This is a genomic window from Pseudomonas zeae (assembly GCF_014268485.2).
Lineage (GTDB): Bacteria > Pseudomonadota > Gammaproteobacteria > Pseudomonadales > Pseudomonadaceae > Aquipseudomonas > Aquipseudomonas neuropathica.
Genome location: NZ_CP077090.1, coordinates 2,327,772 through 2,443,114 on the forward strand (window position 1 = coordinate 2,327,772; position 115,343 = coordinate 2,443,114).

The following is a 115,343-nucleotide window of genomic DNA, read 5'->3' on the forward strand; positions in this document are numbered from 1 at the left end:
GGATCGCCAGTTGCACGAACCAGATCGCCACGAAGCACACCCAACCCAGCGACGACAGACCAAGAATCGAATCGTGGTCGTATTCGGCGAATCCGGGATGGACTGCAGTGAGCAATACGCGAAATACCACTGACGCCAGATACGTCTGAATGCCGAACCAGGCGATGGCGATAACCGCGCGGATCAGTGCAGGAATTTGCGCGCCGTGGATGCCGAAACTGATCCGGCTGATCACTGGAAACGGCACCCCGGTTTTTTGTCCCATGTAACCGGACAGGTTCATGAAGAAATACACCAGCGCCGCGCCGATCCCCAGCGACAGCAGAATCTGCCAGCCCCCCAGGCCCAAGGCGTACAGACCGATGGCGAACGAGTAGTTGGCGATGTTGTGCACATCGTTGGTCCACAGGGCAAAGATGCTGTATTTGCCCCAGCGTCGACCTTCGGCCTTGGTTGGCGCCAGATCGCTGTTGTGCAGACGCGGACTGAGTTGTAACGGCTCGGCCAGACCGTCATGGGGTAACGGTTGGTCGAGAGCAGCGGCGGGCAGATTCAGCGCGATGTTGTTGGAGAGACTTGTACGCATTCCGGCAGGCTCCTGATGTTCAGGGCCGCGATGACTGTGCATGAGCCGTCAGGCTCGACAAATCTTCGTCGCGGCAGTGAAAGCATCGCTGGTTACGGGGCATCTGCAGCCTGTACGGGATAGGGCGCTTCAGGCTTGCGGATCGAAAGTGGTTTTATGTTTTGCAGTTTTGTATACAAAACATGTATGCACCTAAGCCAGATTTGTGCCAGTCGTTGATCTATGTGCAGCCGTGCTCATTTCGAAAAGTTATCGATGTGCGCTAAGTGTCTGAAAATAATTGGCTAAAAATTGACCGGTTGAACAGGTATTTATTTTTGGCGGGGGATTTTGATGGCGGGCGGAGGCGAGGGATTTTTGGCAGGGATGTAACTTTTCAGGGCGCTTAAACAAAAAAGTGCACACATAAATGGCACCGATGGTGACATTCATGTGTACACATTTATTGATTCGCTACAAACCCCTGTAGGAGTGAGCCTGCTCGCGATAGCGGTGTATCAGCCAAAAAATTATCGACTGAGACACCGCTTTCGCGAGCAGGCTCACTCCTACAAGGGGGGAAATCAGCGCGGCAGGGAGTTACGCCTTGCTGATGATATTCCCGGCATGCAACCCGCACTCTTTCTGCGTCGCCTCTTCCCACCACCAGCGGCCTTCGCGCTCGTGCTGATTCGGCAGGACAGGGCGGGTGCACGGTTCGCAGCCGATACTGATAAAGCCGCGCTCATGCAGGCTGTTGTACGGCAACTCGAGCATGCGGATGTAACCCCAGATCTCTTCGCTGGTCATCTGCGCCAACGGGTTGAACTTGTACAGGGTGCGCTCGGGGGTGGAGAACGCGGTATCGATTTCCATCACCGCTACGGCACTACGAGTGCCCGGGCTCTGGTCGCGGCGCTGGCCGGTGGCCCAGGCTTTGACGGTGGACAATTTGCGGCGCAGCGGCTCGATCTTGCGGATACCGCAGCATTCGCCGTGGCCGTCCTTATAGAAACTGAACAGGCCTTTTTCCTTCACGAACGGTTCGAGTTTCGTGTAGTCCGGCGACACCAGTTCGATGTCGATCTTGTAGTGCTCGCGCACCTGATCGATGAAGCGGTAGGTCTCCGGGTGCAGACGGCCGGTGTCGAGGCTGAACACCTTGACGTTCTTGTTGAGCTTCCAGGCCATGTCCACCAGCACCACATCCTCGGCGCCGCTGAAAGATATCCACAAGTCATCGCCGAACTCGGCGAACGCGAGTTTGAGGATGTCTTGCGCGGATTTGTTGGCATAGGTCGTGGCGAGTTCCACGACGTCGAACGTTGCACTCATCAGGGCGGCTTCCTACAGGTCGGTGGCGCTGGGCGCTCTATATGGCGCTGATGGTAACAAAAAGCTGCACGGCTCGGGGGCGTGCTGTGCGTTGCGCGTCTGCATGTGAGCCGCTAGAGTTCGGCCTCGCTCGACTCAAATAATCAATACAAACGGGAGTGTCTTGTGGAAATTGCTTGCCTGGATCTTGAAGGGGTGTTGGTGCCGGAAATCTGGATCGCCTTCGCCGAAAAAACCGGAATCGAATCCCTCAAGGCCACCACCCGGGACATTCCCGATTACGACGTGCTGATGAAGCAGCGCCTGCGCATCCTCGATGAGCACGGCTTGAAGCTGTCGGACATTCAGGAAGTGATCGCCACACTGAAGCCGCTGGACGGCGCGGTGGAGTTCGTCAACTGGCTGCGCGAACGCTTTCAAGTGGTGATTCTGTCGGATACGTTTTACGAGTTCTCGCAGCCGCTGATGCGGCAGCTGGGCTTTCCGACGTTGCTTTGCCATCGCCTGATTACTGACGAAACCGGGCGGGTGACCAGCTATCAGTTGCGCCAGAAAGATCCCAAGCGCCAGTCGGTACTGGCGTTCAAGAGCCTGTATTACCGGGTGATTGCGGCGGGGGATTCGTATAACGACACGACGATGCTGGGCGAGGCTGATGCGGGGATTCTGTTTCATGCGCCGGAGAATGTGATTCGTGAGTTCCCGCAGTTTCCTGCGGTGCATACCTTTGCCGAGTTGAAGCAGGAATTCCTCAAAGCCTCAAATCGCGACCTGAGTTTGTAGTCGTCTGGAAGGGCCCCTTCGCGAGCAGGCTCGCTCCCACACTTGGAATGCATTCCCCTGTGGGAGCGAGCCTGCTCGCGAAGCTTTTAGAGGTTTTGCAGGGTTTCCAGCAGAACCTTCACTTTGGTAATCGACTCCTGATATTCAGCCTGCCAATCCGAATCGGCCACAATTCCGCCACCGCCCCAGCAGCACACCTGCCCATCCTTGACCAACAGACTGCGAATCGCGATGGAACTGTCCATCTCGCCGCGCACGTCCAGATACAGCAACGAGCCGCAATACAACCCACGCCGCGTCGGTTCCAGCTCATCGATGATTTGCATCGCGCGAATCTTCGGCGCGCCGGTAATCGAGCCACCGGGGAAGCTGCCGGCAATCAAATCCAGTGCGTCACGATCATCCGCCAGCTCACCGGTGACGCTGCTGACCAGGTGATGCACGTTCGGATAGCTTTCCAGGCTGAACAGCTCCGGCACCCGCACCGAACCGATGCGGCAGGTGCGCCCGAGGTCGTTGCGCAGCAGGTCGACGATCATCAGGTTTTCCGCACGATCCTTGGGGCTGGTCAGCAGTTCGGCGGCGTTCGCGGCATCTTCGGCCGGGGTCAGGCCACGCGGACGGGTGCCTTTGATCGGGCGGGTTTCCACCTGGCGCTGGCTGACTTTGACAAAGCGCTCTGGTGACATGCTCAGCACGGCGCCGCCGTCGGGCAGGCTCTGGAAACCGGAGAACGGCGTCGGGCAGGCTTCGCGCAATGCGCAATAAGCCAGCCACGGATCGCCTTGGCATGAAGCGCGAAAGCGCTGAGCGAAGTTGACCTGATAGCAGTCGCCGGCCTGAATGTAATGCTGGATGCGCTCGAAGGCCTGACGATAATTGTCGGCCGAGAGGTCGGCGGTCATTGGCTGGTTCAGTTTGAACGGCGCCATCGACTCGACAAGCGGCTGGCTGAACAGCGCGATCAGCCGCTGTTTCTCGCTATCGAGCACTGTCGGGTGAAAGACCAATTGGCTGCTGGCCGTCTGGTGATCGCTGATCAGTGCCCAGGCGTACAGGCCAAAGCGGGCATCCGGCATTTGCAGATCATCCAGCGCCTGGCTCGGCAGGTTTTCCAGATGCCGACCGAAATCGTAGCTCAGGTAGCCGATCAAACCGCCAGCGAATGGCAGGTCGAAACCCGTTGGCAAATCAGCCTTGCCCAGACGGGTCAGATTATCCCGCAGGCGTTGTAGGAATACGCCGCCGCTTTCGTCGGGCAACACCGCCAGATGTTCCAGCGGCCAGGCGCTGAGCAGGTCATAACGACCACGGTCGGCACTCGGCCGGCCACTGTCGAGCAGCACGGCGCCGGGCGCGTTGCGGATGGCCGCGAAGTAGTCGGCGGGATTGGCATGGTAGGGCAGCGGGTGTACGGAACAGGTCAACATGGGCGGGGCAGATCGGCCGTTGAGGCGGGGTGGGGATTGTAGTCCTCTCCGATGCCAGATCAAAGTCAAAAGCCTCCCCCTCACTGTAGAGACCGGTACATCCTTTACAAATTAGACCGGGGACATCGTTTACACCTTTACAGGCTTGAAACGCGTTTGGCGCCTCTTTCAAGCCTGCCTAAACAGTGGCTGCAAAGGTACAGTTCCCAAGCGTCATCAGCCACTTCCTTCAACGCGATGTCCTCTCCAATTAGAGCCTCTCCTAGAAAAATCAGCTGTCCTTTCCATTTAATTTCCCCATTTGACCGAACCTTACGTACTTCAACATCGGAACCGTATTCAAGCGCAGGCAAGTAACCGGGATAAGCGCGTATCGACGGGCGATAGACAGATGCCGGCGGTTTCATGCCCAGCGCGGTGTGCGGTCGGTGGTGGTTGAAGTCTTGGATGAAATCCTGAAAAGCCAGCTGCTGGCGCACCAGGTTTTCCGCCGGTGGCACTGCTGCCTTTAGCGTTCGATGCATCCGTTCATGTCGACCATTTTGGTCGGGACGGCCAGGTGTAATCGTTTCGACATGGATTCCGAGCCTGATGAACCAAACCGATAACTTCGAAAGTCGCGCCAGACCTGTCGACGCAAAAGGAGCGCCATTATCAGTGCGGATCACATCCGGCAGCCCATATTCTCGAAAAGCCCACTCGAAGCCTTCCCGCGTCGGCGCTCCGTGCGTACTGGGCAAAGCGCGACAGACGAATAAAAAGCGGCTCATCTGATCGGTAATGGTCAGCGGATAGCACCAATTACCGTCCTGCATTTTGAACTGCCCTTTGTAATCAGCACACCAAGTCTGGTTGGGCGCGTCGACCGGACGTAAATGTGTTGGAGCACGGGGACGGGGGGATAGGGCCGTCGTGCCACCACCAAACCAGCTTTCTTCAACCACTCCCCGGCGGTACTCGCCGCCGGCCATTGATATGCGGATCGGAATCGCGCAGGCGACCAATGATCTGCTTGGGTCCCCGATCGGGATGTTCGTTTTTCTTGGCCAGCAACTTGGCGATGATTTCATCGGAAGTTTGGTGAGGGCAATTCAGCGGCTTACGCGACTGCTCTTTCAAGCCATCCACGCCCAACGCTGCATACCGTTCCAGCCACTTGTCGATGGTTGGACGACTGACGCCATACCGCCGGCTTAATTGGCTTTTGGTGTAGCTGCCGCTGAGCCAATCGCTAATTAACTTCACTCGTTGATCCATTGGGGACTCTTGTTTCCAGGGCATGGTCAGCACCTCCTGACCATGATTGATACCTGTAAACCATGTCCCCGGTCTCAAACGTAAAGGATGTACCCGGTCTTTACCCACCCCAACCCTCTCCCCCAAGGGGGCGAGGGGGAAAGGGAGCAGATCTTCATGCTTTTCAAGATCCGAGTTCGGCTCGATATCTCAAGCTGGCGAGGGGGAAAGGGAGCCGATCTTCATGCTTTTCAAGACCCGAGTTCGGCTCGATATCTCAAGCTGGCGAGGGGGAAAGGGAGCAGATCTTCATGCTTTTCAAGATCCGAGTTCGGCTCGATATCTCAAGCTGGCGAGGGGGAAAGGGAGCAGATCTTCATGCTTTTCAAGATCCGAGTTCGGCTCGATATCTCAAGCTGGCGAGGGGGAAAGGGAGCAGAACTTCATGCTTTTCAAGATCCGAGTTCGGCTCGATATCTCAAGCTGGCGAGGGGAAAGGGAGCCGATCTTCATGCTTTTCAAGACCCGAGTTCGGCTCGATATCTCAAGCTGGCGAGGGGGAAAGGGAGCAGATCTTCATGCTTTTCAAGATCCGAGTTCGGCTCGATATCTCAAGCTGGCGAGGGGGAAAGGGAGCAGATCTTCATGCTTTTCAAGATCCGAGTTCGGCTCGATATCTCAAGCTGGCGAGGGGGAAAGGGAGCAGGTCTTCATGCTTTTCAAGATCCGAGTTCGGCTCGATATCTCAAGCTGGCGAGGGGAAAGGGAGCCGATCATCATGCTTTTCAATGCCTGAGTTCGACTCAAGACGTTCAGGTCGGCGTACCTCGAACATCCACCTCGGTCAGTCCCCTCTCCCTTTGGGAGAGGGCTAGGGTGAGGGGCTTTTTGTTTTTCAGCTTTTAGCCTTCCACAGCAGGAATATGCCCGAACATCTCCTGCGTAAACGCCACCCGCTCTTCAACCGATTCCGTCACCCCACGCGCCTTCAGCTCTTCCAGCCGCGCTTCAACCGCATGGGTACGCAACGTCAGCCCACAGTCGTTAGCAATCTGAATATTCAGCCCAGGCCGCGCATTCAGCTCGAGAATCAGTGGACCTTTCTCCTGATCAAGCACCATATCAACACCGATATAACCCAATCCACACAGCTCATAGCAGCCGGCGGCAAGTTTCATGAAACCGTCCCAGTAGGGCAGTTGCACGCCGTCCACCGCGTTGGTGGTGTCAGGGTGTTTGGCGATGATGTTGTTCAGCCAGGTGCCGCGCAACGTCAGGCCCGTGGCCAGGTCAACACCGACACCGATGGCGCCCTGGTGCAGGTTGGCCTTGCCGCCGGACTGCCGGGTCGGCAAGCGCAGCATGGCCATCACCGGGTAGCCCATCAGCACGATGATGCGGATGTCCGGCACGCCTTCGTAGCTGATGCTTTTGAAGATCTGATCCGGGGTCACGCGGTATTCGATCAGCGCGCGATCACGGTGGCCGCCCAGCGAATACAGGCCAGTGAGGATGCTCGAGATGTGATGCTCCAGCTCTTCATGAGCGAGGATCTTGCCTGACACCGTGCGATAGCGGCCCTCGAAGCGGTCGGCAATCACGATGATGCCGTCACCGCCAGCGCCTTGGGCCGGTTTGATCACGAAGTCGTTGCGCCCGCCGATGATCTCGTCGAGCTTGTCGATTTCCTTCTCGGTGGAGATCACGCCGTACAGCTCCGGCACGTGAATGCCGGCCTCGATGGCGCGCTCCTTGGTGATGATCTTGTCATCGACAATCGGGTACAGGCTGCGCTTGTTGTACTTGAGCACGTAGTCGGCGTTACGCCGATTGATGCCCATGATGCCCCGCGCCTCCAGGGCCTTCCAGGTCTTCCAGAAACCGAACATCAGGCGTCAGCCTTCTTCAGGAAAGCCTTGAAGCGCACCAGCTCGGTCAGGCGGTAGCCGCGATAACGACCCATCGCCAACATGAAGCCGACCAGAATCAGCAGGATCGCCGGGAAGGTGAACACGAAGTAGACCAGCTCTGGCACGGTCATGATCAGGTGCGCGAGTGACGCCGCGAACAGCGTGCCGATCGCGACTTTCATCGCATGGCTGGCGCCGCGTTCTTCCCAGGTGATCGACAGACGTTCGATGGTCATGGTCAGAATCACCATCGGGAACAGCGCCACCGACAGCCCGCGTTCCAGGCCAAGTTTGTGGCTGAACAGGCTGATCGCTGCGATCAGCACCACAACAAAGGTCAACACCACCGAGAGTCGCGGCAGCATTTGCAGCTTCAGGTGTTCCAGATACGAGCGTAATGACAAACCCAGCGCCGTGATCACGGTAAACAACAGAATGCCGAAGCCCAGTTGCGTTTCACGGAAGGCGAGGGCGATCAGCACCGGGGTGAACGTGCCGAGTGTCTGCAGGCCGATCAGGTTGCGCAGAATCAGGATCACCAGCACGCCGATCGGGATCATCACCATGATCATGAACGTCTGCTGCGTCTGCAGCGGCAAGCCGTACAGCGAGTATTCGAGGAAGTTGGCGTCGGTGTTTTCGTCCGTCAGCTTGGCCAGACGAATCGCATTCATCTCGCTGTTGTTCAGGCTGAAGGTCACGTTGGCCTTTTTGCCGCCATCGACGGTGATCAGGTTTTCATCGCCGGTCCACCAAAGCAGGCGGTCGGTCGGCAGGCCCTGCTCGCCGGTTTCCGGGTTGAAGTACAGCCAGTCGTTGCCGTTGAAGCTGCGCAGCCACAGTTCCGGGGTTTGCGGCTGGTCGGCGACGAGGCGGATGGTGTGGACTTTTTCCACCGGCACGTGGGCGATGGACAGCAGCAGTTCAACGATTTTGGCTTTGTGCGGCGTCGACGGATCGCCGGCCAGCAGCAGTTTCACGTTGTCGTCGTTGACGTTGTTGACGCGTTTGATCGCCTCGCCAATAAAGGTTTCGACGTCGGCGGAATGCTGGCGGATCGGCGCGAGCAGGGCTTCGGCGGCGATTTTTTCAGGACCTTCGATGGCGATGCTGTCGCGGAAGGTCGGGCCTTTGATCTTGGATTTTTCGGCGGTGTAACGCTTGGTCAGCACCAGACGGTAATAAAGTGTCTGGTTGCCCTTGGCCCGGCGCGCCGACCAGGTGACCTTGCGGTTGCCGTCGACGCGGTTGACGGCGACACCGTAGTTATTGGAGATAAAGCTTTCATTGAGGCTGACGTAATCGCGGCTCAACGGTGGCACGAACATCTGGATCTTCACCGGATCCTTGGTGCTGGCGACGAACTCGACCTTGGCGTCGATGTTCCACAAGTCGTCGGTGGCGTCTTCGGTCACCGGGATGCCGAGCACGAAAATCTGATAGGCCGTAACCGAAACGCCCAGGAGCACCAGAATGGTGATCAGGATTTTCAGGTGGAAGGTTAGAGAACGCATGGAAATTACTCGGCGGTATGAGCGGCGATGGTGCAGGCGGGTTTGCCGGCAGCGTATTTAAGGCTTGGATCGACCAGCGCATCAAAGCGTTTCAGCGCTTCGGAGCCAATCAAAAGCGGATATTGGAACGCACTTCGGTCGGTCAGGTTCACTTCGATGCTGCGCATCGCCGTGCCCATGCAGATATCCAGCTCGATCACCGGACGGGCGGTGTACTTCTTGCCTTCCTCCGGGTCGTAATCGCCGGCGCGGCGCTTGATCTTGCTGACCCGCGCCAGCGGCCGTTCGATCGGGTGCGAATGCGCGGCGTCGATGGCCAGGTAGAAACGTACCCAGGACTCACCGTTGCGTTTAAAGCGTTTGATGTCGCGGGCACTCAGCGATGCGGTTTTCGCACCGGTGTCGAGTTTGGCCGCAACTTCCAGGTTGATGCCGTCAAGCGAAGCGTATTCGTTGAGGCCGTACACGGTTTTTTCCCCCGCGGCGGCGAGGCCGGGCAGGCAAAACAGGGCAAAGAATGTGGGAAAAGGCTTGAGTCTCATAAATCCTGGTGCGCAGCGTTCCGTTTTCGGTTCAGGTCCTTGGCAAAACTTGCGCAAGGCCCTTCGTGTGCCTGGCAGCTTTTTATGACAAGCCGTACAAATGGCCAGCAAATGCGGGCGGCATTCTAGCACGGTGGGTTTATGGCGCCAGCGCTTGGGCCGGTCTATAAAAGATCAGAAGATCGCAGCCTTCGGCAGCTCCTACATTGGATTTGCGTGCGCCCTGTAGGAGCTGCCGAAGGCTGCGATCTTTTAAGGTTATTAGACGATTGTCGACAATACCTATTTATCCTTTGACTGATGCGGGCGAATTGGCTAGTTTTTGCCGCATTGGATTTAAAGGTGTCGACAATCATGCTGGATCAACTCGATCCCCCGGTCATCAGCGGCGACGATTCCGAGACGCTCTCGGAAAACGTCTTCCGGCGCATTCAAGCGGCCATCGTCAAAGGTGAGATCGCCCCGGGCAGCAAGATCTCCGAGCCGGAGCTGGCGCGCACCTACGGCATCAGTCGCGGGCCGTTGCGTGAGGCGATTCATCGGCTCGAAGGCCAGCGCCTGCTGGTGCGCGTACCGCACGTCGGTGCACGGGTGGTGTCGCTCAGCCATGCCGAATTGCTTGAACTCTACGAAATTCGCGAATCCCTCGAAGGCATGGCCTGCCGTCTGGCGGCCGAACGCATGAGCGTCGAAGAAATCGACGAGCTGCGCCGGGTGCTGGAAACCCACGAGCGCGACGCGGCGTTTCAGGCCGGCGTTGGCTATTACCAGCAGGAAGGCGATTTCGACTTCCACTACCGGATCATCCAGGGCAGCGGCAACCGCACACTGACGCAGATGCTCTGCGGCGAGCTGTATCAACTGGTGCGCATGTACCGCATCCAGTTCTCGACCACGCCGAACCGCCCGCGCCAGGCCTTTGCCGAACACCACCGGATTCTCGATGCCATCGCCGACCGTGACGGCGAACTCGCGGAATTGTTGATGCGCCGTCACATCGGCGCTTCGAAACGCAACATCGCCCGTCATTACCAGGACGGCGCCCACAACAAGACAGCCACTGAACGAGGTGAGTCATGAGTTCCAACCTGAACACTCCAGGCCAGCGTTTCCGCGATGCGGTCGCCAGCGAGCATCCATTGCAAGTGGTCGGCGCGATCAACGCCAACCACGCGCTGCTGGCCAAGCGCGCCGGTTTCAAGGCGATCTACCTGTCCGGTGGCGGCGTGGCCGCAGGTTCCCTCGGCGTGCCGGATCTGGGCATCACCGGCCTGGACGACGTGCTGACTGACGTGCGGCGCATCACCGACGTCTGCGATCTGCCGCTGCTGGTCGATGTGGACACCGGTTTCGGCTCGTCGGCGTTCAATGTGGCGCGCACGGTCAAGTCGATGATCAAGTTCGGCGCTGCGGCGATTCACATCGAGGACCAGGTTGGCGCCAAGCGTTGTGGCCACCGTCCTAATAAAGAGATCGTCAGCCAGCAGGAAATGGTTGATCGCATCAAGGCTGCGGTGGATGCGCGTACCGATGACAGCTTTGTGATCATGGCGCGAACCGATGCACTGGCGGTGGAAGGTCTGGAGTCGGCACTCGATCGCGCAGCCGCATGCATCGAGGCCGGTGCCGACATGATCTTCCCGGAAGCCATCACTGAACTGGAAATGTACAAGCTGTTCGCCAACCGTGTGAAAGCGCCGATTCTGGCCAATATCACCGAGTTCGGCGCGACGCCGCTGTACACCACCGAGCAACTGGCTGGCGCCGATGTGTCGCTGGTGCTGTATCCGCTGTCGGCGTTCCGCGCGATGAACAAGGCAGCAGAAAACGTTTACACCGCGATCCGCCGCGATGGCACGCAGCAGAATGTCATCGACACCATGCAGACTCGCATGGAGCTTTACGATCGCATCGACTACCACACCTTCGAGCAGAAGCTCGATGCGTTGTTTGCACAAAAGAAAGGCTGAACAAGACCCCTGTGGGAGCGAGCCTGCTCGCGAAGGACGCCAACGATAACGCGGTGTCCCTGACGCACAGAGGTGTTCCAGCCACCTTCGCGAGCAGGCTCGCTCCCACAAGTTTTCCCCATACAAATTCAAAAAGATTGGAGAACACAATGGCCGAAGCAAAAGTACTCAGTGGTGCCGGGCTCCGTGGCCAGGTTGCCGGGCAAACCGCACTGTCCACCGTGGGCCAGGCCGGTGCCGGGCTGACCTATCGCGGCTACGACGTGCGCGAACTGGCAGCCGATGCGCAATTTGAAGAAGTCGCGTACCTGCTGCTCTACGGCGAGCTGCCGACGAAGGCGCAACTCGACGAATACCAAGGCAAACTGAGCAAGCTGCGCGACCTGCCGCCAGCGCTGAAAGAAGTGCTCGAACGCATCCCCGCCGACGCCCACCCGATGGACGTGATGCGCACCGGTTGCTCGTTCCTTGGCAACCTCGAGCCGGAGCAAGACTTCTCCGAGCAGCGCGACAAGACTGACCGCTTGCTGGCCGCGTTCCCGGCGATCATGTGCTACTGGTATCGCTTCAGCCACGACGGCAAACGCATCAACTGCGTCAGTGACGAGCCGACTATCGGCGGTCACTTCCTGCACCTGCTGCACGACAAGAAGCCAAGCGAACTGCACGTCAAAGTGATGAACGTTTCGCTGATCCTCTACGCCGAACACGAATTCAACGCCTCGACCTTCACCGCGCGCGTTTGCGCTTCGACCCTGTCTGATCTTTATTCCTGCGTGACCGCCGCCATCGGTTCGCTGCGTGGCCCGTTGCACGGCGGTGCCAACGAAGCGGCGATGGAAATGATCGAGCGTTTCTCGTCGCCGGAAGAGGCGATCAAGGGCACCCTCGGCATGCTCGAGCGCAAGGACAAGATCATGGGCTTCGGCCACGCGATCTATAAGGACAGCGATCCGCGCAACGAGGTGATCAAGGGCTGGTCGAAAAAACTCGCGGACGAGGTCGGCGACAAGGTGTTGTTCGCGGTTTCCGAAGCCATCGACAAGACCATGTGGGAGCAGAAAAAACTGTTCCCCAACGCCGATTTCTACCATGCCTCGGCGTACCACTTCATGGGCATTCCGACCAAGCTGTTCACGCCGATCTTCGTCTGCTCGCGCCTGACCGGCTGGGCCGCGCACGTGTTCGAACAGCGTGCCAATAACCGCATCATCCGCCCAAGCGCCGAGTACATCGGCGTTGAACAGCGCAAGTTCGTGCCAATCGAACGTCGCTGAAATGGTGAGCTGACCCGAAGCGCAAGATCACCGCTAAACCCTGTAGGAGTGAGCCTGCTCGCGATGACGGACTGACATTCACCATCGATGTCGACTGATCTACCGCTATCGCGAGCAGGCTCACTCCTACAAGGGACGGTGTGAATCTTGAGTCTGGCGTCAGCCCACCCTTTGCAACCACCGTGACCCGAGTCCTGACCCGATGAACACAGAATTCCGTAAAACCCTGCCCGGCAGTCCTCTGGATTATTTCGACGCCCGCGCGGCGGTCGAGGCGATTCAGCCCGGCAGTTATGACACCCTGCCGTACACCTCCCGCGTGCTGGCGGAAAACCTCGTGCGTCGCTGCGACCCGGCCACGCTCACCGATTCCCTCAAGCAACTGATCGAGCGCAAGCGCGACCTCGACTTCCCGTGGTTCCCGGCGCGCGTGGTCTGCCACGACATTCTCGGCCAGACCGCACTGGTCGACCTCGCCGGTCTGCGTGACGCGATCGCCTTGCAGGGTGGCGATCCGGCGCAAGTCAACCCGGTGGTGCCGACGCAATTGATCGTCGACCACTCGTTGGCCGTCGAGGCTGGGGGTTTCGATGCCCAGGCGTTCGAGAAAAACCGCGCCATCGAAGACCGTCGCAACGAAGACCGTTTTCACTTCATCAACTGGACGAAGAAGGCCTTCAAGAACGTCGACGTGATCCCGCCGGGCAACGGCATCATGCACCAGATCAACCTGGAGAAAATGTCTCCGGTGATCCAGGTGCGCGAGGGCGTTGCGTTCCCCGACACCTGCGTCGGCACCGACAGCCACACCCCGCACGTCGATGCGTTGGGCGTAATCGCCATCGGCGTCGGCGGCCTCGAAGCCGAGAGCGTGATGCTCGGCCGCGCGTCGTGGATGCGCCTGCCGGAAAGCGTCGGCGTCGAACTGACCGGCAAGCTGCAACCGGGCATCACCGCCACCGACATGGTGCTGGCGCTGACCGAATACCTGCGCAAACAGAAAGTCGTCGGCGCGTGGCTGGAGTTCTTCGGCGAAGGCGCGGCGGCGCTGACCCTCGGCGACCGCGCGACCATCTCCAACATGGCCCCGGAATACGGCGCCACGGCGGCGATGTTCTACATCGATCAGCAAACCATCGATTACCTGAAGCTGACCGGTCGTGAAGACCAGCAAGTGCAGCTCGTCGAGCAATACGCCAAGCTCACCGGCCTGTGGGCCGATAGCCTGAAAGGTGCGCAATACGAGCGCGGCCTGACTTTCGATCTGTCCTCGGTAGTGCGCAATATGGCCGGCCCGAGCAACCCGCACGCGCGCGTTGCGGTGGCGGATCTGGCGGCCAAAGGCATCTCCGGGCAGTGGGATGACGTGCCCGGGCAAATGCCCGACGGCGCGGTGATCATCGCCGCCATCACCAGTTGCACCAACACCAGTAACCCGCGCAACGTGATTGCCGCCGGACTGCTGGCGCGCAACGCCAACAAGCTTGGCCTGACCCGCAAGCCATGGGTGAAATCCTCGCTGGCGCCGGGTTCGAAAACCGTGGCGCTGTACCTCGACGAAGCGGGGCTGACCACTGAGCTGGAACAGCTCGGTTTCGGAGTTGTCGCCTTCGCTTGCACCACCTGCAACGGCATGTCCGGCGCGCTCGATCCGGTGATCCAGCAAGAGATCATCGACCGTGATCTGTACGCCACCGCCGTGCTTTCCGGCAACCGCAACTTCGACGGCCGCATTCACCCGTATGCCAAGCAAGCGTTCCTCGCGTCGCCGCCACTGGTGGTGGCTTACGCCATTGCCGGGACCATCCGTTTCGACATTGAAAAAGATGTGTTGGGCGTGGTCGACGGCAAGGAAATCCGCCTGAAGGACATCTGGCCGAGCGACGAAGAAATCGACGCCGTGGTGAAATCTTCGGTCAAGCCTGAGCAGTTCCGTCAGGTCTACATTCCGATGTTCGCCGTCCACGAAGACACCGGCCCGAAAGTCACGCCGCTTTACGACTGGCGCGAAATGAGCACCTACATTCGCCGTCCACCGTACTGGGAAGGCGCGCTGGCCGGCGCACGTCCGCTTAAGGGTATGCGCCCGCTGGCCGTGCTGCCGGACAACATCACCACCGATCACCTGTCGCCATCCAACGCGATCATGCTCGACAGCGCCGCCGGCGAATACCTGGCGAAAATGGGCTTGCCGGAAGAGGACTTCAACTCTTACGCCACCCACCGTGGCGACCACTTGACCGCGCAGCGCGCGACGTTTGCCAACCCGAAACTGTTCAATGAAATGGTCGTGGAAGACGGCAAGGTCAAACAGGGTTCGCTGGCCCGCGTCGAGCCGGAAGGCAAAGTGATGCGCATGTGGGAAGCCATCGAAACCTACATGGAGCGCAAGCAGCCGCTGATCATTATTGCCGGCGCCGATTACGGTCAGGGTTCGTCCCGTGACTGGGCGGCGAAAGGCGTGCGTCTGGCCGGTGTCGAGGCGATTGCCGCAGAAGGTTTCGAGCGCATTCACCGCACCAACCTGGTGGGCATGGGCGTGTTGCCGCTGGAGTTCAAGCCGGGCACTGACCGTCACACCCTGGCCATCGACGGCAGCGAAACCTACGACGTGATCGGCGAGCGCAAACCGCGCGCGGACCTGACGCTGGTGATCCATCGCAAGAACGGCGAGCGCGTTGACGTGCCGGTGACCTGCCGTCTGGATACCGCTGAAGAAGTGTCGATCTATGAGGCTGGCGGCGTGTTGCAGCGCTTCGCTCAGGACTTCCTCGAAGAGTCGGCGGTTGCCGTTTAAATCTACTGATGCAGGCGTGAGGCTTGGGTCTCACGTCTGTGGTTAAGGAGCACCATGGCTCACGCACCACAAATCAAAATCCCTGCGACCTACATGCGCGGCGGCACCAGCAAAGGCGTGTTCTTCAGCCTCAAGGATCTGCCCGAAGCGGCACAGATTCCCGGCCCGACCCGCGACGCTTTGCTGCTGCGCGTGATCGGCAGCCCCGATCCGTACGACAAACAAATTGATGGCATGGGCGGCGCCACGTCCAGCACCAGCAAAACCGTGATCCTGTCGAAAAGCATCAAGGCCGATCACGACGTCGATTACCTGTTCGGTCAGGTCTCCATCGACAAGCCGTTCGTGGACTGGAGCGGCAATTGCGGCAACCTCTCGGCAGCGGTCGGTTCGTTCGCCATCAGCAACGGTCTGGTCGACGCCAGCCGCATTCCGCACAACGGTGTTGCGGTGGTGCGCGTGTGGCAGGCCAACATCGGCAAAACCATTATTGCCCATGTGCCGATCACCAACGGCGAAGTGCAGGAAACCGGTGATTTCGAACTCGACGGCGTGACCTTTCCGGCGGCCGAAGTGCAAGTCGAATTCATGGACCCGGCAGCGGAAGAAGAGGGCGGCGGTGGTTCGATGTTTCCCACCGGCAACCTCATCGATGAGCTGGAAGTACCGGGTGTCGGCACGTTCAAGGCGACCATGATCAATGCTGGCATCCCGACGATTTTCGTCAATGCTGAAGACATCGGTTACACCGGTACCGAGTTGCAGAGCGCGATCAACAGCGATCCGCAAGCGCTGCAGATGTTCGAGACGATTCGGGCTTATGGCGCGTTGCGCATGGGTCTGATATCGAATCTCGATGAAGCGGCCAAACGTCAGCACACGCCGAAAGTCGCGTTTGTCGCCAAGCCTGCTGATTACGTGGCGTCGAGTGGTAAAGCGGTTGGCGCCGGTGATGTGGATTTGCTGGTGCGCGCCTTGTCGATGGGCAAGTTGCATCACGCGATGATGGGCACGGCGGCGGTGGCGATTGGTACTGCTGCAGCCATTTCCGGGACATTGGTGAACCTTGCAGCGGGTGGTGTTGAACGTAGTGCCGTGCGTTTTGGGCATCCGTCCGGGACGTTGCGCGTTGGCGCTGAAGCCAGTCTGGAGAACGGCGAGTGGGTGGTGAAGAAAGCCATCATGAGCCGTAGTGCGCGTGTCCTGATGGAGGGTTACGTGCGCATTCCCGGAGATTCGTTCTGATCCAAGAGCTTTACCCTCACCCCAGCCCTCTCCCGGAGGGAGAGGGGGCCGACCGAGGTGTCTGGAGATGTACATCGACCTGAAAGATCGAGTCGATTATGGATTTTAAGGGCCGACCGAGGTGTCTGGGATGTTCATCGATCTAATCGATTATGGATTCCGTGGAGATCGTTCACGTCGGTGAACCTCTACAGCATCCCCCAATCGGTTCCCTCTCCCTCGGGAGAGGGCTAGGGTGAGGGGCCACCCACTGAAGAAACCCAAAACCAGCAGGCACCCCAGACCTGCAATCAACCAGACCAACCCAGCCAAGCCCTGAGGAAGACCGCACCCACTCATCATTCCCGCACAGGAGAACCGCAATGAGCGCCAACGTCGACCTGAACAACCGCCCCGACTACGACCGTGTCCTGCAGGACATCGCCGATTACGTCCTCACCTTCAAAGTCACCTCCACCGAAGCCCTCGACACCGCCCGCAACTGCCTGATGGACACGCTGGGCTGCGGCCTGCTGGCGTTGCGCTTTCCCGAATGCACCAAGCATCTGGGCCCGATCGTCGAAGGCACCGTCGTCCCGTTCGGCGCACGCGTTCCCGGCACCTCCTATCGCCTCGACCCGGTCAAGGCCGCCTGGGACATCGGCTGCATCGTCCGCTGGCTCGACTACAACGACACCTGGCTCGCCGCCGAGTGGGGCCATCCATCCGACAACCTCGGCGGGATTCTCGCGGTGGCCGATCATCTTTCGCAGAAGCGTCTGGCCAACGCTGAAGCACCGCTGACCATTCGCGATGTGCTCGAAGCGATGATCATGGCCCACGAAATTCAAGGCGTAATCGCCCTGGAAAACTCCTTCAATCGTGTAGGACTCGATCACGTCATTCTGGTGAAAGTCGCTTCAACCGCTGTCACCGCCAAACTGATGGGCGCCAATCGTGAGCAATTGCTGTCGGCGTTGTCCCACGCGTTCGCTGATGGTCAGGCGCTGCGCACTTATCGTCATGCACCTAACGCCGGTTCACGAAAATCCTGGGCGGCGGGGGATGCGACGAGTCGTGGTGTGCGACTGGCCGACATCGCCATGCGCGGCGAAATGGGTATTCCCGGCGTGCTGACTGCGAAACAGTGGGGCTTTTATGACGTGCTGTTCAGCCATACCAACAGCGATCTGGCGCTGAAACCGGAAGATAAACGTGCTTTCAGTTTTTCGCGGCCGTTCGGCAGTTACGTGATGGAAAACGTGCTGTTCAAGATCAGCTTCCCCGCCGAATTTCATGCGCAGACGGCCTGTGAAGCGGCAGTGACGTTGCACCCGCAAGTGCGCAATCGTCTGCATGAAATCGACCGGATCGTCATCACCACCCACGAATCGGCGATTCGCATCATTTCCAAAGTCGGGCCGCTGGCCAACGCCGCCGACCGCGACCACTGCATCCAGTACATGACCGCCGTGCCACTGGCCTTTGGCAATCTGGTCGCCGAGCAGTACGAAGACGATTTCCACCGGGCGCATCCGATCATCGATGTGCTGCGCGAGAAAATGGTCATCGTCGAAGAACCGCGTTTCACCCGTGAATATCTGGAGCCCGACAAGCGCTCGATCGCCAACGCCGTGCAGGTGTTTTTCAAGGATGGCAGCAGCACTGAAAACGTCGTCGTGGAATACCCGATCGGTCATCGTCGCCGCCGTGTCGAGGGCATTCCATTGCTGGAAGACAAGTTCAAGGCCAACCTGGCCACACGTTTCACCGGCCAGCGCAGCGGCGAAATTTTCGCGTTGTGCAAGGATCCGGCGCAGCTCGAAGCCACCCCAGTCAATCGTTTTGTGGATATGTTCGTTATCTGAACCACTTTTCCACAGGCAATTTGGTGATCGCAAACCCGCTCAACAAAACCGCCGAATAGATCATCAGCTCCCGGGACAGGGTTTGCCCCTCGTACCAGGCGCCGATGATCACGGCGAACACCGGAAAAATGATAAACACGAACGACAGAATGATCGGGCTCAAGCGTTTAAGCAGCAAAAAGTAAACGATGAATCCGCCCACCGATGCCACCAGCCCCAGATACAGCAGGGCGCCCCACGAGCGCGCGCTGACATCGCTGAATACCGGAGTCTCAACGCTCAATCCGACAATAAATAACATCGCCCCGGCAATGCCGATTGGCAGCGTGTTGTAGGTGATCACGCTGATCGCGCTGCCGTGTTTTTTCGTCACTACGTAACACAGCGCATGCATCACCGCCGCACAGAGAATCGCCAATACTCCCAGCCATTCCGCTTGATCCAGATGCAGGCCCTGACTACGAATAATCATGAACAGACTGCCAAAACCAATGGCGATGCCGAGCATTTGTGACGGGTAGATTCTCTCGCGCAGAAACAGCGCGGAAAACAACAGGATAAACACCGGCATGCAACTGAACAGCAGGGCGGTCAGGCCGGACGATACGTGCATCTCACCGTAGTTGAGCAGGTAGTAAGGCAGGCTGAAATACGACAGCGTGACGAACACAAAGAACCAGCGGCTTTGCCGGGGAAACAACAGCGGTTCCTTGCGCAACAGCGCGAAGCTCAGGAACAGCGGAAAAGCAATCAGAAAGCGCAGCCCGGCGGCCGTCAGCGGCGGCACGCTTTCCACCGCAATCTTGATCCCCAGCCACGTCGTGCCCCAACTCAGGCAGACGATGAGAAACAGCGTGCTGGTGATCAATCCGGCGAGCCAGGGTTTGCTGATGTGCATCGGTGTGCTGACGGCGGTCGACATGTGGCGTACTCCGAATGGTGGAATTGACCTGATCGCGGAAACGGTCTATTTCTGATTGAACCTTTTTTAAGCACGCTATTCGGGGCGAGAATGACTGTCAAAGTAAGTATTGCCATGGTGTCAATCCTCCGTGATGGACTCGCCAATGGCGTAGGCGTGAAGTACAAACGCCTGGCGAATGCCGTCGCGCAGGCCATCGACGAAGGCATTATCGATGCCGGTAGCAAACTGCCGCCGCACCGGTTGTTGGCCGACAGTCTCGGAGTGACCATCGGTACGATCAGCCGTGCCTACGGCGAATTGGAACGCGTGGGATTGGTCGTCGCCCGCGTCGGAGATGGCACTTATGTGTGTCAGCGCGGGATGGAACGGCCGCAGGACAAAGGCTTTCGTAATGTCAGCGATGAGCCGTCAGCCTGCTTCGACATGAGCCGCAATCAGCCGATTCCCGCACAGGAAGCGGCGTTCATGAGCCAGAGCCTGCAGGAGCTGGCAAGCGATCCGCGGGTGTTGCAGCAATTGACCGGCTACACCGCAGAAGCCGGGTTGGCGCGGCATCGTGTGGCGGGGGCGGTGTGGTTGCAGCATGCGGCGTATGTCCCGCATGCCGATCAGGTGTTGTGCGTCAACGGTGGCCAGCATGGTCTGCTGTGCACGTTGATGGGCTTGCTCAAGGCCGGCGACACCGTTGTGACGGAGCATTTGTCCTACCCGGGATTGATCGGCGTCGCACGCCAGCTCGGGATAAAACTCATTGGCGCGGCGATGGATGACGAAGGACTTTTACCGTCGGCGCTGGAGGACATTTGTCGTCAGCATCGTGTTTCAGCGCTGTATTGCACCCCGACGATCCAGAATCCTACGGCCGCTGTGATGTCGATCCCACGGCGCGAGGCGATTGCCGACCTCTGTCGTCAACACAATCTGCTGATTATCGAAGACGAGGCCCATGCCGTTCTGGATCGCCAGCGCCCATTGCCGCTGAGCTATTTTGCGCCGGAGCGATCGGTGTTGATTGGCAGCCTGAGCAAGGCTGTTTCGGCGGGATTGCGCGTCGGTTATCTGCATGCGCCGCAAGCCTTGATCGGGCGTTTGAGTGCCGCCATCCGCGCGACCTGCTGGATGGCCAATCCGTTATCGATGGAAGTCGCGAGCCTGTGGATTGAAAGCGGCATGGCCGAGCGTTTACTGGACGAGCAGATCAGCGAGATCGCTCGGCGCAAAGCGTTGGTGGCGCCTGTTCTGCAGGGTTTGAATTACAAGACTCACCCTTATAGCCCGCACTTCTGGGTAGAGGTGCCTGAGCTGTGGCGGGCGTCGCAGATTGCGGCGGAGTTGAAGGAGAACAACTATCTGGTGGCCACCGCTGAGGCGTTTGCGGTGGGGCATGCGGCGGTGCCGCAATTTATTCGGGTGAGTGTGTGTAATGCGGTGGGCGATGATCGGTTGTTGCTGGCAGGCTTTGAGGCTTTGGCGCGGGCATTAACAGAGTCCGTGTAATCGTTCTTCGCGAGCAGGCTCGCTCCCACAGTGGACCGCATTCCTTCAGTTGGAATGCATTCCCCCCCTGTGGGAGCGAGCCTGCTCGCGAAGGCGTCAGATCAAGCAATACAGACCTATTTGAACCGCCGCTCCACACCTTTCTCCACCAGAATCTTCGCCGAAATCTCTTCCACCGAAAAATGCGTGGAGTTGATGTGCGGGATGTTCTCGCGGCGGAACAGGTTTTCCACTTCACGCACTTCGAATTCGCACTGGGCGTAGCTCGAATAACGGCTGTTGGGCTTGCGCTCGTTGCGGATTGCGGTGAGGCGGTCCGGGTCGATGGTCAGGCCGAACAGCTTGTGCTGATGAGCGCGCAGGGCCGTCGGCAGGGTCAGGCGTTCCATGTCGTCTTCGGTCAGCGGATAGTTGGCCGCGCGAATGCCGAACTGCATGGCCATGTACAGACACGTCGGCGTTTTGCCGCATCGCGACACGCCCACTAGTATCAAATCGGCTTTGTCGTAATAGTGCGTGCGCGCGCCGTCGTCGTTGTCGAGGGCAAAGTTAACCGCCTCGATACGCTCCATGTAATTGGAGTTGTGCCCGATCGAGTGCGACTTGCCGACCGTGTAGGAAGAGTGCTCGGTCAGTTCCTGCTCCAGCGGGGCAAGAAAGGTCGAGAAAATGTCGATCATGAAACCATTGGACGTGGCGAGAATCTCACGGATGTCCTGATTGACGATGGTGTCGAAGATGATCGGGCGAAAGCCGTCGGTTTCAGCGGCTTTGTTGATTTGTTGTACCATGGCCCGCGCTTTTTCAACGCTGTCGATGTACGGTCGCGTGAATTTGCTGAAGGTAATGTTTTCGAACTGCGCCAGAAGGCTTTGACCCAGGGTTTCGGCAGTGATGCCGGTGCCATCGGAGATGAAGAAAGCAGATCGTTTCATTTGCACCTTGGGCCTTAAGCTAATGAGCATTTCTGGATATGATAGGCGCGATTTGTCGGCCGCGACTGGCCCGCATTCTCACTTATTTTCCAGGTCCAGGCCATACAACCGGCCAAGGCTCCCCCGGGCCGCCGGTTTCTGAGCTTTTCCAACACAGTTAGTGGAGAGATCACCTTGGTAGAGTACGTAGTTTCCCTCGATAAGCTCGGCAAACACGATGTTGAGCATGTGGGGGGCAAGAACGCATCCCTGGGCGAGATGATCAGTAACCTGGCAGGCGCCGGTGTTTCGGTCCCCGGCGGCTTCGCCACGACGGCCCAGGCCTATCGTGATTTCCTCGAACTGAGCGGCCTCAACGACCAGATCCACCAGGCCCTCGACGCGCTCGACGTTGATGATGTCAACGCCCTGGCCAAGACCGGCGCCCAGATCCGTCAATGGATCATGGAAGCCGAATTCCCCGAAAAACTGAATGCCGAGATCCGCACCGCGTTCGCCGCGCTGTCGGCCGGCAATCCTGATGTGGCCGTGGCCGTGCGTTCTTCCGCCACCGCCGAAGACTTGCCGGACGCCTCGTTCGCCGGTCAGCAGGAAACCTTCCTGAACATCCGTGGTGTGGAAAACGTTATCCGCGCCGCCAAAGAGGTGTTCGCTTCGCTGTTCAACGACCGTGCGATTTCCTACCGCGTGCACCAGGGCTTCGACCACAAACTGGTCGCCCTGTCGGCTGGCGTGCAGCGCATGGTGCGTTCGGAAACCGGCACCGCCGGCGTGATGTTCACCCTCGATACCGAATCGGGTTTCCGTGACGTGGTGTTCATCACCGGCGCCTACGGCCTGGGCGAAACCGTCGTACAAGGCGCGGTCAACCCGGATGAGTTCTACGTGCACAAGGGCACGCTGGAGGCCGGTCGTCCGGCGATCCTGCGTCGCAACCTGGGCAGCAAAGCCATCAAAATGATCTACGGCGACGAGGCCAAGGCCGGTCGTTCGGTCAAGACCGTCGATGTCGACAAGGCTGAGCGCGCGCGTTTCTGCCTCAGCGACGCTGAAGTCAGCGAACTGGCCAAGCAAGCGATGATCATCGAAAAGCACTACGGCTGCCCGATGGACATCGAGTGGGCCAAGGACGGTGACGACGGCAAGCTGTACATCGTGCAGGCGCGTCCGGAAACCGTGAAAAGCCGCACCCAGGCCAACGTCATGGAACGTTACCTGCTGAAAGAAACCGGCACCGTGCTGGTTGAAGGTCGTGCGATTGGCCAGCGCATCGGCGCCGGTAAGGTTCGCATCATCAAAGACGTGTCCGAGATGGACAAAGTCCAGCCGGGCGACGTACTGGTTTCCGACATGACCGACCCGGACTGGGAACCGGTCATGAAGCGCGCCAGCGCGATCGTCACCAACCGTGGCGGCCGTACTTGCCACGCGGCGATCATCGCTCGTGAGCTGGGTATTCCGGCAGTGGTCGGTTGCGGCAACGCCACCCAACTGCTGAAAGATGGCCAGGGCGTGACCGTTTCGTGCGCCGAGGGCGACACCGGTTACATCTTCGAAGGCGAACTGGGCTTCGACATCAAGAAGAACTCCGTCGACGCCATGCCGGAGCTGCCGTTCAAAATCATGATGAACGTCGGCAACCCGGACCGCGCCTTCGACTTCGCGCAACTGCCGAACGCCGGTGTGGGCCTGGCCCGTCTGGAATTCATCATCAACCGCATGATCGGCGTCCACCCGAAAGCGCTGTTGAACTACGACGGTCTGCCGCAGGAAATCAAGGACAGCGTCGACAAGCGTATCGCCGGTTACGACGATCCGGTCGGCTTCTATGTCGAGAAACTGGTTGAAGGCATCAGCACCCTCGCGGCTGCGTTTGCACCGAAGAAAGTCATCGTGCGTCTGTCGGACTTCAAGTCCAACGAATACGCCAACCTGATCGGCGGCAAGCTCTACGAGCCGGAAGAAGAAAACCCGATGCTGGGCTTCCGTGGCGCTTCGCGTTACATCAGCGAATCGTTCCGTGACTGCTTCGAACTCGAATGCCGCGCGCTGAAACGTGTGCGCAACGAGATGGGCCTGACCAACGTCGAAATCATGGTGCCGTTTGTCCGTACTCTGGGCGAAGCCAGCCAGGTTGTTGATCTGCTCGCCGAGAACGGCTTGAAGCGCGGCGACAACGGTCTGCGCGTGATCATGATGTGCGAACTGCCATCCAACGCGATCCTTGCTGAAGAATTCCTCGAATTCTTCGACGGTTTCTCGATCGGTTCCAACGACCTGACTCAGCTGACCCTGGGTCTGGACCGCGATTCCGGTATCATCGCGCACCTGTTCGACGAGCGTAATCCGGCGGTCAAGAAGCTGTTGGCCAACGCGATTGCGGCATGCAACAAGGCCGGCAAGTACATCGGTATCTGCGGTCAGGGTCCTTCGGACCACCCGGATCTGGCCAAGTGGCTGATGGAGCAGGGCATCGAAAGCGTGTCGCTGAACCCGGACTCCGTGCTGGAAACCTGGTTCTTCCTCGCCGAAGGCCAGGCGCAGGCCTGATCAATATGTGAACGGCCCGTTCCCTCTCAGGGGCGGGCCTTGAGATTCAAGTAGGGCGGGCTCCTGTAGATGCCGCCCTTTTTTGTGCAAGAGCATTATGCAAAGCAGCAGCAACTTATTTCCTGTCGCCCTGATCAGCGCCGAACGGCGTGGTGATCTGAGCGAAGACGTGTATCGCTTGAAACCCGGCAACAGTCCCGACTGGTCCGTGGAAATCGCTGTGACCCGTTTGGGCATGGCCGATGACTCGACGCCTCGCGGTGTGCCGGTGATTCTGCTGCACGGCAGTTTTTCCAATCGGCGCTTCTGGTTCTCACCCAAAGGCCTGGGCTTGGGCGCATATCTGACGCGCCTGGGGTTCGACGTGTGGATTCCGGAGATGCGCGGCCACGGCCTGTCGCAGCGCAATGAGGAATACCGGCGCAATCGCGTGGCCGACTATGCCCGCTACGACCTGCCGGCGATTGCCGCGTTCGTGCGTGAGCAGAGCGGGCAAGTGCCGCATTGGATAGGCCATTCGCTGGGCGGTATCACCCTGGCGGCGGCGCTCGGTGGCGAATACCTGGGCGAGCCGGCAGTGGCCTCGGCGGCGTTTTTCGGCACCCAGGTCAGCCGCACCTACTGGCCACTGAAAATCCCGCCAGTGGAGTGGAGCGGGCGCTTTATCCTCAAGCGTTTTGCGCAATTGTCGGGTTCGCGTCTCAAGCGTGGCCCGGAAGATGAGCCGATCGGTCTGGCGCTGGAAAGCATGCGCTGGTACGGCTTGTTCGGTCGTTTTGGCGACAAGGACAAGGATTGGTGGGCGGGGCTGGCCGATGTTCAAGTGCCAGTGCTAGCGGTGACCGCAGCAGGGGATCATCAGGATCCGGCCTGGGCCTGTCGAAAATTGTTCGAGCAGATCGGCTCCGAGCACAAGCAGTTCATCAATCTGGGGCGCGAGCAGGGCTTCAACGATAATTTCGGCCATGTCGAGATGTTGGTGAGCAAAGCGGCGCAGACCGAGGTCTGGCCATTGGTGGCGCTTTGGTTGAACGATCAGCACACGCCATTGTTGGGCGAGAAGCCGGATCTGGCCGCTGCCGTGTGAGTGCGAAGGCCTTGAAGGGATTTCGTTCGGGTTGGCTTGCGGCTAAGATATGACGCGATGTGCGGATCTGGTCATTTTTGGTGGCGGTTTAGCTATTACGTTTCAGGGTTTGTTCAGGTTCGTTCAGCGACCATGGGATGGACTAAGGTAAACAACGACCACCGAAACTCGTCTCCTCAGAACGCAGCATCCTTGATCGTTTTCCTTTTTACAGGAGTTTTTCGATGAACCATTACCTTACGCCTGATCTGTGCGACGCCTATCCGGAGCTGGTACAGGTGCTGGAACCGATGTTCAGCAATTTCGGCGGCCGTGATTCGTTCGGCGGCGAAATCGTGACCATCAAATGCTTCGAAGACAACTCGCTGGTCAAGGAACAGGCTGAACTCAAGGGCAGCGGCAAGGTGCTGGTGGTCGATGGCGGCGGTTCGCTGCGCCGTGCGCTGCTGGGCGACATGATCGCCGAGAAGGCGGCGAAAAACGGTTGGGAAGGGCTGGTGATCTACGGCTGCATCCGTGACGTTGACGTCATCGCCCAGACCGATCTGGGCGTGCAGGCGCTGGCCAGCCATCCGATGAAAACTGAAAAACGTGGTATCGGTGACCTCAACGTCCCGGTGACTTTCGCCGGTGTGACGTTCCACCCGGGCCACTACATTTATGCGGACAACAACGGCGTGATCATCTCGCCGAGTCCGCTGAAGATGCCTGAATAAGCTTTTCGACAAAGGGATGCGGATGTTCGAGGAAGAAAACGCGCAGTGGGGGCTGGTGCATGCCCTGGTGCTGGACGGAAAAGGCGGTGCGCGTTCGATAGCCCGGACTGAGCTCGACGATTTGCAGCTGCAGGCCCATGAAAGCCTGTGGCTGCATTGGGATCGCAGCCATCCGCAGACCCAGACCTGGCTGCGCAAATCCAGCGGGCTCAATGAATTCACCTGCGATCTGCTGCTGGAAGAGAACACCCGGCCGCGCCTGTTGCCGCTGCCGGATGCCGAACTGTTGCTGTTTCTGCGCGGGGTCAATCTCAACCCGGGCGCCGAGCCGGAAGACATGGTCTCGGTGCGGATTTTCGCATCTGCCCAACGGGTGATTTCCCTGCGTTTGCGCCCGTTGCGCGCCACCGATGAGCTGCTGGCGCAATTGGCCGACGGCAACGGCCCGAAAACCTCCTCCGAACTGATCCTTTATCTGGCGCAGTTCCTCACCAATAAGGTGCAGGATCTGGTCACTTGCCTCTCGGAAATCGCCGATGAGGAAGAAGAAAAGATGGATGCCGACGAACGGTATACTCCCGAGCATGGTGCCATTTTGCACATCCGTCGCCGGGCGGCCGGACTAAAGCGATTTCTCGCGCCGCAGCGGGATATTTTCGGACAACTCACGCGGATAAAACTGCCTTGGTTTGTCGATGACGATGCCGATTACTGGAACGAACTGAACAACAGCCTGACCCGCTATCTCGAAGAGCTCGAATTGACCCGAGAGCGCGTGGGGCTTGTGCTGGAGTCCGAAGACCGGCGCTTGAGCGAGCGTATGAATCGCACGATGTACCGCTTCGGGATCATCACCTGCATCTTTTTGCCGATGAGTTTTATCACCGGTTTGCTGGGTATAAACGTCGGCGGAATTCCGTTCTCCAGCAGCCCTTATGGTTTCCTGATTGCCTGTTTGACGGTGCTCGCCCTGGCCTTTGGTCAGTGGTGGTTATTCCGTCGTTTGCGCTGGGTATGAAGATGGCGCATGTGACCCGACCAAATCTGCCCGCGTCTTTCACAGACATCACGAGAGGTGCGTATGCACGATCCGTTTGAACAGTCTTTGCGCGACATGCTCAACGCTTCGCCGTCCAGCCGCGACGACGATGCGTGCCTGGGCCGCGTACTCAAAACCGCCAACCGCCAGGTTGGCGCCGGTGATCTGTTCAGCCTGCTGGGCCGCTGGCTGCCCGCGCTGATGATCGCCCTGAATAATGGATCGGCGCATGTCTCGCCGGTTTCCCGTCTTCGTAAACCTACCGCTCGCACTGCTGATAAGGCTGATTGAATATGGAACTTGATCTCTGGACTCAGAGCCTCGTCACGGCAATGACTGCGTTGTGGACCAAAGTCGCCAACTTCATCCCGAACCTGTTCGGCGCACTGGTCGTGCTGCTGTTGGGTTTCGTGGTGGCCAAGCTGCTCGATACCCTGCTGTCCAAACTGCTCGCCAAGCTCGGTCTTGATCGCCTGATGGGTGGCACCGGGCTGACCAAATTGATGTCGCGCGCCGGGTTGCAAGTTCCGATCTCGACCCTGATCGGCAAGATCGTCTATTGGTTCGTCCTGCTGATTTTCCTGGTTTCTGCAGCAGAATCCCTTGGCCTTGAGCGAGTTTCGGCTACGCTGGATATGTTGGCGCTCTATTTGCCGAAAGTATTCGGCGCGGCGCTGGTATTGCTGGTAGGTGTTTTGCTCGCGCAACTGGCCAACGGGCTGGTGCGCGGGGCGGCAGAGGGCGTAGGCCTGGACTACGCTTCGGGGCTGGGGCGAATTGCACAAGGGCTGGTGATCATCATCAGCATCTCGGTCGCGATCAGTCAGCTTGAGGTCAAGACTGACCTGCTGAACCATGTGATCGTCATCGTTTTGATTACCGTTGGTCTGGCCGTTGCGCTGGCCATGGGTTTGGGAAGCCGGGAAATTGCCGGTCAGATTCTTGCGGGAATCTATGTGCGTGAGTTGTATCAGGTTGGGCAACAAGTGCGTGTTGGCGAGGTCGAAGGCCAGATCGAGGAGATCGGCACGGTTAAAACCACATTGCTGACCGATGAGGGTGAGCTAGTCTCTCTTTCCAATCGGATCCTGCTGGAACAGCATGTGAGTAGCCGCTAATCCGGCAAACCCTGCTAATGTATGCCGCCGCAAAATGCCAGCTGATGCTGGTTGCGGCGGACATTGACCTGACTGTCGGCACGACTTGTTTTGAATAAAGCCCAAACGCTATCCACGCGCTACGACCCCCGCGAGCTCTCTGATGAGGAGTTGGTCGCGCGCTCGCATACCGAGCTTTTTCACGTAACGCGCGCCTATGAAGAACTGATGCGGCGTTACCAGCGAACATTATTTAACGTTTGTGCGAGATATCTTGGGAACGATCGCGACGCAGACGATGTCTGTCAGGAAGTCATGTTGAAGGTGCTGTATGGCCTGAAGAACTTCGAGGGGAAATCGAAGTTCAAAACGTGGCTCTACAGCATCACGTACAACGAATGTATTACGCAGTATCGGAAGGAACGGCGAAAGCGTCGCTTGATGGACGCATTGAGTCTTGACCCCCTCGAGGAAGCGTCCGAAGAAAAGGCGCCGAAACCCGAGGAGAAGGGCGGGCTTGATCGCTGGCTGGTGTATGTGAACCCGATTGACCGTGAAATTCTGGTGCTTCGATTTGTCGCAGAGCTGGAATTTCAGGAGATCGCAGACATCATGCACATGGGTTTGAGTGCGACAAAAATGCGTTACAAACGTGCTCTAGATAAATTGCGTGAGAAATTTGCAGGCATTGCTGAAACTTAGTTCAGCGCAAATATCTCTTACGTGTAGGCAAGTTCTGATAGACTTGCCGCCGAGTTGTCCCCCGGTTTGCGGGACTGCTTCACAATCACCAGATGGGGATTTAACGGATGAAACTGAAAAACACCTTGGGCTTGGCCATTGGTTCTCTGATTGCCGCCACTTCGTTCGGCGCTCTGGCACAAGGCCAAGGCGCAGTTGAAATCGAAGGCTTCGCAAAGAAAGAACAATTCGACAGCGCTCGTAACTTCAAGAACAACGGCAACCTGTTCGGCGGCTCGATCGGTTACTTCCTGACCGACGACGTTGAACTGCGTCTGGGCTACGACGAAGTGCACAACGTGCGTTCCGACGACGGTCGTAACATCAAGGGCGCTAACACCGCTCTGGACGCTCTGTACCACTTCAACAACCCAGGCGACATGCTGCGTCCATACGTATCGGCTGGTTTCTCCGATCAGAGCATCGGTCAGAACGGTTCCGGCGGTCGTGACCGCTCCACCTTCGCCAACGTTGGCGCTGGTGCCAAGCTGTACTTCACCGACAACTTCTACGCCCGTGCTGGCGTTGAAGCTCAGTACAACATCGACCAGGGCGACACCGAGTGGGCTCCTAGCGTCGGTATCGGTGTGAACTTCGGTGGCGGCTCCAAGCCTGCTGCTGCTCCAGTTCCAGCACCAGCTGAAGTCTGCTCCGACAGCGACAACGATGGCGTTTGCGACAACGTTGACAAGTGCCCGGACACCCCAGCCAACGTAACTGTTGACGCTGACGGCTGCCCAGCAGTTGCTGAAGTTGTTCGTGTTGAGCTGGACGTTAAGTTCGACTTCGACAAGTCGGTTGTGAAGCCAAACAGCTACGGCGACATCAAAAACCTGGCTGACTTCATGAAGCAGTACCCATCCACCACCACTACTGTTGAAGGTCACACTGACTCCGTCGGTCCTGACGCTTACAACCAGAAACTGTCCGAGCGTCGTGCAAACGCCGTTAAGCAAGTTCTGACCAACCAGTACGGTGTTGAATCGTCCCGCGTTCAGTCTGTTGGCTACGGCGAATCCCGCCCAGTTGCTGACAACAAAACTGAAGCTGGCCGCGCTGTAAACCGTCGCGTAGAAGCGCAGGTTGAAGCTCAAGCTAAGTAATTAGCTGCCGCTCTGAGAAAAGCCCGGCTTAGGCCGGGCTTTTCTTTGCCTGCAATTTGGCTTTGCAGCTTTAAAAGATCGCAGCCTGCGGCAGCTCCTACAGGACCAATGCAGATCCAAAGTAGGAGCTGCCGCAGGCTGCGATCTTTTGCTCTTCAACAACAGCCGCCACCGCCCCGATCACCAGAATCGCCGGGCTTTTCAATCCAAACGCACACGCATCATCACTCATGCTCGCCAGATCACTCCGGCATTCGCGCTGCTCTGGCAACGATGCATTCTCGATCATCGCCACCGGCGTATCCGCCGCCATCCCGCCTGCCAGCAGTTGATCGCGAATCTCCCCCAGCTTGGCCACGCCCATATAAACCACCAGCGTCGTACCCCCCTGTGCCAGCGCCTGCCAGTTCAACTGGCTGTCGTCCTGGGTGTGTGCAGTCACCAGGGTCACCCCGCGCGCCACACCGCGTAACGTCAGCGGAATATCGCACTGCGTCGCCCCGGCCAGCCCAGCGGTAATGCCATTGACCAGTTCCACCTCAACTCCGCGCTCACGCAGCCACTGCGCCTCTTCGCCGCCACGGCCGAAGATGCACGGATCGCCGCCCTTGAGCCGCACCACACACTTGCCATGGCGGGCATAGCGCAGCATCAACCGATGGATAAATGCCTGCGGCGTCGAACGGCATCCACCGCGTTTACCCACCGCAATAATGCGGGCGTCAGGACAGTGTTCCAGCACCGCGTCGTTGACCAGATCATCAATCAGCACCACATCGGCCTCGCGCAGGGCGCGCACCGCTTTGAGGGTCAGCAGTTCTGGATCACCCGGCCCCGCGCCGACCAGCCAGACTTTTGCGTTCATGGTGTTTCCCTCATCAGATAACGGCGGCTGGCTGCACGTCGGCAGCCAGTAAGCGTTTTATTTCCGGGACGCACGAGCCGCATTGCGTGCCGCAGCCCAGTTGGTTTTTCAAGCCCTGCAGATCCAGGCCTTGGCGAATGCCGGCGCAGACCGCGCTGAGGCTGACGTTCTTGCAGTTGCACAGGGTTTTATCCACAGCCATTTGCGCCCCGACACTGCCCGGCGGCGCACTCATTGGCGCCAATAGCCAGCGCCGCAGTTGTTCATCCGCACGGCCTTCCAGCCACAACCCTTGCAGCCAATGCTGAGCGAGGGTTTCACCGGCCAATCGGATCGCAGTGATCCGGCCGTTTTCAATGCGCACGCGTTTGCCAATGGCGCGGCGAGGATCGTCATAAGCCAATACCGGGCCGTCAATCAGTGACAGGCATTGGTCGATTTCACCGAGCAATTGCGCATTCGGAGCTTCGCTGCTGGCCGCGCGTATCAGCAATGCCGATCGTTCACGTCCGACAAGGCTGAGACTCACGTAGGAAAATGCCTCACAGAGCGGTCGTAGCGTCTCGAAATGCCGTTGAACATCACCCTCGATCAGTGCGAAAAGTTGCCACGGCAGACTGACCGGCTCGAGACGCACACCGCTGTGTTTCAGCTCCGGTTGCTTCGACAGCGGATCAAAGTCCGGCAGGGTCAGGCTGTTCACACCGCCCTTGAGAAAACGGTCGCCCCAGTGCATCGGCAGAAACGCTTGCCCCGGACGTACGCTGTCATCGCTGCCAACCGCGACGATTACCGCGCCGCGACGACTTTTAAGGTTGACCAGATCGCCCGGCTGCAAACGATGCCGGCGCATTTCGTCCGGGTGCAGGCTCAACACCGCTTCGCTGACATGCCCGAACAATTGCGCTGCCGTGCCAGTGCGGCTCATACCGTGCCATTGATCGCGCAAGCGGCCAGTGATCAACGTCAGTGGAAAGCGAGCATCGCGCTGCTCTTTAGCGGCGCGATACGGGTCGGATATGAATTGCGCACGTCCGTTGGCGGTCGGAAAAATCCCGTCCTCGTACAGTCGTGGCGTTCCTTGCCGCGCTCCGACAGGGAAGGGCCATTGCTGCGGTCCGATCTCGTCGATCAGCGCGTGGCTGATCCCGGACATATCCAGATCCCGTCCACGGGTCAGCCCTTTGAATTCATCGAACAACTGCGCAGGTTGGTTAAACGTAAACAGGCTCGACTCAGCGGGACGCAGACGTTTCTCCAGACGTTGTGCGAAATCTACCGTGATCGCCCAGTCCGGCCGCGCCTCACCCGGTGGGAGGATGGCTTTACGCACGTGGGAAATGCGTCGCTCGGAATTGGTCACCGAGCCTTCTTTCTCGCCCCAACTGGCGGCGGGTAGCAGGAGATCGGCGAATGCAGCGGTTTCGGTGGTGCGAAAGGCTTCTTGCAGAACCACAAACGGGCAGGTCTCAAGCGCTGCTCGCACAGCATGTTGGTCCGGCATCGATTGCGCAGGGTTGGTGCAGGCAATCCACAACGCCTTGATCTTGCCGTTGCGCACTTGCTCGAACAGTTCGATGGCACTGAGACCGGTACTTTCCGGCAACCGATCAACGCCCCAATATGCCGCTACTTCGGCGCGATGTTCAGGGTTGGCCGCGTCTCGATGGCCCGGCAACAGATTCGACAAACTGCCCGTTTCGCGCCCGCCCATGGCATTCGGCTGACCGGTGAGTGAGAAAGGTCCTGCACCCGGACGGCCGATTTGTCCGGTGGCCAAGTGCAGATTGATCAGCGCGCTGTTCTTCGCGCTACCAGCGGTGGACTGATTCAGGCCCATGCACCACAGCGACAGAAAGCTCGGCGAGGTGCCCACCCATTCCGCGCATTGCTGCAATTGCTCGACACTGATCCCGCACAGTTGCGAAACCATTTGCGGGGTGTAATCGCGCACCAGATTTTTCAAGTCGGCGAGGCCACCGGTGTGCGCCTTGATGAAGTCACGGTCGATCCAGTCTTCCCACAGCAACAGATGCAGAATTCCGTGAAACAACGCGACATCGGTGCCCGGCAGAATTGCCAGATGCAGATCGGCGAGGTCGCAGGTGTCGGTGCGCCGTGGATCAATGACGATGACTTTCATCTGTGCGCGACGGGATTTTGCCTCTTCCAGTCGACGGAAAAGTACCGGATGGGCGTAGGCCATGTTACTGCCGACGATCATCACGCAATCGCTGAGTTCCAGGTCTTCATAACTGCACGGAGGAGCATCGGCGCCGAGGCTGCGTTTGTAGCCGACCACTGCTGAAGACATGCACAGGCGCGAATTGCTGTCGATGTTGTTGGTCCCGACCAACGCCCGCGCCAGTTTGTTGAAAGCGTAATAGTCCTCGGTCAGTAACTGCCCGGAGATATAGAACGCCACGCTGTCCGGGCCGTGCTCGGCAATGGTCTCGGCGAACACGTTGGCAGCGTGTTCCAGTGCCGTATCCCAATCCGTTCGGCTGCGCGCCAGGCCTTTGCCCAGACGCAGTTCCGGGTACAGCGCGCGGGCTGCCAGGTCGCCGGTCAGGTGCAGGGTCGAGCCTTTGCTGCACAGTTTGCCGAAGTTGGCCGGGTGCGCCGGATCGCCGCTGACGCCGAGGATGCGCTCGCCGTCATGCTCGATCAGCACGCCGCAGCCGACCCCGCAATAACAGCAGGTCGAGGCGGTCGTCTGGCGGTTCATCAGATGGCGTCCCGCAGGGCCAGTTGCACACGACCGTTTTCGACCCGCGCCGGGTGATGGTGCGCGCAACCGATGTCCGGCGCCTGCGCTTCGCCAGATTCGAGGTCGATTTGCCAATTGTGCAGCGGACAGGCCACACGTTTGCCGTAGATCAAACCTTGCGACAATGGCCCGCCCTTGTGCGGGCAGCGATCGTCGAGGGCGAAAACCTCATCGTCGCTTGTACGAAAAATCGCGATGTCACCTTTCGGCCCGGCAATGATTCGCGAACCGAGGGCATTGATCTCGTCGAGAGCGCAGATATCGAGCCAGTTCATGCCGGCACCTCCAGATTTTTCACAGGGATTACATCGAATTCTTTCTTCAGTTGCGGCTGCGCCAGACGCTCTTTCCAAGGGTCTTGCTCGAACGACAGAGAGAATTGCAGGCGCTCGTTCAGTGCCTTGCGACGCTCAGGGTCTTCGAGCACGGCTTTCTTGATGTGCTCCATACCGACCCGTTGCAGGTAGTGCACGGTGCGTTCGAGGTAGAAGGCTTCTTCGCGGTAGAGCTGCAGGAACGCGCCGTTGTATTCGCGGACTTCCTCGGCGGTTTTCAGCTTGACGAAGAACTCGGCGACTTCGGTTTTGATCCCGCCGTTACCGCCGATGTACATCTCCCAACCGGAGTCGACACCGATAATTCCTACGTCTTTGATCCCCGCTTCCGAGCAGTTGCGTGGGCAACCGGAGACGGCGAGTTTCACTTTGTGCGGCGACCACATGTTGAACAGATCGTGCTCGAGCTCGATGCCCAGTTGCGTCGAGTTCTGCGTGCCGAAGCGGCAGAACTCACTGCCGACGCAGGTTTTCACGGTGCGGATGGATTTGCCGTAGGCATGCCCGGACGGCATGTCGAGGTCTTTCCAGACGCCGGGCAAGTCCTGCTTCTTGATGCCGAGCAAATCGATGCGCTGACCGCCGGTGACCTTGACCATCGGCACGTTGTACTTGTCGGCCACGTCGGCAATCCGCCGCAGTTCCGAAGGATTGGTCACGCCGCCCCACATCCGTGGCACCACCGAATAGGTGCCGTCCTTCTGAATGTTGGCGTGGGCGCGTTCGTTGATCAGGCGCGATTGCGGATCGTCCTTGGCTTCGCCCGGCCAGGTGGAAATCAGGTAATAGTTGAGGGCCGGGCGGCAAGTTGCGCAGCCGTTCGGCGTGCGCCAGTTGAGGTAGCTCATGGTGCCGGCGATGGTCAGCAGATGTTGCTCGCGGATGGCCTGACGGATCTGCCCGTGATTGAGGTCGCTGCAACCGCAGATGGCTTTTTCGCTCTTCGGTTTGACGTCCGCCGCACCGCCGACGGTGTTGATCAGGATCTGTTCGACCAGCCCGGCGCAGGAGCCGCAGGAGCTGGCAGCCTTGGTATGTTTCTTCACCTCATCGACGCTGAACAGGCCGTGTTCCTGAATGGCTTTGACGATGGCGCCTTTGCACACGCCGTTGCAGCCGCAGACTTCGGCGGTGTCGGCCATGACCATGGCTTTGTCCTGGCCTTGATGTCCTACGTCGCCTAACGCATTTTCTCCAAACATGAGGTGATCGCGGATTTCGCCGATGGCGTGATTCTCACGAATCTGCCGGAAATACCAACCGCCATCTGCCGTATCGCCGTACAGACAGGCGCCGACCAGCACGTCATCCTTGATCACCAATTTTTTGTACACGCCGCCAATCGGGTCGGAGAGGGTGATGGTTTCCGTGCCTTCGCCGCCCATGAAATCGCCGGCAGAAAACAGATCGATGCCGGTGACTTTCAATTTGGTCGAGGTCACCGAACCCTGATAACGGGCGAAACCCAGTTGTGCGAGGTGGTTGGCGCAGACCTTGGCCTGTTCGAACAACGGCGCGACCAGACCGTAGGCAATGCCGCGGTGGCTGGCGCACTCGCCGATGGCATAAATGCGCGGGTCGTAGGTTTGCAGCGTGTCGTTGACCAGAATCCCGCGATTGCACGGGATGCCGGCCTTTTCCGCCAATTCTGTGTTGGGACGAATACCGGCAGCCATTACCACCAGATCAGCCGGGATGATCTCGCCGTTCTTGAACTGCACCGAGCCGACCCGGCCATTGCCCGCATCGTGCAGCGCCTGAGTCTGTTCGCACAGACGGAAATGCAAGCCTCGGGATTCGAGGGCAGTTTGCAGGAGTTGGCCGCTGGTTTTGTCCAGTTGCCGTTCCAGCAACCACTCACCGATGTGCACCACGGTGACGTGCATGCCGCGCAGCATCAGGCCATTGGCGGCTTCGAGCCCGAGCAGACCGCCACCGATGACCACCGCGTGTTTGTGGGTTTTAGCGGTGTCGATCATTGCCTGGGTATCGGCGATGTCGCGATAGCCGATCACCCCGTGCAGGGTGTTGCCGGGGATCGGCAGGATGAACGGCGTCGAGCCGGTGGCGATCAGCAGGCGATCGTATTCGGCTTCGGTGCCGTCCTCGGCGATCACCCGGCGTTTGACCCGGTCGATCTCCACCACTTTGCGGTTGAGCAGCAACTTGATGTTGTTTTCCAGGTACCAGTCGAGATCGTTGAGGACGATCTCTTCGAAAGTCTGCTCACCGGCCAGCACCGGCGACAGCAGGATGCGGTTGTAGTTGGTGTGCGGTTCGGCGCCGAAGACCGTGATGTCGTACAGCTCGTTGCTCAGCTTGAGCAGTTCTTCGAGGGTGCGGACCCCGGCCATGCCATTGCCGATCATCACCAGTTTGAGTTTTTTCATCAGGTTCTCCGGGGAGCTGCGGCTGGCCTCTTGTGGGCAGTCAGGCCTTGCTCGAGAAATTTTGCGCAAACAAAAAAGGCGTCCCGCTAGTTGCCTAGCGAGGACGCCTTTGTCCTGGTCCCGTTCTCTCGGGAAGCGCAGCCTTCGTCGTTGAAGGTTGGGCTTTATGTGTGTGTTGGGAGAGGTAATGCAGTGGTTGTGCCAAGTGGGGGAATGGCGTGTTTATTGGGCGGGAGCGGTAATTGACGGGGATTTTTTGCACTGAATCGACGCGGGTTGCTCGTTCGTGGGGCATTCAGGCAGGTGGATTTGTAGTGATTGGGCGGGCCCCTTCGCGAGCAAGCTCGCTCCCACAGGGGATCGGAGTCGTTCACAAACCCCCTGTGGGAGCGAGCCTGCTCGCGAACGACGCGGCGCGGTGTCAGCCGTGAAACAACAAAACCAGCAACACCAGATTCCCCAGCAGAGCCACGATCGCCATGGTGCGCCAGACCTTCAACGGCTCACGCTCCAGCAATGGCCGAGGCCGCACACTCAAACTGCGCCGCTCGCCCTGTTCCAACACCAACAGCCATTCCTCAGCCGTTTCAAACCGTTGTTGCGGATCAGCCGCCACCCCACGCTCCAGACTCTGCACCAGCCATTCCGGCAGATCCGGCCGAAATCGACTGGCACTCACTGCCACAGCAAATCGCGGCCGCTGAAACGCTTCGATCTCGCCATAGGGAAAATGCCCGGTGAGCAAGAAATACAGGGTCACACCGACCGCATACAAATCCAGCGACACACTTGGCGGATCACCGCGAAATGCTTCCGGAGCGATGTAACTGGGTGTCCCGGGCAACGTTGACGGCGCGTCTTCGGACAAGCCTGGGCAGTACGCCAGGCCAAAATCCAGCAGACGCAATTCGCCGTCGTCGCCCACGTGCAGATTTTCCGGTTTGATGTCCCGGTGCAGAATCTGTCGCCGATGCAGCAGCCCGACCGCGCGCAGCAGTCGCTCGGCGATGTCCTGCCACTGTGCCAACGGCAGCGGGCCTGACAGTTGAAACAGCTGTGCCAGCGTCGCCCCAGAATATTCCCGCATCACGTAGTACAAATGCTGACGCTGCTGGCAGGCATGGACTTCAGGAAAGTGGCGACCGGCTACGCGTTTCAGAAACCATTCCTCGGACAACAGTGCTTGCCCGGCGTAGGAATCATCGGCGGAACGCGTGGGTAGGGTTTTCAGAAGCCACGTTTGACCTTGTCCATCAAGCACCCGATACAGCAGCGATTGCTGGCTCTGAGCGACAACCTCCAGCACTTGCCAGCCTTCGAACGACTGACCGGGTTTCAACGGTGACGGCAGGGGCCATTGCTGCAGATGAATCAGCGCATCGCCGATACTGGCCTCACCCAAAGCATCCACCCGCACCAGCAAAGCACTGGCATTGTCCTGGCTCCCCGCCAGATGCGCGGCGTTGATCAGCGTCTGCGCGGCACTGTGCAGATCCGGTTGATCACGCAGAATCGCCGCAATGGCGGTATCGCCGAGTGTCGACCAGACCCCGTCACTGAGCAAAACAAAGCACTCGCCGTCGCGCAGTTCGCCATCAAGGAAGTCCAGCACCAGATGCTGATCCAGCCCTAGCGCACGCTTGAGCACATGCTGCATGCCCGGCTGATCCCAGACGTGGTCTTCGCTGATTCGCTGCAAGCTGTCGGCGTGCCAGCGATACACCCGGCAATCGCCGACGTGGGCGAGGGTGAAACGCCGACCACGCATGACCAAGGCGCTGACCGTGGTGAGCAACGGTTGCCCACCACCGTTGGCCTGCAACCAGCGGTTTTGCGCGAGCAGCAGGCGATCCAGTGCCTGGGCCACGCTCCAGGTTTCCGGCGTGGCGTAGTAGTCGAGCGCCAGCGCCTGCAAGGTCGAGCGCGCGGCCAGTCCGCCATCGGCACACTGGCTGACGCCATCGGCGATAGCGAACAGATAACCCTTGCTCGCCGCCAGCGCCGGCGCGGGCGTGACCAGACGCAAAGCGTCCTGATTCTCCGCGCGCGGACCGGTGGCGCTGGCTTCGGCGAAACTCAGTTGCAGGGCCATCGAAGGTTCAGACCCGCGCCGCCGTCACTGCCGCCGACCCCCAGGTGGTTCTCCAGCGACGCTTGACGCCGTGCAGGCCAAACCACGCCAGCACGCCAAGGCTGGCGAACAACCACAACGCCAACTGATAGCTGCCGGTGCTCTGCTTGATCGCGCCCATACCGGCGGCCAAGGCAAAACCGCCGATGCCGCCGGCCATGCCGATCAGCCCGGTCATCACGCCGATCTCCAGACGAAAACGCTGCGGTACCAGTTGGAAAACTGCGCCGTTGCCTGCCCCTAAACCGAGCATGGTGCAGACGAAAAGCGCCAGAGCAGCGTAGGAACTTGGCAGGTTGAAACCGACGGCCGCGATGCACACGGCGGCGACGGTGTACATCGCCAGCAACGTGCGAATACCACCGAAGCGATCAGCCATTGCGCCACCCAGCGGCCGCATCAAGCTGCCGCCGAACACGCAGGCTGCGGTGTAGTAGCCAGCGGTCACCGGGCTCAAACCGTACTGATCGTTGAAGTAGCCGGGCAGGGCGCTGGCCAGGCCGATAAAGCCGCCGAAGGTCACGCTGTAGAAAAACATGAACCACCAACTGTCACGGTCGCCCAGGGCTTTGAAGTAGTCAGCCATGGCTTTGGCTTTCGGCCGCTCAGGGGCGTTTTTTGCCAGCCAGGCGAACAGCACCAGGGTCAGAATCAGCGGGATCAGAGCGAAACCGAAGACATTGCTCCAGCCGAACGCGGCGGCGAGCACCGGCGCGAGCAGAGCGGCAAACACGGTGCCGGAGTTGCCCGCACCGGCGATGCCCATGGCTTTGCCTTGATGCTGCGGCGGGTACCACTGTGACGCCAACGGCAGTGCAACAGCAAACGACGCGCCGGCCATGCCGAGAAACAGACCCAATATCAGCGCCTGCTCATAACTATGGATGCCGAGTTTCCAGGCGCCGAACAGCGCGCAGATGACGATGACCTGGCCAATCAGGCCGGCGGTTTTCGGCGACAGCCGATCGGCGAGCATGCCCATCACAAAACGCAGCACTGCACCGGCGAGGATCGGCGTGGCGACGACGAGACCGCGTTGTTGCGTGGTTAGCTGCAGGTCGGCGGCAATCTGCACCGCCAGCGGGCCGAGCAGGTACCAGACCATGAAGCTCAGGTCGAAATACAGGAAGGCCGCGAACAATGTCGGGGTGTGGCCGGATTTCCAGAAGCTTGAATTCATCGCGCACCTCAGCTGAAAAGAGTCTCGAAAGGAGTCATGCAACAGCAGGTGGGGCGCCACCACGGCCGCACCACCGGCCCCGGTCTGTGGGGCCAAAACGCAAAAACGCCGCTCCCTGATGCGCCGGTTGGGCGAACGGGTGAGCGACGTCTTTGTCGTAGGTGGGGCAACCGCCGTTGGTTACCTGTGCGTTTTACTTAGCGAGATTTGTGCCAACAGCCTGAAAATCAAAAGCACCTCACCCTAGCCCTCCCGAAACGTCGGACCGCCCGGAGGGAGAGGGGACTGATTAGGGGATGCTCGCGAACTACGCCGACCTATGATTTCTGCTGTGAATCCATAATCGACTCGGTCTTTCAGGTCGATGTTTGACGTCAGAACACCTCGATCGGTCCCCTCTCCCTCCGGGAGAGGGCTAGGGTGAGGGGCTTTTCAAGCGTTCAGCGCTTTCAGCCCAACAACTCACTCATGGCAATAATCTGCTCCGCCACCTGAATCAGCTTCTGCTGCCGACTCATCGCCTGGCGCCGCATCAGGGTGTACGCCTCTTCCTCATTGCAGTCCTTCATCTTCATCAACAAACCCTTGGCCAGCTCAATACGCTTGCGCTCGGCCAGTTGCTGGTCTCGCGCCTGCAACTGCGCGCGCAAAGCCTGATCACTCTCGAATCGTGCCATCGCCACATCGAGAATCGGCTGCAAGCGCTGGGCGTGAATGCCTTCGACGATGTACGCACTGACCCCGGACTTGATCGCCTGACGCATCACACCGGGGTCATGCTCGTCGGTAAACATCACGATCGGCCGTGGCTGGTCGCGGCTGACCAGTACCACTTGCTCCATGACATCGCGGCTCGGTGACTCGGTATCGATCAGGATCACGTCCGGGCGCACCGTTTCGACGCGCGTGGGCAGGTCGATGGTCAGGCCGGACTCGTCGATCACCTCGAAACCGGCCTCGGTCAACGCAGCTTTCAGGCGCCCGACTTTTTTCGCTGTGTCGTTGATCAACAGAATACGCAACATGTTCGCGGTCTCCTGTCAGCGGCGGGCGAGAAGGGGGGCGTCGTCGTTCAGCGCGTGCAACTTGAAACTGCGCGCGTAAGCAGCCGGGTCGCTGCCGTCCCAGACTTTGCCGTCGAGCAACTGGCTGCTGCGCATGTCAGTGCCCCATGCGGCGATGCCGACAGCGGTGGCGGCGTCGCGGTAGACGTCCAGCCGCTGAACCTGGCGGGCGACGCCGAGGTAGTCCGGATCTTCGCGCAGCAAACCCCAGCGGCGGAACTGGGTCATGAACCACATGCCATCGGACAAGTACGGCAAATTCACTTCACCGTTGCCATGAAAACGCAGCGCATGCGGATCCTGCCAGCGATTGCCGAGGCCATCGGCGTAATCACCGAGAAAACGCGGTTCGATGCACGCCACTGGCGCATCGAGATATTCCTGCGCGCTAAGCAACTGCGCGGTGCTGCGGCGGTTTTCCGGGCTGGCTTCGATGAAACGGCTGGCCTCGAGAATTGCCATCACCAGCGCGCGCGCCGTGTTCGGATACTGCTCGACAAATTCACGGGTGCAACCAAGGACTTTTTCCGGATGATCGGGCCAGATGGTCTGGCTGGTGGCCAGGGTAAAACCGAGATTCTGCTGCACCGCACTGGCGGCCCACGGTTCGCCGACACAAAAACCGTCGATACGCCCGGCTTGCAGGTGCGCGACCATTTGCGGCGGAGGCACCACCACGCTGTCGACATCCTGAAGTGGATGAATGCCCTGACTCGCCAGCCAGTAATAAAGCCACATCGCGTGCGTGCCCGTGGGGAAGGTCTGCGCGAAGGTCAGTTTTGCGCGGCTTTGGTGCACGTGGCGGTCCAGCGCTTCAGGACTGCTCACGCCAAGGTTTTGCAGGCCGTGAGAGAGGTTGAGGCTCTGGCCGTTCTGGTTCAGGCCCATCAGCACGGCCATATCGGTCGGGGCGACGCCGCCGATGCCCAGATGCACCGCGTAAATCAGTCCGTACAAACTGTGCGCGGCGTCCAGTTCACCGCTGACCAGATTGTCGCGCAGATTCGCCCATGAGCTCTGGCGCTTGAGGTTCAGCGTCAATCCATAAGGCTGGGCGAAGCCCTGTGTGGCTGCGACCACCACCGACGCGCAATCGCTCAGGGCCATGAAGCCGAGGTTGATCGCGCTTTTTTCCGGGGCATCGCTGCCATTGACCCAGGCCAGTGGCCCTACCGAAGGTTCATTCATCCAACGTACCTCGAAAAAAAAGCGCCGCCCCGGACTTTGCGCAGGCAAACCCCGAAGACGACGCCATTGTCCGTGCCCGCCTGCCGTCATTGACCGGCGCGCTGATAGCCAGGAGGGTGCAAGGCATATGCCAGAGACAGCGATTTGCGCGTGCGCCTCGCGCCGCAGGTCGATGCCCGGCTATAATCGCCGCCTCTTTTCGCCGCCCGAGTCATCGCCGCCCATGTACACCCTGGCCCGTCAGCTGTTGTTCAAACTTTCCCCGGAAACCTCCCACGATCTGTCGCTGGATCTGATCGGCGCGGGTGGGCGTTTGGGCCTCAACGGCTTGCTGTGCAAGGCGCCGGCGAAGAAGCCGGTGACGGTCATGGGCCTCGAGTTCCCGAACCCGGTGGGGCTGGCGGCCGGTCTGGACAAGAACGGCGCGGCCATCGATGGCTTCGCGCAACTGGGTTTCGGTTTTGTTGAAATCGGCACCGTGACCCCGCGTCCGCAGCCGGGCAACCCGAAACCACGGATCTTCCGTCTGCCGGAAGCCGAGGCGATCATCAACCGCATGGGTTTCAACAACCTCGGTGTCGATAACCTGCTGGCGCGCGTGGCCGCGGCGAAATACAAAGGCGTGCTGGGTATCAACATCGGCAAGAACTTCGATACGCCGGTTGAGCGCGCGGTCGACGATTACCTGATCTGCCTGGACAAGGTTTACGCTCACGCCAGCTACGTGACAGTCAACGTCAGCTCGCCGAACACTCCGGGCCTGCGCAGCCTGCAGTTCGGTGACTCGCTCAAGCAATTGCTCGCCGATCTGGCCACGCGTCGTGCCGAACTGGCCTTGCGTCACGGCAAGCATGTGCCGCTGGCGATCAAGATCGCGCCGGACATGACCGATGAAGAAACCGCACAGGTTGCTCAGGCGCTGATCGAAACCGGCATGGACGCGGTGATCGCGACCAACACCACCCTGAGCCGTGTTGGCGTCGAAGGCATGGAGCATGGCGACGAGGCGGGCGGTTTGTCCGGCGCACCAGTGCGGGAGAAGAGCACGAATACTGTGAAGGTGCTGGCCGGTGAGTTGGCTGGGCGGTTGCCGATCATTGCGGCTGGCGGGATTACCGAAGGCAAGCATGCTGCCGAGAAGATTCTGGCCGGTGCGAGCCTGGTGCAGATCTATTCTGGCTTTATCTATAAAGGCCCGGCGCTGATTCGTGAATCGGTAGACGCGATCGCCGCCCTGCGCTGATCCATAGACACCACTGTTCCCTTGTAGGAGTGAGCCTGCTCGCGATAGCTTTCTTTCGGTCACTTCATCAGCGACTGACAGACCGCTATCGCGAGCAGGCTCACTCCTACAGGTTATGCGCTCGGCACAAAAATCCATGCAATAAAAAGGGCTCCTCGAAGGAGCCCCTGGGCCGCAGCCCGCCGTCCGGGAAGGACGTGCATGGTAAGCCGTTACAAATTCAGATTGTCGTGTCGGAATTAATGCCCTGTGTCAGCCGACGGCGTGAAGTTCGTTGAGTCTGTGGATTCCCGCAGTGCCGGTCATACCGTCCCAGTTGTCGCCGCGTCCTTCTCGCCAGCCGTTAATCCAGGCTTGGCGTACCGACGGTAGAGTAAATGGGCAAAGCTCACGGGATTTGCCACCAACGCCATATTGATATCCGCGCAAAAATGCTCTTTCCAACGGATCACGCTTAAGTCTTCTCATAGGGTGTTTCCCTCACTTGTTGACTGTTTTGTGTCGCGTTGACCTCAACCGAGGTCTGGCAGAAGAAACCTGCCATGGTGCGGCTCGCTGCCGGCGTGGCGAGCCAAGGTGTTGACGCCGTTGCGACGTCAACCTGTGTTCAGTTCTAACCAATGAGTCACACCGAGGGAATGATCGTTTTGTCATAAGGACGTAACGAAATTGGTGCTACAGCCATAAGTAACGACGGGTTTCATGCACGGTTTTTCAGCAAACCCCGGTATGATCGGCCCCGCGCTGCATGATGGGGTTAATTCTTTAGTGAGAATGACCCACGTTTGCGCTGGGGTATAAAGCGACGAAGGGTCGCTTTAAGACTTTTTGTTTCATCAACTTTTTTATCTGTCCCGGCATCTAAGCTCTTTTAACCCGAGCAGCGGGGATGGAACGGCACACCTTCGTGCCACGCGGGCGTTCTTTTAGAAAAGCGCCTGATTGAAAACCGGATCGGCAATGCGTTGCCGATTCACTAGCCAAAGGCTCTGGAAATACCATGTCCGACCGTTTCGAACTCTTCCTCACTTGCCCTAAAGGTCTTGAAGGCCTGCTCATCGAGGAAGCCGTCGGGCTTGGCCTTGAAGAAGCGCGCGAGCACACTTCCGCCGTGCGTGGCATGGCGACCATGGAAACCGCTTATCGCCTGTGCCTCTGGTCGCGTCTGGCCAACCGCGTGTTGCTGGTACTCAAGCGTTTCCCGATGAAAGACGCGGAAGACCTCTACCACGGCGTGCTCGACATCGAGTGGCAGGATCACATGCTCAGCGACGGCACCCTGGCCGTTGAATTCAGCGGCCACGGCTCAGGCATCGACAACACCCACTTCGGTGCCCTGAAAGTCAAAGACGCCATCGTCGACAAACTCCGCACGCCGCAGGGCGACCGTCCGTCGATCGATAAGCTCAACCCGGACCTGCGCATTCACCTGCGTCTGGATCGCGGCGAAGCGATTCTCTCCCTTGACCTGTCCGGCCACAGCCTGCACCAGCGCGGTTACCGTCTGCAGCAGGGCGCTGCACCGCTGAAGGAAAACCTCGCGGCGGCGATCCTGATCCGTTCCGGCTGGCCGCGCATTGCCGCTGAAGGCGGCGCGCTGGCTGACCCGATGTGCGGTGTCGGTACGTTCCTCGTCGAAGCCGGCATGATCGCCGCTGATATGGCGCCGAACCTGCGCCGTGAGCAGTGGGGCTTCACCGCATGGCTGGGTCACGTGCCGGCGCTGTGGAAAAAACTCCACGAAGAAGCCGTCGAGCGTGCCGCTGCCGGTCTGGCCAAGCCACCGCTGTGGATTCGTGGTTATGAAGCTGACCCACGTCTGATTCAGCCGGGCCGCAACAACGTTGAGCGTGCTGGCCTGAGCGAGTGGATCAAGATCTACCAAGGCGAAGTCGCGACCTTCGAGCCGCGTCCGGATCAGAACCAGAAAGGTTTGGTGATCTGCAACCCGCCGTACGGCGAGCGTCTCGGCGACGAAGCCAGCCTGCTGTATCTCTACCAGAACCTCGGCGAGCGCCTGCGTCAGGCTTGCCTGAACTGGGAAGCGGCGGTGTTCACCGGCGCCCCGGATCTGGGCAAGCGCATGGGCATTCGTAGCCACAAACAGTATTCGTTCTGGAACGGCGCGCTGCCGTGCAAACTGCTGTTGATCAAAGTGCTGCCGGATCAGTTCGTCACCGGCGAGCGGCGTACCCCGGAACAGCGTCAGGCCGAGCGTGAGCAAGCGGCTTACGACCAGACCCCGGACGAGCCGCAAGAGCGCAAGTTCAACAAGAACGGTAACCCGATCAAACCGACGCCAGCCCCGGCACCGGTGATCGAGCAACCGCGCTTGAGCGAAGGCGGGCAGATGTTTGCGAACCGCCTGCAAAAGAACCTCAAGGCCATGGGCAAGTGGGTCAAGCGCGAAGGCATTGATTGCTACCGCGTCTACGATGCCGACATGCCTGAATATGCGATGGCCATCGACCTGTACCACGATTGGGTGCACGTCCAGGAATACGCCGCGCCAAAATCGATCGACCCGGAAAAAGCCTCGGCGCGCATGTTCGACGCGCTGGCGGCCATTCCGCAGGCGCTGAATGTCGATAAGAGCCGCGTGGTGGTCAAACGCCGCGAGCGCCAGAGCGGCACCAAGCAGTACGAGCGTCAGGCTGCACAGGGCAAGTTCAATGAAGTCAGCGAGGGCGGCGTGAAGTTGCTGGTCAACCTCACCGACTACCTCGATACCGGCCTGTTCCTCGATCACCGTCCGATGCGCATGCGTATTCAGAAAGAGGCCGCCGGCAAGCGCTTCCTCAATCTGTTCTGCTACACCGCGACCGCCAGTGTGCACGCGGCCAAGGGCGGTGCGCGCAGCACCACCAGTGTCGACCTGTCGAAAACCTACCTCGACTGGGCACGCCGCAACCTGTCGTTGAACGGCTTCTCGGACAAGAACCGTCTGGAGCAGGGCGATGTGATGGCGTGGCTGGAAAGCAGCCGTGACGAGTACGACCTGATCTTCATCGATCCGCCGACCTTCTCCAACTCCAAGCGCATGGAAGGCATCTTCGACGTGCAACGTGACCAGGTGCAGTTGATCGACTTGGCCATGGCCCGTCTGGCAACCGGCGGTGTGCTGTATTTCTCCAACAACTTCCGCAAGTTCCAGTTGGAAGAAAACCTCGCCGAGCGTTACGCGGTCGAGGAAATCAGCGCACAAACCATCGACCCGGATTTTGCCCGTAACACCAAGATCCACCGCGCCTGGAAAATCACGGCTCGTTGACGCTTGGCGCAATTGGATCCACAGAGCCTTGATTTTTAAAGGCTCCGTGGATCTGCCCGCGCTAGCTAAATTAGTGGCTAATAGCTATAACTCACACACGGTCAATGGGGTTTTCCCGTAAATGCTGGCGTAGTGTGAGTTGTCTTTATGTCGTTGCACCCCGTGCGCCCAAAGATTCTGGGTTTCATCAGCGAAGACGTCTCGGCCTGGCTGGTCGCGCTACTGGTATTGCTCGCCGGCGGGATTCTCACGGGGCTGCTCGCCTGGGCCACCCTCAATCAATTCCAGCAACAGACCCGTCAGCGTTTTCAACTGCTGGCCAACGAACGTTACACCCGCATCGAAGAACGCTTTCAGGATCAGGAACAACGCCTCGACGGCCTGCGCCGCTTCTTCGCCAACTCCGAATCGGTGTCCCGCGCCGAATTCGACGGTTACACCCACCCCTTATTGATGCGTACCCAGGCCTATTCGTTTGCCCTCAAGCTCAATGGGGCCGAGCGCGCTGCGTTTGAGCAGCGGGTGCGTGACGAAGGCCTGACCCATTTCACGATTCGTGAGCTGAATGCGCAGGGCGAACTGCAACTGGCGGGCGAACGCGAGGAATACGTGCCGGTGCTCTACAGCCAGACGCAGAGTCGACTTGGCTCACCGTTGGGTTATGACCTGCTGGCGCAACCCTTGCGCCGGGACACCCTGCAACGTGCCGACAAACGCGGCGGGCTGGCGGTGTCGCAACCGATGCACCTGGTCAGCATCGAGCCGTCCTATGCGCGCGGTGTACTGCTGGTGGCGCCAGTGAGTCGTAATGGCGAGCGGCAGTCGTTTGGCTACGTGATGGCGGTAATCAGCATGCGCCAGTTGCTGGCCGACGGTCTGCCGGATGCCTTCCATGATTATCTGTCGGTGCGCATTCTCGACATGTCGACCAATGATCAGCACGAAGTGTTGTTCGAGTCGACCAACGAGCCGGCGCCGAGCGACCTGTCGGCCACGCGATTACTGCGCATGGCCGATCACGACTATCAGGTCGATATCCTGCCGAGCGACGCCTTCGCGCAGGCCAACCATTCGTCGGTCGGCAGTGTGATCATCCTGGGGGGCTTGCTCAGTCTGCTGCTCAGCGCCTTGCTCTACGTGTTGGTCAGTCAACGTCAGCGCGCCTTGCGCATGGTCGAATTGCGCACCCAGGAACTGCACGCCAGCGAACAGGAGCTGCGCGGCACCCACGGCCAGTTACGCGGCGTGCTGAATGCGGCGACGCAGGTGGCGATCATTGCCACCGACTTGCGCGGCGTGATCAACACCTTCAACCCCGGCGCCGAACAAATGCTCGGTTACAGCAGTGCCGAAGTCGTCGGGCACATGACCCTGGAAAACCTGCACCTGCCCCGTGAGCTGATGGCCCGCGCTGCCGAGTTGAGTGCGCGCTACGGGAAAAGCATCCCGACCTGCCACGCTATGCTGGTCGAGGGCGGCGAAGTCGGCGGCCATGAGGCCCGCGAATGGACGCTGGTGCGCAGCGATGGCAGTCATTTGCCGGTGAACATGCTCGCCACGCCGGTGCTCGATGAACAAGGGTTGTGGGTCGGGCATCTGGCGATCTGCATCGACATCACTGAGCGCAAGCGCGTGCACGAGGTGCTGGCGGCGCGGGATGTGTTGCTGAAGAAACTCAGCGCGCACGTGCCCGGCGGTATTTATCAGTTCAGGATGGAATTCGATGGGCGCTTCAGCGTGATCTACGCCAGCGACGGCATCCGCGAGATCTACGAGCTGGAGCCGGACGTGCTGTTGTTCAACGCCGAAGCGATCTTCACGCGCATTCATCCACAGGACGTTACTCGTGTGCGCTCTTCCATTCGCGCCTCGGCCGACAGCCTCAGCCCATGGCGCGAGGAATACCGCGTGCAACTGCCCGAGCGCGGCCTGCGCTGGGTGCGCGGCGAGGCGACGCCGGAAGAGCTGCCGGGCGGCGGCGTGCTTTGGCACGGCTATATCTCGGATATTTCTGACCTCAAACGCGTCGAGGAAGAGTTGCGGGCGCTGTCGGTGACCGATTCGCTGACCGGCATCCACAACCGTCGCTACTTCCAGGAACGCCTGACCACGGAAATGGCCCGGGTCGAGCGCGGCGGCGGCGAGCTGTCGGTGATCATGCTTGATATTGACCACTTCAAACGTATCAACGATCAGTACGGCCACGCTGTGGGCGACCGGGTGCTGCAAGCGGTGTGCGAACGCATCGGCCATCGATTGCGGCGCACCGATGTGTTCTGTCGCTTGGGCGGCGAGGAATTCATGGTGCTGTGCCCGGACATCGACGGCGAGCATGCGCACACGCTGGCGGTTGAGTTGTGGCAGGGTTTGCGCAGTGCGCCGGTGGATGTAGTTGGCGTGGTGACCGCGAGTTTCGGTATCGCCAGTTGGCGACCGGGGGAGGGCGCGGACGCGCTGTTGTTGCGGGCGGATTCGGGTGTGTATATGGCAAAGCAGCGCGGGCGCGATCGGGTCGAGCAGATGAGCTAGGGTCTTGCGCAAAACCTTGTAGGAGTGAGCCTGCTCGCGATTGCGGTATGTCAGTCACCTCGATGTATCGGGACTGACGCTATCGCGAGCAGGCTCACTCCTACAGGAGGCGCGGTGATCAGAGAACCGAAGCGGTCTGCGCCAGCTTCGGCTGCTTGTACAGATCCAGCAGCACCTGATCCAGCACCGACGATGCCCCAAACGGTGCCTTGTCATTGAGGATCGCCACCACTGCCCAGGTGTTGCCATTGACGTCACGGCTGAAGCCGGCGATCGCCCGCACGGTGTTCAGGGTGCCGGTCTTGACGTGAGCCTCACCGCGCATCGCCGTGGTTTTCAGGCGTTTACGCATGGTGCCGTCAGTACCGGCGATCGGCAGCGAGCTGATGTATTCAGCGGCATACGGGCTGTGCCACGCCGCTTGCAGCATGCTCGCCATCTCACGGGCGCTGACACGTTCGGCGCGAGACAAACCGGAGCCATTCTCCATCACCAGATGCGGTGCGGTGATGCCTTTCTTCGCCATCCACTGACGCACTACGCGTTGCGCTGCCTTGGCGTCATCACCGTCGGCGTCGTTGCGGAAGCGTTGGCCAAGGCTGAGGAACAGCTGCTGGGCCATGGTGTTGTTACTGTATTTGTTGATGTCGCGGATGATTTCCGCCAGGTCCGGCGAGTAGGCACGAGCCAGCAGTTTTGCGTTGCTCGGGGTCGAGGCCAGACGATCCTTGCCCTGAATGCTGCCACCCAGTTCTTTCCAGATCGCGCGCACGGCGCCAGCGGTGTAGGTCGCGTGGTCGAGCAGCGACAGATAAGTCTGCGAACTGCAACCTTCGCCCAACTGGCCGGCCACGGTCACGGTCACGCTGCCATCGGCCTGCGGCACCGGGTTGTAGCGCACGCCGCCGGTGCATTGTTTGGAAGGCAGCGCTTTGACAGTGTTTTCGATACGCACGCTGGCAATCGGCGGCTCAACCGAGATCAGCACCCGGCCGTTATCGTTACGGGCAACAAAGCGCAGGGCCTTGAGGTTGACCAGCAAGGAGTCGGGTTTGACCAGGAACGGCTTGTTCTCGTCATTACCGTCATCGTTGAATTCCGGCAGCACTGGCTGCACGAAGAAGTTACGGTCGAGGATCAGATCACCGGTGATTTGCGTCACACCGTTGGCGCGCAGGTCGCGCATCAGCAGCCAGAGCTTTTCCATGTTCAGTTTCGGATCGCCGCCGCCCTTGAGGTAGAGGTTGCCGTTGAGGATACCGCCGTTCAGGTCACCGTCGGTGTAGAACTCGGTCTTCCACTGATGGTTGGGGCCGAGCATTTCCAGCGCCGCGTAAGTGGTCACCAGTTTCATGGTCGAGGCCGGGTTGACCGACACGTCGGCGTTGAACACGGTCGGCGTGCCCGGGCCGTCCAGCGGCACCATCACCAGCGACAGGGCGCTGGGCTGCAATTTGCTCGCCTTGAGGGCTTTTTCGACATTCGGGGTGAGGGAAGTATTGATGGTGGCAGCGGAAACAGGCAGGGCCAGGGGCAAAAGAAGGCCGGCGAGCAATAGAGGACGCAACGATTTGATCATATGAAATAAAACCCTACAGTCGAGGGGAAAATAACGAGGACATGGATGAAAAAGCCCTCAGCGGTCATGAAAGTGTCGGCATTATGCCCCAAGGTGTTACAGCTTGTGCCTTGTCCGGGCCGGCCAATACGTTATTTTTTTACAGGCGGTCGGCTTCAGGGGCCAGAGAGTCGGGCAATCGGCGGCTTAAACTGGTAAAGTGCCGGCCGTTAATACTTAAGAGGATTGTTCCAATGGCGACTAACCGTTCCCAGCGTCTGCGCAAAAAACTGTGCGTTGATGAATTTCAAGAGCTGGGTTTCGAACTGAACCTGGACTTCAAAGAAGACTTGTCCGAAGAAGCCATTGACGCTTTCCTCGAAGCCTTCATCAAAGAAGCCATGGAAGCCAATGGTCTGGGTTATGTGGGCGGCGATGACTTCGGTCTGGTTTGCCTGCAGAAGCGTGGCTCGGTCAACGAAGAGCAGCGCGCTGCCGTTGAAGCCTGGCTGAAAACCCGCTCCGAGCTGACCAAGTATGAAGTCAGCCCGTTGCTGGACGTTTGGTATCCGGAAAAGCCGATCAACGCGGCTAAGTGATACTGAAAAAAACGGCGACCTGAGGGTCGCCGTTTTTTTTCGTCTGGGGTTTGGGTGTTCGGTTTGGAATTTGTGGTGAGGCTACCCCTCACCCCAGCCCTCTCCCCCTGGAGAGGGAGCCGATTTATGGGCTTTTCAAAGCCTGAGTTCAACTCGGTATCCCACGTCGGCGTATGTCTTCCAAGCACCTCGGTCAGTCCCCTCTCCCCCTGGGAGAGGGTTAGGCGGGCGGCGTTCCGATGAGGGGCTTTTGACCTTATGCTTTACGCCAATTCAGAATCACCAGCGTCAAAACCCCCGCCACAATCCCCCAAAACGCCGACCCAATGGAAAACAGCGTCAACCCCGACGCCGTGACCATAAAGGTAATCAGCGCCGCTTCCCGTTCCTTCACCTCGGTCATGGCGATGCTCAAGCCATTGATGATCGAACCAAACAGCGCCAGCGCCGCAATCGACAGCACCAGTTCCTTCGGCAGCGCGGCAAACAACGCCGCCAACGTGGCGCCGAACACCCCGGCAATCCCGTAGAAAATCCCGCACCACACCGCAGCGGTGTAGCGCTTGTTGCGATCTTCGTGGGCGTGCGGCCCGGTGCAGATCGCCGCGCTGATCGCTGCTAGGTTGATGCCGTGGGAGCCGAATGGCGCCAGCAGCAGCGAGGCAATACCGGTGGTGGTGATCAGCGGTGAGGCCGGCACGTTGTAACCGTCGGCGCGCAGCACGGCGATCCCGGGCATGTTCTGCGAGGTCATCGCGACTACGAACAGCGGAATGCCGATGCTGATGGTCGCCGCCAGCGAGAAGTGCGGGGTGGTCCACACCGGTGTCGCCACTTCCAGATGAAAACCGCTGAAGTCGAGCAGACCCATAAAGCCTGACAGCGCGGTGCCGATCAGCAGCGCGGCGAGCACGGCATAACGCGGCGACAGGCGTTTGATCAGCAGATAAGTGAAGAACATCCCCAGCACCAGCCCGGTGCGGTGCTGCGCGGCGACGAAGATCTCACTGCCGATCTTGAACAGAATCCCTGCCAACAATGCCGCCGCCAGCGACGCGGGGATCTTTTTCACCAGGCGTTCGAAGCTGCCGGTCAGGCCGCAGATCGTCACCAGCACGGCGCAGGTGATGTAGGCGCCGATGGCCTCGCCATAGCTCACGCCGCCGAGGCTGGTGATCAGTAACGCTGCGCCCGGTGTCGACCAGGCGATGGTGATGGGCGTGCGATAACGCAGCGACAAACCAATCGAACAGACCGCCATACCGATCGAGATCGCCCAGATCCACGAAGAAATCTGCCCGCTGGTCAGGCCCGCCGCTTGCCCGGCCTGGAACATCAGCACCAGCGAGCTGGTATAGCCGGTCATCATCGCGATGAATCCCGCGACGATCGCCGACGGTGATGTGTCGGCCAGTGGGCGCAGTTGAGTGTGCGTGGCGTCGTTCATGACGGCGGTGTTCCTTATACCAATGAAGATGTCCCCTGTACGCCAAACCCCTGTGGGAGCGAGCCTGCTCGCGAAAGCGGTGTGTCAGTCAACATTCATTTTGAATGTGAAACGGCTTTCGCGAGCAGGCTCGCTCCCACAGGGGATTGTGGTCGACCAGCGGATTCTGCGATCAAGCCTAAACTCAAACGTAACGGATCGTTGCAATACAGCGGAAGTCACAAACAGCCGTACAGTCGTGTTGCCACCTTCCATTGTGTACAATCGCGCTGTTTTTTACGCGATACTTGCCAGCGACCTACTGTGCCGTATTACAGTCACGGTCTATTCGCCGCAGTTCTCCCGACTCGAGTGCCCATGAACGAACAGTTGCAACCCCTCAAGAAACAACCGCGAGCAGGCAAAGCCGGCCGCAGCGGAACCCAGGACGATATTGTCTACGCGCATATCTTCGAGGCCATCCTCGAACAGCGTCTGGCGCCCGGCACAAAATTGAGCGAAGAAGCGCTGGGGGAAATCTTCGGGGTCAGCCGCACCATCATTCGCCGCGCGCTCTCGCGTCTGGCCCATGAAGGCGTGGTGCTGTTGCGGCCGAACCGTGGCGCCGTGGTTGCCAGCCCGAGCGTTGAAGAAGCCCGTCAGGTGTTTCTCGCACGCCGTCTGGTCGAACGCGCGATCACTGAGTTGGCGGTGCAACACGCCACCGCCGAGCAGATCGCCGAGCTGCGGCAGATGGTCAACGACGAGCGCGACAGCTTCTCCCGTGGCGATCGCGGCGCCGGTATTCGTCTGTCGGGCGAATTCCACCTGAAGCTGGCGGAAGCGGCGATGAACGCCCCGTTGATCAGCTTTCAGCGCAGCCTGGTTTCGCAGACGTCGCTGATCATTGCCCAGTATGAAAGCGGCAACCGCTCGCACTGCTCGTACGACGAACACACCCAGTTGATTGACGCGATCGAGAAGCGTGATGGTGAGTTGGCGGTGAATCTGATGATGCACCACATGGATCACATCGACAGCAAGCTCAACCTCGACGAGGAAGGCGCGTCGGATGATCTGCATGCGGTGTTCTCGCATTTGTTGCAGACCAAGAAGCCGGGGCGTCCTGCGGCCAAGCTCTAAGCTGATACCGAGTCGACCCCTTCGCGAGCAGGCTCGCTCCCACAGGGGAATGCATTTCAAATGTGGGAGCGAGCCTGCTCGCGAAGGCGATCTTACAGGCAACAAAAAATCCCCCGGGGCTGAACACCACCGGGGGATTTTTTATGCGTTGGAAAAAGCTTAGCGCTGATGCACCAAAGCACCCGCCGCATACGTCTGCTGCACCGTGCGGTCATCACCCAGCGTCATCAACACGAACAACGTCTCGGCAATGTTGTTGGCCTGCTTCAAGCGGTAGCTCAGCAGCGGCGTGGCGTTGTAATCGAGCACCAGGAAGTCGGCGTCGGAACCCGGTTGCAGGTTGCCGATCTTGTCTTCCAGACGCAGCGCCCGCGCGCCACCCAAGGTCGCCAGGTACAGCGACTTGAACGGGCTCAGGCGCGCACCTTGCAGTTGCATCACTTTGTACGCTTCGTTCAGCGTCTGCAGCAGCGAGAAACTGGTGCCGCCGCCAACGTCAGTGCCCAGACCGACATTGAGCTTGTGCTTCTCGGCCATCGGCAGGTTGAACAGGCCGCTACCCAAGAAGAAGTTCGAGGTCGGGCAGAACGAGATCGCCGAACCGGTTTCTGCCAGGCGCGCGCATTCGTCGTCGCACAGATGAACGCCGTGAGCGAATACCGAGCGCTCGCCGAGCAGTTTGTAGTGATCGTAAACGTCGAGGTAGCCCTTGCGCTCCGGGAACAGCTCCTTGACCCACTCGATTTCCTTGAGGTTTTCGCTGATGTGGGTCTGCATGTACAGATCCGGGTATTCGGTCAGCAGTTGCCCGGCGAGGGTCAGTTGTTCCGGGGTGCTGGTCGGCGCGAATCGTGGGGTGACCGCGTAGTGCAGGCGGCCCTTGCCGTGCCAGCGTTCGATCAGCGCCTTGCTTTCGACGTAGCTCGATTCGGCGGTGTCGGTCAGGTAATCCGGGGCGTTGCGGTCCATCATCACCTTGCCGGCGATCATGCGCAGGTCGAGCTTTTCGGCCGCTTCGAATAACGAGTTCACCGATTGCGGGTGCACGCTGCCAAACACCAGCGCGGTGGTGGTGCCGTTGCGCAGCAGCTCCTTGACGAAAATGTCAGCGACTTCGTCGGCGTGGGCCTTGTCGCCGAACTGGCTTTCGCACGGGAAGGTGTAGGTGTTCAGCCAGTCGAGCAGTTGCTCGCCGTAGGCACCGACCATGCCGGTTTGCGGAAAGTGAATGTGGGTATCGATGAAGCCCGGGGTGATCAACGCGTCCTGGTAATGCTCGATTTCGATGTCCGCCGGCAGGGTCGGCAGCAAATCACTGGCATGGCCAAGGGCGCTGATCTTGCCGCCATCGACCACCAGCAGGCCGTCCTCGAAATATTCGTAGGAGGCTTCGATCCCGACTTCGGCGGGGTCGGCGATGCTGTGCAGGATGGCGGCGCGGTAGGCTTTGCGAGTCAGAGGCATGAGGGTTCTCTAATCAGTTTGAGGCTTTGAGTTTGGTCGCTTGACTGCGCCGCGACACCGGCAGCAGTTTGGCAATCGGTTCGGCGCTGGCAGTCTGCTGGCCGAAGTTGGCGTTGTAGGTGGCGATGATTTCGCCGGCGATGGAGATGGCGATTTCCACAGGCAGTTTGCCTTTGACTTCGCCGATGCCCATCGGGCAGCGCATGCGTTGCACGACGCCGCTGTCGAAACCGCGATCACGTAAACGGTGTTCGAACTTCGCGCGTTTGGTCTTCGAGCCGATCAGGCCGAAGTAGGCGAAGTCGTTGCGCTTGAGAATCGCGGCAGTGAGTTCAAGGTCGAGCTGATGGTTGTGGGTCATGACGATGCAGTAACTGCCGGCGGGCAGTTCATCGATTTCATCCACAGGCTCTTCGGAAAGGATTTTACGCACGCCGTGGGGGATGTGTTCGGGGAATTCGGCCTCGCGCGAATCGATCCAGCGCACCCGGCAGGGCAGGCTGGCGAGCAGCGGCACCAAGGCGCGGCCAACGTGACCAGCCCCGAACACGGCGATTTGCGCCTGCACCTGGCCCATCGGTTCGAACAGCAACACGGTCGCGCCGCCGCAGCACTGGCCCAGGCTGGCGCCGAGGCTGAAGCGCTCCAGATGAGTGTCCTGCTTGCCGCTGGCGAGCATCTCGCGGGCGATCTGCATGGCTTTGTATTCCAGATGCCCGCCACCGATGGTGTCGAAACTCTGATTAGCGCTGATGACCATTTTCGAGCCGGCGTTGCGTGGCGTCGAGCCGAGTTCTTCGATGATCGTCACCAGCACACAGGGCTCGCCCTGGTTCTGCAGGTCGGCGAGGGCGTCGATCCAGTTGTACATAGTTCACCCCTACAACATCGTTGTCTGTTCGGGCCTCTTCGCGAGCAGGCTCGCTCCCACAGGGAAATGCATTCCAAATGTGGGAGCGAGCCTGCTCGCGAATAGCCGCGCCTCGGTCCTAGAGCGGAGCCAACTCGGTTTCAGCCGCAACCGCTTTCACAGTCTTGAGCTGACGCATCTGCTCACAACCCCACAACACCCGCTCCGGTGTCGCCGGCGCATCGATCTGCGGCTGATGCTTGTAGTCACCGAGACTCGCCACCGCATCCTTGATCGCGCACCACGAAGCAATCCCGAGCATGAACGGCGGCTCGCCGACAGCCTTGGAATGGAACACCGTGTCTTCCGGGTTCTTGCGGTTTTCCACCAGTTTCACCCGCAGGTCCAGCGGCATGTCCGCCACGGCCGGGATCTTGTAGCTCGCCGGGCCGTTGGTCATCAGCTTGCCTTTGTTGTTCCAGACCAGCTCTTCCATGGTTAGCCAGCCCATGCCCTGGATGAAGCCACCCTCGACCTGACCGATGTCGATGGACGGGTTCAGCGAGGCGCCGACGTCGTGAAGAATGTCGGTGCGCAGCATCTTGTACTCGCCGGTCAAGGTGTCGACGATCACTTCGCAGCACGCCGCGCCGAAGGCGAAGTAGTAGAACGGACGACCACGGGCCTGGCTGCGGTCGTAGTAGATTTTCGGGGTCTTGTAGAAGCCAGTGCTCGACAGCGAAACCTGATTGAAATACGCCTGCTGGATCAGCGCTTCAAAGGTCAGGATATGGTCGCGAACACGCACGTGACCGTTGTGGAATTCAACGTCTTCTTCAGTGACTTTGAAGTGACGCGCAGCGAATTCGATCAGGCGTTTCTTGATGATTTCCGCCGCGTTCTGCGCCGCTTTACCGTTCAAGTCGGCGCCGCTGGACGCTGCCGTCGGCGAGGTGTTTGGCACCTTGTCGGTGTTGGTCGCAGTGATCTGCACACGGTCGATTTCGACCTGGAACACTTCGGCCACGACCTGCGCGACTTTGGTGTTCAGGCCTTGGCCCATTTCCGTGCCGCCATGGTTGAGGTGGATGCTGCCATCGGTGTAGATGTGGATCAGCGCACCGGCCTGGTTCAAGAAACTGGCGGTGAAGGAAATGCCGAACTTCACCGGGGTCAGCGCCAGACCTTTTTTCAGGATCGGGCTGTTGGCGTTGTAGCGACGAATCGCTTCACGGCGCTCGTGGTACTGGCTGCTTTCTTCCAGTTCAGCGGTCATCTCTTCGAGCATGTTGTGCTCGACGGTCTGGTAGTAATGAGTGACGTTGCGTTCGGTCTTGCCGTAGTAGTTGGCCTTGCGCACCGCAAGTGGGTCGAGCTGCAGGTGACGGGCAATCGCGTCCATCACTTCTTCGATCGCGACCATGCCTTGCGGGCCACCGAAACCACGGTAAGCGGTGTTCGACGCGGTGTTGGTCTTGCAGCGGTGACCGTTGATGGTCGCATCGCCGAGGTAGTACGAGTTGTCCGAGTGAAACATCGCCCGGTCAACGATCGACGCGGACAGGTCCGGCGAGCAGCCGCAGTTGCCGGCCAGGTCCATGTTGATCCCGTGCAGGCGCCCGGTGCTGTCGAAGCCGACGTCGTACTCGACGTAGAACGGGTGACGCTTGCCGGTCATCAGCATGTCTTCGACGCGCGGCAGGCGCATCTTGGTCGGTTGGCCGGTGAGGTGCGCGACCACCGCGCACAGGCAGGCCGGACTGGCGGCTTGAGTTTCCTTGCCACCGAAACCACCGCCCATGCGGCGCATGTCGACGACGATTTTGTTCATCGATACGTCGAGCACTTCGGCAACCAGTTTCTGTACTTCGGTCGGGTTCTGCGTCGAGCAGTAGACGATCATGCCGCCGTCTTCGGTCGGCATCACTGAGGAGATTTGCGTCTCCAGATAGAAGTGTTCCTGACCGCCGATGTGCAGCGTGCCTTGGATGCGGTGTTCAGCGGTTGCCAGCGCAGAAACCGAATCGCCGCGCTGGTGGGTGTGGCTGTCGAGGACGAAGTGGCGTTTGCGCAGGGCTTCGACCACGTCGAGCACAGGTTCGAGATCTTCGTATTCGATGATCGCGGCCATCGCGGCTTTGCGCGCGGTTTCCAGATCCTTCGCGGCCACCGCAAGCACCGGTTGACCGACGAACTGCACGTCATCGATGGCCAGCAACGGGTCGCCTGGCATCAGCGGGCCGATGTCTTTCAGGCCTGGCACGTCTTCGTGGGTGATGGCGATGCGCACGCCTTCGAAGGCGTAACACGGCGAGGTGTCGATGCTGATGATCTTCGCGTGGGCGCGGTCCGACATGCGTGCATACAGATGCAACTGGTTGGGAAATTCCAGGCGATCATCGATGTACTGCGCTTCACCGGACACGTGCTTGGCGGCGCTGTCGTGCTTGACGCTGCGGCCGACGCCAGAGGTCAGATCCTTGGCGAACAGTTCAGCCAGTTCAGCCTGGGTTTTTTCTACGCCGTGATGGTTAGACATAAGCGGTCACCCGAGTCTCGATGTGCGGTGTTTGCAGTTCGATGAAATATTTACGCAGCAGGTTCTGCGCGCTGAGCAGGCGATATTCCTTGCTGGCGCGGAAGTCCGACAGCGGGGTGAAATCTTCGGCCAGCGCGGCGCAGGCGCGTTCGACCACCGTGTTGGTGAACGGCGCACCGATCAGCGCGGCTTCGCAGTGGGCGGCGCGTTTCGGGATCGCGGCCATGCCGCCGAAAGCCATGCGGGCATCGGTGATCACGCCGTTTTCGACGCGCAGGTTGAACGCGGCGCAGACGGCGGAGATGTCGTCGTCCAGACGCTTGGAGACTTTGTAGGCGCGGAACAGCTGCTCGGCGCTGGCGCGCGGGACGATGATCTTCTCGATGAATTCACTTTCCTGACGGGCAGTGACTTTGTAGTCGATGAAGTAATCTTCCAGGTTCAGGGTGCGGCGGGTTTCGCCTTTGCACAGCACGACCTGCGCGCCGAGGGCGATCAGCAGCGGTGGCGAATCACCGATCGGCGAGGCGTTGCCGATGTTGCCGCCAAGGGTGCCCTGGTTGCGGATTTGCAGCGAGGCGAAGCGGTGCAGCAGTTCGCCGAAGTCCGGGTACTCGGCGTTCAACGCTTCGTAGCAGTCGGAGAGGGCGGTGGCGGCGCCGATTTCAATGCGGTCTTCGAAGGTGTCGATGCGCTTCATTTCCGCGACGTTGCCGACGTAGATCATCACCGGCAGGGTGCGGTGGAATTGGGTGACTTCCAGCGCCAGATCAGTGCCGCCAGCGAGCAGGCGCGCTTGTGGGTAAGCGTCGTAGAGATCGGCCAGATCAGCGACGGTCAGCGGCACCAGGCAGCGTTTGTCGCCGCTGTTGAGTTCGCCGATATCGGTCGGTGCGATGGCTTTGAGGCGCGCAATGGTCTCCGCTTCGCGGGCATCGAACTGATCTGGTTGCTTGCCGCAGCAGGATTGCTCGGCAGCGGCCAGAATAGGCCGGTAGCCGGTGCAACGGCAGAGGTTGCCGGCCAGCGCTTCGTGGGCCTTGGCGTGATCCGGTGCATCACTGTTCTTTTGCAGGGCGAACAGCGACATGACGAAACCGGGGGTGCAGAAACCGCACTGCGAGCCGTGGCACTCGACCATGGCTTTCTGCACGCTGTGCAGTTCGCCTTTGTGTTTGAGGTCTTCGACGCTGATCAGTTGTTTGCCGTGCAGCGACGACACGAACGTCAGGCACGAGTTGAGGCTGCGATAGCGAATGTGTTCGCGGCCAGCGTCATCCGTTTGCAACTCGCCGACCACCACGGTGCAGGCGCCGCAGTCACCGCTGGCGCAACCTTCTTTGGTGCCGGATTTGCCGACGTGTTCACGCAGGTAGTTGAGCACAGTCAGATTCGGGTCCAGGGCGTGCTCGCTACGGAGTTCCTGGTTAAGTAAAAACTGGATCACGGAAGGCCTCGCAGACTCATTATTGTTGTTAACCGACGTGAACCGAATTTAGCAGGTCTGACTTTTCGGTCAATTGTTTTCTGACTTAAAGGTCAGGAAAAAGCATTTCGTCGATCAACAACGTGTCTATTCAGTATTGACCCTCATTGGATCCCCTGCTTTTTTGCGGGAATCGTGCCAAAAACCGCTGAGTGGGCACTCCGCCATGAGCCTGCATTTGCGCTACACTGCGCCGCTTGTGCAGATCGATAGAGTTTGAAGGACAACCATGACGTTCAAGGCGCCGGACAGCCTCGCCGAGCAAATCGCTCACCACCTCGCCGAACGCATCATTCGTGGCGAAATGAAGCCGGGAGAGCGCATCCAGGAACAGAAGGTCACGCTGGCACTGAATGTCAGCCGCGGTTCGGTCCGTGAAGCCTTGCTGATCCTTGAGCGCCGCCACCTGATCGCGATTCTGCCGCGCCGTGGTGCGCACGTCACCGAGCTGACGCCGCACAAGGTGCAGAGCCTGTGCACGTTGATGAGCGAGCTGTACATTCTGCTCGGCAACGCGGTGGCCAATGGCTGGCAAGTGCAATCGGACATGGCGCCGTTCGTGCAGATCCAGCAGCGCCTGACCGCCAGCTACGAGCGTCAGGATATCCGCAGCTTCGTCGACGACAGCTTCGCCGTAATGCGCGCCGCCTATCCGTTCGCCAACAATCCGTACCTGCAAGAGACCGTCGAGAACCTGCAGCCGGCCATGAGCCGTGCGTACTTCCTCGCCCTCGAACAGCGCAAGGCCTCAATGAGCGAGTTCCTCGAACTGTTCGAACGCCTGCTCGCCGCCGTGCTCGCCCGTGATTTGCCGCAGATCCGCATCGTGCTGACGGCTTACGCCCAGCGCAGCTGCGATCTGGTGGTTTCCGCCCTGACGGTTGCCTAAGCGTGCGGCTCAAGTGCATCAAACTGGCGGGATTCAAATCCTTCGTCGACCCGACCACGGTGAACTTCCCCAGTAACATGGCGGCGGTCGTCGGGCCGAACGGTTGCGGCAAGTCGAACATCATCGACGCCGTACGCTGGGTGATGGGCGAGAGTTCGGCGAAGAACCTCCGTGGCGAGTCGATGACCGACGTCATCTTCAACGGTTCGACCAGCCGCAAACCGGTGAGTCAGGCCAGTATCGAGCTGGTTTTCGACAACTCCGACGGCACGCTCCTGGGCGAGTACGCCGCCTACGCCGAGATTTCCATCCGCCGTAAAGTCACCCGCGACAGCCAGACCACGTATTACCTCAACGGCACCAAATGCCGGCGTCGCGACATCACCGATATCTTCCTCGGCACCGGTCTGGGCCCGCGCAGTTACTCGATCATCGAGCAGGGGATGATCTCCAAGCTGATCGAGTCCAAGCCCGAAGACCTGCGCAACTTTATCGAAGAAGCTGCCGGCATCTCCAAGTACAAGGAGCGTCGCCGCGAGACCGAAAACCGTATCCGTCGCACCCACGAAAACCTCGCGCGTCTGACTGACCTGCGCGAAGAGCTCGAGCGTCAACTCGAGCGCCTGCACCGCCAGGCCGAAGCGGCGAAGAAGTATCAGGAATTCAAAGCCGAGGAGCGTCAGCTCAAGGCACAACTGTCGGCCCTGCGCTGGCAGGATCTCAACGAACAGGTCGGCCAGCGCGAGTCGATCATCGGCACCCAGGAAATCAGTTTCGAAGCGCTGGTCGCCGAGCAGCGTAATGCTGACGCGGCCATTGAGCGTCTGCGTGATGGTCACCATGACCTGTCCGAGCGCTTCAATCTGGTGCAAGGGCGCTTCTATTCGGTCGGCGGCGATATCGCCCGCGTCGAGCAAAGCATCCAGCACGGCCAGCAACGCTTGCGGCAGTTGCAGGACGATTTGAAAGAAGCCGAGCGCGCACGCCTCGAAACCGAATCACACCTGGGCCACGACCGCACGTTGCTGCTGACCCTCGGCGAAGAGCTGGACATGCTCACCCCCGAGCAGGAAGTCACCAGCGCTGCCGCCGAAGAAGCAGCCGCTGCACTGGAAGATTCCGAATCGGTCATGCACGGCTGGCAGGAGCAGTGGGACGCCTTCAACCTGACCGCCGCCGAACCGCGTCGTCAGGCCGAAGTGCAGCAGTCGCGCATCCAGCAGCTGGAAACCAGCATGGAGCGTCTGGCCGACCGGCAAAAGCGTCTCGGCGAAGAGCGCGCGCTGCTCTCGGCTGACCCGGAAGACGCGGCGATCATGGAACTCAACGAGCAGCTCGCCGAGTCCGAAGCGACCCTCGAAGATTTGCAGACCAGCGAAGAAGCGCAGGTCGAAAAGCTTGAACAACTGCGTCAGGAGTTGCAGCAAGCGCTGACCGCGCAACAACAGGCGCAGGGCGATTTGCAGCGCCTCAACGGTCGCCTGGCTTCCCTTGAAGCCTTGCAGCAAGCCGCGCTCGACCCGGGCACCGGCACTGCCGAATGGCTGAAAGAACACAACCTCGCCGAGCGCCCGCGTCTGGCCGAGGGCCTGAAGGTCGAGGCCGGTTGGGAGCTGGCGGTGGAAACCGTGCTCGGCGCCGATCTGCAAGCGGTGCTGGTCGACGACTTCAGCGGCTTCGATTTGTCCGGTTTTACTCAGGGCGATCTGCGCCTGCTCAGCCCGGCCAGCGATGGCGTGCGCGTCGCCGGCAGTTTGCTCGATAAGGTCGACGCGCAGATCGATCTGTCGCCGTGGCTCGGTCAGGTCAAACCGGTCGACAGCCTCGAGCAGGCCTTGGCCTTGCGCGGGCAATTGAGCGCCGGCGAGAGCTTGATCAGTCGTGACGGTTACTGGGTCGGTCGGCACTTTTTACGCGTGCGTCGGGCCAGTGAAGCGGAAAGCGGCATGCTCGCCCGTGGCCAGGAAATCGAAGCGCTGCACCTCGAGCGTGAAGAGAAAGAAGCCACGGTCGAGGCCATGGAAACCCGTCTGCAAACCCTGCGTGCGCAACAGCGTCAGCAAGAAAACGGCCGCGAACATTTGCGTCGTTTGCTGCAAGACGAAGCGCGTCAGCAAGGCGAATTGAAAGCACAGCTGTCCGCTGGCAAAGCCAAGGCCGAACAGTTGACTCTGCGTCGTACCCGTCTCGATGAAGAGCTGGTCGAACTGGGCGAACAACGCGAACTCGAGCATGAACAGATCGGCGAAGCGCGCATGCAATTGCAGGAAGCGCTGGATGCCATGGCGCTGGACACCGAGCAGCGTGAATTGCTGCTGGCCCAGCGCGACAGCCTGCGCGAGCGCCTTGACCGCGTGCGCCAGGAGGCGCGGCAGCACAAGGATCACGCCCATCAATTGGCCGTGCGTCTTGGCTCTTTGCGCGCGCAGCATGACTCCACGCGTCAGGCGCTGGAGCGTCTGGAAATGCAGGCCGAGCGCCTGACTGAAAAGCGCGAACAGTTGAGTCTGAATCTGGAGGAGGGCGAGGCACCGCTGGAAGAGCTGCGCCTGAAACTCGAAGAACTGCTCGACAAGCGCATGACCGTCGATGAAGAACTGAAGACCGCGCAGATCGCTTTGGAAGATGCCGATCGCGAATTGCGCGACGCGGAAAAGCGCCGGACTCAGGCCGAGCAGCAATCGCAGTTGATTCGCGGACAGCTCGAACAGCAACGCATGGAATGGCAAGCCCTGACCGTGCGCCGCAAGGCTTTGCAGGATCAGTTGCTGGAAGACGGCTACGATCTTAACGGCGTGCTCGCGACATTAACCGCGCAAGCCAGTGAACGCGAAGCCGAAGAAGAACTCGAACGCATCAACGCGCGGATTCAGCGCCTGGGTGCGATCAACCTCGCGGCCATCGATGAATACACGCAACAGTCCGAGCGTAAACGGTATCTGGATGCCCAGGACGCCGATCTGGTCGAAGCGCTGGAGACCCTGGAAAACGTTATTCGCAAGATCGACAAGGAAACCCGCAACCGCTTCAAAGATACCTTTGATCAGATCAATGGCGGTTTACAGGCGCTTTTTCCAAAAGTTTTCGGTGGCGGGCGCGCGTATTTGGAACTGACGGGCGAAGATCTACTCGATACAGGGGTAACGATCATGGCGCAGCCGCCAGGGAAGAAGAACAGCACCATCCATTTGCTCTCCGGCGGGGAAAAAGCCCTGACCGCACTGGCACTGGTTTTTGCCATCTTCAAATTGAACCCGGCGCCGTTCTGCATGCTCGATGAGGTTGACGCGCCACTGGATGACGCTAACGTTGGACGCTACGCACGCTTGGTCAAAGAGATGTCGCAGACCGTGCAGTTCATCTATATCACCCACAACAAGATCGCCATGGAAATGGCCGAGCAGTTGATGGGCGTAACGATGCATGAACCGGGTTGTTCGCGACTGGTAGCCGTAGATGTCGAGGAGGCGATGGCGATGGTGGACGCCTGAGTCAGCGTGGTGTCGGAAAAGGTAATTCAGGTCTGTAGGACTTTTTTACCAACTGCGACTTGCTGGCCAATCGACATATTCGCGCAAGCCAAATGAGACAGACGGTGTAAAGTTGTCTTTGGTCGTGCTAGTTTAATGTCAATTTTTCGTATACGTGGGCAAAACGCCTGTCAGAACATAGAGTTGGCGCCACGTTTTAAAGCGGTTTGCACAATGTAAACCCCTTATTTTTCAGCATTTTTTATAGAGGCACGGGATTACATGGAAATCGGTCTGCGCGAGTGGCTGATCGTCATCGGCATCATTGTGATAGCCGGTATTCTTTTCGATGGCTGGCGCCGTATGCGCGGCGGCAAGGGAAAACTGAAATTCCGTCTTGACCGAAGTCTGTCCAACCTGCCGGACGAGGACACCAGCGCTGAGCTGTTGGGCCCGGCTCGCGTGCTGGACACCCACAAAGAGCCGCAACTGGACGAACACGATCTGCCGTCGGTGAGCATGCCGGCCCGCGAAGCACGCGAGCCTCGCGAATCCGGTTCGAAACGTGGCAAGCGTGGCAGCAACGGTCCGGCGCAGGGCGACCTGAACCTCGATCTGGATCTGGACGGCGGCCCGAGCTTCAGCAGCCGTGACAACGATTTCGTTGAAGACAGCAAGCCCGCGCCGGCGATGGCCGACAAGGATCAGCCGCAAGCTGAAGAAGTATTGGTCATCAGCGTGATCTGCCGTGATGCCGCTGGCTTCAAAGGCCCGGCGCTGTTGCAGAACATTCTCGAAAGCGGTCTGCGTTTCGGCGAGATGGATATTTTCCACCGTCACGAAAGCATGGCTGGCAATGGTGAAGTGCTGTTCTCCATGGCCAACGCGGTCAAGCCGGGCATCTTTGATCTGGACGACATCGACCATTTCAGTACCCCGGCGGTAAGCTTCTTCCTCGGCCTGCCAGGCCCGCGTCATCCGAAGCAAGCCTTCGACGTGATGGTGGCTGCAGCCCGCAAGCTGTCGCAGGAACTAAACGGCGAACTGAAAGATGACCAGCGCAGTGTCCTGACCGCGCAGACCATCGAGCACTACCGTCAGCGCATCGTCGAATTCGAACGTCGCGCCTTGACCCAGAAGCGCTAAGGCCAAGATCAAAAGATCGCAGCCTCGTTTCACTCGACAGCGCCTACAGGATTGCGATGTCTGTAGGAGCTGCCGAAGGCTGCGATCTTTTGCTTCTGCTGCCAGAGATAGATGAATTAGAGCAGCCTCGGCTGCTCTTTTGCTTTTTGAGAGAACACCCATGACCGCCGCCAAAAACCGCATTCTCGAGCTACGCGCTGAACTCGATCAGCACAACTACCGTTACCACGTCCTCGACGAGCCGAGCATTCCGGATGCCGAGTACGACCGGTTGTTCCACGAGCTCAAAGCGCTGGAAGCGGCCAACCCGGAACTGATCACCAACGACTCGCCGACCCAGCGCGTCGGCAGCGTGGCGCTGACCGCGTTCACCCAAGTGCGTCACGAAGTGCCGATGCTCAGCCTCGGCAACGCCTTCGAAGAAACCGACATGCGCGAATTTGATCGCCGGGTGACCGAAGGTCTGGACCTGCCGGCCGGCGATCTGTTCGGTGGCGGTGCGGCGGTGGAGTACAGCTGCGAGCCGAAACTTGATGGTCTGGCGGTCAGCCTGCTTTATCAGGACGGCGTGCTGGTACGCGGCGCCACGCGCGGCGACGGCACCACTGGCGAAGACATCAGCGTCAACGTGCGCACCGTGCGCAACATTCCCCTGAAACTGCATGGCGAAGGCTGGCCGGCGACCCTGGAAGTGCGCGGTGAAGTGTTTATGTCCAAGGCCGGTTTCGAGCGCCTCAACGCCTCGCAACTGGAAGTCGGCGGCAAGACTTTCGCCAACCCGCGCAACGCTGCCGCTGGCAGCTTGCGTCAGCTTGATTCAAAGATCACCGCCAACCGTCCGCTGGAATTCTGCTGCTACGGCATCGGTCAGGTCTCCCACGATATTTCCGACACCCACATCGGCAACCTCAAGCAGTTGCAGAAGTGGGGTATGCCGATCAGTCACGAACTGAAGCTGGCCAAGGGCATCGGCGAATGTCTCGATTACTACCGCGACATCGGCGCGCGCCGTAACTCGCTGACCTATGAAATCGACGGCGTGGTGTTCAAGGTCAACAGCATCGCCGATCAACGCGAACTGGGCTTCCGCGCCCGCGAACCGCGTTGGGCGATCGCGCACAAATTCCCGGCTATGGAAGAACTCACCGAGCTGCTCGACGTCGAGTTTCAAGTCGGTCGTACCGGTGCTGTCACCCCGGTCGCTCGTTTGAAACCGGTCAAGGTCGCCGGCGTCACTGTGGCCAACGCTACGCTGCACAACATGGATGAAGTCGCGCGTCTGGGCCTGATGATCGGCGACACCGTGATCATCCGCCGCGCCGGTGATGTGATTCCGCAGGTGGTGCAAGTGGTCATGGATCGCCGTCCCGAAAATGCGCGCGCGGTGCAGATTCCCGAGAGCTGCCCGGTGTGCGGCTCGCACGTCGAGCGCACGCAACTGATCAAGCGCAGCAAAGGCAAGGAAACCGTCAGCGAAGGCGCGGTGTATCGCTGCGTGGGCCGACTGGCCTGTGGCGCGCAACTGAAGCAGGCGATCATTCATTTCGTCTCGCGTCGGGCGATGGATATCGAAGGCTTGGGCGACAAAAGCGTTGAGCAACTGGTCGATGAAGGTCTGGTCAGTTCGCCGGCCGATCTGTATGCGCTGAAGTTCGACGACATCGTCGATCTGGAAGGTTTTGCCGAGGTGTCCAGCAACAAGCTGCTCGCGGCGATTGAAGACAGCAAGAAACCGGGGCTGGCGCGCTTCATCTATGCGCTGGGCATTCCCGATGTCGGCGAGGAGACCGCCAAAGTGCTGGCGCGCTCGCTGGGTTCGTTGGAGCGCGTGCAGCAGGCATTGCCGCAAGTGCTGACGTATCTGCCGGATGTGGGGCTGGAAGTGGCGCACGAGATTCACAGCTTCTTTGAAGATGCGCATAACCAGCAGGTCATCGCTGAGTTGCTGGGCCATGGTCTGCAGATTCAGGATCAGGGTGAGTTGGGCGCCGAGTTCGCGGCCAGCACTACGTTGGGTGGCTTTCTCGACAAGCTGCACATTCCTTCGGTCGGCCCCGGCGGCGCGCAGAAGCTGGCGGACAAGTTCGGTTCGCTGGAAGCGGTGATGAATGCTGACTGGCTGGACATGCGTCAGGCCTTGCCGGAGAAACAGGCGAATTCGGTTCGCGAGTTTTTTGCGCTGCCTGAGAACCGGCAACTGGCTGAGGCATCCGAAAAGCAACTGCGTGATTTCGGCATGCACTGGCAGAGCGAGAAGAAGATTGTTGAGGGCTTGCCGCTGTCCGGCGAGACCTGGGTGCTGACCGGCAAGGTTGAGCTGATGAGCCGTGATGTCGCCAAGGAACATCTGGAAAGCCTTGGCGCCAAGGTTGCCGGTTCCGTGTCGGCGAAGACTCATTGTGTGGTCGCAGGCCCCGGCGCTGGTTCCAAGCTGACCAAGGCCAATGAGCTGGGCGTGAAGGTGATGGACGAAGAAGCCTTCATCGCCTTCCTCAAAACTCACGGCGTCGCCGTTTAAGATTTGATCGTTCCCACGCTCCCGCGTGGGAATGCCGCTCCGGACGCTCCGCGTCCGCTGTGACGCAGAGCGTCACTGGATGCATTCCCACGCAGAGCGTTGGAACGATCAGCAAAGCGCGGGAACGATGTTGTCACGGGAATGATCTAGTCTTGGCAAGCCCCAGGGAGAGATCGCCATGCACCGCTTTTTCGAGCAGCTCAGTTCCCGCATCATCGCGCCGTTCATGGGCGAATCCTCACGCAACAGCAAAGTCTGGCCGTGCCGCTGCGGCCAGTCGCTGTTCTTTCGCAATAGCCAGTGCCTGGCCTGCAACGCATTGCTTGGTTATCAAGCCGAAGAAAGTCGCCTGACCTCGCTGCAGCCGGGGCCATACGCGGGCACCTGGACGCTCGACGCCGACCCCGAGGCCGGCCTGTTCCGCCGCTGCGCCAACCTCGACACAGCCGCTGCGTGCAACTGGCTGCTGCCGGCCAATGATCACGACAGCCTGTGCATCGCCTGCAGCCTGAATCGCACCATCCCCGACCTGTCCGCCCCGGACAACCCTGAGCGTTGGCGCAAAGTCGAAATCGCCAAGCGTCGCCTCGTTGCGCAACTGATCACCCTCGGCCTGCAAGTCATCCCGAAAACCGTGGATGAAGACACTGGGCTGGCCTTCGATTTCATCGGCGTCGACCTTGAAGGCAACGCGCCGATGACCGGCCACGCCAATGGCCTGATCACCCTCGACATCAAAGAAGCCGACGACGCCCACCGCGAGCAGGTGAGGGCGGCGATGCATGAACCCTACCGCACACTGCTCGGGCATTTTCGTCATGAGGTCGGGCATTACTACTGGGATCGGCTGATCGCCAACGGCCCCTGGCTCGATTCATTCCGCAGCCTGTTCGGTGACGAACGCGCCAGTTACGCCGAAGCGCTTGATCGTCACTATCAACAGGGCGCACCGCTGGACTGGCCGCAGTACTACGTCAGCGCCTACGCGACCATGCACCCGTGGGAAGACTGGGCGGAAACCTGGGCGCACTACCTGCATATGATGGACGCAGTGGACACGGCACTGGGTTTTGGCATGAGCGCGCGGGAAATGGATTTCGACTATCAACCGTTTCCGACCAGCACGCTGTACGACCCGGAGCATCCCGGCGGCGAGGCGTTCCTGTCATTCGTCAACGCGTGGATCGAACTGGCGGGCATGCTCAATGAGCTGTCACGGAGCATGGGCCAGCCGGATTTCTACCCGTTCGTGCTGCCGGCGCCAGCGATTGCCAAACTGCACTTCATTCATCTGGTGATCCAGCAGGCGGGCGGCAGGGCGGATGAAGTTCTGGCCCTGTAGGCGCTGCCGCAGGCTGCGATCTTTATGTCCTTGAACCCGTTCATATTTTTAATCTGCAACCAACGGTTGTAACTTCGTCTCAGATAGGTACAATGGCGCGGCTCGCCGACAGGCAAGCGTCGTTATGGTGACCCCATCGGTCCCCCCGCAACGATTACCCGTGAACCTGGTCAGAGCCGGAAGGCAGCAGCCACAGCGGGAACATTGTGTGCCGGGGTGTGGCTGGTGGGGTTACCACCTTAACGAACAATCGAACGCTTCAAACAGAACTGCATGGGTTTCGCCCACTGCGGTTTTTTTGTGTCTGCGATTTGGCCAGTGCCCTGAGTTAACTGTGGGAGCGAGCCTGCTTGCGAAGGCGTCAGACCTGCCAGAGATGAGTTGACTGAGACACCGCTTTCGCGAGCAGGCTCGCTCCCACAGGGGTTATGGGGTCGCTTCAGAGGACCCGGTGTAAAGCCGGATAATCTCATCAATCTCCCCTGACATTTTCATCCGCAGCAACGTGCGCAATATCCGTTGCACCGGCACCTTCGGATCATTCCTCACATAGCAACCCACTTTCTGCTCCTGCAAAACCGCCACCCCTTGCAACTGTTGCTCAGGGAGCAGGCGCTGGTTAAACCAGTCCAGCGTCCACTGATTGCTCACTGCATAGCGATAACGCCCGGCCAGCAGTTTCTCCAGCACCTGCTCCTGATTGCGCGCATCTTCACGTTGCAGCCGATCCGCATCAAACAGCGGTTGCAGGGTAGGGTAGGTGTAGCCTAGAACGGTGCCGATGGATTGGCGGGGCAAATGCGCGGGGACGACACTGGCAGGTTGATCCTTGCGGCTGATCAACAGATCGCGCTGGAAGAACAACGGCAGACTCCAGATGTAGTCCCCCGACTGATTTGGCAGCCATGACTGTGCGGCATAGCAGCGCACGTCGATCTCGCCGTGTTCCATGGCGGTCTGCACGCGGGCGCGGGGCAGGACGTGAAACTCGGCCGGTACACCGACCTGCGTGGCCAGGCTGAGCATCAGGTCGTAGAGAATGCCTTGGGTCGGTCGGCCGCGTTCGAATTGCACCATCGGCATCGCCCAGCTGTCGGGCATGGCGAAGCGCAGCGGGGTTTCCGCTGCCGTCACGTTCAGGCTGATTCCCAGCAACGCCCCTAAGGCCCACCGCATAAACGCTCCGGTAATTCCCGATCCCGAGCCGATAAAAGCCTCTGCTCATGCAGCTTAGCCATATTAGACGAGGACACCGGATGCAATTTTGCCCTTGCTCCGCTAGCATTAGCCGCTTCAGCTTCCTTCGTTGCGACGGTTTTCGATGAGTTATCAGGTTCTTGCACGTAAATGGCGTCCGCGCTCGTTCCGCGAAATGGTCGGCCAGACCCATGTGCTCAAGGCTCTGATCAATGCCTTGGACAGCCAGCGGCTGCACCACGCGTACCTGTTCACCGGTACGCGCGGGGTGGGTAAAACCACGATTGCGCGGATCATTGCCAAATGCCTGAACTGTGAGACAGGTATCACTTCCAGCCCGTGCGGCGAGTGTTCGGTGTGCCGTGAAATCGATGAGGGGCGCTTCGTCGACCTGATCGAGATCGACGCCGCGAGCCGCACCAAGGTCGAAGACACCCGCGAACTGCTCGACAACGTGCAGTACGCGCCAAGCCGTGGGCGCTTCAAGGTCTACCTGATCGACGAAGTGCACATGCTCTCCAGCCATTCCTTCAATGCGCTGCTGAAAACCCTCGAAGAGCCGCCGCCGTACGTCAAGTTCATCCTCGCGACCACTGATCCGCAGAAACTTCCGGCAACGATTTTGTCGCGCTGCCTGCAGTTCTCGCTGAAGAACATGACGCCGGAGCGTGTGGTCGAGCATTTGACCCACGTTCTCACTGCCGAAAACGTACCGTTCGAAGACGATGCACTGTGGCTGCTCGGTCGCGCCGCTGACGGTTCGATGCGTGACGCCATGAGCCTCACCGATCAGGCGATTGCTTTCGGTGAAGGCAAGGTTCTCGCTACCGACGTGCGGGCGATGCTCGGCACGCTGGATCACGGTCAGGTCTATGACGTCCTGCATTCATTGATCGAAGGCGACGCCAAAGCGTTGCTCGAAGCCGTGCGTCACCTGGCCGAACAAGGCCCGGACTGGAATGGCGTGCTCTCGGAAATTCTTAATGTGCTGCACCGCGTGGCCATCGCCCAGGCGCTGCCGGAAGGCGTCGACAACGGCCATGGCGACCGCGATCGCGTATTGGCACTGGCGCAGGCCTTGCCGGCCGAAGACGTGCAGTTCTATTACCAGATGGGCCTGATCGGCCGCCGCGATTTACCGCTGGCGCCGGACCCGCGTGGTGGCTTCGAAATGGTCCTGCTGCGGATGCTGGCCTTCCGGCCGGCAGATACGGCAGACGCACCGAGGCAACCGCTAAAGCCAGTGGGGATCAGCCAGGCCACAGTTGATTCCGCAAACTCCGTGGCTGCCGCGCCTAAACCTGCGCCGGTAGTCGCTGCGGCTGTTGCGCCCACGCTTGCTGCAGCGCCTGCGCCAGTGGCTGCACCTGCACCTGCACCTGCACCGGCTCCCGAGCCGGCGCCGGTTGCTCCTGTTGCTGCGCCAGAACCTGAGCCAGCGCCTCTCGTCGCTGAAGAAGTCGTCGACCTGCCGTGGAATGACCCGGTAGAACCCGAAGCTGAACCCGAGCCTGCGCAGCAACCCGCCGTCGAACCAGTGTTGGAAACCACCGCCGAGCAACCCGAGTTGCCGCCGATGCCGCTGCCGACCCCGGACAGCGTCGTTCCGGAGGCGCCTGAGTGGGCCGCGGCGCCGATTCCCGAGCCGTCGGTCGCCGACGTCGATGCCGCCACCCCGGGCATGGACCTGGACGACGAGCCGCCGCTGGATGAGGATTACATCGAGCCGGACATCGATTCGGCCTACAGCTACCTCGACGAACTGGCCAGCGAACACGCTGCCGAGCCTGCCCCGGAACCCGAGCCAGAGCCGGCTGCGGCGCCGGCCACAGGTCTGGCGTTGCAGTGGCTGGAGCTGTTCCCGAAACTGCCGATCTCCGGCATGACCGGCAGCATCGCCGCCAACTGCACATTGATCGCCGTCGATGGCGACCATTGGCTGATGCACCTCGACCCGGCGCACAGCGCACTGTTCAACGCCACGCAGCAGCGTCGTCTCAACGATGCCTTGAACCAGTTCCACGGTCGCACGCTGAGCCTGACCATCGAGCTGATCAAGCCCGAGCAGGAAACCCCGGCCCAGGCCGCGTCCCGTCGGCGCGCCAACCGTCAGCGCGAGGCGGAGGAGTCAATCCATGGCGATCCGTTCATCCAGCAGATGGTTCAGCAGTTCGGCGCGGTGGTGCGAAACGATACTATTGAACCTGTCGACGCCTTGGTCACCCAAGGCTAATAACTGAAGGTGCCCGGCCGCGCTGGCCGGGCGCTGTTTTGATCCAAGTACTTTTGAGGTGATTCCCATGATGAAAGGTGGCATGGCCGGCCTGATGAAGCAGGCACAGCAGATGCAGGAAAAAATGGCCAAGATGCAGGAAGAACTGGCCAACGCCGAAGTCACCGGTAAGGCCGGCGGCGATATGGTCACCGTGGTGATGACCGGTCGCCACGACGTCAAAAGCGTGAGCATCGACCCAAGCCTGGTTGAAGGCATGAGCGAAGATGACAAAGAAATGCTGGAAGCGGTCATCGCCTCCGCCGTCAACGACGCAGTGCGCAAGATCGAAAAGAACAGCCAGGACAAAATGGGCAACATGACCGCTGGCATGAACCTGCCAGCCGGTATGAAACTGCCATTCTGATTCGCCAACCGGCGGCAGATGAGCTACACAAAATGCCAGGCATTGCGCCTGGCATTTTTGTTTCTGGCCCTTGGAGGTGCGGTGTCTTTGAGGCCGCCTTCGCGAGCAGGCTCGCTCCCACAGGGGAACGCTTTCCAAATGTGGGAGCGAGCCTGCTCGCGAATGAATCCACCTCGGTACAACTGAATAAACATCGAACGCGCAAAAGCCTCAACGGTCTGCTCCCTATACCCGCTGAATTAACCCTTCACAGGAGACGCTGACATGTCCGACTCTCTTACCCTCAACCAACGCTTCGTCCTCGCCTCGCGGCCGGTTGGCGCGCCGACCCCGGAAAACTTCCGCCTCGAACGCGAAGCCTTGCCGGATCTGCAGGACGGTCAGGTATTGTTGAAAACCCTGTACCTGTCCCTCGATCCCTACATGCGCGGGCGCATGAGCGACGCACCGTCCTACGCCGCGCCGGTACAAATCGGTGAAGTGATGACCGGCGGCGCGGTCAGCCGTGTCGAGGATTCACGTCATCCGAAATTCCATAAAGGTGATCTGGTGGTCGGCGCGACCGGTTGGCAGAGCCACAGCATCAGCGATGGCCGTGACATCATCCCGATCCCTGCCGGGTTGCCGAGCCCGTCGATGGCGCTGGGTGTGTTGGGCATGCCCGGCATGACCGCGTACATGGGGCTGATGGACATCGGTCAGCCGAAAGAAGGCGAAACGCTGGTGGTGGCGGCTGCGTCCGGCGCGGTGGGCTCGGTGGTCGGCCAGGTGGCAAAGATCAAAGGGCTGCGCTCAGTCGGCGTGGCCGGCGGTGCCGAGAAGTGCAGGTACGTGGTCGAAGAACTGGGTTTCGATGCCTGCATCGATCACAAAGCCGCCGACTTCGCCGAGCAATTGGCCAAGGCCTGCCCCGATGGCATCGACATCTATTACGAGAATGTCGGTGGTCATGTCTTCGATGCCGTGGTGCCGTTGCTCAACCCCAAGGCGCGCATTCCGCTGTGCGGCCTGATCGCCGGTTACAACGCCTCCGAAGCGCCAAAAGGCCCGGATCGCCTGCCGATGCTGCAACGCACGCTGCTGACCAAGCGCGTGCGCATTCAGGGCTTCATCGTGTTCGACGACTACGGTGATCGTCAGCCGGAGTTCATCAGCCACATGGTGCCGTGGGTACGCGATGGCAAGGTGAAATTCCGCGAGGACGTGGTCGAAGGCCTGGAGCAGGCGCCCGAGGCATTTATCGGTCTGCTCGAGGGGCGCAACTTCGGCAAACTGGTGGTGAAGGTCGCCCAGGACTGAGTATTTGACGCTGGCCAGAGGCGCGGGTATAAACCGCGTCTCGTTGTTTTGTCGGACTTTTTATCCATGAGCTTCAGCCCTTTGATTCGCCAACTGATCGACGCCTTGCGCACTTTGCCGGGCGTGGGGCAGAAAACCGCCCAGCGCATGGCGTTGCAGATGCTCGAGCGTGACCGCAGCGGCGGCTTGCGCCTGGCCCAGGCCCTCAGCCAGGCCATGGAAGGGGTCGGTCACTGCCGTCAGTGCCGCACGCTGACCGAAGACGATCTGTGCCCGCAATGCGCCGATACCCGCCGTGACGATACGTTGCTGTGCGTGGTGGAAGGGCCGATGGATGTGTATGCGGTCGAGCAGACCGGTTTCCGTGGCCGCTACTTTGTGCTCAAGGGGCATTTGTCGCCGCTCGATGGCCTGGGGCCTGAGGCGATCGGCATTCCGCAGTTGATGACGCGGATCGAAGAGGCGGGCACGTTTACCGAAGTCATCCTCGCGACCAACCCGACCGTGGAAGGTGAGGCGACGGCGCATTACATTGCTCAGCTGTTGAGCAACAAAGGCCTGATCGCCTCGCGGATTGCCCACGGCGTGCCGTTGGGTGGTGAACTGGAACTGGTCGATGGCGGCACGCTGGCGCATTCGTTTGCCGGGCGTAAACCGATTTCTCTCTGAATTTGCAGTGTCTGAGCTGACGCCTTCGCGAGCAAGCTCGCTCCCACATTGGTTTTGTGTCATTCACAAATCCCCTGTGGGAGCGAGCTTGCTCGCGAATGGGGCGACTCGGTTTGGCTGATTCACACAATTGAGTTGAAAACCAAGCAAGCGCTCGGTTAAGTTCGGCGAACCCTTCCGTGGAGCTCGCCCATGCCTGCCTTTCAGGAATACTTCGACCCCAGCCACCAATTGGTCCGCGACAGCGTCAGACGTTTCGTCGAACGCGAGATCCTGCCGGACATCGATCAGTGGGAAGAAGCCGAAAGCTTTCCCCGTGAGCTGTACCTGAAGGCTGGCGCGGCAGGCATCCTCGGCATGGGTTATCCGGAAGCGCTGGGAGGCAGCCATGCAGGCGATCTGTTCGCCAAGGTCGCCGCGAGTGAAGAGTTGATGCGCTGCGGCTCTGGCGGCCTGGTAGCGGGGCTGGGATCGCTGGATATCGGCCTGCCACCGATCGTCAAATGGGCCCGTCCCGAGGTGCGTGATCACGTTGTGCCGCAAGTGCTCAGCGGCGAAAAGATCAGTGCCCTGGCCGTCACCGAACCCGGCGGCGGCTCCGACGTCGCCAACCTGCAAACCCGCGCCGTGCGTGACGGCGATGTCTATCGCGTCAGCGGCAGTAAAACCTTTATCACCAGTGGCGTGCGCGCCGATTTCTACACCGTCGCGGTACGCACCGGTGCGCCGGGGTTTGGCGGCATCAGTCTGCTGCTGATCGAGAAGGGTACGCCGGGCTTCACCGTTGGCCGTCAGTTGAAAAAAATGGGTTGGTGGGCGTCGGACACGGCTGAGTTGTTCTTCGACGATTGCCGCGTGCCTGCAGAAAACCTGATCGGCGCCGAGAACATGGGCTTCGCCTGCATCATGGGCAACTTCCAGAGCGAACGTCTGGCGTTGGCGCTGATGGCCAACATGACCTCACAGCTTGCACTGGAGCAAAGCCTGAAGTGGGCGCGCGAGCGCGAAGCGTTTGGCAAGCCGATCGGCAAATTTCAGGTGATCAAGCATCGCCTCGCCGAAATGGCGACTGCGCTGGAAGTCTCACGCGAATTTACTTACCGGCAAGCGGCGAAGATGGCGGCGGGGCAGAGTGTGATCAAGGAAATTTCCATGGCGAAGAACTTTGCCACGGACACCTCGGACCGGATCACCACCGAGGCAGTGCAGATTCTTGGTGGGCTGGGTTATATGCGCGAAAGTCTGGTGGAGCGGCTGTATCGGGATAACCGCATTCTGTCGATTGGCGGCGGGACGCGGGAAGTGATGAACGAGATCATTAGCAAGCAGATGGGGCTATAGGTTTCGGCGTCAGACTGCCGGACCCTTCGCGAGCAAGCTCGCTCCCACAGTTGGAATGCGTTCCCTTGTGGGAGCGAGCTTGCTCGCGAAAGCGTCCGGGAGGGCGCTACTTATTTATCAGTCAGGGCAAACTGCGTCAGGCAGAAGCTAGGAATGCCCATGTCCTCAAGCCGCTGCGAACCACCCAGCTCCGGCAAATCAATAATCGCCGCCGCCTCATGCACCCGTGCGCCCATGCGGCGAATCAGGTTCGCGGCGGCGATCAACGTCCCGCCCGTGGCAATCAAATCATCGAACATCACCACCGAATCGCCTTCACACAGGCTGTCGGCGTGCACTTCCAGGAACGCTTCGCCGTACTCGGTTGCGTAACCTTCGGCCAGTACGTCCGCCGGCAGTTTGCCTTGCTTGCGGAACAGCACCAGCGGCTTGTTCAACTGATAGGCCAACACCGAGCCGATCAGGAAGCCACGGGCATCCATCGCGCCGATGTGGGTGAAATCAGCTTCGACGTAGCGGTGGGCGAAACTGTCCATCACCAGGCGCAGAGCCGTCGGCGACTGAAACAGCGGGGTGATGTCGCGAAAGATCACGCCCGGTTTCGGGAAGTCGATCACAGGGCGGATAAGCGATTTGATGTCGAAGGAGTCGAAGACCATCGTCGAGGTGTCCTGGCAGGGCTGCAAACGGCGCAGTATACCCGCGGCTGAAACGCTTCGCTCAACCGCGGATCGAGATCAGCCTTCGATCGAGCCACCGGCCAGCGCGCAGAGCTGGATCGGGTCGAGGATGTGAATCTCTTTGCCCTCGGCGGCGATCAGTTCGTTCTGCTGAAAACGGGTGAAAACCCGGGACACGGTTTCCACCGCCAGACCGAGGTAGTTGCCGATTTCATTGCGCGACATGCTCAGACGGAACTGGTTGGCCGAAAATCCGCGAGCGCGGAAGCGGGCCGAGAGGTTGACCAGGAAGGTAGCGATGCGCTCGTCGGCGGTTTTTTTCGACAGCAGCAACATCATTTGCTGGTCGTCGCGGATTTCCCGGCTCATGACGCGCATCAACTGGCGGCGTAGCTGCGGCAGTTGCAGGGCCAGTTCGTCGAGACGTTCAAAAGGGATTTCGCAGACCGAAGTGGTTTCCAGTGCTTGGGCGGAGACCGGGTGTTTCTCGGTGTCCATGCCGGACAGGCCGACCAGTTCGCTCGGCAGGTGGAAACCCGTCAACTGCTCTTCGCCGCTGTCGCTGAGGCTGAAGGTCTTCAGGGCGCCGGAGCGTACTGCATAAACGGAATCGAACGTGTCGCCCTGGCGGAACAGGAACTCGCCCTTTTTCAGCGGGCGGCCGCGTTTAACGATTTCGTCCAGCGCATCCATGTCTTCCAGATTCAGAGAAAGTGGCAGGCAGAGAGGGGCCAGGCTGCAATCCTTGCAATGGGCCTGGTTGTGAGCGCGCAGTTTAACTGGCTCGGACATTTCTTGGATCCTTGTGGGAAAACACACATAAGCCGTAAGGGTAACTCACGGGAGGACATTCAGGCCAGTCTGGGGCGACTTTGCCCTACAGCCATAAAGCCACAGGGCCAGCAGCCGATAAACAGGTATCAAAGTGCATACAAGGAACGATTCGATGGCCGCGATTGGTACGCTGGGCCCCGCTAGCAGCGACGTTGCGGCAACGCCGGAAGCGTTTAAAGTTGCGTCCGGCAATGCACGCGATCCAGGTTCGCCCGAAGAGGCAACCCCGACCTTGGTCGAGGGCGTCAAAGTGTCGCTGTCCGGCGCATCGATCGAAAAGGCCGCCAGTATTGGTGGCGAGAACAGCGACATCGAGAACAGTGGCCTGCCCGAGAACATCCAGCAATTGCTGAAGATGATCCGCAAACTGCAAAAACAGATTGCCGAGAAAAAGGCACTCATCGAAGCGGTCATGGCCGACAAGCGCCTTTCCAACGAAGAAAAGATCATCAAGGCTGCCGCGCTGCGAGGCGCTATCGCCGCGTTGAATACCGGCCTGATCACGGCCAATCTGGCTTTATCCAAAGTGGTCGGCCAGTCCGGGTTGACCGCGGATCAGAACCTGAGCGTCGGTTCGTTGCTGACGAAAAACTAGATCACCCGCGAGAAGCGCTGACGGTTCTGCTGTTCCAGGTAGGCATCGAACACCATGCACACCGAGCGCACCAGCAGACGACCCGCCGGCAACACGTTGATCCGCTCGCGATCCAGCACGATCAGGCCATCACTGGCCATACCCTGCAACTGCGGCCACAGCGCGCCGAAATAGCCCTGAAAATCGATGTTGAACTGCTGCTCGATCGCGGCGAATTCCAGGCTGAAATTGCAGATCAGTTGCTGAATCACCGCTCGGCGCAAGCGATCATCGGCGTTACACACCAGGCCCCGGCTGGTCGCCAGTTGTGCGGCGGCGAGGGTGTTCTGGTACTCGTTGAGATCGCTGCTGTTCTGGCAATACAGGTCGCCGATCTGGCTGATAGCCGAAACGCCCAATCCGATCAGGTCGCAATGGCCGTGAGTGGTGTAACCCTGGAAGTTGCGTTGCAGGGTTTCTTCTTCCTGAGCAATCGCCAACTCGTCATCGGGCAGGGCGAAGTGATCCATGCCGATGTAGCGATAGCCGGCGGCGCTGAGCTGCTCAATGGTGCGCTCAAGCATTTCCAGCTTCTGCGCGGGCGCCGGTAACTCATTGCCGTTGATCCGTCGCTGCGGCATGAAACGCTCGGGCAGGTGCGCATAGTTGAACACCGAGAGCCGGTCCGGTTGCAGGCTGATGACTTCTTCAACGGTGCGGGCGAAATTTTCCGGGGTCTGTTTGGGCAAGCCGTAGATCAAATCGATATTGATCGAGCGAAATTGCAGAGTACGCGCAGCATCGATCACCGCGCGGGTTTCTTCCAGACTTTGCAGGCGATTGACCGCGCGCTGCACCGCTGGATCAAGGTCTTGCAGGCCGATGCTGACCCGGTTGAAACCCAGTTCGCGCAGCAGGCCCATGGTCGACCAGTCGGCTTCACGCGGGTCGATCTCGATGCCGTAATCGCCGGAGTCGTCGTCGAGCAGATTGAAGTGTTTACGCAGGTGCGCCATCAACTGGCGCAGTTCGTCGTGGCTGAGAAAGGTCGGCGTGCCGCCGCCAAAGTGCAGTTGCTCGACTTTCTGGGCCGGGTCGAGGTGGCAGGCGATCAACTGGATTTCCTGCTCCAGCCGCTGCAGGTAGGGCAGGGCGCGACCACGATCCTTGGTGATGACCTTGTTGCAGGCGCAGTAGTAGCAAATGTTCGCGCAGAACGGCACATGCACGTAGAGAGACAACGGGCGCAGGGCCTTGCGGCTGTCGCGCAGGGCATGAAACAGGTCGAAGGTGCCGACCTGACTGTGAAATTGCACGGCCGTCGGATACGAGGTGTAGCGCGGCCCCGCCAAGTCGTAGCGGCGGATCAGATCAGAGTCCCAACGAATGGCGTCGAGCATGCGGGCATTCCCCCGGATAGGCTGGCAGTGTGGGCGAGTCTATAGGGCGGCGGCGATGGGGCTTTTGATTTGCATCAACGGGGAGAAGTGTGGTGTTAGTGCGGGCCTCTTCGCGAGCAGGCTCGCTGCCACATTGGATCGGTGGTGCAACACAAATCCCCTGTGGGAGCGAGCCTGCTCGCGAAGGCCGCGCCGCCGATCTAATGGCCCATGAGCCAATGCTGATGTGGGCCGGGTAATGTCCAGATCCCGAACAGGATCACCAGCAGTCCACCCGCCATGCGCACGCTGCGTTTGCGCAAAATGGCAGTCACGCGTTCCGCCGCAAGCCCCGTCGCCAGCAAAACCGGCCAGGTGCCGAGGCCGAACGCGAGCATCAACAACGCACTGTCCAGCGCATTGCCCTGACTCGCCGACCACAGCAATGTGCTGTAAACCAGTCCGCACGGCAGCCAGCCCCACAACGCGCCAAGTAGTAACGCGCGCGGCACACTCGACACCGGCAGCAAGCGGTTGGCCACCGGTTGAATGTAACGCCACAGCCCGCGCCCCAAACTTTCAATGCGCGTCAGCCCACTCCACCATCCGGCCAGATACAAACCCATGGCGATCAGCAACAACCCGGCCAGCACACGCATGAACAATGCGGCTGGACTGTTCGCCACCGCCCATCCCGCCAGCCCGATCAGCAAGCCCGCCGTGGCATAACTGAGGATTCGGCCCAGGTTATACGCCAGCAACAAGCGGAAACGTCGGCTGCGCTGTTCCTTGGGAATCGCCAGGGTCAGCGCGCCCATCAAACCGCCGCACATGCCCAGGCAATGACCGCCACCGAGCAGGCCGAGGATCAATGCCGATATCAGCAAGGGCGCCAGTTCAAGCATGAGGTGGGGCCTTGTCGTCCGGTTTGTCGGGGTTGGCTTCGTCCACGGCGGCGGTGTGGTTCGGATCCTGATCATCGAACAGGATGCTGTGCGCCGGGCCGTCGAGGTCGTCGTACTGACCGCTGTCCACCGCCCAGAAAAAGATGTAAACGGCGATGGCCACGATCAGCAGGGCGGCCGGGATCATCACGTAGAGAGCTGGCATCTGTACTCCAGGTGCCCGCGCGGCTCAGGCCGGCAGCGGGCGGGTGTGCGATCGGGTGCTGGCGGGCGGCGGACTCGGCAGGCGAGTCAGGCGCAGGGCATTGAGCACCACGGTCAACGAACTGATCGACATGCCGACGGCGGCCCACACCGGAGTGATCCAGCCGAGGGCGGCGAACGGCAACATGAGGCCATTGTACAGCGCCGCCCACAGCAGGTTCTCGATGATGACCCGACGGGTCCGCCGCGCCAGCGTGAAGGCTTGGACCAAGGCGTCGAGGCGGTTGGACAACAACACCGCATCGGCACTGGTTTTCGCCAGATCGGTGGCCGAACCCATGGCCACGCTGATGTCGGCCGCGGCGAGTACCGGCACGTCATTGACGCCGTCGCCGAGCATCAGCACTTTGCGACCTTCCTTGTGCAACTGTTGCAGGACTTGCAGCTTGTCGTCCGGGCGCAGACCACCGCGAGCCTCGTCGATGCCGAGTTCCGCCGCCACACTGGCGACCATCGGCGAGCTGTCGCCGGATAACAACAGCGTACGCCAGCCACGTGCCTTGCACGCGGCGAGCAGCGCGGGGGCGTCATCACGCAAGCGGTCGTCGAGAACGAACCACGCCAGCGGCCCTTGAGTGTCGCCGAGCAGCAACCATTGGCCGGCCTCGTTCGGCATGGCGGGCACGTTTGCACCGCTGAGGGCGCAGACAAATTCTGCCTGGCCGATGCGCAAACGCTGTCCGCCCACCAAGCCTTCGAGGCCAAGCCCCGGCGTGCTGTGGACTTCTTCAGCGGCCAGCGGCGCACGGCCGAAGGCGCGGGCAATCGGATGTTCCGAACGGTTTTCCAGTGCGGCGGCAAGGCTCAGGCATTCATCGCTGTCGCGCGCGCCGAGCGGGCGAATCGAGCGCAGCACCAGTCGGCCTTCGGTGAGGGTGCCGGTCTTGTCGAAGATCACCGTGTCGATTTGATTCAAGCCTTCCAGTACGTGACCTCGGGTCAGCAGCAAACCGAGTTTGTGCAATGTCCCGGTGGCTGCGGTGAGCGCGGTCGGTGTGGCCAGCGACAGCGCGCACGGGCAGGTCGCAACGAGCATGGCGAGGACAATCCAGAATGCGCGCGATGAATCCAGCTCCCACCAGAGCAGGCCGATGGCCGCGGCGGCAATCAGTGATAACAGCAAAAACCATTGCGCGGCGCGGTCGGCGATTTCCGCCAGTCGCGGTTTTTCCGCCTGGGCGCGGTCGAGCAGACGGACGATGGCCGACAGGCGCGTGTCTTGGCCCAGCGCCTGAACTTCCACGGTCAACGCGCCTTCGACATTGAGCGTGCCGGCAGTGACCGTGTCGCCGAGGGTACGCGGTTGCGGCAGGTATTCGCCGGTGAGCAGCGATTCGTCGATGCTCGATTGGCCGTCGATGATCCTGCCGTCCGCCGGCAGAATCGAGCCGGCCTGCACCAGAATCCGCTCGCCGAGGCGCAGTTCGCTGAGCAGGATGCGTTCGCTCTGGCCGGCGGCATCAAGGCGCAGGCAAGAGGCAGGCAACAGATTGACCAATTGCGCGGTGGCGGCAGCGGTGCGTTCGCGGGCACGGCGTTCGAGATAGCGGCCGGCAAGCAGGAACAGTGCAAACATCCCCACCGCGTCGAAATACAACTCGCCGACCCCGGTGATCGAGGTCCAGATCCCGGCAATGTAGGCACTGCCGATCGCCAGCGACACCGAGACATCCATGGTCAGGTGGCGTGTGCGCAGATCGCGCATCGCGCCTTTGAAGAACGGCGCGCAACTGTAGAACACGATCGGTGTGGTCAGGAACAGCGCGACCCAGCGCAGGATCGTGTGCAACTCGGGGCTGAGGTCGATGTTGAATTCCGGCCAGGTGGCCATGGTCGCCATCATCGCCTGGAACCACAGCAGACCGGCGACACCGAGTTGGCGCAGGGCCAGGCGGTTTTCGCTGGCCAGTTGCTCGCTGGCGCGATCGGCCTGATACGGGTGGGCGGCGTAACCGATGTGGCGCAGTTCGGCGAGCACTTGGCTCAGCGGCAATTGCGCGTCGGCCCAGCGCACATGCAGGCGATGGTTGGACAGGTTCAGCCGCGCTTCGGCCACGGCGGGCAGAGTGCGCAGGTGTTTTTCGATCAGCCAGCCGCAGGCGGCACAACTGATGCCTTCCATCAACAGGGTGGTTTCGGCTAGTTCGCCTTCATGGCGGACGAAGGGTTGCTGCACATCGGCGCGGTCGTACAGCGCCAGTTCATCGACCAATTGCACCGGCAATGCTTCGGGGTTGGCCGAGGCTTCGCTGCGGTGTTGGTAATAGCTTTCCAGACCGCCGGCGACGATGGCTTCGGCCACGGCCTGACAGCCCGGGCAGCAGAATTCGCGGGATTGCCCGAGTACGACGGCAGTGAAGCGGCTGCTGGACGGGACCGGCAGGGCGCAGTGATAGCAGGGGAGTGGGGTGGTCATGGCATCGTTGAGGGGTTAAGCCCTTGCATTGGGGTTGTCCGCTTGCCCTCACCCCAGCCCTCTCCCGGAGGGAGAGGGAGCCGATCGGTGTGAGCCGGAAAAACTGGTTCAGTCGACTGGATCTTTACTGTCATACACAAAACGTGCAAACGCTCGAGATCAGTTCCCTCTCCCGGAGGGAGAAGGAGCCGATCGGTGTGAGCCGGAAAAACTGGTTCAGTCGACTGGATCTTTACTGTCATACACAAAACGTGCAAACGCTCGAGATCAGTTCCCTCTCCCGGAGGGAGAAGGAGCTGATCGGTGTGAGCCGGAAAAACTGGTTCCGTCGACTGGATCTTTACTGTCATACACAAAACGTGCAAACGCTAGAGATCAGTTCCCTCTCCAGGGGGAGAGGGCTAGGGTGAGGGGGCTTTTGAAGTTGTTTACTTCTTCAAGTCTTCGGCACCTTGCAGCGGTTCATCACCCAGCAGCAGATCCTTGTCATGGTTAACCAATTCTTCCTCGAACATCCGCCAGACGTGATCATCCTGACTGCCCAGCAACTCGACAAACCGGCGACCTTCAACTTTGTCACCCAATTGACCGATGTAACGCCCGGTTTCAGTCTCGCTGCGGGTCAGGACAATCTTGCGATCCTTCTCCGGCTGCGTCGGTGAAATCAGGTTCAGCTCCAGGGTCTTTGGCTGACTGTCACCGCTCAAGCGCAAATCAACTTCACCGGTCACGTCATCCAGATGCACAGCGGCGCGCATTTTCAGAGTCTGTGCCAACAGTTCACGGTCCAGCGAACGGTTGATGCCTTTGCCGGCCTCGTAGTAGTTGTCGTTGACCAGGTTGTCCGGGTTGTTCACCGCAATGGTCACCATGGACAGGGTCAGGGTCACCGAACAGGCCAGAATCCCGATGATGATCCATGGCCAAAGGTGCTTGTACCAGGGACTTGCGGCGTTTGCTGCGGGCATGTTCAGTTCTCTCAACGGATTTGTGGGCCGATGAATCGGCTCTTGGCTTCAACGTGGACGCTGTCGTCATCGGCATCCTTGAGGAGGAATTTCACCTCGTTGGTGCTCGATGGCAGTTGCTCCGGTGCGCTCGACAACTCGACCGGCATGCTGACGATGTCGCCGGCAGCAACTTTGATCTCGCGTTTGCCTTGCAGGCGCAGGTCGGGCAGGCCCGCGGCTTCCAGCACGTAAGTGTGGTCGCGCTGATCCTTGTTCATGATCTTCAGGCTGTAGACGTTTTCGATCCGGCCTTCGGCGTTTTCGCGGTACAGCACGCGGTCCTTGCTAACGTCGAAGCCGACCAGCGAGCGCATCACGAATGCAGTGACCAACAGGCTGATCATCGCCAGCAACACTACGGCATAGCCGATCAGGCGTGGCCGCAGTTTATGGGTTTTCTGCCCGGACAGGTTGTGTTCGGTGGTGTAGCTGATCAGCCCGCGCGGGTAATCCATCTTGTCCATGATGCTGTCGCAGGCGTCGATGCAGGCCGCGCAGCCAATGCACTCGATCTGCAGACCGTCGCGGATGTCGATGCCGGTCGGGCACACCTGAACGCACATGGTGCAATCGATGCAATCGCCCAGCCCCTGAGCCTTGTAGTCCACGCCTTTCTTGCGCGGGCCACGGCTTTCACCGCGACGCGGGTCGTAGGAAACAATCAGCGTGTCCTTGTCGAACATCACGCTCTGGAAGCGTGCGTACGGGCACATGTAAATGCACACCTGCTCGCGCAGCCAACCGGCGTTGCCGTAAGTGGCGAGGGTGAAGAAGCCGACCCAGAAATACGACCAGCCATCGGCCTGGCCGGTGAAGAATTCGAAGACCAGTTCACGGATCGGCGAGAAGTAGCCAACGAAGGTCATGCCGGTGACAAAACCGATCAACAGCCACAGCGCGTGTTTGGCGAATTTGCGCGCGAATTTGTTGGCGCTCATCGGCGCCTTGTCGAGCTTGATGCGCTGATTGCGGTCGCCTTCGGTGACCTTCTCGCACCACATGAAAATCCACGTCCACACACTTTGCGGACAGGTGTAGCCGCACCAGACCCGGCCGGCGTACACGGTAATGAAGAACAGGCCGAACGCGGCAATGATCAACAGGCCCGAGAGCAGAATGAAATCCTGTGGCCAGAAAGTGGCGCCGAAGATGAAGAACTTGCGCTCCGGCAGGTTCCACCACACGGCCTGATGACCGCCCCAGTTCAGCCACACCGTACCGAAATACAGCAGGAACAATGCCGCGCCGCCCATCATCCGCAGATTGCGGAACAGGCCGGTGAACGCGCGGGTGTAGATTTTTTCTCGAGAGGCGTAAAGGTCAACGCTGTTGTTCGCGTTTTTGCTCGGTGGTGTGACGTCGTGTACCGGAATCTGGTTGCTCATCATTGCATCCCACGGCAGTGGAAAAATGCCTCGGTCGATACGTGCCAACCCAGGTCAGAAAGGGGTGTTGCAGTGGCGCAATGATACGCCGGTCGCTCTGGCTCAAGGGTGCGACCTTTGGTCGCGTTGGGTAAAAAACCTGAATGGTGTAGCGAATGCAGCAAAGCATGATGCAGGTCAATTGACTTGTTGAGTATGGACGGTTTTGGCTTGAGGGCTAATTCATTGTTTCCATGGGAGAACAGTCCACCGCTGCGGTCATCGCGAGTTTCATAAAAAAGTCTGGTCAGATTGGACGCACGCACGAATGGCGTCACGTTCAGGGTTTCCTTTGCACAACTCGACGCGTGTCTGTCCTGAAAGAAAACTTTGAATGTGGTTTTGCGTGGGCCACGCCAGGTTGAATGGAACTTGTCATGTTTATTTTCAGTGCTCTGCAGGTTATTAAACTTGTGCGGCTAGTGTCTCTGAAATATATCCAATTGATTGTTATTTATGAGTGCTTTGAAGTTTTCTGTTTTTTCGAATAAGTTCTGTTTGCGCGAAAAGTTTGCGCCTGATTGATTAATTTAAACGGAATTTAATGTATGGCTTTTAACAAGTTTGCAAGCGTTGTGCTGGGTGTGTGTTTGTGGGCGACGGGTGTATCGGCGCAGGCTATAACCGGAACACCGAGACACATGGTTTTTGCCTCGGATACTCAATATCCCTGGACCGACAAGACCGATGATCGCGAAGCCGAATCCGACGCCGAATTCGATGTTCGTTCGAAATGGCTGGTTGATACTCAGCTTGGGAGTATTGCCGAGTTCAGAAATCAGCACGGCTCTCAAGCCCAGGTGCCTTTGATGATCAATGGCGATATAACCGCTTTTGGTCATGGCTGGCAGCGTTCGTTCATGAAGGATTTACTGACCAAACACTTCAAAGGTGAGTATTTGTACGGTTTGGGTAATCACGATTATGAAAACAATGTTGATGATTGTTTTAGTAATAGCTGTGCAGCGGGAAGTATCGTCGAGTTCAAAGAGCACCATGAGGGTAAAGTCGACAGCTTTGATCTGAAAATCACCAGTGGGTTTCTCAGTAAAAAGTACTCTGGCAGTCTCGCCTATTCAAAAAACATCGGCGAAGTTCATATGGTTCAACTCAATAACGAACCGACGTATACCACCCGGATTGCTCATCCATTGAACCCGACGACATTTGAAATCAACGATGCGCTCGACTGGCTCGAGACGGACCTCAGACTGGCGCGAGCCTCGGGGTACGCCATCATCATCAATATGCATAAACCGTTGCGCCACCAGGGGACCCAGGCGCAACAGAAACGCTTCACCGATATGGTCAATAAATATCAAGTGACGGCGATCTTTGCCGGCCATTTGCATAAGGATGGAGGTGATGCCTATTGGGAGGGTAGCGTACCCATCTACCTGAGCGGCAGTACGTCTCAGCAAACCTATCTGATTGCCAGTTTCACCGAGGACCGCAAGCAGTTGCAGGTCTATCTGGTGAAGAGCAATCAGTGGCGCAATCGAACGCTGATCGATACGACGCCGGTGCATTCAATCTTTGCCAAACGCCCATAAAAAAAGCCCCGCCAGTGATTAGGCGGGGCTTTGGACGATCAGTGATTGGCCGCGTTCCATGGATTGATCAGATGAACGCCGCTGAGTTGGAAGTCGGCAACATTACGGGTGACCAGCGTCAGCCCATGAACAAGCGCGGTGGCGGCGATCAAAGCGTCGCATTCATTGCTGCGATCAGGCACGTGCAGCTGTGCACATCGGCTAGCGACGGCGCTATCGACCGAGAGGATTCTTCCCGAGAATGCGGGTTTGACATGACGCTCGAGCCAGTTGCGCAGCATCCCTCCTTGTGGCGGGTCGCGGCGTTCGATACGCAGAATGCCGGTTTCCAGCTCCAGCACAGTGATGGCCGATAAATACAGGCTGGCCGGGGCGACGCTGTTTGCCCATGTCACCACCTGCTTGTCGGCCTGAGGTTTTCGCAGTTCGGAAACTACATTGGTATCCAGTAGAAACATCAGGACAGGTCCACGCTGCGAGGAGTGATGACGGCGCGCTCGGTTTCGAATTCGATGTCAGGCGCATTCGGCATGACCAGCAGATCGACGATGCTGGTCTGGCTACCGGTCAGTTTCTGGTATTCCTCGATGCTCAGCAGTACATGGGCAGGCTTGCCACGATCGGTAATGATGACCGGGCCCTGATGCGCGGCTTTTTTGGCGGCACTGGTGTCCTGGTTGAATTCGCGGCTGGAAATGGTCGTGATGGCCATCATGTTCGGCCTCCGGTGATTCTGGTGTAGAAACGTTACTACTTTGGGGTTTGCCCAGCAATCAAAAAGGTGGGTTGCGGACGATCGGTTTATCACTGTCATAACGGCACCGGCGAAAGCGCCCCGGCCAAAGGGCAGGGGCGCAGGATATTGGACGTAAATTCGCTGTGTTTTGCTGCCCCCTGTCAGGGCAATCTGCCGCCGCCAAGACCGTCCAGACCGCCGCTGTTACCTGGGCGACCTACAGGGTTTGGTGAGGGTGAGCGTGCGGGTGCCACAGGCCTATTCACCGCCGTTGCTTCATGATCATGGAGGGGCTGCAAACGTTTTGGCAGTGTGGTTTCGTCATTCTTTGACATGTAGGCTTCATCCTTGAAGGTTGACCCGATGCTGTTCATCGGGGTGGGAAAAACCTACAGGGCAGTGCTGCTCAGGTCTATTGAGCATATGTCTCAAGGCATGAATGCCAGCATGAAAAAAGGCCCCGCCAATCAACATTGGCGGGGCCTTTTGTACTTCAAGCGCTGGCCTTACTCGGCGTTCGCTTCGGGTGCTTTTTCACCGTGGGACAGGCTGTAAACATATGCCGCCAGCAGGTGCACCTTGTCGTTGCCTTGCAGTTGTTCCTGCGCAGGCATCTGGCCCTGACGGCCGTAACGGATGGTCTGCTGCAGTTGCGCGAAGCTCGAACCGTAGATGAACGCGCCCGGGTGGGTCAGGTCAGGCGCGCCCATGGCGGGGGTGCCTTTGCCGGCCGGACCGTGGCAGGCCACGCAGTTGGCGGCGAACAGTTTGCCGCCGTTGGCCGGATCAGCCTTGGTGCCTTCCGGCAGCTTGCGGCCATCCAGGTTGGTCACAACGAATGCTGCTACGTCGGCAACACCTTGCTCACCGATGACTTCAGCCCAGGCCGGCATCACTGCGTGACGACCGCCCATGATGGTGGTCTTGATGGTTTCCGGCTCGCCGCCCCAGCGCCAGTCGGCGTCGGTCAGGTTAGGGAAACCGTAGGCGCCCTTGGCGTCGGAACCGTGGCACACCGAGCAGTTGGAGGCGAACAGACGGCCACCCATCTTCAGTGCTTGCGGATCCTTGGCCACTTCTTCGATCGGCATGGCAGCGAACTTGGCGAAGATCGGACCGAACTTGGCGTCCGAACGAGCCATTTCCTTTTCCCACTCGTGCACGCCGGTCCAGCCGGTCTGGCCGTTGGCGAACGCGGTCTGCTTGTCGTTATCGAGGTAGTTGTAGCCCGGCAGCAGACCTTTCCAGTTGCCCAGGCCCGGGTACAGCACCAGGTAACCCAAGGCAAAAATGATGGTGCCGACAAACAGCATGAACCACCATTTCGGCAGTGGGTTGTCGTACTCCTCGATCCCGTCGAAAGAGTGCCCGACCGTCTCGTCCGTCTGTTCGCTGCGCTGGCCCTTGCGGGTCGACAGCAGCAGCCAGGTCAGGGAAAAGATCGTACCGAGACTGAGGACTGTGACGTACAGACTCCAGAATGTAGTCATTCTTTGTTACTCCTAGAAGCTTGCTCGACGTGCTTGATGGCTTCGGGATCATCCGCAAAAGGCAACAAGGTCGCGTCTTCAAACTCCGACTTGCGCTTGGGGCTGAACACCCACAACGCCAGACCGATGAAGGCCACCATCACGACAACGGTGCCCAGGCCACGAATCATCCCGATATCCATCTAGATCACCGTTTGCTTTTGATGATGGTGCCCAGGCCTTGCAGATAGGCCACCAGCGCGTCCATTTCGGTTTTGCCCTTCACGGCATCCTTGGCCCCGGCGATGTCTTCGTCGGTGTAAGGAACGCCGAGCGTGCGCAACACTTCCATCTTCCTGGCAGTGTCTTTGCCGTCGAGCTTGTTTTCTACGAGGAACGGGTAAGCCGGCATTTTCGACTCAGGCACGACGTTGCGCGGGTTGTACAAGTGCGCACGTTGCCAGTCATCGGAGTAACGACCGCCGACACGGGCCAGATCTGGCCCGGTACGTTTGGAACCCCACAGGAACGGGTGATCCCAGACGCTTTCACCGGCGACCGAGTAGTGCCCATAGCGTTCGGTTTCAGCGCGGAACGGACGGATCATCTGCGAGTGGCAGCCGACACAGCCGTTGGCGATGTAAACGTCGCGGCCTTCCAGTTCCAGCGCCGAACGCGGCTTCATGCCTTCGACCGGCTTGTTGGTGACGTCCTGGAAAAACAGCGGAACGATTTGGGTCAGGCCGCCAACGCTGACGGCGATGACCATGAAGAAGGCCAGCAGGCCAATATTCTTCTCGACAGCTTCATGCTTCATCAGTGAGCTCCAACGACAGCGATCTGGGCAGCGGCTTCGGCTTCAGCCGGGTTCGAGGCGCGCACGGTGCGCCAGACGTTGTAAGCCATCAGGAACATGCCGCTGGCGAAGAAAGCACCGCCCAAGGCGCGAACGATGTAGCCCGGGTGGCTGGCTTGCAGCGCTTCAACGAACGAGTAGGTGAGGGTGCCGTCGTCGTTGATTGCACGCCACATCAGGCCCTGCGTGATGCCGTTGACCCACATCGAAGCGATGTACAGCACGGTGCCGATGGTCGCGAGCCAGAAGTGCGCGTTGATCAGGCCGACACTGTGCATCTGCGCACGCCCGAACAGGCGCGGGATCATGTGGTAGATAGCGCCGATCGAGATCATCGCGACCCAGCCGAGAGCGCCAGCGTGTACGTGGCCGATGGTCCAGTCGGTGTAGTGCGAGAGCGAGTTGACGGTCTTGATCGCCATCATCGGCCCTTCGAAGGTCGACATGCCGTAGAACGCCAACGAGACTACGAGGAAGCGCAGGATCGGGTCGGTGCGCAGCTTATGCCAGGCGCCCGACAGGGTCATCATGCCGTTGATCATACCGCCCCAGCTTGGCGCCAGGAGGATGATCGACATCGCCATGCCCAGCGATTGTGCCCAATCCGGCAATGCGGTGTAGTGCAGGTGGTGTGGGCCGGCCCAGATGTACAGGGTGATCAGGGCCCAGAAGTGCACGATCGACAGACGATAGGAGTAGATCGGACGTTCGGCCTGTTTCGGCACGAAGTAGTACATCATCCCGAGGAAACCGGTGGTCAGGAAGAAGCCCACCGCGTTGTGGCCGTACCACCACTGGATCATCGCATCGGTCGCGCCGGAGTAGGCGGAGTAGGACTTGAAGAAGCTCACCGGCAGGGAGGCGTGGTTGACGATGTGCAGCATCGCCGTGACCACGATGAACGCACCGTAGAACCAGTTACCCACATAAATGTGCTTGGTTTTGCGCTTGGTAATGGTGCCAAAGAACACCAGACCGTAGGTGACCCAGACAATCGCCAGCAGAATAGCCAGTGGCCATTCCAGTTCCGCGTATTCCTTGGTGGTGGTGTAACCCAGCGGCAAGGTGATGATTGCGCCGACGATCACCGCTTGCCAGCCCCAGAAGGTGAAGGCCGCGAGGCTGTCGGAAATCAGTCGCGTCTGGCAGGTTCGCTGCACGACATAGTAGGAAGTGGCAAACAGTGCACAACCACCGAAGGCGAAAATCACCAGGTTTGTGTGCAACGGGCGCAGGCGTCCAAAGCTCGTCCACGGCAGACCGAAGTTCAACTCCGGCCAGACCAGTTGCGAGGCGATGAAGACACCGAGCCCCATGCCAAGGATCCCCCAGACCACCGTCATGATGGCGAACTGGCGGACTACCTTATAGTTATAAGCAGTCGGACTGATTGCTGTGCTCATTCTAAGGTTCCACGGTTTGGGTGTTTTATTAGGATTAAAATCGGCCGCAAGTATGCAGAGAGCAGGGGGTCATTGCAACGCGCCATGACCTGGGTCAATGCTTTCCAACGCTGATTCTGCGGCCTTTCCATGCGCCGCGTAAGGACAAAATTGGCCTCGGACAAAATGTCGCAGCGGACGAAAAAAGCGAGGGGTTCAGGTCGCTTGTAACGGGGTGTGTTCAAACGCTCAGTTCGGGTGACGGACGGTAAATGGCACGACAGCCGGTATCTACCGGCGTTTGCGGCCACATCAGTCAGCCGGTTCGCGGAACACAGCAGTCAGCGTTGACCTGGAACCGGCACAAGCCAGTCCGCATCGAGCAAGCGTAGACCCGAATCAGAGGAACCGAAAGGAGAGGGTGTGAAGGGGTGCGACAATGCGTCGCAAAGGGGCTGGATGCTGCCGCACCGAGAATGGTGCGGCAGATGTGTACGCAATGATTACTTTTTGTTGTCTTCAGTAATAAGTTTTTCTGTATTCAATCCATGTGACAGGCTGTACACATAAGCGGCAAGCAATTGCACTTTATCGTTCCCCAACAGCTCGTTCTGCGCCGGCATGTGACCCTGGCGACCATGGCGAATGGTCTGCTCGAGTTGGGTCAGGCTGGTGCCATAGATAAACCCGGCCGGGTGCGTCAGATTCGGCGCGCCCATGGCTTCAGTACCTTGGCCGGTCGCCCCATGACAGGCCACGCAAGTAGTGCTGAACGCTTGCTGTCCGGCTTGCAGGTCAGCCTTGTTGTCGGCTGGCAATGGCAAACCGGCCAGTTCGTGACGGACGTACGCCGCGACGTTTTTCACCCCGGCTTCGCCCAACACTTCGCCCCAGGCCGGCATCGCCGCCATCCGGCCACCCATGATGGTGGTCTTGATGGTGTCGGCGTCGCCGCCCCAGCGCCAGTCGCTGTCGGCAAGGTTAGGGAAACCGAACGCGCCTTTGGCATCGGAACCGTGGCACACCGAACAATTGGAAGCGAACAAGCGGCCACCCATTTTCAGTGCCTGCGGATCCTTCGCCACTTCTTCCACCGGCATGGCGGCGAACTTGGCGAAGATCGGCCCGAATTTGGCGTCGGCCTTGTTCATTTCCTTTTCCCACTCGTGCACACCGGTCCAACCATCCTCGTAACCGGGAAGAATGCCTTTCCAGTTGCCCAGGCCCGGATAGAGGATCAGATAGCCCACGGAAAACACCAGCGTGCCGGCGAACAGCATGAACCACCACTGCGGCAGCGGGTTGTCGTACTCCTCGATGCCGTCGAAGCTGTGCCCCATGGTCTGGTCGACGCTGCCCTTGGTCTCGCCCCGGCGGGTGCCGATCAGCAGCCATGTCAGGCCGATCAGGCTGCCGATGGTCAGTACGCAGATCCACGTACTCCAGAAGGTGGTCATGGCCGGGTACTCCTTGTCTCATTTACTGGGGTTGTGTCGGGTTGCGGCTCGTCGGCGAACGGCAGCAGACGCGCTTCGGCGAACTCCGGGGTGCGCTTGCGGTTGAACACCCACAAAGTCAAACCGACGAAAGCTACAAACACGACAACGGTGCCTAAACCACGGATCAGCCCTGTGCTCATTTCAATGACCATGGCTCACCTCTTGCTCTTGATCGCAGTGCCGAGCACTTGCAGGTAGGAGACGAGGGCGTCCATTTCGGTCTTGCCCTTGAGGCTGGCCACCGCGCCGCTGATGTCGTCGTCGGTGTACGGCACGCCGAGGGTGCGCATGGTCTTGAGCTTGGTTTCGGTGTGGCTGCTGTCGACCGCTTGCGTGACCAGCCACGGGTAGGCCGGCATTTTCGATTCCGGCACAACGTTGCGCGGGTTGTACAAGTGCGCACGGTGCCAGTCATCCGAGTAACGCGCGCCGACCCGGGCGAGGTCCGGACCGGTACGTTTCGAACCCCACAGGAACGGGTGATCCCAAACGCTTTCGCCGGCCACCGAGTAGTGCCCGTAGCGCTCGGTTTCGGCGCGGAACGGCCGGATCATCTGCGAGTGGCAACCGACGCAGCCTTCGCGGATGTAGATGTCGCGGCCTTCCAGTTGCAGCGCGGTGTAGGGCTTCATGCCTTCCACCGGTTTGTTGGTGACGTCCTGGAAGAACAGCGGGACGATCTGGGTCAGGCCGCCGATGCTCACGGCGAACACCATGAGCAACATCAACAGGCCGACGTTCTTTTCAATCGTTTCGTGTTTCATGGCGGACTCCTCAGGCCATCTGCGCGGCAGCGACGACGTCAGCAGGCTGCGAGGCCCGCACGGTACGCCAGGTGTTGTAAGCCATCAGGAACATGCCGCTGAGGAAGATCGCCCCACCAATCAGCCGCACGACGAAGCCTGGATGGCTGGCCACCAGGGTTTCGACGAAGGAGTAGGTCAGCGTGCCGTCCTCGTTCACCGCGCGCCACATCAGGCCCTGGGCGATGCCGTTGACCCACATCGAGGCGATGTAGAGCACGGTGCCGATGGTCGCGAGCCAGAAGTGCGCGTTGATCAAACCGACGCTGTGCATCTGCGCCTTGCCGAAGATTTTCGGGATCATGTGGTACAGCGCGCCGATCGAGATCATCGCCACCCAGCCGAGAGCGCCGGCGTGTACGTGGCCGATGGTCCAGTCGGTGTAGTGGGAGAGGGCGTTGACGGTCTTGATCGCCATCATCGGACCTTCGAAGGTCGACATGCCGTAGAACGCCAGCGAGACCACAAGGAAGCGCAGGATCGGGTCGCTGCGCAACTTATGCCAGGCGCCCGAGAGGGTCATCATGCCGTTGATCATGCCGCCCCAGCTCGGTGCCAGCAGAATCAGCGACATCACCATGCCCAGCGACTGTGCCCAGTCCGGCAGCGCGGTGTAGTGCAAGTGGTGCGGGCCGGCCCAGATGTACAGGGTGATCAAGGCCCAGAAGTGCACGATCGACAGGCGATACGAATACACCGGACGCTCGGCCTGTTTCGGCACGAAGTAGTACATCATCCCGAGGAAACCGGCGGTGAGGAAGAAGCCTACGGCGTTGTGGCCGTACCACCATTGCACCATCGCGTCGGTTGCACCGGCGTACACCGAGTACGACTTGGTGAAACTCACCGGCAACTCAAGGTTGTTGACGATGTGCAGAATCGCCACGGTGATGATGAACGCGCCGAAGAACCAGTTGCCCACGTAGATGTGCTTGGTCTTGCGCTGCATGATCGTGCCGAAGAACACGATGGCGTAGGCGACCCAGACGATGGTGATCAGGATGTCGATCGGCCATTCCAGCTCGGCGTATTCCTTGGAACTGGTGTAACCCAGTGGCAGGCTGATCGCCGCCAGCAGGATCACCAGTTGCCAGCCCCAGAAGCAGAACGCGGCGATTTTCGGCGCAAACAATTGGGTCTGGCAGGTGCGTTGCACCGAGTAGAACGAACTGGCGAACAGCGCACAGCCACCGAACGCGAAGATCACCGCGTTGGTGTGCAGCGGGCGCAGACGGCCGAAACTGGTCCAGGGCAAATTGAAGTTGAGTTCGGGCCAGACCAATTGGGCCGCGAGAAAAACCCCGAGGCCCATGCCGACGATGCCCCACACCACCGTCATAATGGCGAATTGGCGGACCACCTTGTAGTTGTAGGCGGTACTGATAGAAGTGTTCATGGTTCCCCATCCACGGTTCAGCCGAAGTGAGCGCGCGCAAAACACGCGGCGAATCCTTCGTCTGGAGTTATAGGCAGACTAAAAGCGAGGCAAGCATGGACAAACAGCACAAGGCCAGTATTGACGGGGATCAATGGGCGCAGTGCGTGCGTGATCATGGGTGGCTTTGGGATGCTGCTGATGGAGAGGCTGCGGCGACGTTGATCCTTGCTCACGGGGCGGGGGCGCCGATGGATAGCGATTGGATGACGGATATGGCTGGGCGCCTTGCCGGGCTTGGCATCAACGTGTTGCGGTTTGAGTTTGCGTATATGACGCAGCGGCGGGTTGATGGGGTGAAGCGGCCGCCGAATCCTGCTGCGAAACTGCAGGAGTGTTGGCGTGAGGTGTTTGCTGAAGTGCGACGTCATGTCGCTGGGGTTTTGGCCATTGGTGGCAAGTCCATGGGCGGGCGGATGGCGAGTCTTTTGGCTGACGAATTGGGCGTTGATGCGTTGGTGTGTTTGGGCTATCCGTTTTATGCGGTGGGGAAGCCGGAGAAACCACGGGTTGAGCATTTGGCTTCTTTGCAGACGCGGACTTTGATTGTGCAGGGGGAGCGGGATGCGCTGGGTAATCGGGAGGCGGTTGAGGCTTACACCTTGTCACCGAGTATTGAGGTGACGTGGTTAGCTGCCGGCGATCATGACCTGAAGCCATTAAAGGTTTCCGGGTTTACCCATGAACAGCATTTGGCTAGCGCTGCGCAGAAAGTATCCGAGTTTCTCAGCAAGTGACCGAGCCGGGCTGAGATTTTGAACTGCATGAAGATCTGCTCCCTTTCCCCTCGCCCCCTTGGGGGAGAGGGCTGGGGTGAGGGGGATCGATTTCAGCTACGACATATTTTTTGGGTACATATCCATTCCTGCGGTAACGGCCACTTAGGGTTTCGCCCTTACGGCGACTCACTTTTTTTACAAACGCCTAAAAAAAGTAAGCAAAAAAACGCTTGCTCCTACGTGCGGCCCGCTCGCTGGGGCTCGGGGTTCCTTCGCTCCGGGATCGATCCGGGCGCAGCGTCTACGGTTTGCTTCGCTGCACCTCCTCTCGCTGTGTTTGGCTGCGCCAAACGGTCGCTGCGCTCCCACGCCCGGATCAATCCCTCCACTCAGCCTTCCGACGTCGCCCGTGAATCAAGATCAAAAGCAGGCGAGCTGACACTCGGCCTATTGAGTGGTGAAGAGCACGGCGCGCTTGGCTTTGGTTTTTGTGGTGTTCTCGCCCCTCACCCCAGCCCTCTCCCGAGGGAGAGGGAGCCGATTTTTGGGCTTTTCAAAGCCTGAGTTCAACGCGCTATTGCACGTCGGCGTACCTCTCCCAAACACCGCGATCAGTCCCCTCTCCCTCGGGGAGAGGGTTAGGGTGAGGGGCTATTTTGCTGACACGATAAAAAACTGGAAGCGCGCACTGCCCAGCATTTCCTGTGCGCAAACATGATTTTGTGAGCGCGTTTAAAGTACATGAACCGTTACGCCATCAGGCCTACAACACCTTGCGCCGTTACCTACGCGTACGCCAGAATCCGCCGGCTTACACGACTACAGGCCGGGCTATATCGTTTCCTTGTCACTGAAAAACAGTGATCGGGTTTGGTAGCCCGCCTTAAATTGTCGTTGTTGCGACACTGTCGATGCTGTCTCCTTTTTGAGATATGGCTTTGTATGGTGGGCATGCGTGGGGCTCCTCTGTGAGCGCCGGGTTACCCAATTTGACCGGTCTACCAACCCGCGCATGGCCGCCACCCGCCGTTTGGTAGCGAGGGTGATGGCTCCCGTTTTTTCAAATTGGAGCTTTATCTATGTTCAAAATCACACCAAACCCACCACCCACTGATCCAATCCCCCACGACCCCGCGCTCAGCCCACAAAAGATCAAAGAAGCAACCGACCGCGCCCTCGACTACTACCTCCGACCCGAAGCCCTGGGAGCCCCACCAAGCTCGCCCAAGTTTCGCCCGGTCTATCTCGTCGACCCCACGCTGGATGACGAAACCCTACTGGTCGAGGCGAGCGAGTCGCTTTCATACGCCCACGCCATGGCCGGTAACATCGCCAACTCAATAGGCGGGCCGGAGCGCAAACCGTTGCTGGCGCTGCAACAGGTGATCATGCTCAACGAACTGTTGGTCAATCGACTGCTGGATAAATTGAAGCTGCCTCAGTAGTTATTGGGCCGGCCCTCACCCTAACCCTCTCCCAGAGGTAGAGGGGACTGACCGAGGTGAATGTGCCAGGTGCACCGACTTGAGATACCGAGTCGAACTCAAATTCTGAAATGCACAGAGATCGGCTCCCTTTCCCCCCTCGCCCCCTTGGGGGGAGAGGGCTGGGGTGAGGGGGAGATATTCAATGACACAACAAAAAACCCGGAAGCTCTCGCTATCCGGGTTTTTTGTTATCGCCAGTTCAATCAGCGGTTAAACCGCTCCACCAACGAGTACTGCGTATTCGCTGTCTTCGTCAGTTCTTCACTCAACAACGCCGAGTTATGCGCCTGTTCCGACGTCTGATCCGCCAGTTCCGAAATATTGCTGATGTTGCGGCTGATCTCTTCAGCCACCGCACTTTGCTCTTCCGTCGCTGCAGCAATCTGCGTGGTCATGTCGGTGATGTTGGCCACCGCGTCACTTATGCCGACCAACGCCTGATCCGCTTCCAACACCCGCGCCACACCTTCTTCAGCCTGGCGATGCCCGGCTTCCATGGTTTGCACGGCACTCGAAGCCGTCTGCTGCAACTTGGCGATCAGGGCATGAATCTGCCCGGTCGATTCGCTGGTGCGTTGCGCCAGTTGACGCACTTCGTCAGCCACCACGGCAAAGCCACGGCCCATCTCACCGGCACGCGCTGCTTCAATCGCAGCGTTCAGGGCGAGCAGGTTGGTCTGGTCAGCGATGCCTTTGATCACATCCACCACGCCGCCGATTTCGTCGCTGTCCTTGGCCAGTTGGGTCACGGTCAAACCGGTTTCACCGACAACTACCGACAGACGCTGGATGGCTTCGCGGGTTTCCCCGGCGATGTCACGACCGCGACCGGTCAGGCGATTGGCTTCCTGAGTGGCGTCAGCTGTGCGCTGGACGTGGCTCGCCACTTCCTGGGTGGTCGCGGCCATCTGGTTGACGGCGGTGGCGACTTGTTCGGTTTCCACACGCTGGCGTTCCAGGCCGGTGGAGCTGTTGTGCGCCAGGACGTCGGATTGCTTGGCCTGATCGGTCAAGTGTTCGGCGGTGTCCTGCAGACGGGTCAGGCAGGTTTTCAGGCGTGCTTCCTGGCTGAGGATCGACATTTCCAGACGCGCCTGGGCGCCACGGCTGTCGGTGTACATCTGCGCGATCAGCGGGTCGGAAGTGGTCTGCTCGGCCAGGCGCAGCAGGCGTTTCAGCCCGCGTTGCTGCCATTGCAGGCCCATCAGGCCCAGCGGCACCGACAGACCGGCGGCGAGGGCGAAGCCCCACTGCGAGTTCAGGGTCGCGCCGATCATGAAACTCAACTGGCTGACCAGAATGAACGGCAGCCAGTCTTGCAACACCGGCAGCCATTTATCAGTGGAAGGGATCGCCGACTTGCCTTGGTTGATGCGTTGGTAGAGCGCTTCGGCACGGCGGATCTGTTCGGCAGTGGGTTTGACACGCACTGACTCGTAGCCGATCACCTGACTGCCATCGAACACCGGAGTCACGTAGGCGTTCACCCAGTAGTGGTCGCCGGATTTGCAGCGATTCTTGACAATGCCCATCCATGGCAAGCCTTGTTTCAATGTGCCCCACATGTGCGAAAACACCGCCGCCGGTACGTCTGGGTGACGGACCAGGTTGTGCGGCGCACGGATCAGTTCTTCACGCGAAAACCCGCTGATCTCGACGAAAGCGTCGTTGCAGTAGGTGATCACGCCCTTGGCGTCGGTTGTGGAAATCAACCGCTGCTGAGCCGGGAAAGTCCGTTCGCGTTGTGTAATGGGCTGGTTGTTACGCATGGTTTTTCAATCCGCAAGGCTTTGAAAGGTTGTCGGCGGTGACAGCTTTTTATTGAAATTTTTTTCAATAATCAGCATGGCGTCGCAAAACGGCGCTTGCTTCAGCCAGCGAGCATCGGATAGGTGAACAGGCCGAAATGCAGCAGGTTCAGGCCGAAATGCGTGGCGATCGCCGCGCCGAGCCCACCAAAACGATAGGCCAGACCATAGCCGACGCCCGCCAGCCCTGCCAGCAACACCCAGGTCCAGCCTGCGCCGGCATGCACCAGACCAAACAGCAAAGAGGCCAGCAGCAGGGCGAGATTTTCTCCGTAGGGCAGATTTTTGAAGCGCTGACTGAGGCCGCCCTGTATATAGCCGCGAAACAGCGCTTCCTCGACCAAGGTCACCAGCAGCAGATTGTTCAGCACCCACAGCCACGCTTGATCAGGCCACTTCGGTGCCCAGGCGATCACGCCCAGCAACAGCGCGCCGCCAAGGGCAAGAACCGCGCTCAGCGTCAGGGCGAGGGCGGTGGCGTAGACGCTCAGGCGCAACGAACGTCGCCCGACAATCCACGGGCACACCAGCAACAACCAGAAGCCAACCAGCGGTTTGTCGAGGTTCAGGTACATCGCGAACGGCACGGCGTTGTCGGTGAAGCGTTGCGGATCAATGGCGCGACCGTTGGCGAAGCCCGGTAGCCAGTGCAATGCCAACGCCACGGCCAGCACGATGAACAGGCCATGGCCGAGAAAACGTGCGACCGGCACTTTCTGCAGATGCACGGCGAAACCTGCGAACACCAGCAGCCCAATGGAGATCAGCGCCAGCCAGCCGAGATGGCCGTAACTCAGCGCCCATCCGTAACCGAGGCTGAGAAGCGCCAGATAGAGCCATGGCAAAGCCTTCATCGAAAGTCCCTATGCAAATTTGTGGAAGGGCTTTCTACACGGACGAGCGGCGGGGGACAAGTGAAGGTGTGGCGGGATGTGGGGACGGCACACAAACCTTCGGCCACACACAAATCCCTTGTGGGAGCGAGCCTGCTCGCGAAAGCGGTGGGTCAGACAACATCAATATCGACTGATCCACCGTCTTCGCGAGCAGGCTCGCTCCCACAGGGGATTTGTGTAGGGATTGGATCTAGCGCAAGTTAAGTTTCGCCGCCGCACGCTCGGTTATTTCCGTGCGCAGCTTCAGCGATGGCGCTGCACGCAAACGTGCTTCATCGACAATTGCGTTCGGCGCGGTTGCCGGGCTGCCCGCGTTGAACGGCGGTGCCGGCGCATATTCCAATTGCAACTGGATCAACTGCGCCGCATCGGCACCCACCAACTCTTCAGCCAGCACCAAGGCGAAATCAATCCCCGCCGTGATCCCGCCGCCGGTAAACAGATTGCCGTCACGCACCACCCGATCCTTCACCGCGATCGCCCCCAGCGTCGGCAGCAGATCGTGATACGCCCAATGCGTGGTCGCCCGTTTGCCTTGCAGCAGACCCGCCGCGCCGAGCACCAGCGAACCGGTGCACACCGATGTCACGTACTTCGCCTGCGCAGCCTGACGCTTGATGAAAGCCAGCGTCAGCTCATCTTCCATCAGCGCGCCGACGCCACCACCACCCGGTACACAGATCACATCCAGATCCGGGCAATCCTCAAACGTGGTGGTTGGTTTCAGCAGCAGTCCGGTGCTGGCGGTGACCGGCATCAGATCCTTCCAGATCAAGTGCACCTGCACGCCCGGCAGCGAGGCGAGCACGTCATACGGCCCGGTCAGGTCGAGTTGCTGAACCTGTGGAAACAACAGAAAACCGATCTGCAACGTCATCGTTCTTACTCCATGAAAAGGGCTGGACGGCTTCACTGTAGGCGCGTAGGTTCTGGCGCATACGCCAATCACCCCACGAATTACGCCAAATGCCCAAAGCCATCCACGTACTCGCGTTTGCCAACATGCAGATCCTCGACGTCACCGGCCCCTTGCAGGTGTTCGCCTCGGCCAACGACATCGCCCGTCAGCGCGGCTTGCCGATCCCGTATGCGCCGAGCGTGATTGCCAGCGGCGGCGGGGCGGTGATGTCGTCGGCGGGGTTGGCGGTGTTGGCCGAACCGTTGCCCGAAGCGCCCAGCGATACGTTGATCATCGCCGGTGGCTGGGGCATTTATCCGGCGGCCGAAGATGTGCTGTTGGTGGATTGGGTGCGCGAACACGCGGGCAAATGCCGACGCGTGGCCTCCGTGTGTACGGGGGCATTTCTGTTGGCGGCAAGCGGTTGGCTCGATGGCCGTCGCGTGGTCACCCACTGGACGCGATGCGAACAACTGGCGCAGCAACATCCGAATCTGCACGTTGAGGCCAATCCGATTTTCATCAATGACGGCCCGGTCTGGACGTCGGCGGGGGTTACGGCCGGCATCGATCTGGCCTTGGCCATGGTTGAAGAGGATCTGGGCAGCGACATCGCCCTGGACGTCGCCCGGCATCTGGTGGTGTTCCTCAAGCGCCCGGGCGGGCAATCGCAGTTCAGCGTGACCTTATCCTTGCAGAGTCAGGGCAATCGCTTTGATGAACTGCACGCGTGGATCGCCGAAAACCTCACCTGCGACCTCGGCATCCCGACCCTCGCAGAACAAGCTGGCATGAGCGAACGCAGTTTCGTCCGCCACTACCGTGCCGACACCGGCCAGACCCCGGCGCGGGCGATCGAATTGATTCGCGTCGAAACCGCCCGGCGATTGCTCAGTGACACCGGTTTACCGGTCAAACGCATCGCCGCCAATTGCGGGTTTGGCAGTGAAGAGACATTGCGCCGAAGTTTCCTGCGGGCTATCGGGGTGACGCCGCAGGCTTATCGGGAGCGGTTTTCGGTCAAGGCTGGAGCAGATCCGGTGATGCCTTGAATCAAGCCTCAGCTTCCGCCACCTGATTGAAATACTTCGTCCGATCCGGGGTAAACGTCACCCGCATCTTCGTCCGCGAACACGTCAGCGCACGTTCTGCACTCAAATCAATATCCAGATCCTCACCGCGCAAGCCTTGCCACTGCGCCAGATACTTCAGCGAGCCATATTTCTCGTTTTTCTTCAGGCTGCGGCTCACGCCACCTTTCCAGCCGAGCACGGGCAGTTCGCCGGCGAGACATTTTTGCGCGAGGTCGGGGAAGCGGGTGGCGCGCTGGCGGCCGATTTCCCAGCACTTGATCAGGCCTTTGTCCGCGGCTTCCCAGAGTTGGGTGCGGGTCAGGCCGCTGCGAAGCGGCGTGTCGATGGTGCGCTGGACGTGCTGGGACATTCTGGTTCCTTGAATTCGGGTTTTATTGGACAGCTCCGCTGTGCCCGTTGCGGTGGATGGTAGGGGTGGATGTAACAGCTGGCAACAGGGTATTTCCGGGTGTGACTGCGAGTTGCAGGGCAGGCACGGTTCGGGGGATGTTGACCATTTGTAGTCTTGCGGCAGTTGAAAACTGTGCTGAGGGAGCTTGCTCCCGCTCGGCTGTGCAGCAGGCGCAAAGTCAGGCAACCCGGTGCTTCAGTGGGATTGGCGAGGCAGGTTTCAGGGCCGCTTCGCGACCCGGCGGGAGCAAGCTCCCTCGCCATAGGGGGTGGGAGTGAGCCTGCTTTTGCGTAGGTGTCAGTCCTACAATTGGTTGTTGATGCAGACTATTTCCTACAGCCTTTGGTGACAATTACGGCTGCCAGTAACTCTTTTCCCCACTCAGCTTGCGGTCGAGAAAACTCGCCGCACTGATCAACGCCAGATGCGTCAAGGCTTGCGGGGTATTACCCAAGTGCCGGCCATGGGCGTCGAACTCTTCGGCGTAGAGACCCAGCGGATTGGCATAGCGCAGCAATTGCTCAAACTCCAGATGGGCTTTTTCAACCTGCCCCGCGCGAGCCAGGCATTCGACATACCAGAACGAACACGCGGCGAAGGCGCCTTCAGTGCCGGCCAGGCCATCGATATTGCTGTCGTCATTGCGATAGCGATAAACCATGCCGTCGCGCACCAAGGTCTTTTCGATGGCCGCAAGGGTCGACAGCCAGCGCGGATCCTTGGCGCTGACGAAACGCACCAACGGCATCAACAACATCGAGCCATCCAGCGCGGTGCCGCCCTTGTACTGGACGAAATGCCCGCGCTCCTCATTCCAGAAGTTGTCCCAGATGTCGGCGTAGATCGCCTGCCGGGTCGAGTCCCATTGCGCAAACGGTGCCGGTAACGAGCGTTTCGAGGCCAAGCGAATCGCCCGGTCCAGCGCTACCCAGCACATCAGCCGTGAGTGCAGGAAGTGATGCTGCTCACCGCGCATTTCCCAAATGCCGACATCGGCGGTCTGCCACGTTTCACAGACTTGATCGACCACTTCGCGCACATGTTTCCAGCCTTCATGGGAAATCGCGTCGCCGTACTTGTTGACCAGATACACCGCATCCATCAGCTCGCCGAAGATATCCAGCTGAATCTGATCGTAAGCGCCGTTGCCGATGCGCACCGGTTGCGCACCGCCGTGACCGGACAAGTGCGACAGCTCGGTTTCCGGCAATTCCTGACGACCATCGATGGCGTACAGAATGTTCAACTTCATCGGCTTGCCGCAGCAGTCGCTGACCCGTCCGCGCAGCCAGCCCATATAGGCGTTGGCCTCGCCGACAAAGCCCAGGCGCATGAACGCGTACACCGTGAACGAGGCATCGCGGATCCATGTGTAGCGGTAGTCCCAGTTACGTTCGCCGCCCGGCGTTTCCGGTAGACCGAATGTGGCGGCGGCGAGAATCGCGCCGTGTTTGCGTGAGGTCAGCAGCTTCAACGCGAGGGCCGAGCGGTTGACCATTTCCCGCCAGCGTCCGCGGTAAATCGACTGACCGATCCAGTCGCGCCAGAACTTCAATGTGCGTTTCATGCACAAGTGTCCGGCGCCTTCGGCGAATCGTGGATCATCAGTCGCCCCGAGCATGAACGCCGCCGTTTCATTTTGCTTGAGCGTGAATTGTGCCACCGCCGCTTGCGCGTCGATCTGCATCGGCTGGTCCGAAGCCAGGCGCAGTGACGGTTGGCCGGAAGCGCTAAATGTCACGTCTTGTTGATCCATCTGAGCTCGGGTGTCGGCTCGGGCGTAATCGTGGCGCACGGCGCAGCGCATGGTGAAAGTCGCTTCGCCGCTGACCACGCGCACCCGACGCATCAACAGCGGCAGGTCATCGGCGTTGTCCGCCACTGGCAGCAGATCGGTGACTTCGACCACCGCGCGCTCACTCAACCAGCGGGTTTGCAGAACGTTAGTGTCGGGCAGGTAAATCTGTTCGCGGCGCGCGTCCGGCAAGTCCGGCGCCAACTGGAAAATCCCCGCGTCCGGGGTGTCCAGCAACGAACAGAAAATCGACGGACTGTCGAATTCCGGCCAGCAGAAAAAATCCACACTGCCACGGTCGTTGATCAGTGCCGCACTGCGCATGTCGCCGATGATGCCGTGGGCGTCGATCGGGCTTTGTCGTTCCAGGTGATGCTCAGCCATTGCCGCGAAACTCCGGATAGAGGCTCATGCCGCCGTCGATGAACAGGGTGGTACCAACGATGTAATCGGCGGCATCCGAGGCGAGAAAGACCACGGCGTTGGCGACGTCTTGCGCGTCGCCGATGCGCCCGTAGGGAATCAGATCAAGCAGCTTTTCGCCGGCAGCGCCTTCGGTGGCGTCTTTGTTGATCGCCGTGCGAATCGCCCCCGGCGCGATGCCGTTGATGCGAATGCGTTGGTGGCTGACTTCCTGTGCAAGGGTCTGCATCAACTGATCGACACCACCCTTGGACGCGGCGTAATTGACGTGCCCGGCCCAGGGAATGCGCTGGTGCACCGAACTCATGTGGATGATCTTGCCGGCCGCGCGGGACACGCCTTCACGAACGCCCTGGCGATTGAAAATCCGCAGGGCAGCGCGGGCGCAGAGGAACTGCCCGGTGAGGTTGACGCCGATCACCGCGTTCCAGTCGTCGAGGGTCATGTCCACAGCGGCGGCATCTTTTTGCATACCCGAGTTGGCCAGCAGAATATCCAGCGAACCGAAGGCATCGATGGCCGCCGAGAACAGCCGCTCAACCTCGTCTTCCTTGGAGACATCAGCGCGAATGGCGATGGCCTGCCCACCGTCAGCGATGATTTGCCGAGCCAGTGCTTCGGCAGGTTCTGCCTGGCGGTTGTAGTTGATGACCACCGCCGCGCCGGCAGCGGCCAGGGCTTTGGCGCACGCCTGGCCGATGCCGGAGCTGGCGCCGGTGATCAGGGCTGTTTGTCGGGCGAGGGAAATATGCATGCAAAATCGCGCCTGGGGTCAGTGGGCTTATTTAGCTGACTGACGGGCGGCGGCGAGAGTTCATCTTGCGATCATGAAAAGATCGACAGCTTCAGACCTGATAGCGACCACTGGTGCGATGCCATTCCACATTGCCGGCCAGCCAGCTCTTGACTCCGCCCAGGTAACGTATGAGCGGCGCTGATGCGTGCGGCAGTACGGCCTGTTCTGCGGCCTCATACAAATGCATGATCTCGTCGTGAATGGCGGCACTTTGCGCCATTGCTTGTTCCGGCGAGCAGTGCTGTTCGCGGATCAACAGCAAGGGCAGGTTGAAGTCACCGATTCCGGCTTGCTGCTCCTTTAGCGCCGAAAACAGATCATTGGCAATGATCGTCGCGCTGGCGGCCAGTGCCGTCACGCGTCGCACGTCGGGTGCGCTATACACATTGGCCGGCAGTTCGTAGCCTGCAATGATGTCGATCAACGACAGGCACGGCAGGAAACTGTTGACCTGACGGTGGGCCAGATATTCCCAAAGTGCTGGCGTGAGACCTTCGGTGCGCCAGGCCGCTTCGGCGCTCATGGTCACGAACATGGCGATGATTTCATGGCGCACGCGTGCCACCTGTGCCGGTGTGGCGAAGGACTCCACCCGCGCCAGATACCCGCGCAGAGCGACCAATACCGGATCGCCGCTCAATGCCCGCTCAAGGCCGGGGCGGAACCGTTCGCTCAAGTAAACCGGTTCCAGCGCTGCCAGCGCCACGGACAGGCGTGGGCCGACCATTTTCGGTTCAGATCCGGTTCTCTCGTCATCGCAGTAGTAATCATCGACGGCGAACAGGGCGGCAAAACATTGCGCCGCCAGCAGCAGGCGGTCCGGATCATCCGTATCGTTATGACAAAGCACAGCGAAGCGCCCGAAGCCCATCGCCCGCACTTTTTTGTGCTGGCCTGGAAAAATCCCGACCTGCTCGATCCACGGCATGAGGCGATCATCCACTTCTGCCGCCAGAGACGGGTCGACTCTAAAAGGGGCAAGTCCATATAGCGGCGGGACAGTCCAGGGCGATTGCATCGGCGATTCCTTCGCGGTTGAGCGCAGGGTCATCAGAGCCCGATTGGCGAAAAAAGGCACCTGTCAGACCTGACAGGTCTGCGCGCTTTGCGACAGATGGTCATCCTGGATCCAGAGTCTGACGGAGGTTTCTGGCGGTCTGGTCAGTTGCCAGCGGCAGTCCGGCAGGGGCGACTGAGCCATCTGTTCAGCGAAACGACCCGGGGCTTCGCACCTTCACATTCCACCAACAATTCCCTGCTTCCACGCCACCCGACCCTATGGCAACTTGGCGGCCCTTGATGAGGCTGCAGTCCATGGCAAACCCCTACCGCGAATTGTTCAACGCCCCCGGCGCACGGAATTTTGTCCTGGCCGGAATGATCGCGCGCATGCCGATCTCCATGACCGGTATCGGCGTGATCACCATGCTGTCGCAGTTGAAGGGCGGGTATGCGCTGGCCGGCGCGGTGGCGGCAACCTTTGCCCTGGCCACAGCGTTTTGCGCGCCGCAGGTCTCTCGGTTGGTCGATCGTTTTGGGCAGCGACGCATTCTGCCGGTATCGGCATTGATCGGCGGCGGGGCACTGCTGCTGTTGCTGCTGTGCACGCGGTTACAGGCGCCGAACTGGACGCTGTTTATCTTTGCCGCGCTGGCCGGGTGCATGCCGAGCATGTCGGCGATGGTGCGGGCGCGCTGGACGGAGATCTATCGCGGCCAACCGCAGTTACAGACGGCTTATGCGCTGGAGTCAGTACTCGATGAAGTCTGCTTTATCGTCGGTGCGCCGCTGTCGGTGGGGCTGTGTGTGACGTTGTTTCCCGAGGCCGGACCACTGGCGGGGCTGTTGATGCTGGCGGTCGGCGTCACCGCGTTTGTCGCCCAGCGCAGTACCGAGCCCTCGGTGCATCCGCATGAGCCACACCATCAAGGCTCGATCATTCGCTCCACGGACATGCAGTGGCTGCTGTTGTTGATGACCGCCATGGGCGTCATCGTCGGTGTGATTGATGTGGTCAGCGTCGCGTTCGCTCAGCAACAGGGGCAGCCGGCGGCGGCGAGCATCGTATTGTCGGTGTACGGAATCGGTTCTTTCCTGTCCGGTATCGCGTTCGGTGCGATGCGCTCGAAGCTGCCGTTGCCGCAGCTGTTTTTGTACGGTGGAGTGGCGACGGCGGTGACCACATTGCCGCTGTTGCTGGCGAGCAATATTGTTGGATTGTCGGTGGCGGTGTTCGTCGCCGGGCTGTTCTTCTCACCGACGCTGATTGTGGCGATGGCGTTGATCGAGCGCATCGTACCGCCGGCCAAGCTCACTGAAGGCCTGACCTGGCTGGTGACCGGTTTGAGTATCGGCGTGGCGGTGGGCGCCGCCGGCGCAGGCGCACTGGTCGATGCCTTCGGCGCGCGCAGCGGCTTCTGGCTGGCGATTGCAGCCGGGGCGGTAGTCCTCGCATCGGCGGTGCAGAGTTTCCGTCATCTGAAGTGATCGGCTAACCGACTAATTCCCGCGCTATCTCATCCGTTCTCTTTTACAGATAATCCTATTGAGGTAAACGCGGTGACAAAGCTGACACTGCTGTGCCTGCCCTATTCGGGCGCCAGCGCCATGGTCTATAGCCGCTGGCGGCGCCAACTGCCGTCGTGGCTGCACTTGCAACCGGTGGAGCTGCCCGGGCGCGGTGCCCGTTTCGACGAACCCCTGCAAATCGACATGCGTGCGCTGGCCCGGCAACTGGCCCGCGAGCACAAGGCTGGCTTGCAGACGCCTTACGCACTGTTCGGGCATAGCCTCGGCGCGCTGCTAGCGTGCGAGATGGCGCATGCCTTTCGCGAACTCGGAGTACCGGAGCCGGTGGCGTTGTTCGCTTCCGGTACTGCTGCGCCGACGATGCGCAGTGACTACGATCGCGGCTTTGCCGAAGCGCGTAGCGATGAGGAATTGATCGATCAGTTGCGCACCTTCCAGGGCACCAGCGAAGAAGTATTGGCCAACAAAGAACTGATGAGCCTGACCCTGCCGGTGCTGCGCGCGGACTTCATGATGTGCGGGCGTTTCACGCCGGCGCAGCGGCCGTTGCTCAATTGCCCGGTGCACGTGCTGGGCGGCAAGGAAGACCGCGCGACCACCGAGCAACTGATCGGCTGGAGCAAGGAAACCCTGGGCAGTTTTTCCGTGGACATGATGACCGGTGGGCATTTCTTCATTCATGAACACGAAGCCCGGGTCATCCGCACGATCAAGACCCATCTGGAAGTCCATCACCGCCGTCATGCGCAGGCTACGGCACCGGCGTTTTAGCGCGCGGTTCACCTATCGAGTGATTACAGGAGGCCAGTCATGGCTGTTGCTGTGGGATTTTCCGTTCGGCCACTGCTGCCGCAACGGGGGCGCTTGCCGTTGTTGGTGGAAGCGACCGATGCGGACACTGACTTGTTGGCGGTGTTCGATGAATTGAAAGAACTGGTGGACGAGCATCTGCTGCGCGACGGCGGGGTGCTGTTTCGCGGCTTCCGTCTGAACGGTGCCGAACAGTTCCGGCAGTTTGCGGCCAGTTTTGGCCATCCGTTGTTGAACTATGAATTCGGTTCGACGCCGCGCACCAACGTGACGCAGGGCGTGTACACCTCGACCGAATACCCGGCGCACCAGAGCATTCCGCTGCACAACGAGCAGGCTTATTCCCGCGACTGGCCGATGAAGATCTGGTTCTACAGCATGATCGCCGCCAAGTCCGGCGGCGAGACGCCGATTGCCGACAGCCGTGAAGTTTATCGGCGCATTCCGTTGGCGATTCGCGAGCGCTTCGTCAGCAAAGGGCTGATGTATGTGCGCAACTTCGGCAACGGCTTGGATGTGGCTTGGGAAGACGTGTTCAACACCGACGATCGCGAGGTCGTCGAGGCCTACTGCAAGGCCCACGGCATTGTCTGCGAATGGAAGGACGACGGTGAGTTGCGTACTCGCCAGACTTGTCAGGCGGTGGCGGTCCATCCGGTGACCGGCGACAACGTCTGGTTCAATCAGGCGCACCTGTTCCACATTTCCAACCTGCAAGCGGAAGTACGCGAAAGCCTGCTCGATATCGTCGACGAAGAAGACTTGCCGCGTAACGTCTATTACGGCGATGGCTCGGCGATTGAAGACGAGGTGCTGGCGCAGATTCGCGCGGTGCTCGACGAGTGCGCGATCAGCTTTCCCTGGCAGGAGGGCGATGTGCTGATGCTCGACAACATGCTCTCGGCGCACGCGCGTTCGCCGTTCGAAGGCCCGCGCAAGGTGATTGTCGCCATGGCTGAAGGGCATTCACAGGGGCCGCTCTGAGCAATCCCCACGCCTGGTGGTAAAGCAGCCGAAGCCGGTCTCGTATCGGCTTCGGCGTTTGTGTGCCTACCGTCGGGCCGCTGTTGCGCCAGCGCGCTAAATCATCGCGTTTGTCATTCGTTCTTGTTGATACGACCGGGTCTCCTGGTCACGCCGCCGATCAGCAAGGACCCCATGCATGAATGCCGCAGACGCCCAGAAACTAGCCCGTCGTTTTATCGAACTGCCACAGGACAAACGCCGTTTGTTCCTCGCCGGCATGGCCCGTGAGGGCATCGATTTTGCGCAGCTTCCCATGACTGCCTGTGACGGAATCGCCGAGCGCGACGGGCTTTCGTACGCCCAGCAGCGGATGTGGTTTCTTTGGCAACTGGACCCGCACAGTGCCGCTTACAACTTGCCGATGGCGGTGCGCCTGACGGGCGATCTGCAAGCACAGGCGCTGGAGCAGGCGTTCAGTCTACTGGCGGCGCGGCACGAGTGCTTGCGCACCACCTTCGGTCAGGAAGGTGAGCGCGCGTTTCAGCGTGTCGCCGAACCGCAGCCGTTGAAACTGCCGATCACTGATCTGAGTGCGCTGCCCGAGACCCAGCGCTGGCCGCTGGCGCAGCAGCACATGATGGCGGAGGCCGCTCAGGCCTTCGATCTCGAGAACGGTCCGCTGCTCAGCCTGCGCCTGTTGCGCCTGGCCGAGCAGGAGCATGTGTTGCTGCTGACCTTGCACCACATCATCGCCGATGGCTGGTCGATGAACATTCTCATCGATGAATTCATGCGCACTTACGATGCACTGGTGGCGGGGCGCGAGCCATCGTTGCCGGCACTCACCGTGCACTACCGCGATTACGCCCTGTGGCAACGCAGTTGGCTGGAGGCCGGTGAGCGCGAACGTCAGCTGGATTACTGGCGCACGCAATTGGGCGACGAGCATCCGCTGCTTGAGCTGCCGACCGATCGTGCCTATCCGGCGCAATCCAGTCATCAGGGCGCGCGTCTGGAAACGGTGATCGACGCAGCGCTGCGCCAAGCGCTGAAAAGCCTCGCGCAACGTCAGGGCGTGACGCTGTTCGTGGTGCTGTTGGCGGCGTTCAAAACGTTGCTGCATCGCTACAGCGGCCAGACCGACATCCGCGTCGGCGGGCTGATTGCCAACCGTACGCGCAGCGAAACTGAAGGGCTGATCGGCTTCTTCGTCAACACGCAGATCCTGCGCAGTGAAGTCACTGCACAAACCCGCTTTGCCGATCTGTTGCAAAGCCTGCGTCAGGCTGCGCTCGGCGCCCAGGTTCATCAGGATCTGCCGTTCGATGCCTTGATCGAAGCCTTACAACCGGCGCGCAGCCAAAGCCACAACCCGTTGTTTCAGGTGATGTTCAACCACCAGCCGCTGGTGACCGACTTGCACGATGTGCAACTGGAGTCCGGTTTGCAGGTGGGCTATTTGACTGAGGAGCAATTGGCCGGCAGCGGTCGCCAACATGCCGCCACCAGCGACCTGATGCTCGACACCCGTGAGGAGGGCGAGCAATTGTTCGCGGCGTTCACCTACGCCACCGATATTTTTGATGCCACCACCATTGCTGCTATGGCCGGGCATTGGCGCAACATCCTCGCGTCCGTGTGCCGCGATCCGCAGCAAATCGTCGGCGAAGTCGAACTGCTGGCGGAGGCGGAACGTGCACAACTCATTCAGGCCACCGAAGCAGAACCTGTGTTCGCCAGCGTGCAGACCCTGTTCGAAGCGCAAGTAGCGCGCACGCCACAGGCATTGGCAGTGATTCTGGCGACCGAGCCGTCGCCGGCACTCAGCTATGCCGAGTTGAACACCCGCAGTAATCGTCTGGCCCATCAGTTGCGCGCTCGCGGTGTCGGCCCTGATGTGCTGGTCGGTGTCGCGTTGGGGCGCTCGCTGGAACTGGCGGTGGCGTTGCTGGCGGTGCTCAAGGCCGGCGGCGCCTACGTGCCGCTGGATCCGCAAACCCCGGCCGAACGCTTGCGCCATGTGCTAGATGACAGCGGTTTGAAATTGCTGCTGACCGATCACGCCAGCCTCGCCAGCCTGCCGGATCTGGATGGCGTCGATTGCCTGTGCCTGGAGCAACTGGCCGACAGTGATCAGGCCCACAATCTGCCGGTGACGGTCGCCGCGCAAAACCTCGCCTATGTGATCTACACCTCCGGTTCCACCGGGCGGCCGAAAGGAGTCGCGGTCAGCCACGGCGCGCTGAGCGAGTTCATCGCCCGCGCCATCGATTACAGCGACCTGCGTGAAGGCGATCGCGTTCTGCAGTTCGCCACCAGCAGCTTCGACGGCTTTGTCGAGCAGTTTTTCCCGCCGCTGTGCCACGGCGCCGCAGTCGTCCTGCGCGATGCGCGGTTGTGGGACAGCGCGGCGTTGCATCAAGTGATTGTCGATCACGGCATCACCTTGGCCGACTTGCCGGCGGCTTATTGGTATTGGCTGGTGCAGGAATATGCCGCTAATCCACCGAGCGGCTTCGGTGCGCTGCGGCAGATTCACGTCGGCGGCGAAGCGATGGCGGTGGACGGTTTGCGCTTGTGGCAACAGGCCGGTTTGGGCCATGTGCGCTTGCTCAATACCTACGGGCCGACCGAGGCCACGGTGGTGTCGAGCATTCACGATTGCACGGCATTGACGGCGGACGCCGTGTCGTGGCGCGGCATCCCGATCGGCCACGGTCTCGACGCGCGCCGTTTATACGTGCTGGACGATGATTTGAACCTGCTGCCGCAAGGCGCGGTGGGCGAGTTGTACATCGGTGGTCCGGGCCTGGCGCGGGGTTATCACCGCCAGCCGATGCTCAGCGCCGAGCGTTTTATCGCCGACCCGTTTGCCGATGGCCAGCGCCTGTACCGCACCGGTGACCGCGCGCGCTTGCGACCTGACGGAGCCGTGGAGTACATCGGTAGGGCCGATCATCAAGTGAAGATTCGCGGTTTCCGCATCGAGTTGGGCGAAATCGAATCGCGCCTGCAGCAATGCCCTGGCGTTCGCGAAGCCGTGGTGCTGGCGGTGCCGCTCAGCGGCGGCCAGCAACTGGTGGCCTACGTAGTCGCCGATCAGGCCACGCTCGAAAACGCCGCGACGCAAGCGGCGTTCCGTCAGCAAATTCGCGCTGCCCTGCAAGCCCATTTGCCGGACTACATGGTGCCGGGCCACTTGCTGTTGCTGGCGAACCTGCCGCTGACACCCAGCGGCAAGCTCGATCGCAAGGCGTTGCCGGCGCCGGATCCGGCGCAGTTGCAGGGCGATTATCGCGCCCCGCAATCGGACGCCGAGTTGTGTCTGGCGCAGATCTGGGCGGATGTTTTGCAAGTTTCGCGGGTGGGTCTTGACGATCACTTTTTTGAACTGGGCGGCCACTCGCTGTTGGCCGCGCAAGTGATTGCCCGGGTGAAAAGTCAGCAGGGCGTGGTGCTGCCGCTACGCAGCCTGTTCGAGAAACCGCTGCTGATCGATCTGGCCGCCGTGTTGGCGCAACTGGCAGATGGCGCAACGAACGACGACTGGTCCGACATGGATCAGTTCATCAATGCTTTGGAAGGAGAAGAAGTATGAGCGGCACCATGGCGGAACGTATCGCGAAGAGGTTCGTCGGTTTGCCGCTGGAACAGCGTCGGCTGTTTCTGGCCAAGCTGCGCGAAGATGGCAAGGACTTCAGCCTGTTGCCGCTGCCGGTCAGTCGTCACGATATCGCGCCGATTCCGTTGTCGTTCGCTCAGCAGCGCCTGCTGTTTCTCTGGCAACTCGAACCGCAAAGCGCCGCCTACAACATGGCCGCCGGCCTGCGCCTGAACGGGCGTCTGGACGAAGTGGCACTGCAGCGTTCGTTCGATCATCTGGTGGCGCGCCATGAAGTCCTGCGCACGGTGTTCCAGACTGACGGTGATCAGCCGCATCAGGTCATCCTTGCACAGCAACCGCTGGCCGTGGAGCGTATCGACCTGACCCGCCTGCCGGCAGCAGAACGCGAGCAAGCGTTGGCGCAACAGGTGCAGGCCGTCACCGCACGACCATTCGATTTGCGCCACGGGCCGCTGCTGCGCGCCAGTCTGTTTGCCCTGGCCGACGAGGAATTCGTGCTGGTGGTGAGCATGCACCACATCGTCTCTGACGGCTGGTCGATGGACGTGATGGTCAAGGAATTCGTCCAGTGCTATCAGGCCTTCAGCCTCGAACGCGAACCGCAATTGCCGGCGCTGGCGCTGCAATACGCTGACTACGCGATCTGGCAACGGCGCTGGCTGGAAGCCGGCGAGGGCGAGCGTCAACTCGATTACTGGCGTCAGCAATTGGGTGAAGAGCATCCGTTGCTGGAAGTGGCACCGGACTTTGCCCGGCCACTGACGCAAAGCTTCGAAGGCCAGACCCTGAGTTTTGATTTCGGTGCGCCGCTGTCCCTGCAGCTCAATGCCTTTGCCCGCAGCCAGGGCATCAGTCTGTTCATGCTGGTGCTGGCCGGGTTCTCGTTGTTTCTGTCGCGGCAGGCCGGGCAGCGCGACATTCGCGTCGGCGTGCCGAATGCCAACCGTGGTCGTGCTGAAGTCGAAGGGCTGATCGGCTTTTTCGTCAACACCCAAGTGCTGCGTTGCGAGGTGGATGAGCGCGGCAGTTTCGAGGATTTGCTGGCGCGGGTGCGTGAAGCTTCGTTCGGCGCGCAGGCGCATCAGGAGTTGCCGTTCGAGCAACTGGTGGACGAGTTGGTGGCTGAACGCACCCTCGGCCACAACCCGCTGTTCCAGGCCAAGTTCAACCAGAACGTCGGCATGCAGAAACAGCGCGCGATGGCT

General features: G+C 59.9%; 92 protein-coding genes, 1 other RNA gene and 1 pseudogene (2 of these 94 cut by a window edge). 43 read left to right on the forward strand and 51 right to left on the reverse strand.

What is annotated here, in order from left to right:
• Positions 1–586: the 5' end (the start) of an NCS1 family nucleobase:cation symporter-1 gene (locus tag HU754_RS10365; RefSeq protein ID WP_099758447.1), read on the reverse strand. 953 nt of this gene lie to the left of the window's left edge; 586 of the gene's 1,539 nt are visible here — the first part of the coding sequence; its start codon is at positions 584–586; the stop codon falls past the left edge of the window.
• 579 nt (positions 587–1,165) lie between these two features.
• A complete protein-coding gene (locus HU754_RS10370) occupies positions 1,166–1,900 on the reverse strand; it encodes a phosphoadenylyl-sulfate reductase (RefSeq protein WP_093431738.1) in 735 nt (244 codons plus the stop codon).
• Between the two features lie 165 nt (positions 1,901–2,065).
• Here HU754_RS10370 and thrH point away from each other — a divergent pair, with 165 nt between their 5' ends.
• A complete protein-coding gene (gene thrH / locus HU754_RS10375) occupies positions 2,066–2,683 on the forward strand; it encodes a bifunctional phosphoserine phosphatase/homoserine phosphotransferase ThrH (RefSeq protein WP_007916444.1) in 618 nt (205 codons plus the stop codon).
• An 86-nt stretch (positions 2,684–2,769) separates the two neighbouring features.
• Here the strand turns inward: thrH and pabB are convergent, their stop codons facing one another.
• On the reverse strand, positions 2,770–4,113 hold the full coding sequence (pabB, locus tag HU754_RS10380) for an aminodeoxychorismate synthase component I (RefSeq protein WP_186625679.1): 1,344 nt from the start codon (positions 4,111–4,113) through the stop codon (positions 2,770–2,772).
• Positions 4,114–4,250: 137 nt separating this feature from the next.
• Positions 4,251–5,394, reverse strand: a pseudogene (locus HU754_RS10385) (integrase core domain-containing protein).
• A gap of 199 nt (positions 5,395–5,593) precedes the next feature.
• Between HU754_RS10385 and HU754_RS10390 the strand changes: the two are divergent.
• Entirely contained in the window at positions 5,594–6,145 is a 552-nt protein-coding gene (locus tag HU754_RS10390) for a hypothetical protein (RefSeq protein ID WP_217827616.1), read from the forward strand.
• Positions 6,146–6,251: 106 nt separating this feature from the next.
• On the opposite strand, the gene HU754_RS10395 is transcribed toward HU754_RS10390, so the two are convergent.
• The 3 genes from HU754_RS10395 to rloA are packed head-to-tail and all read right to left on the reverse strand — an operon-like array spanning position 6,252 to position 9,315.
• Positions 6,252–7,238 carry an alpha-L-glutamate ligase-like protein gene (locus HU754_RS10395; RefSeq protein WP_093431747.1) on the reverse strand — a complete coding sequence of 329 codons (987 nt, stop codon included), beginning with the start codon at positions 7,236–7,238 and terminating at the stop codon, positions 6,252–6,254.
• Positions 7,238–8,773, reverse strand: coding sequence for an osmotic stress tolerance membrane protein RloB (gene rloB / locus HU754_RS10400; protein WP_093431750.1), 1,536 nt, complete (start codon positions 8,771–8,773; stop codon positions 7,238–7,240). The genes HU754_RS10395 and rloB overlap by 1 nt, the downstream gene beginning before the upstream one ends.
• Positions 8,774–8,778: 5 nt before the next feature.
• On the reverse strand, positions 8,779–9,315 hold the full coding sequence (gene rloA, locus HU754_RS10405) for a retropepsin-like aspartic peptidase RloA (protein WP_053116866.1): 537 nt from the start codon (positions 9,313–9,315) through the stop codon (positions 8,779–8,781).
• A gap of 357 nt (positions 9,316–9,672) precedes the next feature.
• On the opposite strand from rloA, the gene HU754_RS10410 reads away from it, so the two are divergent.
• From HU754_RS10410 to prpD, 6 genes are all read left to right on the forward strand, one after another.
• Positions 9,673–10,395, forward strand: a complete 723-nt coding sequence (locus HU754_RS10410; protein ID WP_172828118.1) for a GntR family transcriptional regulator — start codon at positions 9,673–9,675, stop codon at positions 10,393–10,395.
• Positions 10,392–11,285: a methylisocitrate lyase gene (prpB, locus tag HU754_RS10415; protein WP_093431754.1), complete on the forward strand. Its 894-nt coding sequence runs from the start codon at positions 10,392–10,394 to the stop codon at positions 11,283–11,285. Before HU754_RS10410 ends, prpB begins: the two co-directional genes overlap by 4 nt.
• Before the next feature lie 149 nt (positions 11,286–11,434).
• Positions 11,435–12,562 carry a bifunctional 2-methylcitrate synthase/citrate synthase gene (prpC, locus tag HU754_RS10420; RefSeq protein ID WP_186623477.1) on the forward strand — a complete coding sequence of 376 codons (1,128 nt, stop codon included), beginning with the start codon at positions 11,435–11,437 and terminating at the stop codon, positions 12,560–12,562.
• Positions 12,563–12,764: 202 nt separating this feature from the next.
• Positions 12,765–15,359, forward strand: a complete 2,595-nt coding sequence (gene acnD, locus HU754_RS10425; protein WP_186623476.1) for a Fe/S-dependent 2-methylisocitrate dehydratase AcnD — start codon at positions 12,765–12,767, stop codon at positions 15,357–15,359.
• 54 nt (positions 15,360–15,413) lie between these two features.
• On the forward strand, positions 15,414–16,604 hold the full coding sequence (prpF, locus tag HU754_RS10430; RefSeq protein WP_186623474.1) for a 2-methylaconitate cis-trans isomerase PrpF: 1,191 nt from the start codon (positions 15,414–15,416) through the stop codon (positions 16,602–16,604).
• Positions 16,605–16,966: 362 nt separating this feature from the next.
• Positions 16,967–18,451, forward strand: a complete 1,485-nt coding sequence (gene prpD, locus HU754_RS10435) for a 2-methylcitrate dehydratase (protein ID WP_186623470.1) — start codon at positions 16,967–16,969, stop codon at positions 18,449–18,451.
• Here prpD and HU754_RS10440 read toward each other — a convergent pair.
• Entirely contained in the window at positions 18,444–19,349 is a 906-nt protein-coding gene (locus tag HU754_RS10440; protein WP_175559587.1) for a DMT family transporter, read from the reverse strand. The genes prpD and HU754_RS10440 overlap by 8 nt on opposite strands.
• 114 nt (positions 19,350–19,463) lie before the next feature.
• On the opposite strand from HU754_RS10440, the gene HU754_RS10445 reads away from it, so the two are divergent.
• Positions 19,464–20,873: an aminotransferase-like domain-containing protein gene (locus HU754_RS10445; protein ID WP_186623461.1), complete on the forward strand. Its 1,410-nt coding sequence runs from the start codon at positions 19,464–19,466 to the stop codon at positions 20,871–20,873.
• 116 nt (positions 20,874–20,989) lie between these two features.
• On the opposite strand, the gene ppsR is transcribed toward HU754_RS10445, so the two are convergent.
• On the reverse strand, positions 20,990–21,808 hold the full coding sequence (ppsR, locus tag HU754_RS10450) for a posphoenolpyruvate synthetase regulatory kinase/phosphorylase PpsR (RefSeq protein WP_016773826.1): 819 nt from the start codon (positions 21,806–21,808) through the stop codon (positions 20,990–20,992).
• A 174-nt stretch (positions 21,809–21,982) separates the two neighbouring features.
• Between ppsR and ppsA the strand changes: the two genes are divergently transcribed.
• The 8 genes from ppsA to HU754_RS10490 all read left to right on the forward strand — a co-directional run bounded on the left by ppsA (position 21,983) and on the right by HU754_RS10490 (position 30,141).
• Complete coding sequence (gene ppsA / locus HU754_RS10455; RefSeq protein ID WP_186623459.1) at positions 21,983–24,358, forward strand: phosphoenolpyruvate synthase; 2,376 nt, start codon at positions 21,983–21,985, stop codon at positions 24,356–24,358.
• 97 nt (positions 24,359–24,455) lie between these two features.
• Positions 24,456–25,445: an alpha/beta fold hydrolase gene (locus tag HU754_RS10460; protein WP_093431775.1), complete on the forward strand. Its 990-nt coding sequence runs from the start codon at positions 24,456–24,458 to the stop codon at positions 25,443–25,445.
• Between the two features lie 224 nt (positions 25,446–25,669).
• A complete protein-coding gene (gene rraA / locus HU754_RS10465; RefSeq protein ID WP_093431777.1) occupies positions 25,670–26,161 on the forward strand; it encodes a ribonuclease E activity regulator RraA in 492 nt (163 codons plus the stop codon).
• A 22-nt stretch (positions 26,162–26,183) separates the two neighbouring features.
• Positions 26,184–27,179, forward strand: coding sequence for a divalent cation transporter CmaX (gene cmaX / locus HU754_RS10470; RefSeq protein ID WP_186623457.1), 996 nt, complete (start codon positions 26,184–26,186; stop codon positions 27,177–27,179).
• A 63-nt stretch (positions 27,180–27,242) separates the two neighbouring features.
• Positions 27,243–27,491: a hypothetical protein gene (locus tag HU754_RS10475; RefSeq protein ID WP_008076827.1), complete on the forward strand. Its 249-nt coding sequence runs from the start codon at positions 27,243–27,245 to the stop codon at positions 27,489–27,491.
• Positions 27,492–27,493: 2 nt separating this feature from the next.
• Positions 27,494–28,318 (forward strand): mechanosensitive ion channel family protein, encoded by an 825-nt coding sequence (locus HU754_RS10480; RefSeq protein ID WP_007916401.1) that lies wholly within the window; start codon positions 27,494–27,496, stop codon positions 28,316–28,318.
• Between the two features lie 90 nt (positions 28,319–28,408).
• Entirely contained in the window at positions 28,409–28,999 is a 591-nt protein-coding gene (gene sigX, locus HU754_RS10485) for an RNA polymerase sigma factor SigX (protein ID WP_011333251.1), read from the forward strand.
• 107 nt (positions 29,000–29,106) lie between these two features.
• Positions 29,107–30,141 (forward strand): OmpA family protein, encoded by a 1,035-nt coding sequence (locus tag HU754_RS10490; protein WP_034152869.1) that lies wholly within the window; start codon positions 29,107–29,109, stop codon positions 30,139–30,141.
• 97 nt (positions 30,142–30,238) lie between these two features.
• Here HU754_RS10490 and cobA read toward each other — a convergent pair whose 3' ends face one another.
• The 8 genes from cobA to HU754_RS10530 form a co-directional block, all read right to left on the reverse strand.
• Positions 30,239–31,006 carry a uroporphyrinogen-III C-methyltransferase gene (gene cobA / locus HU754_RS10495; protein ID WP_093431781.1) on the reverse strand — a complete coding sequence of 256 codons (768 nt, stop codon included), beginning with the start codon at positions 31,004–31,006 and terminating at the stop codon, positions 30,239–30,241.
• Between the two features lie 13 nt (positions 31,007–31,019).
• A complete protein-coding gene (locus HU754_RS10500) occupies positions 31,020–33,734 on the reverse strand; it encodes a nitrate reductase (RefSeq protein ID WP_186623455.1) in 2,715 nt (904 codons plus the stop codon).
• Positions 33,734–34,051, reverse strand: coding sequence for a nitrite reductase small subunit NirD (gene nirD, locus HU754_RS10505; protein WP_016985592.1), 318 nt, complete (start codon positions 34,049–34,051; stop codon positions 33,734–33,736). The genes HU754_RS10500 and nirD overlap by 1 nt, the downstream gene beginning before the upstream one ends.
• Complete coding sequence (gene nirB, locus HU754_RS10510) at positions 34,048–36,501, reverse strand: nitrite reductase large subunit NirB (protein ID WP_186623453.1); 2,454 nt, start codon at positions 36,499–36,501, stop codon at positions 34,048–34,050. The genes nirD and nirB overlap by 4 nt, the downstream gene beginning before the upstream one ends.
• Before the next feature lie 421 nt (positions 36,502–36,922).
• Positions 36,923–38,593, reverse strand: a complete 1,671-nt coding sequence (locus HU754_RS10515) for a bifunctional protein-serine/threonine kinase/phosphatase (RefSeq protein ID WP_186623451.1) — start codon at positions 38,591–38,593, stop codon at positions 36,923–36,925.
• A 7-nt stretch (positions 38,594–38,600) separates the two neighbouring features.
• Positions 38,601–39,812: a nitrate/nitrite transporter gene (locus tag HU754_RS10520; RefSeq protein WP_186623449.1), complete on the reverse strand. Its 1,212-nt coding sequence runs from the start codon at positions 39,810–39,812 to the stop codon at positions 38,601–38,603.
• Positions 39,813–40,261: 449 nt separating this feature from the next.
• A complete protein-coding gene (locus HU754_RS10525) occupies positions 40,262–40,837 on the reverse strand; it encodes an ANTAR domain-containing response regulator (protein ID WP_186623447.1) in 576 nt (191 codons plus the stop codon).
• Between the two features lie 15 nt (positions 40,838–40,852).
• On the reverse strand, positions 40,853–42,064 hold the full coding sequence (locus tag HU754_RS10530; protein WP_186623445.1) for a CmpA/NrtA family ABC transporter substrate-binding protein: 1,212 nt from the start codon (positions 42,062–42,064) through the stop codon (positions 40,853–40,855).
• 223 nt (positions 42,065–42,287) lie between these two features.
• Here HU754_RS10530 and HU754_RS10535 point away from each other — a divergent pair, with 223 nt between their 5' ends.
• Positions 42,288–43,307, forward strand: a complete 1,020-nt coding sequence (locus HU754_RS10535) for a quinone-dependent dihydroorotate dehydrogenase (protein WP_034152862.1) — start codon at positions 42,288–42,290, stop codon at positions 43,305–43,307.
• 252 nt (positions 43,308–43,559) lie between these two features.
• Here HU754_RS10535 and rmf read toward each other — a convergent pair whose 3' ends face one another.
• Positions 43,560–43,775 carry a ribosome modulation factor gene (gene rmf, locus HU754_RS10540; RefSeq protein WP_003223300.1) on the reverse strand — a complete coding sequence of 72 codons (216 nt, stop codon included), beginning with the start codon at positions 43,773–43,775 and terminating at the stop codon, positions 43,560–43,562.
• A 532-nt stretch (positions 43,776–44,307) separates the two neighbouring features.
• Between rmf and rlmKL the strand changes: the two genes are divergently transcribed.
• On the forward strand, positions 44,308–46,578 hold the full coding sequence (gene rlmKL / locus HU754_RS10545; RefSeq protein WP_186623443.1) for a bifunctional 23S rRNA (guanine(2069)-N(7))-methyltransferase RlmK/23S rRNA (guanine(2445)-N(2))-methyltransferase RlmL: 2,271 nt from the start codon (positions 44,308–44,310) through the stop codon (positions 46,576–46,578).
• 147 nt (positions 46,579–46,725) lie between these two features.
• Positions 46,726–49,107 carry a sensor domain-containing diguanylate cyclase gene (locus HU754_RS10550; protein ID WP_186623436.1) on the forward strand — a complete coding sequence of 794 codons (2,382 nt, stop codon included), beginning with the start codon at positions 46,726–46,728 and terminating at the stop codon, positions 49,105–49,107.
• A 118-nt stretch (positions 49,108–49,225) separates the two neighbouring features.
• Here HU754_RS10550 and dacB read toward each other — a convergent pair whose 3' ends face one another.
• Positions 49,226–50,686 carry a D-alanyl-D-alanine carboxypeptidase/D-alanyl-D-alanine endopeptidase gene (dacB, locus tag HU754_RS10555; protein ID WP_186623433.1) on the reverse strand — a complete coding sequence of 487 codons (1,461 nt, stop codon included), beginning with the start codon at positions 50,684–50,686 and terminating at the stop codon, positions 49,226–49,228.
• Positions 50,687–50,919: 233 nt separating this feature from the next.
• Between dacB and HU754_RS10560 the strand changes: the two genes are divergently transcribed.
• Entirely contained in the window at positions 50,920–51,264 is a 345-nt protein-coding gene (locus tag HU754_RS10560) for a YggL family protein (RefSeq protein ID WP_007916365.1), read from the forward strand.
• A 256-nt stretch (positions 51,265–51,520) separates the two neighbouring features.
• Here the strand turns inward: HU754_RS10560 and HU754_RS10565 are convergent, their stop codons facing one another.
• Entirely contained in the window at positions 51,521–52,711 is a 1,191-nt protein-coding gene (locus HU754_RS10565) for a benzoate/H(+) symporter BenE family transporter (RefSeq protein WP_110719756.1), read from the reverse strand.
• A 357-nt stretch (positions 52,712–53,068) separates the two neighbouring features.
• Here HU754_RS10565 and HU754_RS10570 point away from each other — a divergent pair, with 357 nt between their 5' ends.
• Positions 53,069–53,833: a GntR family transcriptional regulator gene (locus tag HU754_RS10570; RefSeq protein WP_007918375.1), complete on the forward strand. Its 765-nt coding sequence runs from the start codon at positions 53,069–53,071 to the stop codon at positions 53,831–53,833.
• A 159-nt stretch (positions 53,834–53,992) separates the two neighbouring features.
• On the opposite strand, the gene guaD is transcribed toward HU754_RS10570, so the two are convergent.
• From guaD to xdhA, 4 genes are all read right to left on the reverse strand, one after another.
• Entirely contained in the window at positions 53,993–55,297 is a 1,305-nt protein-coding gene (guaD, locus tag HU754_RS10575) for a guanine deaminase (protein ID WP_093431807.1), read from the reverse strand.
• A 13-nt stretch (positions 55,298–55,310) separates the two neighbouring features.
• Positions 55,311–56,168, reverse strand: coding sequence for a xanthine dehydrogenase accessory protein XdhC (gene xdhC, locus HU754_RS10580; RefSeq protein ID WP_186623420.1), 858 nt, complete (start codon positions 56,166–56,168; stop codon positions 55,311–55,313).
• A 118-nt stretch (positions 56,169–56,286) separates the two neighbouring features.
• On the reverse strand, positions 56,287–58,686 hold the full coding sequence (gene xdhB, locus HU754_RS10585) for a xanthine dehydrogenase molybdopterin binding subunit (RefSeq protein WP_034152855.1): 2,400 nt from the start codon (positions 58,684–58,686) through the stop codon (positions 56,287–56,289).
• Positions 58,679–60,133 (reverse strand): xanthine dehydrogenase small subunit, encoded by a 1,455-nt coding sequence (gene xdhA / locus HU754_RS10590; RefSeq protein WP_095047730.1) that lies wholly within the window; start codon positions 60,131–60,133, stop codon positions 58,679–58,681. The genes xdhB and xdhA overlap by 8 nt, the downstream gene beginning before the upstream one ends.
• Positions 60,134–60,401: 268 nt before the next feature.
• On the opposite strand from xdhA, the gene HU754_RS10595 reads away from it, so the two are divergent.
• The 6 genes from HU754_RS10595 to ffs all read left to right on the forward strand — a co-directional run bounded on the left by HU754_RS10595 (position 60,402) and on the right by ffs (position 69,768).
• On the forward strand, positions 60,402–61,061 hold the full coding sequence (locus tag HU754_RS10595) for a GntR family transcriptional regulator (protein ID WP_034152853.1): 660 nt from the start codon (positions 60,402–60,404) through the stop codon (positions 61,059–61,061).
• 2 nt (positions 61,062–61,063) lie between these two features.
• Positions 61,064–64,552, forward strand: coding sequence for a chromosome segregation protein SMC (smc, locus tag HU754_RS10600; RefSeq protein WP_034152852.1), 3,489 nt, complete (start codon positions 61,064–61,066; stop codon positions 64,550–64,552).
• Between the two features lie 261 nt (positions 64,553–64,813).
• Complete coding sequence (gene zipA, locus HU754_RS10605; RefSeq protein WP_034152851.1) at positions 64,814–65,677, forward strand: cell division protein ZipA; 864 nt, start codon at positions 64,814–64,816, stop codon at positions 65,675–65,677.
• A 160-nt stretch (positions 65,678–65,837) separates the two neighbouring features.
• Positions 65,838–68,195: an NAD-dependent DNA ligase LigA gene (gene ligA / locus HU754_RS10610; protein WP_186623418.1), complete on the forward strand. Its 2,358-nt coding sequence runs from the start codon at positions 65,838–65,840 to the stop codon at positions 68,193–68,195.
• Between the two features lie 178 nt (positions 68,196–68,373).
• A complete protein-coding gene (locus HU754_RS10615; RefSeq protein ID WP_186623416.1) occupies positions 68,374–69,537 on the forward strand; it encodes a zinc-binding metallopeptidase family protein in 1,164 nt (387 codons plus the stop codon).
• A 134-nt stretch (positions 69,538–69,671) separates the two neighbouring features.
• Positions 69,672–69,768: signal recognition particle sRNA small type (gene ffs / locus HU754_RS10620), an RNA gene on the forward strand.
• A 195-nt stretch (positions 69,769–69,963) separates the two neighbouring features.
• On the opposite strand, the gene HU754_RS10625 is transcribed toward ffs, so the two are convergent.
• Positions 69,964–70,713, reverse strand: coding sequence for a substrate-binding periplasmic protein (locus HU754_RS10625; RefSeq protein ID WP_186623414.1), 750 nt, complete (start codon positions 70,711–70,713; stop codon positions 69,964–69,966).
• 145 nt (positions 70,714–70,858) lie between these two features.
• Between HU754_RS10625 and dnaX the strand changes: the two genes are divergently transcribed.
• From dnaX to HU754_RS10650, 5 genes are all read left to right on the forward strand, one after another.
• Positions 70,859–72,967, forward strand: coding sequence for a DNA polymerase III subunit gamma/tau (gene dnaX, locus HU754_RS10630; RefSeq protein WP_186623413.1), 2,109 nt, complete (start codon positions 70,859–70,861; stop codon positions 72,965–72,967).
• 67 nt (positions 72,968–73,034) lie between these two features.
• A complete protein-coding gene (locus HU754_RS10635) occupies positions 73,035–73,373 on the forward strand; it encodes a YbaB/EbfC family nucleoid-associated protein (protein ID WP_016984747.1) in 339 nt (112 codons plus the stop codon).
• Positions 73,374–73,637: 264 nt separating this feature from the next.
• Positions 73,638–74,672 (forward strand): NADPH-dependent curcumin/dihydrocurcumin reductase, encoded by a 1,035-nt coding sequence (curA, locus tag HU754_RS10640; RefSeq protein WP_186623412.1) that lies wholly within the window; start codon positions 73,638–73,640, stop codon positions 74,670–74,672.
• Between the two features lie 66 nt (positions 74,673–74,738).
• Positions 74,739–75,341 carry a recombination mediator RecR gene (recR, locus tag HU754_RS10645; protein WP_007918335.1) on the forward strand — a complete coding sequence of 201 codons (603 nt, stop codon included), beginning with the start codon at positions 74,739–74,741 and terminating at the stop codon, positions 75,339–75,341.
• A 192-nt stretch (positions 75,342–75,533) separates the two neighbouring features.
• Entirely contained in the window at positions 75,534–76,682 is a 1,149-nt protein-coding gene (locus tag HU754_RS10650; RefSeq protein ID WP_186623411.1) for an acyl-CoA dehydrogenase family protein, read from the forward strand.
• A gap of 110 nt (positions 76,683–76,792) precedes the next feature.
• Here the strand turns inward: HU754_RS10650 and HU754_RS10655 are convergent, their stop codons facing one another.
• Both HU754_RS10655 and fnr read right to left on the reverse strand, forming a co-directional pair.
• Entirely contained in the window at positions 76,793–77,341 is a 549-nt protein-coding gene (locus tag HU754_RS10655) for an adenine phosphoribosyltransferase (RefSeq protein WP_034152844.1), read from the reverse strand.
• A 78-nt stretch (positions 77,342–77,419) separates the two neighbouring features.
• Positions 77,420–78,154: a fumarate/nitrate reduction transcriptional regulator Fnr gene (fnr, locus tag HU754_RS10660; RefSeq protein WP_007918332.1), complete on the reverse strand. Its 735-nt coding sequence runs from the start codon at positions 78,152–78,154 to the stop codon at positions 77,420–77,422.
• Positions 78,155–78,308: 154 nt separating this feature from the next.
• On the opposite strand from fnr, the gene HU754_RS10665 reads away from it, so the two are divergent.
• The gene (locus tag HU754_RS10665) at positions 78,309–78,791 is read left to right on the forward strand and encodes a hypothetical protein (protein ID WP_186623405.1); all 483 of its coding nucleotides are present in this window, start codon (positions 78,309–78,311) and stop codon (positions 78,789–78,791) included.
• On the opposite strand, the gene hemN is transcribed toward HU754_RS10665, so the two are convergent.
• The 7 genes from hemN to HU754_RS10700 form a co-directional block, all read right to left on the reverse strand.
• Positions 78,788–80,170: an oxygen-independent coproporphyrinogen III oxidase gene (hemN, locus tag HU754_RS10670; RefSeq protein WP_186623403.1), complete on the reverse strand. Its 1,383-nt coding sequence runs from the start codon at positions 80,168–80,170 to the stop codon at positions 78,788–78,790. The genes HU754_RS10665 and hemN overlap by 4 nt on opposite strands.
• A gap of 200 nt (positions 80,171–80,370) precedes the next feature.
• Positions 80,371–81,054: a sulfite exporter TauE/SafE family protein gene (locus HU754_RS10675; protein ID WP_116255246.1), complete on the reverse strand. Its 684-nt coding sequence runs from the start codon at positions 81,052–81,054 to the stop codon at positions 80,371–80,373.
• Positions 81,047–81,259 carry a cbb3-type cytochrome oxidase assembly protein CcoS gene (gene ccoS, locus HU754_RS10680; protein ID WP_093431851.1) on the reverse strand — a complete coding sequence of 71 codons (213 nt, stop codon included), beginning with the start codon at positions 81,257–81,259 and terminating at the stop codon, positions 81,047–81,049. Before ccoS ends, HU754_RS10675 begins: the two co-directional genes overlap by 8 nt.
• 24 nt (positions 81,260–81,283) lie before the next feature.
• Positions 81,284–83,734: a heavy metal translocating P-type ATPase gene (locus HU754_RS10685; RefSeq protein ID WP_186623401.1), complete on the reverse strand. Its 2,451-nt coding sequence runs from the start codon at positions 83,732–83,734 to the stop codon at positions 81,284–81,286.
• 428 nt (positions 83,735–84,162) lie between these two features.
• Positions 84,163–84,702 (reverse strand): FixH family protein, encoded by a 540-nt coding sequence (locus HU754_RS10690; RefSeq protein ID WP_093431857.1) that lies wholly within the window; start codon positions 84,700–84,702, stop codon positions 84,163–84,165.
• Positions 84,703–84,713: 11 nt separating this feature from the next.
• On the reverse strand, positions 84,714–86,129 hold the full coding sequence (gene ccoG, locus HU754_RS10695; RefSeq protein ID WP_186623399.1) for a cytochrome c oxidase accessory protein CcoG: 1,416 nt from the start codon (positions 86,127–86,129) through the stop codon (positions 84,714–84,716).
• A complete protein-coding gene (locus tag HU754_RS10700; RefSeq protein ID WP_186623394.1) occupies positions 86,129–86,446 on the reverse strand; it encodes a hypothetical protein in 318 nt (105 codons plus the stop codon). The genes ccoG and HU754_RS10700 overlap by 1 nt, the downstream gene beginning before the upstream one ends.
• 270 nt (positions 86,447–86,716) lie before the next feature.
• Between HU754_RS10700 and HU754_RS10705 the strand changes: the two genes are divergently transcribed.
• Positions 86,717–87,721 (forward strand): metallophosphoesterase family protein, encoded by a 1,005-nt coding sequence (locus tag HU754_RS10705; RefSeq protein WP_186623392.1) that lies wholly within the window; start codon positions 86,717–86,719, stop codon positions 87,719–87,721.
• Positions 87,722–87,759: 38 nt separating this feature from the next.
• Here HU754_RS10705 and HU754_RS10710 read toward each other — a convergent pair whose 3' ends face one another.
• The 10 genes from HU754_RS10710 to ccoN (HU754_RS10755) form a co-directional block, all read right to left on the reverse strand.
• Positions 87,760–88,179 (reverse strand): type II toxin-antitoxin system VapC family toxin, encoded by a 420-nt coding sequence (locus HU754_RS10710; protein ID WP_099758478.1) that lies wholly within the window; start codon positions 88,177–88,179, stop codon positions 87,760–87,762.
• Complete coding sequence (locus HU754_RS10715) at positions 88,179–88,433, reverse strand: type II toxin-antitoxin system Phd/YefM family antitoxin (RefSeq protein ID WP_175559588.1); 255 nt, start codon at positions 88,431–88,433, stop codon at positions 88,179–88,181. Before HU754_RS10715 ends, HU754_RS10710 begins: the two co-directional genes overlap by 1 nt.
• Positions 88,434–88,963: 530 nt before the next feature.
• Complete coding sequence (ccoP, locus tag HU754_RS10720) at positions 88,964–89,947, reverse strand: cytochrome-c oxidase, cbb3-type subunit III (protein WP_093431872.1); 984 nt, start codon at positions 89,945–89,947, stop codon at positions 88,964–88,966.
• Positions 89,944–90,129 carry a CcoQ/FixQ family Cbb3-type cytochrome c oxidase assembly chaperone gene (locus HU754_RS10725; protein WP_003175465.1) on the reverse strand — a complete coding sequence of 62 codons (186 nt, stop codon included), beginning with the start codon at positions 90,127–90,129 and terminating at the stop codon, positions 89,944–89,946. The genes ccoP (HU754_RS10720) and HU754_RS10725 overlap by 4 nt, the downstream gene beginning before the upstream one ends.
• A gap of 5 nt (positions 90,130–90,134) precedes the next feature.
• Positions 90,135–90,743: a cytochrome-c oxidase, cbb3-type subunit II gene (ccoO, locus tag HU754_RS10730; protein WP_093431874.1), complete on the reverse strand. Its 609-nt coding sequence runs from the start codon at positions 90,741–90,743 to the stop codon at positions 90,135–90,137.
• The gene (gene ccoN / locus HU754_RS10735; protein ID WP_093431876.1) at positions 90,743–92,185 is read right to left on the reverse strand and encodes a cytochrome-c oxidase, cbb3-type subunit I; all 1,443 of its coding nucleotides are present in this window, start codon (positions 92,183–92,185) and stop codon (positions 90,743–90,745) included. The genes ccoO (HU754_RS10730) and ccoN (HU754_RS10735) overlap by 1 nt, the downstream gene beginning before the upstream one ends.
• 482 nt (positions 92,186–92,667) lie before the next feature.
• Entirely contained in the window at positions 92,668–93,621 is a 954-nt protein-coding gene (gene ccoP, locus HU754_RS10740) for a cytochrome-c oxidase, cbb3-type subunit III (protein WP_186623383.1), read from the reverse strand.
• Positions 93,618–93,815, reverse strand: a complete 198-nt coding sequence (locus HU754_RS10745; protein WP_095124863.1) for a cbb3-type cytochrome oxidase subunit 3 — start codon at positions 93,813–93,815, stop codon at positions 93,618–93,620. The genes ccoP (HU754_RS10740) and HU754_RS10745 overlap by 4 nt, the downstream gene beginning before the upstream one ends.
• Before the next feature lie 3 nt (positions 93,816–93,818).
• The gene (ccoO, locus tag HU754_RS10750) at positions 93,819–94,427 is read right to left on the reverse strand and encodes a cytochrome-c oxidase, cbb3-type subunit II (protein WP_003223389.1); all 609 of its coding nucleotides are present in this window, start codon (positions 94,425–94,427) and stop codon (positions 93,819–93,821) included.
• Positions 94,428–94,437: 10 nt separating this feature from the next.
• Positions 94,438–95,862, reverse strand: coding sequence for a cytochrome-c oxidase, cbb3-type subunit I (ccoN, locus tag HU754_RS10755; RefSeq protein ID WP_008082029.1), 1,425 nt, complete (start codon positions 95,860–95,862; stop codon positions 94,438–94,440).
• Between the two features lie 95 nt (positions 95,863–95,957).
• Between ccoN (HU754_RS10755) and HU754_RS10760 the strand changes: the two genes are divergently transcribed.
• Both HU754_RS10760 and HU754_RS10765 read left to right on the forward strand, forming a co-directional pair.
• Positions 95,958–96,638, forward strand: a complete 681-nt coding sequence (locus HU754_RS10760) for an alpha/beta family hydrolase (protein WP_186623380.1) — start codon at positions 95,958–95,960, stop codon at positions 96,636–96,638.
• Positions 96,639–97,699: 1,061 nt separating this feature from the next.
• Positions 97,700–98,065, forward strand: coding sequence for a DUF6124 family protein (locus HU754_RS10765; RefSeq protein WP_099758482.1), 366 nt, complete (start codon positions 97,700–97,702; stop codon positions 98,063–98,065).
• Between the two features lie 245 nt (positions 98,066–98,310).
• Here the strand turns inward: HU754_RS10765 and HU754_RS10770 are convergent, their stop codons facing one another.
• From HU754_RS10770 to inhA, 3 genes are all read right to left on the reverse strand, one after another.
• Positions 98,311–99,876, reverse strand: coding sequence for a methyl-accepting chemotaxis protein (locus tag HU754_RS10770; RefSeq protein ID WP_186623378.1), 1,566 nt, complete (start codon positions 99,874–99,876; stop codon positions 98,311–98,313).
• Between the two features lie 101 nt (positions 99,877–99,977).
• Positions 99,978–100,769, reverse strand: a complete 792-nt coding sequence (locus HU754_RS10775) for a CPBP family intramembrane glutamic endopeptidase (protein ID WP_186623376.1) — start codon at positions 100,767–100,769, stop codon at positions 99,978–99,980.
• A gap of 232 nt (positions 100,770–101,001) precedes the next feature.
• Positions 101,002–101,688 carry an isonitrile hydratase gene (gene inhA / locus HU754_RS10780; RefSeq protein WP_186623374.1) on the reverse strand — a complete coding sequence of 229 codons (687 nt, stop codon included), beginning with the start codon at positions 101,686–101,688 and terminating at the stop codon, positions 101,002–101,004.
• Between the two features lie 89 nt (positions 101,689–101,777).
• Here inhA and HU754_RS10785 point away from each other — a divergent pair, with 89 nt between their 5' ends.
• The gene (locus tag HU754_RS10785; RefSeq protein WP_186623372.1) at positions 101,778–102,761 is read left to right on the forward strand and encodes a GlxA family transcriptional regulator; all 984 of its coding nucleotides are present in this window, start codon (positions 101,778–101,780) and stop codon (positions 102,759–102,761) included.
• 1 nt (position 102,762) lies between these two features.
• On the opposite strand, the gene HU754_RS10790 is transcribed toward HU754_RS10785, so the two are convergent.
• From HU754_RS10790 to HU754_RS10805, 4 genes are all read right to left on the reverse strand, one after another.
• The gene (locus HU754_RS10790; RefSeq protein WP_186623370.1) at positions 102,763–103,152 is read right to left on the reverse strand and encodes a hypothetical protein; all 390 of its coding nucleotides are present in this window, start codon (positions 103,150–103,152) and stop codon (positions 102,763–102,765) included.
• Positions 103,153–103,546: 394 nt separating this feature from the next.
• A complete protein-coding gene (locus HU754_RS10795) occupies positions 103,547–105,373 on the reverse strand; it encodes a glycoside hydrolase family 15 protein (protein ID WP_186623368.1) in 1,827 nt (608 codons plus the stop codon).
• Positions 105,366–106,166, reverse strand: coding sequence for a glucose 1-dehydrogenase (locus tag HU754_RS10800; RefSeq protein WP_099758490.1), 801 nt, complete (start codon positions 106,164–106,166; stop codon positions 105,366–105,368). The genes HU754_RS10795 and HU754_RS10800 overlap by 8 nt, the downstream gene beginning before the upstream one ends.
• Before the next feature lie 91 nt (positions 106,167–106,257).
• Positions 106,258–107,259: a family 2 encapsulin nanocompartment cargo protein terpene cyclase gene (locus HU754_RS10805; protein ID WP_264082804.1), complete on the reverse strand. Its 1,002-nt coding sequence runs from the start codon at positions 107,257–107,259 to the stop codon at positions 106,258–106,260.
• A gap of 263 nt (positions 107,260–107,522) precedes the next feature.
• Here HU754_RS10805 and HU754_RS10810 point away from each other — a divergent pair, with 263 nt between their 5' ends.
• The 5 genes from HU754_RS10810 to HU754_RS10830 all read left to right on the forward strand — a co-directional run.
• The gene (locus HU754_RS10810; protein WP_186623366.1) at positions 107,523–108,695 is read left to right on the forward strand and encodes an MFS transporter; all 1,173 of its coding nucleotides are present in this window, start codon (positions 107,523–107,525) and stop codon (positions 108,693–108,695) included.
• 72 nt (positions 108,696–108,767) lie between these two features.
• On the forward strand, positions 108,768–109,508 hold the full coding sequence (locus HU754_RS10815) for a thioesterase II family protein (RefSeq protein WP_186623365.1): 741 nt from the start codon (positions 108,768–108,770) through the stop codon (positions 109,506–109,508).
• A 39-nt stretch (positions 109,509–109,547) separates the two neighbouring features.
• Entirely contained in the window at positions 109,548–110,531 is a 984-nt protein-coding gene (locus HU754_RS10820) for a TauD/TfdA family dioxygenase (RefSeq protein ID WP_099758494.1), read from the forward strand.
• A gap of 178 nt (positions 110,532–110,709) precedes the next feature.
• On the forward strand, positions 110,710–114,111 hold the full coding sequence (locus HU754_RS10825; RefSeq protein ID WP_186623364.1) for a non-ribosomal peptide synthetase: 3,402 nt from the start codon (positions 110,710–110,712) through the stop codon (positions 114,109–114,111).
• Positions 114,108–115,343: the start of a non-ribosomal peptide synthetase gene (locus HU754_RS10830; RefSeq protein WP_186623359.1), read on the forward strand. The gene runs 6,588 nt beyond the window's last position; the window shows 1,236 of its 7,824 coding nt (coding positions 1–1,236); its start codon is at positions 114,108–114,110; the stop codon falls past the right edge of the window. The genes HU754_RS10825 and HU754_RS10830 overlap by 4 nt, the downstream gene beginning before the upstream one ends.

Bases quoted from the DNA above. Each gene is read 5' to 3' on its own strand.
- HU754_RS10760 (WP_186623380.1), top strand. From the start codon at position 95,958: ATGGACAAACAGCACAAGGCCAGTATTGACGGGGATCAATGGGCGCAG.
- prpB (WP_093431754.1), top strand. From the start codon at position 10,392: ATGAGTTCCAACCTGAACACTCCAGGCCAGCGTTTCCGCGATGCGGTC.
- HU754_RS10665 (WP_186623405.1), top strand. From the start codon at position 78,309: ATGGCCGCGATTGGTACGCTGGGCCCCGCTAGCAGCGACGTTGCGGCA.
- HU754_RS10825 (WP_186623364.1), top strand. From the start codon at position 110,710: ATGAATGCCGCAGACGCCCAGAAACTAGCCCGTCGTTTTATCGAACTG.
- HU754_RS10690 (WP_093431857.1), bottom strand. From the start codon at position 84,702: ATGCCCGCAGCAAACGCCGCAAGTCCCTGGTACAAGCACCTTTGGCCA.
- HU754_RS10820 (WP_099758494.1), top strand. From the start codon at position 109,548: ATGGCTGTTGCTGTGGGATTTTCCGTTCGGCCACTGCTGCCGCAACGG.
- HU754_RS10795 (WP_186623368.1), bottom strand. From the start codon at position 105,373: ATGGCTGAGCATCACCTGGAACGACAAAGCCCGATCGACGCCCACGGC.
- HU754_RS10710 (WP_099758478.1), bottom strand. From the start codon at position 88,179: ATGTTTCTACTGGATACCAATGTAGTTTCCGAACTGCGAAAACCTCAG.
- HU754_RS10525 (WP_186623447.1), bottom strand. From the start codon at position 40,837: ATGTTGCGTATTCTGTTGATCAACGACACAGCGAAAAAAGTCGGGCGC.
- HU754_RS10715 (WP_175559588.1), bottom strand. From the start codon at position 88,433: ATGGCCATCACGACCATTTCCAGCCGCGAATTCAACCAGGACACCAGT.
- nirB (WP_186623453.1), bottom strand. From the start codon at position 36,501: ATGAAAAAACTCAAACTGGTGATGATCGGCAATGGCATGGCCGGGGTC.
- HU754_RS10810 (WP_186623366.1), top strand. From the start codon at position 107,523: ATGGCAAACCCCTACCGCGAATTGTTCAACGCCCCCGGCGCACGGAAT.
- HU754_RS10675 (WP_116255246.1), bottom strand. From the start codon at position 81,054: ATGCTTGAACTGGCGCCCTTGCTGATATCGGCATTGATCCTCGGCCTG.
- ccoN (WP_093431876.1), bottom strand. From the start codon at position 92,185: ATGAGCACAGCAATCAGTCCGACTGCTTATAACTATAAGGTAGTCCGC.
- HU754_RS10770 (WP_186623378.1), bottom strand. From the start codon at position 99,876: ATGCGTAACAACCAGCCCATTACACAACGCGAACGGACTTTCCCGGCT.
- HU754_RS10535 (WP_034152862.1), top strand. From the start codon at position 42,288: ATGTACACCCTGGCCCGTCAGCTGTTGTTCAAACTTTCCCCGGAAACC.
- HU754_RS10785 (WP_186623372.1), top strand. From the start codon at position 101,778: ATGCCCAAAGCCATCCACGTACTCGCGTTTGCCAACATGCAGATCCTC.
- prpD (WP_186623470.1), top strand. From the start codon at position 16,967: ATGAGCGCCAACGTCGACCTGAACAACCGCCCCGACTACGACCGTGTC.
- rloB (WP_093431750.1), bottom strand. From the start codon at position 8,773: ATGCGTTCTCTAACCTTCCACCTGAAAATCCTGATCACCATTCTGGTG.
- nirD (WP_016985592.1), bottom strand. From the start codon at position 34,051: ATGAACTGGCTCGATATCTGCGCTCTCGACGAGATCAATGCCCTCGGT.
- HU754_RS10390 (WP_217827616.1), top strand. From the start codon at position 5,594: ATGCTTTTCAAGACCCGAGTTCGGCTCGATATCTCAAGCTGGCGAGGG.
- rloA (WP_053116866.1), bottom strand. From the start codon at position 9,315: ATGAGACTCAAGCCTTTTCCCACATTCTTTGCCCTGTTTTGCCTGCCC.
- recR (WP_007918335.1), top strand. From the start codon at position 74,739: ATGAGCTTCAGCCCTTTGATTCGCCAACTGATCGACGCCTTGCGCACT.
- HU754_RS10685 (WP_186623401.1), bottom strand. From the start codon at position 83,734: ATGACCACCCCACTCCCCTGCTATCACTGCGCCCTGCCGGTCCCGTCC.
- ccoO (WP_093431874.1), bottom strand. From the start codon at position 90,743: ATGAAGCATGAAGCTGTCGAGAAGAATATTGGCCTGCTGGCCTTCTTC.
- rmf (WP_003223300.1), bottom strand. From the start codon at position 43,775: ATGAGAAGACTTAAGCGTGATCCGTTGGAAAGAGCATTTTTGCGCGGA.
- HU754_RS10520 (WP_186623449.1), bottom strand. From the start codon at position 39,812: ATGAATTCAAGCTTCTGGAAATCCGGCCACACCCCGACATTGTTCGCG.
- HU754_RS10480 (WP_007916401.1), top strand. From the start codon at position 27,494: ATGGAACTTGATCTCTGGACTCAGAGCCTCGTCACGGCAATGACTGCG.
- HU754_RS10655 (WP_034152844.1), bottom strand. From the start codon at position 77,341: ATGGTCTTCGACTCCTTCGACATCAAATCGCTTATCCGCCCTGTGATC.
- ppsR (WP_016773826.1), bottom strand. From the start codon at position 21,808: ATGAAACGATCTGCTTTCTTCATCTCCGATGGCACCGGCATCACTGCC.
- HU754_RS10395 (WP_093431747.1), bottom strand. From the start codon at position 7,238: ATGTTCGGTTTCTGGAAGACCTGGAAGGCCCTGGAGGCGCGGGGCATC.
- HU754_RS10370 (WP_093431738.1), bottom strand. From the start codon at position 1,900: ATGAGTGCAACGTTCGACGTCGTGGAACTCGCCACGACCTATGCCAAC.
- HU754_RS10595 (WP_034152853.1), top strand. From the start codon at position 60,402: ATGACGTTCAAGGCGCCGGACAGCCTCGCCGAGCAAATCGCTCACCAC.
- inhA (WP_186623374.1), bottom strand. From the start codon at position 101,688: ATGACGTTGCAGATCGGTTTTCTGTTGTTTCCACAGGTTCAGCAACTC.
- HU754_RS10625 (WP_186623414.1), bottom strand. From the start codon at position 70,713: ATGCGGTGGGCCTTAGGGGCGTTGCTGGGAATCAGCCTGAACGTGACG.
- ligA (WP_186623418.1), top strand. From the start codon at position 65,838: ATGACCGCCGCCAAAAACCGCATTCTCGAGCTACGCGCTGAACTCGAT.
- HU754_RS10800 (WP_099758490.1), bottom strand. From the start codon at position 106,166: ATGCATATTTCCCTCGCCCGACAAACAGCCCTGATCACCGGCGCCAGC.
- dacB (WP_186623433.1), bottom strand. From the start codon at position 50,686: ATGATCAAATCGTTGCGTCCTCTATTGCTCGCCGGCCTTCTTTTGCCC.
- ccoO (WP_003223389.1), bottom strand. From the start codon at position 94,427: ATGAAACACGAAACGATTGAAAAGAACGTCGGCCTGTTGATGTTGCTC.
- HU754_RS10705 (WP_186623392.1), top strand. From the start codon at position 86,717: ATGGCTTTTAACAAGTTTGCAAGCGTTGTGCTGGGTGTGTGTTTGTGG.
- rraA (WP_093431777.1), top strand. From the start codon at position 25,670: ATGAACCATTACCTTACGCCTGATCTGTGCGACGCCTATCCGGAGCTG.
- HU754_RS10765 (WP_099758482.1), top strand. From the start codon at position 97,700: ATGTTCAAAATCACACCAAACCCACCACCCACTGATCCAATCCCCCAC.
- HU754_RS10745 (WP_095124863.1), bottom strand. From the start codon at position 93,815: ATGGTCATTGAAATGAGCACAGGGCTGATCCGTGGTTTAGGCACCGTT.
- HU754_RS10500 (WP_186623455.1), bottom strand. From the start codon at position 33,734: ATGAACCGCCAGACGACCGCCTCGACCTGCTGTTATTGCGGGGTCGGC.
- HU754_RS10550 (WP_186623436.1), top strand. From the start codon at position 46,726: ATGTCGTTGCACCCCGTGCGCCCAAAGATTCTGGGTTTCATCAGCGAA.
- HU754_RS10560 (WP_007916365.1), top strand. From the start codon at position 50,920: ATGGCGACTAACCGTTCCCAGCGTCTGCGCAAAAAACTGTGCGTTGAT.
- pabB (WP_186625679.1), bottom strand. From the start codon at position 4,113: ATGTTGACCTGTTCCGTACACCCGCTGCCCTACCATGCCAATCCCGCC.
- ccoP (WP_186623383.1), bottom strand. From the start codon at position 93,621: ATGACCACCTTCTGGAGTACGTGGATCTGCGTACTGACCATCGGCAGC.
- hemN (WP_186623403.1), bottom strand. From the start codon at position 80,170: ATGCTCGACGCCATTCGTTGGGACTCTGATCTGATCCGCCGCTACGAC.
- prpF (WP_186623474.1), top strand. From the start codon at position 15,414: ATGGCTCACGCACCACAAATCAAAATCCCTGCGACCTACATGCGCGGC.
- rlmKL (WP_186623443.1), top strand. From the start codon at position 44,308: ATGTCCGACCGTTTCGAACTCTTCCTCACTTGCCCTAAAGGTCTTGAA.
- prpC (WP_186623477.1), top strand. From the start codon at position 11,435: ATGGCCGAAGCAAAAGTACTCAGTGGTGCCGGGCTCCGTGGCCAGGTT.
- HU754_RS10445 (WP_186623461.1), top strand. From the start codon at position 19,464: ATGACTGTCAAAGTAAGTATTGCCATGGTGTCAATCCTCCGTGATGGA.
- ccoG (WP_186623399.1), bottom strand. From the start codon at position 86,129: ATGAGCAACCAGATTCCGGTACACGACGTCACACCACCGAGCAAAAAC.
- xdhC (WP_186623420.1), bottom strand. From the start codon at position 56,168: ATGTACAACTGGATCGACGCCCTCGCCGACCTGCAGAACCAGGGCGAG.
- HU754_RS10490 (WP_034152869.1), top strand. From the start codon at position 29,107: ATGAAACTGAAAAACACCTTGGGCTTGGCCATTGGTTCTCTGATTGCC.
- dnaX (WP_186623413.1), top strand. From the start codon at position 70,859: ATGAGTTATCAGGTTCTTGCACGTAAATGGCGTCCGCGCTCGTTCCGC.
- HU754_RS10790 (WP_186623370.1), bottom strand. From the start codon at position 103,152: ATGTCCCAGCACGTCCAGCGCACCATCGACACGCCGCTTCGCAGCGGC.
- HU754_RS10515 (WP_186623451.1), bottom strand. From the start codon at position 38,593: ATGGCCCTGCAACTGAGTTTCGCCGAAGCCAGCGCCACCGGTCCGCGC.
- HU754_RS10650 (WP_186623411.1), top strand. From the start codon at position 75,534: ATGCCTGCCTTTCAGGAATACTTCGACCCCAGCCACCAATTGGTCCGC.
- HU754_RS10725 (WP_003175465.1), bottom strand. From the start codon at position 90,129: ATGGATATCGGGATGATTCGTGGCCTGGGCACCGTTGTCGTGATGGTG.
- HU754_RS10805 (WP_264082804.1), bottom strand. From the start codon at position 107,259: ATGACCCTGCGCTCAACCGCGAAGGAATCGCCGATGCAATCGCCCTGG.
- fnr (WP_007918332.1), bottom strand. From the start codon at position 78,154: ATGTCCGAGCCAGTTAAACTGCGCGCTCACAACCAGGCCCATTGCAAG.
- HU754_RS10440 (WP_175559587.1), bottom strand. From the start codon at position 19,349: ATGCACATCAGCAAACCCTGGCTCGCCGGATTGATCACCAGCACGCTG.
- acnD (WP_186623476.1), top strand. From the start codon at position 12,765: ATGAACACAGAATTCCGTAAAACCCTGCCCGGCAGTCCTCTGGATTAT.
- ccoP (WP_093431872.1), bottom strand. From the start codon at position 89,947: ATGACTACATTCTGGAGTCTGTACGTCACAGTCCTCAGTCTCGGTACG.
- HU754_RS10475 (WP_008076827.1), top strand. From the start codon at position 27,243: ATGCACGATCCGTTTGAACAGTCTTTGCGCGACATGCTCAACGCTTCG.
- ccoN (WP_008082029.1), bottom strand. From the start codon at position 95,862: ATGAACACTTCTATCAGTACCGCCTACAACTACAAGGTGGTCCGCCAA.
- cobA (WP_093431781.1), bottom strand. From the start codon at position 31,006: ATGAACGCAAAAGTCTGGCTGGTCGGCGCGGGGCCGGGTGATCCAGAA.
- cmaX (WP_186623457.1), top strand. From the start codon at position 26,184: ATGTTCGAGGAAGAAAACGCGCAGTGGGGGCTGGTGCATGCCCTGGTG.
- ccoS (WP_093431851.1), bottom strand. From the start codon at position 81,259: ATGCCAGCTCTCTACGTGATGATCCCGGCCGCCCTGCTGATCGTGGCC.
- HU754_RS10775 (WP_186623376.1), bottom strand. From the start codon at position 100,769: ATGAAGGCTTTGCCATGGCTCTATCTGGCGCTTCTCAGCCTCGGTTAC.
- curA (WP_186623412.1), top strand. From the start codon at position 73,638: ATGTCCGACTCTCTTACCCTCAACCAACGCTTCGTCCTCGCCTCGCGG.
- HU754_RS10565 (WP_110719756.1), bottom strand. From the start codon at position 52,711: ATGAACGACGCCACGCACACTCAACTGCGCCCACTGGCCGACACATCA.
- xdhB (WP_034152855.1), bottom strand. From the start codon at position 58,686: ATGTCTAACCATCACGGCGTAGAAAAAACCCAGGCTGAACTGGCTGAA.
- zipA (WP_034152851.1), top strand. From the start codon at position 64,814: ATGGAAATCGGTCTGCGCGAGTGGCTGATCGTCATCGGCATCATTGTG.
- HU754_RS10635 (WP_016984747.1), top strand. From the start codon at position 73,035: ATGATGAAAGGTGGCATGGCCGGCCTGATGAAGCAGGCACAGCAGATG.
- HU754_RS10530 (WP_186623445.1), bottom strand. From the start codon at position 42,064: ATGAATGAACCTTCGGTAGGGCCACTGGCCTGGGTCAATGGCAGCGAT.
- HU754_RS10615 (WP_186623416.1), top strand. From the start codon at position 68,374: ATGCACCGCTTTTTCGAGCAGCTCAGTTCCCGCATCATCGCGCCGTTC.
- guaD (WP_093431807.1), bottom strand. From the start codon at position 55,297: ATGCCTCTGACTCGCAAAGCCTACCGCGCCGCCATCCTGCACAGCATC.
- HU754_RS10460 (WP_093431775.1), top strand. From the start codon at position 24,456: ATGCAAAGCAGCAGCAACTTATTTCCTGTCGCCCTGATCAGCGCCGAA.
- HU754_RS10570 (WP_007918375.1), top strand. From the start codon at position 53,069: ATGAACGAACAGTTGCAACCCCTCAAGAAACAACCGCGAGCAGGCAAA.